We start from the raw sequence: 115,343 nt of genomic DNA on the forward strand, positions 1-115,343 counted from the left end.
CTTCCATCAATAGCTGAAAAGTCTTGAACTATATTACAAGAATTATCTTTAGAGCAATCATCTACTATTAATAATTCCCAATTTTCATAGCTTTGTTTTATTACACTTTCAATCATCTCTGTGATAAAATTTTCGCTATTGTACATAGGAGTAATTATAGAAACAAGATTATTTATAATCATTGTTATCTCACGTCCTTATCATTAGTTTTTGATGCAATACAAAAATTTTTATAATTTTTACGTCCATCAAACATAGAGGTTATAGCTGAAAGAAAAGTGAGATTACTCTTATAAAGCTTATGTTTTCTAATAGAGTATTGAAGTATTAAAAGGGTAGAGAGCTTAGATGACATTTCATAGTATATGGCTCCCATATCATTAAAAAATTTATTATCAAATCCAGTAAACCAAGTAGATTCTTCATGGTTTACAATCCCTATTTTATCTTTACAATAAACTAAATTTAAATTCTTTCTTAAACACTCAAATAGAAGAATATTTTCTTCTCCCATTTTATATTTTGAACCTGCACCAAATAGTTCGTTAAAATTAATATTATTTTCTATAAAACTTTTTCTTTTAAAAGTTAATTGAAAAGAAGCAAGCTTCATGCTTTTTAAATAACCTAATTTACCTTCTTTATCAATAACTGTAGTAGGTCTTTCTAAATTAGAACTAGGGACATCAAAAGCAATTATATCAGCCTCAGGATACTTTAAATAGGCTTGTCTAACTATTTCTATATAATTATCATTATAAATGATATCATCATCAGCTATTATACATATGTCTCCAGTTGCATTGGTTATGGCTTTATTTCTGCTTTTACTTAGTCCTTTTTCATTACAAGAAATGAATTTTATTTTGTGATTATTGTTATCAATCTCAGTATATTCATCTTTTTTACACTGATTTATAATCACAGCATCTCCACGTAAATTCATTTTCTTTATTAGGCTGAAATCCTTTTGGTTCATTGTAGCCACTAAAACTTCAACGTTCATTAAAACCTCCTAAATTTATCTTTTGTATTACATACAGGAATTTTTCTTTATTTATTATATCATTAAATAAGTGTAAAAAAAACAAGCTATAATGTTTTTAAAAGGGGAGAAGTTTACATTAACAATGAAAAAATGATTAAGTATGTTTAAAGAACAGTACAAAATTATTTATATTAAAAGATACTTTCACAAAATTTTAATATAAAAGGTAAAAGAATCACATTAAGAAAAATATTTGAATTATAGATATGGATAAGGACTTAAGTTATTAGTTAAGAAATTGGATATTAATTAGGTAGAGTAAATCTTTAATAAAAAATTTAAAAATGCTATAATTAACTTCGGAAACTTAAGAAAAAATAAAAGAGGAGAAACTTAATGAAAGATAATTCGATGAGATTTAGTGAATTAGTTTGGTTGCTTCGAAAGAGATGGTATATTGTAATAGTTTGTGTGATAATTGCAGTTTTATGTACAAATCATTTTGTTAAAAATAAGTACGTAATTACAGATGTAGTTAATGTAACTGAGTCACCAGCTATGCAAAAGGAATCAAGGCTTTCACAATTAGTTAACTATAATTCAGGATTAAATAAGGCTAGTTCAGTAGTTGATGAAAAAGTAATTAAAGCTGCATTAGACGATATTAATTCGAATTTGGATCCAAGTAAAGTTCTGAAGAATCTAAGAATTCTTGTTAGACCAGATAAGAAACAATTAATATTTCAGTATACTACTGATGATGATTCAAATTGGTTTAATGTAATGAGATCTGTAACATATAAATCAATGGGAACCATTAGTTTATACACACCTGGTTTAGATTATAAAAGAGATGGAAACATCGTTATAAAACAAGTTAATTCTATGAAGCAAAGAATAGCTTATGATGTAGAAGGCGGTTTTATAGGGATATTTTTAGGATTGGGAGTAATATTTTTTATAGAAAGTATCTTAGATTTTAGAAGAAAGTAGGAGAAATAAGTGAATAGTTATTTAGGACATTTGAACGTAGTAGATATATGTGTATTACCTATATATTTAGTTGTAGTTTTTTTTATATTGTATTATGCAATGAGAACTTTACTTCTAGAGGATAGAAAATATAATAAAATATATCTTATACTACTAATTATATTTAATTTTGCTGTATTATTAGCAAGTACTGTTATTAAGCTTATTCCAGATTTTCCAGATGCAAATATGTATTCTGGGATTGTTCGAACGGGAATAATGCCACCAAATCAAACTATGGCCGTAGCTGTAGGATTTAAATATGGATCTTTAATATTTAGATATTTGAGTTTTCATAATGTACTTTGGTATATAACTTTTAACTTTTTAATAAATCAATTAGGAATAATATTGATTTGGAAAGCTTGGATAAAATATAAAAAAGGCGATGTAATGCTAATACAACAGAGAATTTATTTTATTTTAACAGCTTTTTATCCAATGGCATTACTTATGGGAATAGTTCCTTTTAGAGGTTCATACTTCTTAATATTTTTTGCAATATTCCTTTATGGAGCTGTATCAAAATGGGTAATTAATGTTCCTTTTATAATTGGAAGTATTGGAATGATAATTTTAAGAAAAGAATATGTAATGGTTGTTGGTGTAATATTTTTAGTTAAACTATATAATTCAATTAAGATTAAAAGTAAATGGCTAAAAGCTGTTCTAGTAATAATAGCAATAATAATATGCTATATAGTTGGCTCTTATGCAGCTAAAAAATTATTTAACTTATCAATAACTCCACAAGGGTTAAGTCATTTTAGAAATGGTCAAACAATTCAATATATAAACACAAGGTATTCTTATCCTTTAATACATTGGAAGAATTGGCTACAAGTAATAGCTTATTCACCACTTTTATTATTACAATTTTTATTTGCACCATTACCAATAGTAAGCCATATAGATCCTTTTAAAGGACTAGCTTATTTAGCAGATGCTTTATATGTTGTATTCTTAACATTATTATTCATAGTAAGAATACATAAGAATATTAAAGGGAATGGATTCTGGATTGTGAATATACTTGTTCTTTGGGTGTTAAATGGAATGTTTGAATATTATATAAATGCAGCAGTTAGACATAGGTATTATATGATAATAATGCTTATAGCATTAATAACAGAAGGGTTTAAGTATATAAAAATAGGAAAAGAAAAAGAAAGAGAACCTATGAAGTATTACTAAAATATGATGAATTATTTGGTGTTTTGTAACACTATATATTTAGAGGAAGGTTAAACTAATGAAAAATATTGTTATTTCTAGCATAGAGCAATATGGATATTTAATTGATACCTATAAATATTGTGAAAAATTAAAGAAAAATAATAAAATAACATACGTTTGTTTTGATTATGGTTTTGAAAAAATCGAAGATGAATTAGTAGATGTTATTTACTTACCAAAAGAAGGTTCATTGATAAAACGTATGGTAAACTTAAATAGAACTGTAGCAAAGGTTGCTAAAAGAAATAAGTGTGATTTAATATTTAATGTATATAATCCTTTAGTTTTCATAACAAAGTTATTGACTTTAGGAAAAAGAAATATATTAGATATAAGAACAGGGAGTATAGATCCTGTTAAAGAAAATAGAGATAAAGCAAATAAAAGGATATTATTTAATAGTAAATTTTTTAGTGAAGTAACTATTATATCTCAATCTTTAGCAGAGTTATTAAAAATAAAGGATTACACTATTATTCCACTTGGTGGGGATAGAGTATCAAAAAATACAACTAAAAATTTAGATAAAATAAGATTACTTTATGTTGGAGTTTTAGCAGATAGAAAAATAATAGACACAGTAATTGCTTTTAATAAGTTCGTAGAAAAATATTCTGATTTAGATATTGAGTATGATATAATTGGATATTTTATGGATGAAAATTCTAAGGAAGCTAAAGAATTTTTTTCTGAAGTAAATAAAAATCAAAAAATAAATTATTTAGGTAGAAAAAAGCATGAAGAATTAGAAGAATACTTTAATAAAGCTAATGTAGGAGTTAGTTATATTCCTATGACAGAATATTATGATGTACAGCCACCAACAAAAACATTTGAATATTTAAGTCAAGGGTTAATAACTATAGCTACTAATACCAGTGAAAATAAGAGAGTAGTTAATAAAAATAACGGGATATTATGTGATGATAATAGTGATTCCTTTTATGATGCTTTAGAAATCTTATTAAAAGAAAGATTTAATTTTAAAACAGATTACTTAAGAGAATCTGTTAAAGAATATAGTTGGGATTATATTATAGATAATAAGCTTATTCCAATTATAGAAAAATAGACATAGACTCAATTCAGATGGAATTTTGGTTTATCTGAATGCTTAGTTACAGTTATCTAGAAGAATAAGTCTGTTTATCTACTGCTTATAGAAGTGAGGAGCATTACAGCTTTTAACTATCAGATAAAATTAAGTATGAGTTAATGGTGTCTTTTAGTGTCTAAAAGATAAAATTTAGGTAGAGAAATCTTCCTAAATTTTTCTATATACAAAAGAAGATTAAGATAAATAAGGAGTTAACATGAGAGTAAAAAATTCTATAAAAAATGCTAAGGTGGGTGTTATTTTTAACTTTACAAATTTAATCTTGAGCTTTGTATCTAGGTCTATATTTATTTATTATTTAGGGGTAAACTTACTTGGATTAAATACTGTTTTAGTAAACCTTATAGGAATATTAAATTTAATAGAGCTTGGTATAGGGACAGCTGTAAATTATGAATTATACAAGCCTTTAGAGGAAAAAAATTATAAAAAAATAAATGAAATAATGGCTATATTTAGGAAAATATATAAGTATGTTGGAGTACTTGTTTTTCTTATAGGTTTAATATTAATACCATTTTTAAAGTACTTTGTAAAGGGTGTTATACCATATAATGAAGTTATAGTTTATTACATGGTTCTTTTAGTAAGTACTGCAGGTACATATTTCTTTTCATATAAACAAACATTAATTTATGCGGATCAGAAGAATTATATAGCAACTTCAATTTCTGGTATTAGCAGTATAATAAAGGTAATAGCTCAAATTATATTTGTAGTCTTATTTAAGAGCTATTTATCTTGGGTAGTATTAGGTCTTATATTTAATTTTATCTTTTTAATTATGACTAACAGAAGAATAGATGCTTTGTATAAAGATAGAATTGACTTAAAATATGATAAAAGTATAAAAGAATTAACTGCCAATAATCCATCTTTGATAAAAAATATAAAAAATATATTTTGTCATCAGCTTGCTACTATAATATTTCAAAAAACTGACCCATTAATTATAGCGGCATATTCAACTTTGAAAGAATCAGGGATTTATTCAAACTACCTGTTAATACTAACAGGGGTTAGTACTATAACAGCAACTATATTAACAGCTATGGAAGCTAGTATTGGTAATTTAATTGTTAGCGAATCAATAGAAAAGACTTTTGATATTTTTAAAGAGTTATGTTTTGGAACTAATATTTTTTCCATTGTTATTTGTTTTCCATTATATATGGTAATAAATAAATTTATAGAATTTTGGGTTGGACCTAATTATCTTTTTGGAAATGCCATTGTTATAGTTTTGATAATAAATTTCTATATTGGAATGAATAGAGTAGTAATACAAAATTTCAAAAGTTGTTATGGAATATATTGGGATGTGTGGGCTCCGGTAGTAGAGTCAATAATAAATATTGTTTTTTCAATATTAATAGCATCTAAGTATGGGATAATTGGTATTTTTATAGGTACTCTAATAAGTAATATTTTAATTGTTTTAATATGGCAGCCATTAGCTGTATTCAAGTATGGTTTTAAAAAGAATGTATTTGAATATTATTTTTGGTATATAAAATCAGCTATAATAGCATTCATATTATCTTATATTGGATTTATATTAACAGACAATGTAATTAATCATTTAAATATAAAAAGTATGATAGTAAACTTTTTTGTAACAGGAGTTATATCTACAATAGTAATTTTAATACTTCTATTAATCGTTAATATAAAAAATAAGCATATGAGAAAACTTTTTAATAGAATTAAAGGGATGAGGAGATAAGTTAAATGACTAAGATAAGTGTTGTTATAGCAGCTTATAATATAGAAAGGTATATTGATAGATGTGTGGATTCAGTAGTAAACCAAAGCTATAAGGAGTTAGAAATAATTGTTGTTAATGATGGTTCAACAGATAGCACATTAGAAAAATTAAAAAAAAGAGCTGTTGAGGATAATAGAATAATAATAGTAGATAAGGAAAATCAAGGAGTAATAGAAGCAAGAAAAAGTGGATATATAAAGGCTACAGGTGAATATATTTTATTCCTAGATGGTGATGATTGGATTGATTTAGACGCTATAAGAAAGCTTAAAGATAAAATTGAAGAAAATGATTCAGATATTGTATGCTTTGAATATTATGAAATTTTTGATAATGGTAAAAAAATCGAGGGTATTAAATCAAAGGAGTTTAATATTTTACAAGGAAAAGAATTTTTAAAGTATGTATTAATAGGAGATATATTACCAACTATGTGTGGGAAGTTCTTCAGAGTAGGTTTTTTTAAGGATAATAATATAGAATTTCCAAGCAATATAAGTTATGCAGAGGATTTAGCATTTGTTGCATCGCTTGGTTGTAATAATCCTAAGGTGCAGTATTTAAATGAAAGTTTATATATGTATTATCAAAGAGATGAGTCAATAACTAAAAAAATTTCCCCTAAGCTTTTAGAAATAAGTGAAGCAATGAAATTTATAAAGAAAAAATTAGAGGAAAAAGGTATTTATAATGAGTTTAAAAATGAATTTGAATATACAGTATATCTTCATTGCTTAGTAGGAAAAAAGAATATTATATATGATAAAAATAATTCTTATGGAAAAGAAATGTTTAATAGATGGAAGAGCTTTAATATAGATATAAGAAAAAATAGTTATATAAGAGAGCAAATGAAAGAAGCATCTTTTATAGGAAGATATTTAACTATATTATCAGCAAAATTTTATTTTATAGGGAATATTTTAAATTAAAAATATATGGATAGTGCAGTAAGATTCTAATCTTATTGAACTATCCATTTTTATTTTTAATTTTGTATTACTTTATATAATTTAGGTGAAAATTTAAATAGGTTTATAAGTAATTTAGATTTTAAACTTAAAGCGCTTATATTCAAAGAACTTATTTTTTCACTTAACTCCCTTAATAAATTTTCTTTATTAGAAATATTGGAATCCTTTATCATATAATAAAGATTTATTGTTTCAAAAGATAATTGATAGAGACATTTATCATAAATAGCATTTAAATGATGTTCAGTTATAAAGTTTAAACGATTTTCAATAGCTTCAAGGAAGCTTAAATTAGCAATATTAAATTCTCTATTCATTATACTATTTGGAGTTTGTCTATAGTAATAAAGAGCCTCATCAATAATGGCAATTTTATTACTTTCAAATAAAACTTTTGGTGTTGTAAATTCATCTTCATGTATTTTTCCTACAGGAAATTTTATATCTTTAAATAGAATAGTTTTATATAATTTATTACAAGCAATTATACAGTTAACATAATTATCACTATACAAATCATTTAAAACTTCTAAGTTGCTTAAAGTTTCAACAGTTGGATTAGTATTTATAATCTTGTCTTTTATATCATTATTTGAAACTTTTAAGAAATTACAAATTGCGATATCAGAATTACTACTAGATAATGCGTTAAATAGTGTTAAGTAGAAATCTTTATGAATCCAGTCATCACTATCAATAAAAGAGATGTATTCCCCTTTAGCAGCTTCTATACCAACATTTCGAGCATCAGATAAGCCACCATTTTTTTTATGAATAACTTTTATTCTAGAATCTTTTTTTGCATAGTCATCACAAATTTTTCCGCAATTATCAGGGGAGCCATCATCTACTAATATTAATTCAAAGTCTTTATAACTTTGATTTAGTATTGAATTTATACAATTTTCTAGATATTTTTCTACATTATATATAGGTACTATAACACTTATCATTTTTCCTCCTAAGTAGATTATAAAATTATTAATTGTTTTGTATTTAAAAAAGTACTTTAGTTTATTTTGAAATAATAGTATTAATATTTAAAAAAATAAAATATTGAATAAATATTTTGCTCTGGTTACATTGTTTTATTATATCATTAAAATATATTAAAAAAAATGTAATATATAGTGTTAAAAGAAAATTTATAGTTTTTTTAAAATTTATTTATTTTTGAATTAGGTTTTTGTAAGTGTTATAATAGTTTTTGGATATTTTAAAAGAAGTTTAAGAAGTTTATTTTTAATTAACAAAAAAATAAAAAATTCAAAAGTCGACAGAAAAATGTTATAAATTAAGTGTAGGAGGTACAAAGTGGCATACATATTTATACTCATTGTATTAGCTATCTTTGCTTTTTCAGACTACTTAATATTTACTAATGAGGAAAATGGATATAATAAATATTCTGTTGGTATATTAGGTAGAAAAATTAATTTTGGTATTAAAAATATAATTGCATGGTTATTAATAGTAGGATTAATATTATTTGCAGGGCTTAGATACTATTCAGGATTTGACTATGGAAATTATTCCATAATGTTTTATAAGGCATTAGTTGCCTATAGAAGTCAACATGTTGAATACGGGTATTATTTTCTAAATAGGATTTTAGGAATGGTAACTGAAAATCCACAATGGATATTCTTTATAATGGCAGCAGTTACATTGTTTATAAAAGGAACTGCTATTAGTAAATTAAGCAAAAAAATTTGGTTCTCTATATTTATATATTATTCAATGTTCTTTTTAGTATATGATATGGGACAAATAAGAAGTTCATTAGCTCAAGCATTAGGATTATTTGCAATGTACTTGTTTACTAAAAATAGAAAGAAAACAGCATTTATTTGTATATTAATAGCAGCATGTTTCCATACATCATCTATAATTTTAATGCTTTTATTTTTCATTAAGGACAAAAGATATAGTGCTAAACAAATAATAATAACCTATATTGTATTTATAATATTAGGACAACTTATGGATTTACATTTTGTAGGTATGTTTGCTAAGGAGCATATACATGGAAACTTAGGAATAAAAATTTATAGATATACTGCATCAAGTTTATTTGCTCAAAAAATAGGATTAAGTGCTAATGTAATATTTGATTTTATTATATTAGTGATGTTCTTATTAATAAGATGGTATAACAATGTAAATGATAAGAAATTTGATTATTTCTTCAATATATATTTTACAGGTATATGTATTTATTTATTATTTAATAGATATTTTGTTTTAGGAACAAGATTTTCAGATTATTTCAAAATATCAATAGTAATATTGCTACCAATGTTAATAGGATATATAAAAAATAAAAATAGAAGAATGCTTTTCTTATTATTTTTCATGGCAATGTTAGGTATTATGGTATTTAGACAAGTACATGTTAACAGTAATATGTATACTCCATATGCTATAAATTGGTTTGGACATATAATAACAAGATGATTTTAAAAATAGAGATGCTTTAAACCTATGGTTTAGGTATCTCTATATTAATATTATATATAAAGGGAGTGTTATGGATGAAGGTGGCTATAGGAATTTTATGTCACAGGAGAACAAAGTCAATAGATAAAGTTATAGAACTTTTAGGACATGAATTTGATATTTATATTCATGTTGATAAAAAGTCAAATTTAAATGAATTTGATGATATTTTAGATAAGGTTAATTTTATAGAGGAAAGAGTTGATGTTAGATGGGGATCATACTCTCTAGTAGAAGGAACCTTACGTTTAATGGAAGCTTTCAATAAAAAAAATTATGATTATGTATCAATTATATCTGGTGAATGTCTGCCTTTAAAAAGTGCTGAAAATATAATAAATTTTCTCCAGGAAAATAAAGGAAAAGAATTTATAGGTGTAGATTTAAATGCTAAAGAAAAGGAAATAGAGGAAAGAATTAAATATAAATATTCAAATAGTTACTATAAAAAAGAGCAAGGAAGAATCAGTAGCAAACTTTTAAATATGAAAGAAAAGTTTTTAGGGAAACCAATAAATGAATATTATACTAGGTTACCTAAATTATATAAGGGATGTAATTGGTTTACTATATCAGGAGAGTTAAATAATTATATTTTAATGTTCTTAAAGAAAAATGTAGAATTTGAAAATGCGTTTAAAAATGCTTTATGTAGTGATGAAATAATTTTTCAAACGATAGTAATGAATTCTAAATATAAAGATAAAATTTATAAATTTGATACAGAATATAATGATACGCATATGGCATTAAGATATATTGATTGGGAAAGTGGTCCTGATTATCCTAAATTGTTAGATGAGAGTGATTTTTCTAAAATGAGAGAAAGGGATTTCATTTTTGGAAGAAAATTTAATGATAACTTAGATTTTGAAGTTTACAATGATTTTTTTTATAATTAATATATTTTAAATTGAAAGGAAAACAAAAGATGAGGATTTCTAAAAAACTAATAATCAAGGCTAGATTAAGTAAAATGTGTGGTTTTACAAAATTTTGTTATTTTTTAAATAGAAATAAGAAAAGAATTATAGGGTATCACAATGTTATTCCAGATGAATATTTTGATGAAAGTATTCATTTAGAATGTTCTCATAGAGAAAGTGTTTTTAAGAATCAGCTAAAAGTTATAAACAATAGATTTAAGGTTAATTTAGAAATAAAAGAAGAGGGAACTGCAACATTAACCTTTGATGATGGATATTTAAATCAATATTCCATTGCATCTAAAATAATGGATGAAATGAATAATCAGGGATACTTTTTTTGTGCAGTTAATTTAATTGATGATAAGAAAATATTAGAAATAGATAAACTTATGTATTGGATGAGTTATGTTCCACTTGGTGAATATAATTTAGATGAAATAAATTATAAGTTGGAAATTAAAGAACAATGGCAAAGGAAAGAACAATGGTCTGTTCTTTATAATATGATAAGTAAATCATTTACTTTTGAAGATTTATCAAGAATTTTAGATAAGGCTTATGCTTTTGAGAATATAAAAATAAATGATGAATTTTATAATATTAGATTTAAAGGTATAACAAGAGAAAATTTAAATGAAATGAAAAAGAAAAACCATAAGATAGGTGCCCATTCAGTAACACATAGTATCTTTTCAAGGATGAAAATTGAAGATTTAGAAGAGGAAATAAAATGCTGTAGTGAGCTTTTAGGTGATGTATACAATACAAAGTTATTTGCCTATCCTTATGGTGGTAAAAGTGATATACCAGCTGAAGCTGAAAGAATACTAAGTAGAAGTGGTTTTAGTAGTGCTTTAGCTTATGGAAATTCTGATGTAGAGGGGGGATATAATGAATATTATATTCCAAGAATAATTTTACCTGATACAGATGATGTTGATGTAATAGATTTTATTTTGTCAGGGGCTATTAACATGATAAGTTATAGAAAATTACTTCCAGATTGGATTAATAAAGAGGGGGTTAATTATGGAAAGCGTAACAGTTATAGTGCCGGTATATAAAGCAGAAAAGTTTTTGTATAAGTGTTTGGAAACTATAGTTAATCAAAGTTATAAGAATCTAGAAATAATTTTAGTTAATGATGGATCACCGGATAATTCATTAAAAATAGCTGAGGAATTTGCAAAGAATGATAAAAGAATAAAGATAATAAATAAGAAAAATGAAGGTGTATCAGTTGCAAGAAATACAGCTTTAAATATTGCTAGTGGAGAATATATTTGTTTCATAGATTCAGATGACTATGTTGAGTTAAATATGGTTGAAGAAATGTATGAAAAAATAAAAAAATTTGATGCTGATTTAGTTCTATCAGATTATAATAGAGTATTTCCAAATAGAATTAAAGAAGAAGGTATGGTAATAGAAGAAGGATTTTATTCTGATAAAAAATTATTAGAAGAATTTTTTGAGGACTATATTTCTTTAACAGATAAATTTGGAACTAATCAATTTGCATGCACTAAATTATTCAAAAAAAGTATAATAGATACGTATAATTTAAGATTTAATAAGAGTTTAAAAATAGGGGAAGATCATCTTTTTACAGCTCAATATATAAGTCATATAAATAGTTTTTATGCCTTAACCGGCAGAAGATTTTATAACTATGTTTATCAAGATGAATCTGCTATGGTTGCATATAGAGACGATTTGTATGATAATATAAAATTATTTTTTCTAGAACTACATAATATAAATTATGAAGGTTTAGAGAGAAAAGAGTTAGACAAAAAGATATATTCTGGATTTATTCTACATTTATATAGAGCTTTATTAAATGAAAATAAACCAGAAAATAAAAGAAACAAAAAAGAAAAAGTTGAAAAAATACATTCAATAATAAGTGATGATTATTGCCAAAGAGCTTTAAATTTAATGGATAAGCGTTATATACCTACAAAATTAAAGCCATATTACATGTTTAGCAAAAGAAAAATGGCTAGTTTAGTTTACTTAGGATTGAAGGCTGAATATAAGATTTTCTCAAGATAAACTGAGACTTAATTCAGATAAATTTTAGTTATTAGGAGAGTGTACATTGAATATTTATTATTTGAGTGAAACAAAGGGAAACAAAAGAGATGCAGGAAGTAAGGCTAGAAATGATGTTGATGACATTTTAAAGGAGCAAGGTTATGAACCTATCTATATGCTTAATAAAGATGAGTCAGGAAAGGTGAAAACAGGAGCAATGATATCTTCTTTTTTAAAGCAGTTATCATCAGTACCAAAGGGTTCAATAATAATAAGTCAATATCCCATATATGAAAAAAGTGTCTTTGTAAGATTTTATTTAAAATGGATGAAGAATCATAGGGCTATAAAGCATGTAGCAATAATCCATGATATAAATTCACTTAGGGCACAAAATAAAGAAAAAATGATAGAGGAAATAAAAAGATTAAATGTTTTTGATGTGTGCATATCACATAACCCTAAAATGACAAAATGGCTTTTAGACAATGGATTGAAATCAAAAATAGTTAATTTGGGAATATTTGATTATTTAATTGATAGTAAAGAAAAAAAGCAGTATAAAAAGCAAGAAGAAGATTATACTGTGTGCTTTGCAGGAAATTTAGCTGAGGATAAAAGTGGATTCATTTATAAATTAGATAAGAGAATTAAGCTTAATTTATATGGACCTTATTATTCAGGGGAGGATAAGTCACGTTATAAAGGATGTTTAAAACCAGAAGAATTACCAAGTGTCTTAAATGAAGATTTTGGATTGATTTGGGATGGAGTAAGTTCGAAGGAGTGTGTTGGTGAAACAGGACAATATTTAAAGTATAACAATCCTCATAAAACTTCATTATATATAGCAAGTAATTTACCTATAATAATTTGGAGTAAAGCTGCAGTAGCTGATTTTGTTAAAGAACATAATATAGGAATTGTTATTGATTCTTTAGATGAATTATATAGTAAGATATTTGTTATTGGAACTGATGAATATATGGTTATGAGAAAAAATATAGAAAAATTAAGAGAAGAATTAATTAGAGGTAACTTTACTAAAAAAGCTCTTAAGGAGGCTATAGAAGCTTTAAAATAAGCTTTTATTAAGATATGAAATTATTAAAAAATTTTTTATATAACCAAATTTATCAGTTGTTTTTAGTATTAGCACCTTTAATAACAGTTCCATACATATCTAGAGTTTTAGGAACTGATGGAGTAGGGCTTTTTTCCTATTCATCATCCTATGCACAGTACTTCGTACTTTTAGGAATGATAGGAATTGACCTTTATGGAAGTAGACAAATAGCTCGTTCTAAAAATAGTGAAGAAAAATATGGGCGAGATTTTACTAATATATATACTCTTCAGTTTATAACCACTGCAACAGCTTTGATTATATATTTAATAATATTTGTAGGGATTAATAAAGACCATAGAATGTTATATTTAGCACAAGGTACTGTTGTGGTAGCATCAATGTTTGATATATCATGGCTATTTATTGGTCTAGAAGATATGAAGAGCGTAGTATTAAGAAATGCATTCGTTAAAATAGTAGGAATAATTTTAATATTTATTTTAGTAAAAAAACCTTCAGATATAATTTTATATGCTTTAATAATGGGTGGAAGTTCAGTTATTGGTCAAGGAATAATGTGGGCTGGATTTAGAAAGGTAGTAAAAGTGTACAAGCCAACTCCTAAGGAGGTATTTACTCACTTAACTCCAGCCTTAGGGTTGTTTGTATCACAGCTTGCAATTCAAATCTATGTATTATTAGATAGAAGTATGCTAGGATTTATGTCTGATATGTCACAGGTAGGACTTTATGCTAATGCACAGAAAACTATAAGATTAGCACTTACTTTAATAACATCCTTAGGAGTGGTTATGCTTCCAAGAATGAGTGCTCTATATTCAGAGGGAAAAATGGATGAGTTTAAAACAATGATATATAAAGCCTTCAATTTTGTTAACTTCATGGCTTTTCCAATGGTTTTTGGGTTAATTGCTATTGCTGATGGTTTTTCTCTTTGGTTTTATGGAGCTAGCTTTGCTGGAGTAGGAGTTTTATTACAAGTTGGAGTACTTATAATTATAGCTATAAGTTGGAGTAATATTTTAGGAATACAAGTAATGCTACCAATGGATAGAGAAAGAGGTTTTACTATATCTGTAGTTGGGGGAGCAGTAGTAAATGTTATTTTCAACTTTATTTTGATAATTCATTACAAGGCAATGGGAACAACCATAGCTTCTGTCATAGCTGAATTTACAGTAACAGCTATTCAAATATACTTATTAAGAGACGTTGTTAAGTTAGGAAAAATAATAAAGACAGCTATAAAGCCATTAGTAGGGTCTGTAGTGATGTTTTTAGCAATTAAAATTGTTGAAAGATTTGTTTCAAAGGGTATAATTGCTACTGTTATTGAGGTGGCAGTTGGAGTAATAGTCTACATAGTGGTTATGATAATTATAAAAGATCAATTCATAAAAGAGGCTAATTCTATAATTAAAACAAAGATTCTAAAGAGATAGGAGATAAACTTATGAAAAAGTATGATTATTTAATAGTAGGAGCAGGGATTTTTGGTTCAATATTTGCTCATGAAGCAAAGAAAAAAGGAAAAAAGTGTTTAGTAATAGATAAAAGAAATCACATAGGTGGTAATATTTATTGTGAAAATATAGAAGGAATTAATGTTCATAAATATGGTGCTCACATATTCCATACAAGCAATAAGGAAGTTTGGGATTACATAAATCAATTTGTTGATTTTAATAGATATACTAATTCACCTGTAGCTAATTATAAAGGTGAGCTATATAACTTACCTTTTAATATGAATACTTTTTATGGTCTATGGAAAGTTAAAACTCCAGAAGAAGCTAAGGCTAAAATTGAAGAGCAAGTGAGAGAAGCTAATATAGAAACACCTAAAAACTTAGAAGAACAAGCTATAAAGTTAGTGGGTAAAGATATTTATGAAAAACTTATAAAGGGATATACAGAAAAGCAATGGGGACAAAGAGCAACAGAGTTACCTTCCTTTATAATAAAAAGACTTCCTGTAAGATTTACTTTCGATAATAATTACTTCAATGATATGTATCAAGGAATACCAATAGGTGGATATAATAAATTTATTGAAAGTTTATTAGAAGGAATAGAAATTAAGTTAAATACAGATTTCTTTGAAAATAGAGAAGAATTAAGTGCTATGGCTGATAAAATAGTATTTACAGGAATGATAGATGAATTTTATGATTATAAATTTGGAACTTTAGAGTATAGAAGTTTAAGATTTGAACATGAAATTTTAGATATGGAAAATTATCAAGGAAATGCTGTAGTGAATTATACAGAATATGAAATACCTTACACAAGAATAATAGAACATAAGCATTTTGAATATGGTACAAGTGAAAAGACAGTTATAACAAAGGAATATCCTGCAACTTGGAAAAAAGGTGATGAGCCTTATTATCCAGTAAATAATGATAAAAATAATGAAATATATAAGAAATATAGAGAGCTAGCAGATAAAGAAAATAATATTATATTTGGAGGAAGACTAGCTGAGTATAAATATTATGATATGCATCATGTTATAGAAAATGCCTTAAAAGTAGTTAAAGAAAGATTATAGAACAATGTAAGGGGATGTGAAGTGTTAAGAATAAGTATAAAGTATGATAGCAACTAAAGAAAGTGTTATAATATTGACTAGAATGTAAGATGGAAAAGCTATTTTAGCTAAATTAAAAATTACTATAATTAAAGTAGTTAATAGTCTTATATAGGAGGAAGTTTATGAAACAAAAGAAGATAGGAATACTTGTGCCTTCTTTATCGGATGGAGGAGCTGAGAAGGTTGCTGCTAATTTATCAATTATTTATGATGAATTAGGTTATGATGTTTATTTATTGCTTTATGAAAATAGAGTAACTTTTGATTATAAAGGTAAGATAATCGATCTAGGTATAAGAAAAAGGTCAGGGGCAGGAAAGCTTTTAAAGGATTATGAAATATATAAAAAATTAAAGGCTATAAAAAAGCAATATAACTTTGATGTTGTTATAAGTCATTTACCTAAAACTGATTTAATGAATTGTTTAACTAAAAAAAATGATAAGGTTATTACTACAATTCATAATAATATAGACATAGATTATCCAAGCTATATGAAAAAATTATTACCTTATATAATAAAGAAATCTGATTTGATAGCTTCTGTTTCTATGATTGGCGAAAACTATTTAAAAAATAATTATAGTGCAAAAAATGTAAAGACTTTATATAATCCACAAATGACAGAGGACATAATAAATAAATCTAAAGAAGCTGTGGAGGAGTTACCAAGAGAATTCTTTAATGGGACAACTTTAATAAATGTAGGCAGATTGGATACACAAAAGGGACAGTGGCATTTAATAAGAGCATTTAAAAGAGTTGTTGAATTTGAGAATGATGCAAAATTAATAATTGTTGGTAGAGGACCCTATGAGGATAAGTTAAAAGCTTTATCTAAAAAGTTAGGTTTAGAAAAAAATATTCACTTTACAGGCTTTAATAGTAATCCATATAAATTTATGAAAAACTCTACAATATATGTTGGAACATCCCTTTATGAAGGATTTGGAATGACTTTAATAGAAGGGATGTCTCTAGGACTTCCTGTTATATCAACAGATTGCATTTCAGGACCAAGAGAAATTATAGAGCCAAAGAGAGTAATTGGAGATATAGAATATGGTGAAGAGCTACAATATGGTATACTTACAAAGCCTTTTGATAGTAGTGAAGACTTAGAAAGTTTAGAACTTACAGAGAGCGAAGAGGAATTAGGAAGAGTTATAATAAAATTAATTAAGGATAAAGAATTATATAGTAGATTAAAAGAAAAATCCTTGAAGAGATGTAATAATTTTGATTATAAAGAAATCAAAAAGATATGGAATCGAGAGTTAAAAGCTTTAGTAGGGGAGAGTTAACAAATGAAAAAAATTCTAGCTGTAGATTTATGTAATACGCTTTATAAATCTAACACAACACAAGATTTTTTTGAATATAGCTTTAAAGACTTTGATGATTACAAGACTTTAAAGGCAAAAAATAAAAATATAAATTTTAAAGTTATAAATAAGTTATCAAATAAAATATTAAAAAATGATATGAGTAAAAAGCTAATAACTAATGTTTTAAAGGATAGAGATGTTGAAGAAATTAATAATCTTGTTGAAAAATTTATAGATAACTTTCTAGAAGAAAAGAAAATTTCGAAAGCTCAAGAAATAATACGGGATTATAAAGAAAAAGGATACTATATTATAATGATATCAGCTTCTTATGATTTTATAGCTAAAGCTGTAGCCAAGAGACTTAATATAGATGAAGTTATAGCTTCTTCAGCATATGTAGAAAATAATAAATTTACTGGAAGGGTAAAGGAGGATATATTATATACCAAATTTGCAAAGTTTCTAGATAAGTTTAAGGATTATGATGATTTAGTAATGATAACAGATAATGAAACAGATTATGATTTTGTAAAAAATACAACAAAGTCCTTTATTGTAATACATGAAAAAAATAAGAGATTTTGGGAAGATAGAAAAAGCGAAAGATTAATATTTATAGAGGAGTAACTTAAAATAATATGAATAAATTTATAATCCCCTTTTATTATACTTTTTATACTAGAATAAAAGGGAAAAGCAAAAGAATAGCTTATATATTCACTTTCATATTACCTATATATATTTATATTATAGCTTTTAATAGAAGTTTTACCTTAGTTGACTTTATAGCTTCTATTTTAGGGTTCATAGGTCTGATGTCAGTATATGAAGTAGGGTATATAAATAATGATGTAATAACTATACAGTATGAAAAAAATCCAACCTTAAGATTAAAAGAGGATGAAATACTTTATGCAAGAGAGCGTATAGGAAAAATAAGATTTATAAAATATATAATATCACTTATAGTAATAGGAATATTAGGAGCATTAAATTGTAATTATATTTACTATACTGTAGGTTTAATACTTATATATATTGTTTACTTAGCTCATAATAAAGTGAGAGATAAAAAATCAATTATAACCTTTTTCTTCTTAAGTATATTAAGATATATAACAGTACCTTTAATGTTTTCTTATAGTTTAAATATGAAAGTAGATAAAGGATTAAATTTATATATTTCCATAGTATTGTTTATACTTATAATTGCACTTCCAAGAACTATAGAAAAAGCAGCAGAGAAAAAGTATAATATATCTTCTCTTGAGATAATAAAGAAAAAAACAACTGAATTCAGAGTTATTTATTATATATTAGGATCTTTAGTAGGAGTAGGACTAGCAATAGGTGGATTTGGATATAGCTATTTAGTATTAAGCTTGTACTATTTATCTTATAGATTATTAATATGGATAGGCTTTGTGGTGAAAGAAAGGAAAAGTGTGTAATGAAGTTTTCAGTTCTTATGTCTGTATATTATAAAGAAAATCCTAATTATTTAAGGGATGCCATAGAGAGTGTCTTAAATCAAACAGTTAAAGCAGATGAAATAGTAGTTATAAAGGATGGAAAACTAACTGTTGAGCTTGATATGATTTTAAAGGAATACAATGATAAATATGAAGGTTTGTTCAAGATAATTGAGTTTAAAAGTAATAGAGGACTTGGAGTAGCACTTAGAGAAGGTGTTTTAAGATGTTCTAATGAAATAATAGCAAGAATGGATACTGATGATATTGCCAGAAAAGATAGATTTGAAAAGCAATTAGAAATATTAAAAGATAAAAATATAGATATAGTAGGATCTAATATTTCTGAGTTTGATGGAGAAATTTCAAATATAATTTCAAATAGAACTGTGCCTGAAAAATCTAAGGACATTGAATTATTTTCAAAAAAGAGAAATCCTTTTAACCATATGACAGTGATGTATAAGAAAGATGCTGTTTTAAAAGCTGGAAATTATGAAGAATTCTTATGGTTTGAAGACTATAATTTGTGGGTTAGAATGTTTATTTCAGGAGCAAAGGGATATAATATACAGGAGAATTTAGTTAATGCTAGAACAGGAAAAGATATGTTCGCAAGAAGAGGAGGCTTTAAATATATAAAACAAGAAATAAATATGCAAAAATTTATGTTGGATAAAAAGTATATTTCTTACAAAGAATATGTAATTAATTTATTTGAAAGAATGATGGTAAGGGTAATGCCAAATAAATTAAGAGGAATAATATATTTAAAGTTATTAAGGTAAAAAAGAACAAATGTTAACTAATTGTTAATAAAATGTAATGAAATCATTAACTTAAAGAATAGATAAATATTTTTTATCTATTCTTTTTTTATTAAAAATAATTTATAGCACCTTTAAATACAAGGGGATTATATAGAATTTTAATTTCAAAATTAAATATTACAAAAAGAGAACAACTAAGTTTATTTTTTGTAACTATTAAAAATAAGCCTTTGTAACAAAAGAATGTTCAAAAAAGGTTAAGATTATATTAACACAAAATTAACAATTCTAAATTAGCGAGGTAATTACATGAGTAACACAGAAAACTCGAAAAAGCCTAAAAATAAGAAAAAAATATCTGCAATAATTGTTGGAGCAATAATTCTTATAATTATTGTATTAGTAGGTGGGTCATATTTGTTTGTTAATAGTGTATTAGATAAAGTACACAGAGTGACCATAAACAATAATGAATTAGGCGTAAGTAAACAAGCGGAATTAAACTCTTTAAACAATAAAGGAGTGCACAATATCTACTTATTCGGAGTTGATGAACCTGAAGGAGTTCCAGGGAGATCAGATGCTATAATGGTAATGTCTGTTAATGATACAAAACATACTTTAAAATTAGTATCTATATTAAGAGATTCCTATGTTCCAATACCAGGGCATAAGGCGCAAAAGGTTAATGCAGCTTATGCATTTGGAGGTCCTCAACTAGCTATGGAGACTTTAAATAAAGACTATAATTTAGATATTCATAATTTCATAAGCTGTAACTTTACAAGCTTACCAGAAATTATAAATATATTAGGTGGAGTTCATGTTGATTTAACACCAGAAGAAGTTTATGAAATAAAATTCCCTTATGATCAGTTAAAAACTTTAGATCATGAACCAAATGCACCTAATATAACTCATGCAGGTCCACAAACCCTAGATGGTTTACAAACAATGGCTTATTTAAGAATAAGACATAAAACAGGTGGAGATTATGCAAGAACTTATAGACAAAGACAAGTTATTGAGCAATTATTCCAAAGAGTTGAGAATACTCCAATAACAGAATATCCAGAACTTTTAGAGAAGGTAGCACCAGCATTAGAAACAAATATGTCAGATGCTCAAATCTGGAAGTTTGGTGAAGAAATATTAGGTACTGGTTGTAAGAGTATAGAAGAAGCTAGGGTTCCTGTAGACAGCAACTGTTCAAGTAAAACTGTAAACGGAATATGGTATTTAGTATTTAATCAAGCTGAAACTAATGAAAATCTTCATAACTTCATTTATGGAGATGCAAAATTACCAAACCAAGAGTATCTTTCACCATCAAAAGACAATAATTAACATTTTGTAAAAAACTCTCTTTCATATTATAATTGATGAAAGAGGGTTTTTATTTGTGGAAAGATAATAAGTATTTCAAGGAATGAAAGGAATGAATCTTATGAATATATTAGTTACAGGCGGACTAGGTTATATAGGAAGTCATACATCAGTAGAATTGCTAGAAGCTGGTCATAATGTAATTGTTATTGATAACTTAAGTAATAGTAAAGAAGTTGTTAAAGAGAAAATAAAAGAAATAACAGGGAAAGATATAAAGTTTTATAAATATGATTTATTAAATCTTTCTGATGTTGAAAAAGTATTTAAAGAAAATAATATAGATTCTGTTATACATTTTGCTGCACTCAAGGCAGTGGGTGAATCCGTGGAAAAGCCTCTTGAATATTATCACAATAATATAACAAGTACTTTACATCTTTTAAGTACAATGAAAAAGTTTAATGTGAAAAACTTTGTATTTAGTTCATCAGCCACTGTTTATGGAGAAAGTAAAGTTATGCCTATAAACGAGGAGTGTGAATTGTCATTTACTAATCCTTATGGAGGAACTAAATTAATGATAGAGGATATACTAAGAGATTTATATAAGTCAGATAACTCTTGGAATATAGCTATACTTAGATATTTTAATCCTGTTGGTGCACATGAAAGTGGTTTAATAGGAGAAAATCCAAAGGGAATACCAAATAATCTTATGCCATATATAACAAAAGTAGCTATTGGTGAATTAGCAGAGCTTTCAGTATTTGGAGATGATTATGATACTATAGATGGAACAGGAGTAAGAGATTATATCCATGTTGTTGATTTAGCAATGGGGCATATAAAAGCTTTAGAAAAATTAGATACTAAACCAGGTATTATTACTTATAATTTAGGAACTGGAAATGGATATAGTGTTTTACAATTAGTTAAAGCTTTTTCAGAAGTAAGTCAAAGAGATGTAAAATATAAAATTGTTAATAGAAGACCTGGAGATGTTGCAGTTTGTTATGCAGACCCTACTAAAGCAAATAAAGAATTAGGGTGGACAGCAAAAAGAGATATTAAAGATATGTGCAAGGATTCATGGAATTGGCAATCAAAAAATCCAAAGGGATTTGAAGATTAATAAAGTAAATATGTTTTGAATTTGCTTATTCAAGAAGATTTATTATAGTAGAAAAGAAGTAATATGGAAGTATAAAAGCTATATTAAAATAGAGATATATTTAGAATTCCAACTACACTTACATTAAGATTTCTTAAATATCTGTATTTAATATAGCTTATTTTTCTTTATATATTAAAAAATATATTTATCTGATAGCTAAAGGCTGTAATACTTCTGTCTTCTATAGGAAACTCGACTCGCATTGCTCGCTGAGTAAGTTCCTATAACTAAATCAAGATTTAGATAGTCACTTAAGTAGGAGATAAACAGCCTCACACTTCTAGATAACTTTGATTAAGCATTGAGATGGAGTCAAAACTCCACCTGAATTAGGTCTACGTTTATAGTTTTGGATTAATAATTTTTGGCTGGAAAGATAGAATTGGTAGAATCTAAACGGTAAACAAAAGAAAAAACTATTAAATACATAGGAGGATTTTATGCATAGCGTTCATAACTTTTACGGATTTGCGTATTTTAATAAAGATATCCATAATTATTTATATTTTTATGGAATTTTCTTTCTTAGATTAGCTCTGTCGGGAGTATTAGGGGGACTAATTGGTTTTGAAAGAGAAATGAGATCTAAAGAAGCAGGGATAAGAACACATTTTTTAGTGGCAGTAGGGGCAACTCTAGTAATGTTAGTCTCACAATATGGCTTTTTTGAGGTACTAGGTCCAAACATAATGGTAGATCCTAGTAGAATAGCTGCTCAAGTAGTATCAGGAGTTGGTTTCTTAGGGGCAGGAATAATATTTAAGGAAAAAGGTGCTGTGAAGGGCTTATCAACAGCGGCAGGAATATGGACAACTGCAGCCATTGGATTAAGCATAGGGTGTGGAATGTATGCCATAGGTATATTTGTAACAGTACTTGTACTTATAGCCTTTGAAATATTAAAGAAAATATCCTTTAAATTTGACCATAGTTATTTAGAAATGTCTATATTATCAGAAAAGAAATTATATAGAGAAGTACAAGATATTTTAATTTCAAAAAATGCTTTAGCTGATTTTCTAAAGGGGACAAGCAATGTTAATGGAAGTATGTTATATTCCACAAAGCTTAGGGTAAAACTTCAAAAGGAAAGAGAAATAGATGAAATTTTAGAAGCTATACAAAATATAGATGGGATAGAGTCATTTGAATATGAAATAGTAAATCCACATTATAGACAATTTAATTAAGAAGTTTTAGGAGGATGTATCAAATTACAGATACATCCTCTCTGTCTTTTATCTAGCTATATAGGTTCATTATTTGTGATCACTCACCTATGTAAAGAAGCTCTAATATTTTTTCTACAATAAATATATAAAATATAAAAATTAAGTGGAGAGTTAAATCCATAATTTTTAGAATAAGCATAGAATTAATTTAATGTCTTTTTGACTTCATCTTAATGTTTAATAGGTGTTTTAAAGAAATTATCTACGTAATATTATGTAAATAAAGGTAGATTATAAAGAATGATGGAGATAATTCTTAGTAATCAGACTTATTTAATAAGGAATTAAATTTACAAAGATTACATAAGGGATTAAAATAAAAATCAGAATAATAAATAAAAAATAAGTAAATAGTAAATATATATTAAATTTAATACTTTAGGAGGAATTATAATGAGACAAGCTAAATTTGCAGGAAATCCATTAACTTTAGAAGGAAAAGAAGTTAAGGTAGGAGAAAGCTTTAGAGACTTTACAGTAACAAATAACGATTTAAGTGAGTTAAAATATAGCGATACTAAAGGTATAAGAGTATTCTTAGCTGTTCCATCAATTGATACAGAAGTATGTGATATGGAAGTAAGAAAATTTAACAAAGAAGCAGCTGAATTAGAAAATGTAACTGTATATACAGTATCAATGGATTTACCATTTGCTCAAGGAAGATGGTGTGGAGCTGCTGGAATAGATAATGTAAAGGTAGTTTCAGATTATAATTTAAGAAGTTTTGGAGAAGCTACAGGAACTTTCATAAAAGAATTAGCTTTATTAACAAGAGCTTCATTTGTAGTAGATTCAGAAGGTAAAGTTGTATTTGTTGAATACTTAGAAGAAATGACAAATGAACCAACTTACAAAGATATATTAGAAGCAGCTAAGGCAGCAAAATAGAAAAAAAATAAACTTTATTACTTTTATTAGAAAATCATAGAAATTTTATCAATAATCCAGTTTTATTGGTAAAATTATCTATGATTTATTTTTTTATAGTGTCAAAGTTAACAAAATGAAGAAATGATTATGTATTAATTGTTACTAAGTTGTAAGAGTTAGTCTATAAGGTAACAAAAAAATGATGTAGAATGATATTAGACATTGGTGAGAAGTACCAATGATTAAAAACTAATGGAAAAAGAAATGCTGGTTAGTTATCAACTAAACTTAAATAATTATAAGTATTGAAGTACTTAGGAGGAATTAATTATGAAGAAAAAAGCGTTATTAACATTAATCGCTACTACAAGTGTGGCAGCTGCAGTTGTATCACCAACTATAGCATCAGCAACACATACTAGCCAAACACAAAATGAAGTTGTTTTAGCAAATAGAACTGCTAATACAAGTGATGCTTCAGCAACAGCAAATTCATCAGCAACAGCAACTGCTACAAATGGTGGAACAGCAACAGCTGATGCTAGTTCAAATGCACAAGCAACAGCAGATAACGGAAGTGCAACAGCAACTTCAAATTCATCAGCAAAAGCTACAGCTAATAGTTCTGCATCAGCTACTTCAAAAGCTAAGGCAGATTCAAATACAAATACAGATGTTCATAAAACATCAAAAGAAACAAAGTCAAATGGAAGTGCAACAGCAACTGCTACAGCAACAGCAAGTGCTACAGCAAAAGCTACAGACACTACAAAAACAATTACTAAAACAATAAGAACTACTGTAGATAATGGTAATTCATCAGCAACAGCAAGTTCATCAGCAAAAGCTAATACAACTGCAACAGCTAACTCAAATTCATCAGCAACTGGAACAAATTCTACAACAACATCAAATGATTTAGTTGCAACAAATGAAGGTGCAGTTATAAACGGAAATGGTGGTCTTTATTTAAGATCAGGTGATAGTGCAAATAGTTCAATAACATCATACTTATCAGTAGGTCAAATGTTAACTATATTATCACAAAACAATAACGGATACTACAAAGTACAAGTTCAAGAAACTGGAGAAGTTGGTTATATCAATGCAGCTAATATGCAAAGAATATACAATGCAGAGAATGCTCCATTAAAAACACTTTCAGAAAATGGACAAATTATAAATGTAAGTAGCGTAGTTAGATTAAGAAACAATGCTTCAATAAATGCAACTATAATAGGAACATTAAAAGAAGGACAAAGTGTTAAAATCATAGGTTCAAAAGGACCTTGGTATGAAGTAAGTGTTAATGGACAAGTTGGTTATGTTTATGGCTTATATGTTGGAACAACTGGAACAGCAACAGCTAGTTCACAAGCAACAGCAACAGCTAATTCAGGTTCATCAGCAGTAGCTAATAGTAATGCAACAGCAACAGCTAATAGCAATAGTACAGCAAAAGCTGAAAGCCAAAGCAATGCTAAAGCAACATCAAACACTACTACAAGTACTAGTACAAAAATAGTATCTAGAACAGTAAGCTCAACAGCAAGAGCAACAGCAAAGGCAACTGCTACAGCTAATGCAAATTCAAGTGCACAAGCAACTGCAAATAGCGGAAGTGCAACAGCAAACTCAAGCTCAAGTGCACAAGCAACTGCAAATAGCGGAAGTGCAACAGCAAACTCAAGCTCAAGTGCACAAGCAAAAGCAAGTAACGGAAGTGCAACAGCAAACTCAAGCTCAAGTGCACAAGCAAAAGCAAGTAACGGAAGTGCAACAGCAAACTCAAGCTCAAAAGCACAAGCAACTGCAAGTAACGGAAATGCAACAGCAAACTCAAGCTCAAAAGCACAAGCAGAAGCAAATAACGGAAGTGCAACAGCAACTTCAAACTCAAAAGCACAAGCAACTGCAAGTAACGGAAATGCAACAGCAAACTCAAGTTCAAATGCACAAGCAGAAGCAAATAACGGAAGTGCAACAGCAACTTCAAAATCAAGTGCACAAGCAATAACAAAGAGAACTAAATCATCATCTGCAACAGCAACAGCTAGTTCACAAGCAACAGCAACAGCAACTGGAAATGCAGTAGCAAATGCTGTGGCAAATTCATCAGCAACAGCAACAGCTTAATAGATGAATACAGTTTAATGATTGAACTTTAAGACAAATATTATTCCTTTAAATTTAGTTTAAGCAAGAGGATGTATCAAATTACAGATACATCCTCTTTTATCTATCTATATAGGTTCATCATTTGTGACCACTCACTTACGTAAAGAAGCTCTAATATTTTTTCCACAACAGTTTCTAAAATTTCCAAACTCACTTTGTTCAAACAATGGAAATTTTTCCACGAAACTATTGTTCAAAAATAAAGAGCTTCTAGTACTAGTTCAATGGTCACAGCATTTTGTACCTATATAGCTATCTCGGCAGATGAAAAAATATATTTATAAAAGTAATATAAATAAAGGTGCTGATTTGATACAGCTCCTTTATTTTTTATATAAAATAGAATTGTTTTATATGATGAAGAAAGAGATTTTTTAGGTTCAGTAGTATAGTATATCTTTCTATCTTTGGTTAAAAATAATGAATAGAATTATTTTGAGGTAGAGAGGAAATAACTATGAGAGCAAGAGGATTTATTATTCTAACATTTACTAATATATGTTCTAAATTAATATCACTTATTTATATTCCATTTCTCATTCATAATATTGGAGAAATAGGATATGGGAATTATTATGCTGCATATAATGTTTTTACTTTTGTTTATATGATAACTATAGCAGGAGCATCTAATGCTATACCTAAATTAGTTTCTGAGTATAATGAAACAGGACATAAAAAAGATGCCTTAGCTAGTTTTAAGGTTGGGCTTTTCATATTGGTTCTTATGTCAGTGATTTTTTCTATATCTTTATTCTTATTAGGGAGAGAGATAAGTTCTTTTATTGGATATGAAAATTCTTATTTAGCCTTAATAACCTTGTGTCCAGCAATTATTTTAACGGCTATAGGAAGCGCTTATAGAGGGTATTTTCAAGGACATAATGATTTACAACCTTTAGGTATTTCTCAGTTTATAGAGCAAGTTTTGAATGTTATATTTAGTTTATTTTTTTCATTTACATTAATGAAAAGAAGCTTAGCTTTAGGGGTAGCTGGCGGTGCAGTAGGGACAGCAGTTGGGGCCTTAGGTTCTTTAATTTACTTACATATAAAATTTTCTAAATATGAAAAAATAGAAGAGAGTAAAGAAAGAAAACATGATAATAGATACTTAATAAATTATATAGTAAGATATTCATTTCCATTATTAATTTCTACTGCTTTCATTTATGCAGGAAATAATGTTATAGATGTTGCTAATATTCATAGAGGGTTAGAGAAAGCTGGATTTCCTCAAAGTATAATAGAGACAAAGTATGCTTACTTCGGAAATTATATGCAAATAATAAATGTGCCAATGATAATAATAAGCACTTTAGCAGTTGGAGTATTGCCTATTATAGCTAGAGAAAATACTGCAACAGATAAAACAAGGTTAAAAAGAGCGGTTAATGACCTTCTTAGAATAGGTTTTTTAATAGGAATTCCGTCGGCAGTAGGACTTTCTGTTTTAAGTAAAGAAGTATTTACTGTTATTTTTAATAGAAAAATTGGTGGAGCTGAAATAATGGTCTTTGGAGCTTATGTTTTTATATTTTCATCAGTATATCAATTAACTAATACTATGTTAAATAGTTTAGGGAAGGTATCTCAAGGAGCAATATCTGCCTTTATAGGAGTAATAATAAAAATTATATTAAATTTTCTATTAATCCCTATAGTATCTATAAATATTTTAGGGGTTATAATAGGGTTATTAGTATCAAATTTGGTTACTATGATTATAAATATTTTTATAATAGAAAAGGAGATAGGAGAGAAAAATTTATTCATGGGAAAAATCCTGAAACCAGCTATAAGTTCCATAGTAATGGGGGGATGCATCTTTCTTATTAGTAGGTCAATAGAATTTATAGGAATTTCTCATATGGGAAGATATTTAACTAATCTTTTATCATTATTAATAAGTATGTACTGTGGATCAATTGTATATTTTAAGGTATTAACAACTATAGGGGGAACAAAAAAAGAAGAATTAGATTTGATTCCGAGTTTTATAAGGAAGATGCTTTTTATTTCATAGCTAAAGACTATAATAGATCGATCTTCTATAGATAGGAGATAAACAGTTTAAAGTTCACTAAGTAGTAAGATGAAGTCAAAATTTCATCTGAATTGAGTCTACGTTTATATAATAATTACAGGGACTGAAAAATCAATCCCTGTAATATGCTATATTAACTATTATTATAGGGTTGAGTATTATCTTTCGATTAATACTGCAACCTGAGAAGGCTCTTTTGTTGTTCCACAAGTTAAAAACCTGTTTTCAAAGATATAAGGTTTCCCATTAAGCTCTAGTAAATGAAAAGAGCCTATTTTTTTTCCTGTATCTAAGCAGCATACACCCACTGTGTTTAAATATTCAACAACGGCTGTTTTTAACTCGCTTGATTTTGTATATGAGTTATCTAACTGAACTGTTAAGGTTTCTTTCCCATGGCTAAACATTGGTTTAATTAAATTTTTAAAGATATTTGCCATATAACCACTCCTACCTTTTATGTAAACGTAATCCATAATTATATTATATACAATATTTTCTTGTTTGTAAACGTTATAATTTATATTTATTCAAAAATTTATATGAAGACTAGTGAATATAGTATTAGAATGTTTTATAAATCGAACATAAGCAGATATAGGTTTAAAAATTCAGATAAAATTGTATTAGTTTATTTAGAAGCAATTAATATAATAATAGACAAAAAAAGAAGAGGGATGTGTTTATAATTTTTACATCACCTCTTTGGTGTTTTTATAAGGCTAATAAGATTTTGGATAATTAGAATTTAATATTAATAGCTAAATCTGTTCTATTTTCTAATTGGAGCTTGTCTAAAATTCTACTTACATAATTTTTTACAGTTCCTTCTGAAAGAAAAAGTTCGGTAGAAATTTTCTTATTGTTGTAACCCTTAGCAACTAATTTAGTTACTTCTAGTTCTCTAGGAGTTAATACTGATAAATCTATAGTTTTTTCTTGAGGTGCAGGATTACTTTTCAGTAATTCAGACATTTTCATTGCTACATCACTTTGAATAAGTAAATTTCCCTTATAAACTGTTTTTATAGCTGATATTAATTCATCAGAATTAGAATCTTTAAGTAAGTATCCATTAGCACCATTAGCAAGAGAGTTAAAAATATAATCATTATCATTAAAAGTGGTCAAAACCAAAATTTTAACTTCAGAATTAAATTCTTTAATTTTTTTTATTGCTTCAACACCATCCATTATAGGCATTCTTATATCAATTAATATTACATCAGGATTTAAATTTTTTGTAAGGTTAATAGCATCTTGACCATTTTCACCTTCCCCTACTATTTTTATATCATCATCTAGGGATAGGAGCATTTTGATACCTTCTCTAATAATTAATTGATCATCTACTAATATAATATTTATCATTAATATCAGTCCTTTCTAAATTGTCTTTTCAGTTAAATTAATAAGGGCAGAAACTTTAAAACCAACATTAGTATAGGCAAAATTAACTGTGCCATTATAGCTTTCTATTCTATTTTTTATCCCCTTAAGACCATTAGACATAATAATCTCAGTGCCTTTTTTTCCTTTATTACTAATTGTTAGATGAACTTCATTTCCAATCAGCAGGATATTTATATTTATAGAAGAAGGATTCCCATGTTTTATAGCGTTAGTCAAGCTTTCTTTTACAGTTTTATAAATTATGTCTTTAAGGTTAGGGGATAAAGTCTCAATTATATTAGAACATATAAGATTAAAATCTATTGAATTTCCAATACGTAAATTTTCTAATAGAGAATTTAGAGCATCAGTTAAACTTCTATCAATTTTATTTTCTTTTAATTCATAAACTGTTTTTCTTAAATCTTTAATACTATCATTAACAATTTCTTTAGTTTTACTTATAGTTTCTTGAGCCTTTTGAGGGTGACTTACTAAAGTTCGTTCTAAAAAGTCTAAGTGCATAGAAATTGCCATTAGGTAATGTCCTAAAGAATCATGTAATTCTTGAGCAACTCTTGTTCTTTCTTTTTCGAGAGTTAGTTCTTCTATTTTTAATGAGTATTCCTGTAATTTTAAATTTTGCTCTTGTAATTCTTTATTAAGAGCATATATTTTTTTTCTATCTTTTCTTTGACTTTTAAGCAAAATAAGAAAAGTTAATACAGAAATATAAATTATTATTGTTGTTGTCAAAGCTTCTGAGGAATTATTTTTTATAATAAGAATAATTTCAGCAGTGAAAAATAAAATCATATGAAATAGAATTAAAAGGTATTTCTTGGGAATATCACTAGAAATTATTTCACCAAGAAGCATAAAAACGATAATATATATATTATTTTTAGTAAAGATTAAACAAGAAGAGCTTAGTATTATATTTAAAATTAGAGCTGGATAATATATTAATTTATTTGGTAAAAATAAAAATTTTATAAATTCTAAAAGAGCTATAATAAAAGCAAGTAAGTAAATATATTTAGAAAAAGCAGAGTTCACATTAGAAAAGGCAAAGAAAATAAATAAGTATTTAATTAGTAATATTCTTATAGCTCTGTATTTATTTTCACCTTTATGAGGTATTAAATCTTCAAGTTTTGAAATATAATTATTCATTAAAATTACCTTATCTCCTTATCTTTAGTTTAGTAATTATAACTTAATATATCATAAAATATTATAATATTAAATTAGGAAAAGGAAAGGGAATTAGAAAATCTAGTTTAGTCTATTCTATAATAAAATATTAAGGAATTTGACTTATTAGGATTTTATATTAATGTAAGAAAAGTACGTAAATTTAAGAGAAATTGTGAAAAGATATTTAGTGTTTATTAATATTAATATAGATTTACCTTATAGATTATAGTATAGTTAAATAAATTACAGCTTAATTTAAGTAGAATTTTGGATTTTAGTAATCTTAGTGGTATTTATTATATAGAGGCATGTGTCTTTTCATTTCTAAATTACAAAAGATTGAAGTATTATAGATACTAGCTGTAAGATAAAAGAATTTTGTAGTGATGAAAAGAAAAATTGATAATTTATGAAAGGAAAAGGAGCCATTTTTTATTCAATTATGTAGATAATTAGCTACAAAAATAAATAACGGCTCCTTTATATTAAGGATATTCTTTAATTTTTACTTAATTCAAGTTTAGCTTGATATAGTAATTAATTATGAAGAGGAGTTCCCTTAATACATAGTTATTATCTGTAGAAAAAAGAATTTTATACATTGAATATTATCTAAATAATAAATAATAATAAAATTAAATATAACTTCAGCTTATGGAGATTTTATATATTACAAACACTAATCGTCAGATAAATTTTGATTACCTAAAGAAATACAAGGGAAAAAAATAAGTAGCTTGAAAGTGAGGATATTATAGATGGAGAAAAATTATTATAGAAGAACAAAGGAAGAATTAAAAAATGTGTTAACAGAAGAGCAGTATTACGTTACTCAAGAAAATGGAACAGAAAATCCTTATAATAATGAATATTGGGATTTCTTTGAGGATGGAATATATGTAGATATAACTACAGGGGAACCGTTATTTACATCTAAAGATAAATTTAGTTCAAGTTGTGGATGGCCAGCTTTTTCTAAGCCTATAGAAAGAACAAAAATAAAAGAGAACAAAGATTGTAGTCATGGAATGATAAGAACAGAAGTAAGAAGTAAAATTGGAGATTCTCATTTAGGACATGTTTTTTGTGACGGACCAGCTGAATTAGGTGGAATTAGATATTGTATAAATTCAGCAGCATTAAAATTTATTCCTAAGAATAAGTTAAAAGAAGAAGGATACGAAGAATTTATAAGTTATTTTGAAAAATAATATACTAAAAATGTAAATTTTTTATATAAAATTTACTTTAAATATATTAATAAGGATGCAAAATTGTTATAATCATATTATAAATGTAATAAATTACAATTGAATGAAATCTTATTGAGTATTAGCTAGAATGTTTTATTCGAGAACTTCTAGCTATTTTTTTATGAAAAAATATTAGTATTATTTTATAAAGTGGGTATGAGAGGGAAAAATATGGACAATAAGTGTGATAAAATAATAAATTTAATTCAAGAAAGATATTATAGCTTTGAAGAACCCAACATTTTATTAATTGACAAAGTTGAGAATAATAAAATTATAGAAAAGTTATTTCCTATAAATAGCTATAATATTATAAAGAATATTGATGATGAGTTTAGAATAGAAGATGGAATTAATTTTTTTAATAAAGAATTATTTTACAAAAAGGAAGAAAAGTTTTTAGAATTTATAAAAAATAATGAAAATAATATAGATATTCTTATATTTGGATTAAGTGAATTAACTACTGAGCTTTATAATGAGGAAAATAATATATTAAAAAAACTAAATGAATTTAATTTCAAATCATTTTTAGTTCTAAATGGCTCAGAGAATTTTTCTATGAAGGAATTGTCTTACCATTATCAATATTGTGCTAATGAGTTAAAAATAAAAAGCTTTTTTGTAACTGATAATATTAATATAAAAAGTAGAATTATAAATCAATATGAGGATATAAGTAATTTTATTTATGAAAATATTAATAAAGAATTTAGAAGAAATTTTTTATTAGGACAAACAGTTAATTACACATTGAAAAATAGTTATTTAGAAGAGGAAATTATAAATATTTATAAAGACGTTTTATTAGATAAAAAAGAAGAATTAAAGGGAATTCCTATAAGGGATTTATATGAAATAAGTAAAAGTATAAAAGAAGAATTTCTTAAGTTTTATAATGTAAAGCAAAACCATGTAGAGATATGCAAAATTGCAGAAGGCGTAACTGAAAATATTTTAGATAATAAATTAACAGCAATGAATTTAATTAAAAATCATATAAAGGAAATAGAAGAGAATATAAAAATTATAGATGATAAGGATGAGGTAATAGGAGGATTTTTATCAAGTGATATAGACGAGGAGCATAAAATAGAAATAGAAGATTCTGTTGATGAATTAGATAATACAGCAATTATGGATTATAGCTTGTTAGATGACCTAGAAAATGATTTTAAAAATATAGTTAGTCAAGAAGAAAGTGAAAAAGAGCATAAAAAAGATAAAAATGAGTCAAATAAAAGGCTTAGTATAATAAATATGAGTGAGAATAAAACTTTTAAAAAGATAACCATATCAGAAAATTATGGGCTAAATAAAGATTTTACTTTTGAAGAGGAGGAAAACTTTATACCACTTATAGAAATGGAAGAAATAGATGATAAATTAAAAGAAGTTATATGGGCAAATGATGAAATAGCAATGGAAGATTTATCTGAATTTGAATTGGTGGATGGAAGTTCAAAAAAATATAAAAAAATAAATATGAATGGTAATAGTTCTAATTAAAATTTTTTTCACAGAATTGGTGGTGAATTTAAATGAAGGTTTTTTTTAGTGGCAAGGGAGATAGTGTTAATATGCATTTAGTGGGAATGACAGTAAAAGAAGCTGTAGAACTTAATAAAATTTATAATAATAAAAGCAAAATTACAGTAGGGAAAGAGGAATCCTTTAAAGAAAAACTTTCTAAGTTTAAAATTAATGAAGATATTGCTGGAGATGAAGAGCGAGAAATAGAGGATAAACTTCACAATATGGACGAATACTTATCATGGAGAGGGAATATAATAAAGGGAATGCGTCTTCCTTAGGAAGATTAATATTTTATTATTGGTGACATTATGAAAAGAATAAATAAGAAAAAGCTGTTTTAGTGACAATGTTACTTGTACTTTTAGGAGGAATATCAATTGGAGCTGGATATTTTTCAAGAGTACTTTCTAAAATAGATAAGGTTATTTTAAATAAGGAGAATTTAAGCATAAATAAGGAAGAAGAGAATAAAGAAATAAAAAATTTAAAATTTATAGTATAATAGGTGCCTATTTGGGGATAATACTAATGAAACTCAAAACAATAAATTTATTTAAAGGTAGTATATATCCCCCATATGCTGCCTTTTTATTTTATTAAATTTGAATTCATGGGAACAGATTTATCTCTAAGTATGGAAAAGTCATTTTTTTTAATCCACCCTCTAGAATTTATATTATTCTGCATTTTTAAATCTACATAAAACCAAATTTCAGAATTGTTGATGCATTGTTCTAATATATAAAGTTCTAAAGGTTCTTTAATTTCTATTAAAGTTTTAAAACCATCTATAGGAAGGTAGTTTACTTTAATATTTGCTGAGGTAATCCCATAGGTATAGGGACTTTTAGAGTATTGTAATTTGAGATTTTTAAATAAGGATTTCTCAAATAGAGTGCTTTTTTTTATTGAGTTATATTGACTAGTTATTAAATTTAGTTTTTTCTTTTGGCTTTTAAATTTATTATCGAAGCTATATAAAATAAAAGCTAGGGTTAGACATAAAATTATACATAAAAGAATAAAAAAGAATAACAAAAAATCACTCCTAAAATAATACTTATATATAAATATATTTAGGAGTGATCTTTAAAATACATACTATGTAATTTATTAAAATAAATTTGAATAAATTAGGACTATTTATTGTTAGGTGTTAAATTAAAAATTCATTTAATTTACTTAAATTTATATTATAAATATGTACTTCTGTTTTTTTTACCATAGTTGAGTGATTTAAATAAGAAATTGATGGATTATTATAATTTGTATTTGTTGTATGATCAGTGTCATCAACTATATTTATTACTATTGCCTTTAAAGAATCTTTAAAGTTATGTTTATATTCATGAAGAACTTTATGGGTACTACTTGGAGCACTAGTCTTATTAAATCTAATTAATAATCTAACTTCTTCACCTATATTCAATATGCTATTATGAACATATAGTAGATTAGGTTCTAAAATTCTATTGAAAGAATAATTTTCTATTGGAAGTAAAGTTTTTAAAAGATCAATTACCTTTTCAGTATTAGAAAATACACTTATTAAGTTTTCTTCAACTAAAATATCATTTATTTTTTCTTCGTTTGCTATTTCTTCTGCGAATCCAAGTGAAAATATTTTTTGCATAAGGAATCTCCTTTCATTTTAGATTAATAACTTATATAGATATATTCATAAATAATAAGAGTTGATTTCATAGTTAGAAATCAAGAATTTTTTTATAGAACCCTTATTATTAATAATAAAATCTATTAAGAGCGAAATTATTTTTCTATAAAATATAAAAAAATAATTTCAGCATTTTTAATATAATTATACTTAATTAAGGGAAGAGTTGTAAAGGAATTTTAAATTTTATAAATTATATGTTAACGGCTTCCTTTAAAACTTTTCCTATGGAGTCATTAATGATTAAATCAGCTTTGTTATCAGCAGAAGTAGAGCTTTTATTTATAAGAATTAAATTTTTACCTTTAAAATAATTTATAAGCCCAGCGGCTGGATAAACAACAAGAGAAGTTCCTCCAATTATTAAGGTGTCAGCATTTGAAATAGCATTAATAGCACCTCTAATAACTTCATCATCTAAACCTTCTTCATATAAAACTACATCAGGCTTAACAGTAGAACCACATTTAGTGCAAGTTGGTACATCCTTTGAGTTTAATATAAAATCTACATCATAAGATTCATGACAACTAGTACAATAATTTCTAAGAACTGAACCATGAAGTTCAAAAACATTTTTAGAACCAGCTGCTTGGTGAAGTCCATCAATATTTTGAGTTACTATGGCTTTAAGTTTTCCCATCTCTTCAAGTTTAGCTAAGGCAATATGTGCATTATTTGGTTTAGCTTCTGGGTATATAAGTTTTTCTTTATAAAAATTAAAAAATTCTTTAGGGTATCTAAGATAAAAAGAATGAGATACCAATTGCTCTGGAGTAAAAGTTATATTAAGTTTTTCATTAAATAAACCATTAGAGCTTCTAAAATCAGGTATTCCAGATTCTGTGCTTACACCAGCACCACCAAAGAATACTATATTATTGCTTTCCTTTAGTATCTCTGCTAACTTTTTTATTTTTTCATTCACGAAATCATCTCCATTTTATATTTAGTGTATCCTACACTAGTATAGTTATTTAAAAATTATTATAGCATATTTAAAAATATTCTAAGTTAGATTTTAGAGTATAAAGAAGTATTACAGGATTCAGCTATGAGATAAATAAAATAGCCTTCAAGATAATAAATACTAAAATTTGGGGTGGCTCAAAATTTTTATCTTTATATAAGATATAGGATTAAAATTATATAAATTTGCAAAAACTAAAGAGTAATTAAGTTATTTTATATAAGGATTGAGGATGCTTTATGAATGATTTAGAGATTTTTTTTATGGGTATATTTAAAACACCTATAAATAAATTAATTGTAGCCATAGTTATAATAATATTTAGTTCATTAATAGATAAGTTTCTTATAGATTTTTTATTTTCTCATGTAAGCAAATTAACTAAATTAACTAAAAATAAGTATGATGACAATATTGTTAAAGCTCTTAAAGTTCCTGTAAAGTTATTGGTATTTGGAGTTGGAATGTATTTAGCTTTAAGGATAATAGATATAGATTCTATGCCAAGTGAATTTTTATCCACAGCTAAGTATTTGAAAATATTAATTGTCTTAATAATAGGATTTTTTGCTTATAACTTAACTTTAGAAAATACAGTACTTCATTCTAAAAATATTAAAGGTGAAGATAAAACAGAGGAAATGTGTTTTCCTTTTGTATCTATAATGATTAGAGCAGCAATAATAATAATAGCTATATCAATAATATTTAGAGAATTTGGATTAACTGGTTTTTTAACTGGACTTGGTGTTAGTAGTGTGGTTGTTGCTTTAGCAGCACAGGATACCTGTTCAAATCTATTTGGTGGAATGATGATAGTTTTGGATAAACCTTTTTTAATAGGAGATTGGATACAAACCACAGAAATTGAAGGGGTGGTTCAAGAAATAACATTTAGAAGTACTAGAATAAAAACTTTTGCTAATGCTATAGTTACAGTGCCTAATTCAAAGCTTACAAATAATAATATAATTAATTGGAGTAAAAGAAGTGATAGGCGTATTTATTTTAAATTTATTATAGAAACAAATACTTTAGTGGAAAGGGTAAAAAATTTAATAAGTGAATTAGAAACAATGATAAAGGAAAATGAAAAGGTAAGTGATGATATTGTAATAGTTAGCTTTAATGAATTTTCAGCCTGTGGCTTAGGAATATTTGTTTATTTTTATACTACAGAAATAGATTATAGAGATTATGAAAAAGTTAAGGAAGAAATAAATTTAGGGATATTGTCTTTGTTAGAAAAGAATAAAGTAAAATTAGCAGATATAAATATAGGAACTATGCAAACAGAAAATAAGGAAGGTAAGAATATAGAAGGGAATAGCGAACATAGCTTAAAAATTGAAGAATAACCTATAAAAATTTAGGAGTATTAGAGATGAGATTTAATATAGAGAGTTATTATTTTGAAATTATAGAAGAATTAAAAGGGAAGTATCTTAAAAAATAAAATGTATTTCAAGATACTTCTTAAGAAGTTTATAGAAATAATTCTGACGAATCTCTTGCAAGTATCGGTGTAGTGAAAGCTGCATTATTTAAAAACATAGGTCTGTGTAAAAAATGATTTACTTTATAAGGATTAAATTTATAAGGTTGATTGACAAAATTATTAAAAGTGTTAGTAGCAGGATTAAAAAATGGACTTCCTAAAAAAGCTTCATAAAGATTTGGAGCTGTATTACTATTTACTAGATTTTGACCTTCTGGTGTTAAGTAATTGGAACAACCAGGACAGTATACATCTATGTTTTCAGGAAATAATTTAGGTAAGTGTTGAAGTGTGGAAAGATTTTTATGCCCTCTTGGATTAACAATATTAAAATCATCATAATTTATTTCATCTAAATAACAAATAGAATTTTCATTGCACATTAAAATAAACACCTCTTTATAAATTTTATAAATAAAAGTACATAACAATGCATAATTAATTAAATTAACTTTAAAAATAAACTTAGTACATCTAATTTATATTAGTCTATAAATTAATATATGATAAATTTATATTAAAGTCTTATTGAATTTGCTTATTAGATAGCAATATATCTATAAATTTAAATCAAATATAAATTTATTATCATATAGTTTAAGAAAATTAAAATAAATAGTATAATCAAATAAGGAATATGAAAAATTAGATAATTGAGATTGGAGACAAAATTTATGGTAACAGTAGTAGCTAAATTTACATTGAAAGAAGGGAAAAATGAGGAATTTAAAGAGGTAGCTAAAGAGTTAGTACATAAAAGCAGACAGGATAGAGGATGCATTGCCTACAGTTTAAATCATGATATAAATGAAGAAAATGTTTTAAGTTTTATAGAACAATGGGAAAGTAAAGAGTCAATAATAGAACATCAAAAAACTGAACATTTTAGAACATTATTTGCAAAATTAAAGAAGTTACAAGAAAATAATGAAGAGATTGAAATAAACATGTATGAGGTTATTAAGTTTAATTAATAAATCCTTGAATTCAGTGCTTTATTAACTAATTTAAATTTCTAAATTTTAATGACTGTATCGAAAAAGGATACAGTCATTTTTTTATATATTTTCAATTTGCCAATTAATAGGCTTTTCATTTATTGATTCTAAGAAGTCATTGGTCTTGGAAAATGGTTTTGTACCAAAGAATCCTCTAGATGCAGATAATGGACTTGGATGGACTGATTTTAATATTAGGTGATTTTTATTTGTTATTAATTTTTCCTTTGATATAGCATTATTTCCCCAAAGTATAAAGACCATAGGTTTTTCTCTTTCGTTGAGTAATGAAATAACCCTATCAGTGAAAATTTCCCAACCTTTATTTTTATGAGAATTAGGAGAGCCTTCTCTAACTGTGAGTACAGTATTTAATAGTAAGACACCTTCTTTAGTCCAAGACTTTAAAAATCCATTATTAGGAATGTAACAACCTAAGTCATCATGAAGTTCTTTATAAATATTTCTTAATGAAGGAGGTATTTTAATTCCAGGTTGAACAGAAAAGCTTAAGCCATGAGCTTGCTTATAACCATGATAAGGATCTTGACCTAAGATAACAACTTTTACATCTTCATAAGAAGTAAAGTGAAGTGCATTAAAAATATCATTCATATGAGGATAGATAGTTCTAGTGCTATATTCTAATTTTAAGAATTCTCTTAATTTTAAGTAGTATTCTTTTGAAAACTCATCTTTAAGTAAATCTTGCCATTGATTTTTAAAGTTAACTGGCAATATAATCACGCCTTTCTCTTTTTTTAATTAAGTTTTATTTTATCACATAAACTAAGACTTAATACAGATAGAATTTGGCTCTAGCTGTATTTTAGTGGTCCTTAGTTAGGAGTGAGTGTCTGTTTATCTTAAGATTATAGAAATTTTACATATTACAGACATTAGCAATTAGATAAAAAATTAATACTATTTAATGTATTAAATATAGTTTATATGGAAATATTATCTATATACTAAAATGTAAAGAGGGATAAATTATGATAAATGTAAAAAGTCCATTAGTACTAGTATCTATAATATTATGTTCAGCTATACCACTTAAGTTAGTTCTTAATAATGATTTAGGTTCTTTAGAAAATAGTATTGAAAAAAGTAATACTAAAGCAATTTATACTATATATAATGATTTAACTAATATAGAAAAGGAAGAAGGAAGAAAAGTTATTCTAAAATATATGAATGATTTAGAAGAGAAAGTTAGTACTGGAGTAGAGGAGCCAAAAGAAGCAATAGGAAAAATAAATGATATAGGTAAAATAAGTGAGGTACAAGAAGAGGTAATAAAAGTTAGAAATAATATATTAGATATAGAAGATTCTCAAATTTCATTTAAAAGAGGAGAAAGAGCAAAAGAAGAAGGAGATTATAAAAAGGCTTTAGATAATTATAGTGATGTTATAAAAGAAGATAAAAAAAATTATGAAGAATCTAGAAAAAAAATAAAAGAAATAAAGAATTATCTAGAGAATTAGGTTATTTTTTAGAATCATTAAATAAAACATATCCTAGTGTATCAACTATAGAAAAATAAAGAAATATCTAGAAAAAAAGAGAAATATTCCTTTAAGTTGTTAAAATAGAAAAATAAAAAGAATAAGATGGGGATATATCATGTTAAGATAAAACACGTCGCTGAGGCAAACAAGTCAACAAATTAAAAACTTGTAAAAAAGATTTTAAAAAAGTGTTGACATAATAATGCTGAAGTGGTAAGATAAGAAAGTCGCTTGAGGGCGACAGAGTAAAAATGATATTTGAAAATTAAACAGACGAATTTATTATAAACCAGCAATTCTTTTATGTTTTTAAATTAAAAGCGAAAGCTTGAGATTAAACTTTTATTTGAGAGTTTGATCCTGGCTCAGGATGAACGCTGGCGGCGTGCCTAACACATGCAAGTCGAGCGATGAAATTTCCTTCGGGAAATGGATTAGCGGCGGACGGGTGAGTAACACGTGGGTAACCTGCCTCATAGTGGGGGATAGCCTTCCGAAAGGGAGATTAATACCGCATAACATCATTAGATGGCATCATTTAGTGATCAAAGGATTTATTCGCTATGAGATGGACCCGCGTCGCATTAGCTAGTTGGTAAGGTAATGGCTTACCAAGGCGACGATGCGTAGCCGACCTGAGAGGGTGATCGGCCACATTGGGACTGAGACACGGCCCAGACTCCTACGGGAGGCAGCAGTGGGGAATATTGCACAATGGGGGAAACCCTGATGCAGCAACGCCGCGTGAGTGATGACGGTCTTCGGATTGTAAAGCTCTGTCTTTGGGGACGATAATGACGGTACCCAAGGAGGAAGCCACGGCTAACTACGTGCCAGCAGCCGCGGTAATACGTAGGTGGCGAGCGTTATCCGGAATTATTGGGCGTAAAGGGAGCGTAGGCGGATAATTAAGTGGGATGTGAAATACTCAGGCTCAACCTGGGGGCTGCATTCCAAACTGATTATCTAGAGTGCAGGAGAGGAGAGTGGAATTCCTAGTGTAGCGGTGAAATGCGTAGAGATTAGGAAGAACACCAGTGGCGAAGGCGACTCTCTGGACTGTAACTGACGCTGAGGCTCGAAAGCGTGGGGAGCAAACAGGATTAGATACCCTGGTAGTCCACGCCGTAAACGATGAATACTAGGTGTGGGGGTTTCAACACCTCCGTGCCGCCGCTAACGCATTAAGTATTCCGCCTGGGGAGTACGGTCGCAAGATTAAAACTCAAAGGAATTGACGGGGACCCGCACAAGCAGCGGAGCATGTGGTTTAATTCGAAGCAACGCGAAGAACCTTACCTACACTTGACATCCCTTGCATTACCCTTAATCGGGGAAATCTCTTCGGAGACAAGGTGACAGGTGGTGCATGGTTGTCGTCAGCTCGTGTCGTGAGATGTTGGGTTAAGTCCCGCAACGAGCGTAACCCCTATTGTTAGTTGCTACCATTAAGTTGAGCACTCTAGCGAGACTGCCTGGGTTAACCAGGAGGAAGGTGGGGATGACGTCAAATCATCATGCCCCTTATGTGTAGGGCTACACACGTGCTACAATGGCAAGTACAGAGAGACGCAAAACCGTGAGGTCGAGCAAATCCCTTAAAACTTGTCCCAGTTCGGATTGTAGGCTGAAACTCGCCTACATGAAGCCGGAGTTGCTAGTAATCGCGAATCAGAATGTCGCGGTGAATACGTTCCCGGGTCTTGTACACACCGCCCGTCACACCATGAGAGTTGGCAATACCCAACGTCCGTGAGCTAACCGCAAGGAGGCAGCGGCCTAAGGTAGGGTCAGCGATTGGGGTGAAGTCGTAACAAGGTAGCCGTAGGAGAACCTGCGGCTGGATCACCTCCTTTCTAAGGAATTAACATCTTAGGATAACTAAGATGAAATCGGAATTGCGTAAATTTAGTCTGTTTAATTTTGAGATACCATTTAGGTACTCAAAATTGTTCTTTGAAAATTGCACATAAATATGATGATTATAGATATATGTTAAAGCATATAACTTTACTATTCTTTGTAAAAGAGAACTATATAACTAATAGGTCAAGCTACAAAGGGCGTATGGTGAATGCCTTGGCATCAGGAGCCGATGAAGGACGTGATAAGCTGCGATAAGCTTCGGGTAGGCGCAAATAGCCTGAGATCCGGAGATCTCCGAATGAGGAAACTCACATGGGAAACCCCATGTATCCATAAATGAATACATAGTTTATGGAAGGTAAACCCAGGGAACTGAAACATCTAAGTACCTGGAGGAAGAGAAAGAAAAATCGATTTTCTTAGTAGCGGCGAGCGAAAAGGAAAGAGCCCAAACCAGAAATTTATTTCTGGGGTTGCGGACATAGCATAAAAGTGAAGGCTATTGTAACTGAAGAGAACTGGAAAGTTCCACCGTAGAAGGTAATAGTCCTGTAAGTAAAACGAGAAGATCACGAGCTATGATCCAGAGTACCACGAGACACGTGAAACCTTGTGGGAAGCAGGGAGGACCACCTCCCAAGGCTAAATACTACCTGATGACCGATAGTGAAGCAGTACCGTGAGGGAAAGGTGAAAAGAACCCCGGGAGGGGAGTGAAATAGAACCTGAAACCGTATGCCTACAACCGTTCAAAGCCCCTTATGAGGGTGATGAAGTGCTTTTTGTAGAACGAGCCAACGAGTTACGATATGTTGCGAGGTTAAGTACTTAAGGTACGGAGCCGAAGGGAAACCGAGTCTGAATAGGGCAACTAGTAGCATGTCGTAGACCCGAAACCGGGTGACCTATCCATGGCCAGGTTGAAGCGAAGGTAAAACTTCGTGGAGGACCGAACCACGTTGCTGTTGAAAAAGCATGGGATGAGCTGTNCAGTCTGTTTAATTTTGAGATACCATTAGGTACTCAAAATTGTTCTTTGAAAATTGCACATAAATATGATGATTATAGATATATGTTAAAGCATATAACTTTACTATTCTTTGTAAAGAGAACTAATAACTAAAGTGTGTTAAAAGAAACGAGTAGTACGATGACACAATGAAGCGAGCAACGGAATTTACTTTGTTAAATGAGTAGCGAAGCAAAGTAGTGGAAGAAGTAATACGAAGTTTATTTTAAGACAATAGGTCAAGCTACAAAGGGCGTATGGTGAATGCCTTGGCATCAGGAGCCGATGAAGGACGTGATAAGCTGCGATAAGCTTCGGGTAGGCGCAAATAGCCTGAGATCCGGAGATCTCCGAATGAGGAAACTCACATGGGAAACCCCATGTATCCATAAATGAATACATAGTTTATGGAAGGTAAACCCAGGGAACTGAAACATCTAAGTACCTGGAGGAAGAGAAAGAAAAATCGATTTTCTTAGTAGCGGCGAGCGAAAAGGAAAGAGCCCAAACCAGAAATTTATTTCTGGGGTTGCGGACATAGCATAAAAGTGAAGGCTATTGTAACTGAAGAGAACTGGAAAGTTCCACCGTAGAAGGTAATAGTCCTGTAAGTAAAACGAGAAGATCACGAGCTATGATCCAGAGTACCACGAGACACGTGAAACCTTGTGGGAAGCAGGGAGGACCACCTCCCAAGGCTAAATACTACCTGATGACCGATAGTGAAGCAGTACCGTGAGGGAAAGGTGAAAAGAACCCCGGGAGGGGAGTGAAATAGAACCTGAAACCGTATGCCTACAACCGTTCAAAGCCCCTTATGAGGGTGATGAAGTGCTTTTTGTAGAACGAGCCAACGAGTTACGATATGTTGCGAGGTTAAGTACTTAAGGTACGGAGCCGAAGGGAAACCGAGTCTGAATAGGGCAACTAGTAGCATGTCGTAGACCCGAAACCGGGTGACCTATCCATGGCCAGGTTGAAGCGAAGGTAAAACTTCGTGGAGGACCGAACCACGTTGCTGTTGAAAAAGCATGGGATGAGCTGTGGATAGCGGAGAAATTCCAATCGAACTCGGATATAGCTGGTTCTCCTCGAAATAGCTTTAGGGCTAGCGTCGGGTAATTAAGTACTGGAGGTAGAGCACTGAATGGGCTAGGGGGCATAGCGCTTACCGAACCTTATCAAACTCCGAATGCCAGATACTCGTACCCCGGCAGTCAGACTACGAGTGATAAGACCCGTGGTCAAAAGGGAAACAGCCCAGATCGTCAGCTAAGGTCCCAAAGTGTAAGTTAAGTGGGAAAGGATGTGGGATTTCTAAGACAACTAGGATGTTGGCTTAGAAGCAGCCACTCATTTAAAGAGTGCGTAATAGCTCACTAGTCGAGAGATCCTGCGCCGAAAATGTAACGGGGCTAAACTTACCACCGAAGCTACGGACTTGAATTTATTCAAGTGGTAGAGGAGCGTCGTAATCGGGCTGAAGTCATACCGTAAGGAGTGGTGGACTGATTACGAGTGAGAATGTTGGCATTAGTAGCGAGATGTGAGTGAGAATCTCACAGGCCGAAAACCTAAGGTTTCCTCAGGAAGGCTCGTCCGCTGAGGGTTAGTCGGGACCTAAGCCGAGGCCGAAAGGCGTAGGCGATGGACAACTGGTTGATATTCCAGTACCACTACCATCGTTATTATCGATGGCGTGACGCAGGAGGATAGGATGTGCTAGCTGTTGGATTAGCTAGTCTAAGCATTTAGGGAGTTAAGGTAGGCAAATCCGCCTTAACAATTCTGAGATGTGATGGGGAAGGCTCTACGGAGCTGAAGTATCTGATTCCACGCTGCCAAGAAAAGCGTCTAGAGAGAGAAGTAGTGCCCGTACCGCAAACCGACACAGGTAGGTGAGGAGAGAATCCTAAGGCCGGCGGAAGAATTGCAGTTAAGGAACTCGGCAAATTGACCCCGTAACTTCGGGAGAAGGGGTGCCTACGAGAGTAGGCCGCAGAGAATAGGCCCAAGCAACTGTTTAGCAAAAACACAGGTCTCTGCTAAAGCGTAAGCTGATGTATAGGGGCTGACGCCTGCCCGGTGCTGGAAGGTTAAGGGGAATGCTTAGCGCAAGCGAAGGTATGAACTTAAGCCCCAGTAAACGGCGGCCGTAACTATAACGGTCCTAAGGTAGCGAAATTCCTTGTCAGGTAAGTTCTGACCCGCACGAATGGCGTAATGATTTGGGCACTGTCTCAACTGCAAATCCGGCGAAGTTGTAGTGCGAGTGAAGATGCTCGCTACCCGCGATTGGACGGAAAGACCCCGTAGAGCTTTACTGTAGCTTAGCATTGAATTTCGGTATTGTCTGTACAGGATAGGTGGGAGGCTTTGAAGCTAGGACGTCAGTCTTAGTGGAGCCAACCTTGGGATACCACCCTGATAGTACTGGAATTCTAACTGGAGGCCATGAATCTGATCACAGGACATTGTTAGGTGGGCAGTTTGACTGGGGCGGTCGCCTCCTAAAAAGTAACGGAGGCGCCCAAAGGTTCCCTCAGAACGGTCGGAAATCGTTCGAAGAGTGCAAAGGCAGAAGGGAGCCTGACTGCGACACATACAGGTGGAGCAGGGACGAAAGTCGGGCTTAGTGATCCGGTGGTTCCTCGTGGGAGGGCCATCGCTCAACGGATAAAAGCTACCTCGGGGATAACAGGCTGATCTCCCCCAAGAGTTCACATCGACGGGGAGGTTTGGCACCTCGATGTCGGCTCGTCGCATCCTGGGGCTGAAGTAGGTCCCAAGGGTTGGGCTGTTCGCCCATTAAAGCGGCACGCGAGCTGGGTTCAGAACGTCGTGAGACAGTTCGGTCCCTATCCGTCGCGGGCGTAGGAAATTTGAGAGGAGCTGTCCTTAGTACGAGAGGACCGGGATGGACTGACCTCTGGTGTACCAGTTGTTCCGCCAGGAGCACAGCTGGGTAGCTACGTCGGGAAGGGATAAACGCTGAAAGCATCTAAGCGTGAAGCCCCCCTCAAGATAAGATTTCCCATAGAGTAATCTAGTAAGACCCCTTGAAGACTACAAGGTTGATAGGTTGGAGGTGTAAGCATGGTAACATGTTCAGCTGACCGATACTAATAGGTCGAGGGCTTGATCTAATAAATAGAATCACATATTTAGTGCAATTTTCAGAGAATAAATTCTCTAATCTGGTAATTATGTTTCTTAGGGTAACACCCGTTCCCATTCCGAACACGAAGGTTAAGCCTAAGGAAGCCAATGGTACTGCATGGGTGACCGTGTGGGAGAGTAGGTTGTTGCCAGGTCATATGGCTCGATAGCTCAGTCGGTAGAGCAGAGGACTGAAAATCCTCGTGTCGCTGGTTCGATTCCTGCTCGAGCCACCAAAACTTAGCATTATTGCTAAGTTTTTTTTGTTTAATTTTTTAGTTAATGACTAGTATTTATATATTTAAATTTTATAAATTAGAGAGAAATAGATATAGGACAATTATAAGGTGTAGAAGATAGTTAGAGTTAAAAATCTCTTTGAATTAAGTTTTAGTTTATGTAAAGTTTAGCTGAAATATATTAAATTATATATTTATGGATAATTAAATCAATATTTTTATTTCTATAATTTAATGAATATGATAGTAAAATCTGATTTAATTTAATAAATGTAAAATCTTTCTAAAATTGTACATAGTATGTTAAAAAAAGTTTAAAAATTAGTAGAATATTATTATAATAATATTGTAGGTAAAATAAAATTTAATTATTAACTTAAAGCTTTAGGAGAATTAAAAGAGTTAGTTTTATTAAAGTATTTTAGAATGAAAGTTTAAAGGAAATGTAACTTAAGAACAAGGAGAGTATGTTATGAAAATAGTTGTGGCATGTGATGGAGTAGTTAGTTTATACACTATGGTCAAAAACTTAGAGATGTTGACAGAGGAAATTGGATTAAAATGTGTACATATTGAAGAGTCTAGTTTAGAAGAAGTTAAATCAGAAAGAGCAGACATATTTATTGGGGCTACTAAAGATAAGGAAGAGTTAGAAGGATTAGATGGTTTAATTATATTACTTAACAATACTATGGATAAGCAAGAAATAACTCTTAAGTTATTAGAGGGCTTTAATAAATTGGGACTTTCAAGATAGTGTAATAGAATTAAGGAAATAGATGAGTTCTAAAAATAATAATAGAAGGTTTTTTACTTACATAGTGAAGTTATAATTTTTAGAGCTTATCTATTTTTTTAGTATCTTATGAAAGAAAATTTTTTCATATATTGTAGAATTTAATAGTTAAATAGAGTATTTTGGAAAATAAACTTAATAACTTTATAATTTGAGGAATAATAGAATTTACAATTTATAAAAAAGATTATACAATAATAAATGTATTAATTACGGCTCGATAGCTCAGTCGGTAGAGCAGAGGACTGAAAATCCTCGTGTCGCTGGTTCGATTCCTGCTCGAGCCACCAAAAAAAGCTTAGCATTTGCTAAGCTTTTTTTTATGCTTTTAATTTCTTTGGAATAAATAAAGATAGAATTAAAGAAACAATTGCAATTATTAATAATGTAGTGAATATACTATGTATTCCTGAAAAGAATCCTTTATGAATTTCGTTTATAGGAATATGAAATAGTTTTTCAGCTTTGTCTAGGTTGTTTGGGTTAACAAATCCAAGACCTAAATTTTTAAAATAGCTACTTATACCAGAGTTTAGAACAGAGCCGAATATGCTTACTCCTATAGTCTGTCCTAGAGTCCTTATAAGTGTAGTTGTTGATGTTGATACACCTATGTCATGTGGTTTTACAGCAGCTTGAGCAACAATTATTGCTGTTGTCATTATACCTCCAAAACCAAAGCCTAAAATAAGCATTGATACAATTAATAATGTTATAGGATTATTTAGATTTAAGAAGTAAACAGCGATAAGTCCAATTATTATGATTATATTAGCAACTATTATATTTATTTTATCTCCATATTTAGGTATTGTTTTTGCTAAAATAAATGAACTTAAGAACCAAGTTAGTGATACTGGTGCAAGGAATAATCCTGATATTAAAGGATCATAACCTAATACATTTTGAGTATATATAGGTAAATAAGATTGAATAGCTATTAGAACCATAGATATTAGGAAACAAACTAAATTAGCTAATATAAGTGGTTTTGTAAACATCTTAAAAGGTACTAAAGGTTCACTTGCTTTGTTTTCAATAAAATAGAATATTATTAAAGAAATTATTGTTATTATTATAAAGCTTATAAAATATTTTTTATTTGAATTTTCTAAGCATGCAAATAGTAAAGATACAATTGCTATAGTAAGGAAAAGTACACCTAAGTAATCTATAGAAACTTTTTTCTTAACAACATTTTCTTTTAAGTTAGCATTAAGCATATATATTCCGATTAGTCCAAAAGGGATATTTACGAAGAATATCCAGTGCCAAGACAACCTAAAAAGTATAGCACCACCAACAAATGGACCAGCTAAACTAGCTATTCCCCATACAGTACTAAGCCATCCTTGCATTTTTGCCTTTTCTGATACTTCAAATAAATCTCCTATTATAGTATAAGTAAGTGTAAGAATTGCTCCAGCACCAAGTCCTTGAATACTACGAGAAATAATTAAGTAAAGCATAGTTGTTGAAAGTCCACTTAAAGTTGTTCCAATTAAAAATATTATAATACCAATAGAAAGTATCTTTTTTCTACCAAATAAGTCAGATAGCTTACCGTAGACAGGGGTAGAAACTGCTGAAGTTAATAAATAGGCAGAAAAAACCCAACTTATTAGTGCATAACCATTTAAGTTTTCAGCAATTGTAGGCATAGCAGTACTTACAACTGTACCTTCAAAGGCTGCCAAAAATGTTACTAGCATTAAGGCTATAACAACATTTCGTTTTTTAGTATCCATTATTTTCCTCCTTTGTTTAACATAAATTTTTAAAGTCTAAAGTTATATTATAGTAACTTAATAATTTAAAGTAAAGTTATATATATTTTTTTTTCTTAAATAATGTTTTTATATGGAGAACTATAAGTTTTAGTGAATTTATCTTATAGTAATAGGTGAGAAATATAGTTTATCTATGGTATTGTATCTACTTAGTTCTAACTTATAGAAAGTTGAAGTATTATAGATATAGTTAGCAGATAAAAAAATAAAACTATCTAAAAGGAATAAGTTTAGTATATCCTTAGATAGTTTTGTGTTAATAATTATAGTAAAGCTAAAATTTCATCTACATGATTTTTCACTTTTACTTTTCTAAATTCATGAGTAAGTATTCCTTCCGGATTTATTATAAAAGTACTTCTTTCTATGCCCATATAAGTTTTACCATAAAGCTTTTTTTCTTTTATAACATCATACAATTTACAAAGTTCTTCTTCTTTATCACTTAAAAGAAGAAAAGGTAATTGAAATTTACTTATAAAATTTGAATGTGTCTTTACAGAATCTCTTGAAACCCCGATAATTATAGCATTTTTATCTTCAAAATTTGTACTGTTATCTCTAAAATCACAAGCTTCAGTTGTACAACCTGGTGTATTATCTTTTGGATAGAAATATAAAATAACAGTTTTACCTAAATAATCTGATAAAGAATGTTCTTTATTATCAGAACCTATTATTTTAAAGTCAGGTGCTTTTTTTCCGATTTCTAACATATATTATACATCCCCTTAATAAATATTTCTTAATAATTATTATATAATAATTATTATTGATGAACAATAGAAAATAAACGTAAACTTAATTCAGATGGAATTTTGATGTTTTCATCTGAATGCTTAGTGGAGGTTTATAATCACTGTAAAGTGGATAATTTTACTTTGTTTAAATTTACATAGTATGATATTATTAAATAGAATCATTTTAAATATGAAGGGAACGATTTCTATGGATAAAGAAAATAAAGTATTAGTAACTGTAGCAGGAAGAGACATTACAGAAAAAGATATAGATATAATAATATCAAGATACCCAGAAGAGCAAAGAGCTATGTTTCAAAGCGAAGAAGCAAGAGCTGCTATATTAGAGCAAGTTATTGGATTTGAGCTAGTTTATAACTATGGAAAAGATCAAAAAGTTGATGAAACAGAAGAATATAAATTCCAAATCGAGCAACTTAAAAAAGAAATATTAATCCAAACAACATTTAGTAATATAATTGACAAAGTAACTGTTAGTGATGAAGATGCTAAAAAATATTACGAAGAAAACCAAGAAGAATTTGAAGAACCAGAAATGGTTTCAGCTAAACATATCTTATTAAAAGATAGTAAAAAAGCAGCTGAATTAAAAGAACAAATAGTTAGTGGAGAATTAACTTTCGAAGAAGCTGCAAAAGCAAATTCATTCTGTCCATCAAAAGAACAAGGTGGAAATTTAGGTGAGTTCTCAAGAGGAATGATGGTTCCTGAATTTGAGAAAGTTGCTTTTGAAATAGCTATTGGAGAAGTTAGTGATCCAGTAGAAACTCAATTTGGATATCATTTAATAAAAGTTGAAAGCAAAAAAGATGCTTCAACTAAAGCATTTGAAGAAGTTAGAGATCAAATAGCAAGTAAATTATTAACTATGGCTCAACAATCTGAATATGCAAAATTATTAAAAGAATTAGAAGCTAAATACGAAGTAGTAAGAAACGTAAAATAATTAATATATAAGGGATGTATCAGAACAACTGATACATTCTTTTTTTACAAGTTTTTAGAATATTTATTAAGAAATAGAGGAAGATTATATTTGTAACATTGTTAATATTTACGTATAAATGAAAGGAGGTTGAATATTAAAATAACTAGTAATAGAATAGGTTAAATTATAAGAATGAAATAGTTATAGGAAATTTGTATATTTTTCATAATAGATATACATTTTTTTTTTATAGTTTGAAGTTATTAGGTGAATATAGTAGGTTTTTATTAGAGAAATTATGATATAATAACATGAGTAAGAATGCTACTTTAAAAAAATGGAATATTTGTATTATTAATGTCAAGTGTGTTTAGAATTGAATTATCACACAAAAATTGAGTAGAGGTGAAAATTTTGAAAAATTGGTTGGAGTTAGAGAGGAGTATTTTCTCTCATTGGAGAATGATACTAAATATCTCAAAGAAAGACTTTATAAAGGAGTTTGCAGGAACTAGACTAGGACTATTTTGGGCTGTAGTAAGACCTTTAGCACAAATTATAGTTTTCTGGGTTGTTTTTGGAATGGTGTTTAGTAGTGGACCACTTGATTTAATGGTTCATGGGAAAAAACAAGCAGTACCTTATCTAGTTTGGTTGGTAGCAGGTTATATTCCTTGGATGTTTATTTCAGAATACATAGTATCAGGAGCAAGTTCTATAAGGCAGAATGCCTTTTTGGTAAAGAAGGTAAAGTTTCCAGTAGAGATTTTACCAAGTATAAGACTTGGAGTAAGTTTTTATAACTATTTAATTTTAGTTGTAATAAACTTTGTAATTATGGCCGCTAATGGATGGCTAGGAAAAATAAATTATTTAATGGTTATTTACGCTACAATAGTAACGTTAGTATTCTTAACTGCATTGGCACGTCTTTTCGCAACATGGGTTGTTATGTCACCAGACTTTATACACGGCATTGGCGTTGCAATGAATTTCTTATTTTGGTTATGTCCAGTAATGTGGGGATTCCATCAATTAACAGGAATGACTTTAGTACCACAACATTACATTCATTTAATAATGACATTAATAAAAGTAAATCCATTAACTTATTTAGTATTAGCTTATAGAGATGCATATCTAGGAACTAGCTATATTGGATGGCATTATACAGTTTATTTCTTTATAGTGACAATTCTATTATTTATGTTTAGCTCAAAAGTATTTAAAAAATTCAGACCAGAGTTTGATGACGTACTTTAGAAAAGAGGTATATATATGTCTGAAACTATGATAGAAGTTAAAAACATTAAAAAAATGTATAAGATGTATGAAAATGAAGGAATTAAAGTATTTACAGGTTTTAGAAAAAGAAAGTATAAAGAGTTTTATGCTTTAAATGGAGTATCTTTTAAAATAGATAAAGGAGAATGTGTTGGAATAATAGGCCATAATGGGGCAGGAAAATCAACACTTCTTAAAATATTAACAGAAGTTGCTTTCCCTACATCAGGAGAGCTAAAAATTAATGGGAAGGTTTCTTCATTACTAGAATTAGGTTCAGGGTTTAACCCTGAGCTTACAGGTCTAGAAAATATATATTTTAATGGTAACTTAAATGGTTTAGAAAAAGCTGAAATAGATGCAGTAAAGGATGAAATAATAGAATTTGCGGATATAGGAGATTTTATTCATCAACCTGTTAAACAGTATTCTAGTGGAATGTTTGCTAGATTAGCTTTTGCAGTAGCCATAAATGTAAATCCAGAGATACTAATTGTAGATGAAATTTTATCAGTTGGAGATGTAGGCTTTCAAGTTAAATGTATGGCAAAATTTGAAGAGTTTAAAAAACAAGGTAAAACTATAATATACGTATCCCATGGGTTAGGAACTGTTAAAAAATTCTGTGATAGAGCTATATGGTTACAAAGAGGGGAAGTTATGGATGATGGAAACTCAGTTATTGTAGTTGAAAGATACTATAATATAAACTTTAACCCTGCTGTAATTGAAGACATAGAGCATACAGATAGTAATATTATAAAAAATATTTCCTTAAATAATGTAGGAGAAGAGGCTGAATATCACGGGAATTTAGATTTAGAACTTAGTTATGAACTTGTAGAAGAACTTAAAAATCCAAGAGTAATATTAGAACTTAGAAAAACAGATTATGAGCCAGGTACAACAAGAGGTCATGATCAATTTGTATGTGCTTTTAATAGTATAGATGGAAATCTAAGTTTAAGTGGAAAAAAAGGCAAAGATAGTTTTAAGTTATCTTTAGAGGAAATAAGCTTAGTTGCAGGTGTTTATTATTTTGATGTTATTATACAAGATGAAAAAGGCACTGTTTATAGAAAAATTAATGCTTATAACTTCACTATTAAAGATAAATATAGAGGTGAAGGTTTCTTAATATTAGATCATAGTTGGGGAAAGTAGTTCGAGGAGGATTTTCATAACATGGGTGTTATGATAGAGAAATATAAGAGTATAATAAAGGAAGAAGGGTTTTTAGGGCTTATGAAAAGTTTTTTTAAGTATATAGGCTATAAGTGGTATTGCTATAGAAGTAGCACGAGACAGTTCTATAATAAAAATTATAACAAATATTATGCAGAGTTTGAGAAAATACTTCAAAATGAAAACTATGAGGCAGTTGTAGTTTTTGATTCAAGAGTAGGGTGGAATATTCCTTTATTCCAAAGGTCACAACATATGGCTAATGAACTTACGGATAAGGGATTTCTTTATTTTTATAGAACATCAGAGCAATTTGATAAGGAAATAACAGAAATACAAAAGCAAAAAGATAGGTTATATTTAGTTAATATGGCTAACTACGCCCTTCAAAATGCTATGTTTGATGTTTTAAAGAAACATAATAGACCTAAATTCTTATCACTTTATTCTACAGATGTTTATTTAGATGAACCATATATAAAAGAAAAATATACCGACTCAGGGTTTCATATAATTTATGAATACATAGATGAAATGTCTGATCAAATATCAGGATGGTTACCAGAATTTGTTTACGATAGACACAAACATATATTAGAAGATACAAGTAATTTTGCTGTGGCTTCAGCAGATAAACTTATAGAGGAAATCAGAGAAATAAGAGGAGATAAAAATCTCGCAATGGTGACTAATGGTGTTCAGTATAAGGATTGGATAAGAGAAGATATAGAAGCACCTGAAAAAATAAAGGATATTGTTGCAAAAGGTAATCCTATTATTGGGTATTTTGGGGCTTTAGCTAAGTGGTTTGATTATGATATAGTTAGAAAATTAGCTGAGGCAAGACCTAATTATGAAATTGTTTTAATAGGATTTCTTTATGATGAAAGTTTTAAGAATAGTAAGATAGGGGAACTACCTAACGTACATTATTTAGGAGTAATAGATTATAAAGAATTACCTAGATATGCAAGATTTTTTACAGTATCAACTATTCCATTTTTATTAAATGATATAACTGAGTCAACAAGTCCAGTAAAGTTATTTGAGTATATGGCTATGGGGCACCCTATAGTAACAACAGATATGAGAGAATGTAGAAAGTATAAATCAGTTTTAATAGGAAAAAATTATGATGATTTTATTGTTAAAATAGATGAAGCTTTAAATATGGATAAAAATAGTGAGTATTATAATTGGTTAGAGGAAGAAGCTTTAGATAATACATGGAGCAAAAAGGCAGAAACTTTACATCAATTAGTTAAGAAAAATATGCAATAAGGGGTGCAGTATTTATGAGTATAATAGATTCAATAAAAAATTTATTCAGACCTGTAGCAATTCCTATATATCAAAAGTATAGATCTACAGGGCATGAAGATAGCCAAGAACAGTTCTTTACAGAAATGAGAGAAGTAATAAATAGCAAAAAATATGATGCTGTAGTTATTTTTGATACTTATTTCGGATTTAATGTAAAGATGTTTCAAAGACCACAACATATAGCTTTGAATATGGCTGAAGAAAATATATTATATTTTTATAAGGCTTCACCCTATGTGGAAAAAGAAATAACTGTAAGTAAAAAAATAAAGGATAACTTATATCTTGTTAATACTGACTTGTACTGGTTACAAGAAGGATTATTAGATATGATTAAGGAAAGTGGAATACCTTGTTATGGTCAAATTTATTCTACATGCTTTACTGAATATGATAAGTATATGAAAAAATTTACTGATAGAGGGTTCAAAATAATATATGAATATGTAGATGATTTATCAGATGAAATAGCTGGCTTTAAAATATCAAATGCGATTAAAAATAGTCATAATACTATGCTTAAAAATAGTGATGATGTTTATGTTGTTACAACAGCTACTAAGCTTTATGAAGAGGCGAAATCTATTAGAGGTGATAAGAGAGTAGCACTTATAACTAATGGAGTTGAATATGAGCATTTTTCTAATATAAAATGTACTAAGTGTCCAGAGGAAATAAGAGAAGTAGTTGAAAGTAATAGAAAAATAATAGGATATTTTGGAGCATTAGCTAAGTGGTTTGATTATGAATTGATTAAAAAGATGTCAAGAGAGCTTTCAGACCATGAAATAGTGCTTATAGGAATAGATTATGATAAATCTTTAGGGAAAAGTGGTATATTAGATCTACCTAATGTACATTATTTAGGTACTAGAGATTATAAGGATCTTCCTACTTATGCTAAATTCTTTAATGTTGGTATAATACCATTTGTTATAAATGATATTACTGAGGCAACAAGTCCAGTAAAACTATTTGAGTATATGGCGCTTGGAAAGCCAATAATAACTACTGATTTACCAGAATGTAGAAAGTATAAATCAGCATTAGTGAGCAAAAGTCACGAAGAGTTCATAGAAAATATTAAAAAAGCTGAAGAACTAAAAGGTGATCCTGAATACTTAGAAACACTTAAGAGTGAGGGATTAAATAATACTTGGAGACAAAAGGCGAGAGATATTAAAGACCTTATATTAAACTCTTAATGGAGGTAGAAAAATGTCTTATGCAATAAAAGTAGAAAATCTAACGAAAAAATATAAAATATATGATTATGCAACTAAAACTTCTATGTTAATCAATCCATTTAGTAAGGCAGAACCAAAGGAATTTGTAGCTTTAAATAACTTAAATTTTGAGGTTAAAAAAGGTGAGATTATAGGTATAGTTGGAAATAATGGTGCTGGTAAATCTACTTTATTAAAGATATTATCAGGAGTTGCATTTCAAAATGAAGGTACAATTGATATCAATGGAAGAATATCATCACTTATAGAACTTGGAGCTGGATTTAATCCAGAACTTACAGGAATAGAAAATATATATTTTAATGGAAGTATATTAGGTCTTGAAAAAGAAGAAGTAGATAAGGTAAAGGATTCTATATTAGAATTTGCAGACATAGGGGAGTTTGTTAATCATCCAGTAAAAAACTACTCTAGTGGTATGTACGCTAGACTTGCCTTTGCAGTTGCAATAAATATAGATCCAGATATTCTTATAGTAGATGAAATATTATCTGTAGGTGATGTTGGATTCCAAGAAAAATGTATGAGAAAATTTGAAGAGTTTAAAAATGCAGGGAAAACAATAATATATGTTTCTCATGGATTACAAACTGTTCAAACTTACTGTGAAAGAGCTATCTGGCTTGAAAAAGGAAAGATAAGAGAGATAGGTCCTGCTTTTGACGTTGTAGAAAATTATTATAAAACTATGATGGAAAAGGGAGAAGAAGTAGAGGGTGCTGAGAAAAATTTCGTTACTCTTGACAAAATTGAAATTGAAGGTGGAAAAAAAGAATTTAATTATGGAGATTCTATAACCTTTAATTTAGAATATGATGTTGCCATAGATGATATAAAGAATCCTGGGCTTACTATAGAGCTAAGACAGGCTTATAAAGAACCAGGTGAGTTTAAAAATGCAGATCAATTTATATGTGCTATAAATAGTAATGTTGATAATTTTCAAATACCGTGGAAAAAGGGAAAAAATAAAACTTCAGTAACTTTTAATAGTTTAAGGGTTGCAGAGGGAACTTATTATTTAGATATAATATTTTCAGAAAGCCAAAATTTAGTTGCTCTAGAGACAATAGAAGTAGCTATTGATTTTAAAGTAAAGAATGATAGAGTATCTCAGGGGTTTGTATTTTTAAAAGAAAATTGGGTGAAATAGAATGTTTAAAATAGTCTTAGAAAATAAAGAATTAGAACAGAAATTGTTAGAGGCGCTTAATAAGGGGTACAATAATTTATCTTCAGAAGAAAAAAGTTATTTAGCTAATGAAATTAAAAAGAATAACAATGGATTATTTTCACCATTATATACAGATGAAAAAAGAGGATATTTTTGTAATGTTTTAAATGGAGAAGCAAGGGAAAAGTATCTAGGTTTAGTAACAATTATTAATAATATATATAGTGATGAAATTGAAAGAATAGAAGAGGAAGCCTTTAAAGCAGAAATAGATAAGATGTTAAATGGGAACTTTGATGCTATAGTAATTTTTCATGCTAGTTTTGGATGGCATATAGAATTAAAGCAAAGACCACAACATTTAGCAGAAGCTATGGCTAATAATAAAGTTCTTTACATTTATAGAACTAATGCAAAACATGATAGTATATTTTCTTTAGAGAAATTAAAAGAAAATCTTTATCTTATGAATCTAGAAAATAAGATATTAAATAAGGTTTTTTTTGAAGCATTAAGTGAAAAAAATGATGTAAAGAAATTTGTTCATGTTTATGCTACCTGTCTTTATGATGTGCCTTATGAAGTTATTGCAGAATATATGAAGAAGAATTTTTATGTTTTATATGATTTTGTTGATGAATTAACTGAGACTATAAGTTACAGAGAAATAACTGAAACTATGATTAATTCTCATGAAAAGCTAATAAAAGATAAAGAACATGTATTAGTAGTAGCGACGGCAGATAAGCTAAAAAAAGTATCTGAGGAAATTAGAGGATCTAATAAAGGAATTGTTCTTGCTCCTAATGGAGTGAATTTAGAGGATTTTGATGAAGCTTTTAAGGGAACTCCAGGAGAAAAAATAAAGACTATTTTACAAAAGAAAAAAAATATAATTGGTTACTATGGTGCTTTAGCTAGCTGGTTTGATTATGAATTAATAAGAGCTTTAGCTATGAAGAGACCAAATTATGAAATAGTTTTAATTGGAATAGACTATGATGGAACTTTAGATAAAAGTAAAATATTAGATATACCTAATGTTCATTATCTTGGTATTATAGAATATAAGGAATTAATAAGAAATTATGCGCCTTATTTTGATGTATGCTTAATTCCATTTGTAAAAAATGAAATAACAAATTCTACATCACCAATAAAGCTATTTGAATATATGGCATTAGGCAAACCAATAGTAACAACAGATATAGATGAATGTAAAAAATATAAAAGTTCTATGGTATCTTATAATTACCAAGAATTTATTGAAAATGTGGATAATGCTATAAGTTTAAGGGATAATAATGGCTATAAAAAATTATTAGAACAAGAAGCAAACTTTAATACTTGGCTAAATAGAGCAAAGGTTATTAAAGAAGAGATGATTAAATATTAATTAACAAAAATAAATTGATAAAGGGGTATTATATTACGATAGTAAGCTTATAAATTGAGTAAGCTTATTAGTAATTGATGCCTCTTTTATTATTATTTATATGAAAAACATGGATAAAAATATGGGTAACTGTGGAATAATAAGTTATAGATAAACTGAGAATTAATTCAGAAAAATATAAGTAGGTTATTCATATGATTATTGGAGGAGGACACTATGTTTGGCTTAGGAAGAAAAACAGAGAAATATGAAGAGAAAAACAAAGGAGAATGTATAGAGAAGGTTGTTGAAGTAGCTAAAAAAGGTTATTCAAATCTTGATAATGATGAAATTATAGAACTAAATAAAATTATACTTAGAGATTATCCAGAAATAGCAGATCCTTTATACTCAGGATTTCAAGGGGATTTTTCAAGTGAAGTATTTAGTGGGGAGTTTTTTGATAGATATAAAAATACTATGAAGATTATAGATGGTGCATTAAACACCATATTATATCAAACACAACAAGAGCAATTTAGAATTGGTTTAGAAAAAATATTTGAAGAGGAAGATTTTGAGGATGTAGTTATTTTTCATGCAGGATTTGGATGGGATATAAAACTTAAACAAAGACCTCAACACTTAGCTGAGGCAATGTCTGCTAAGAAAACTTTGTATATTTATAAAACAAGTCCAACACAAGATGAAGATGTATTTGCTGTGAAAAAAATCAAAGAGAATTTATATTTAATGAATTTAGAAATGATTTTATTAAAAGACATATTATTTGAGGTTATGGAAAGAAAAAATATAAAAAATAAGTTTGTTCATGTCTATGCTACTTGTTTATATGATGTAAGCTATAAAGTTATAAAGAAGTATATTGATAATGGTTTTAAAGTTTTATATGATTTTGTAGATGAAATATCAGAAAAAATTAGTGGAATTCCAGTAACTGAAGAATTAATTGAAAGTCATGAAAAAATATTAAAAGATGAAGAAAATGTTATAGTTATATCTACTGCTTTATCACTTAAAGAAGCCGCTGAAAAAGTAAGAGGAAATTCTAAAGGAAGTGTTTTAGCACAAAATGGAGTTAACTTAAATGATTTTTCATCAAATAATAAAGAACCTGGAAAGAAAATTAGAGATATAGTTAGTAAAAACAAAAAAATAATAGGTTATTATGGTGCTTTAGCTAGTTGGTTTGATTATGAAAAAATAGAAGAACTAGCTAAAGAAAGACCAGAATATGAAATAGTATTAATTGGTATAGATTATGATAAAACACTTAAAAAGAGTGAAATACTTAAATATGAAAATGTACATTATTTAGGTATAGTAGATTACAAAGATTTAATTAGTGTTTATGCTAATTATTTTGATGTATGTATGATACCATTTATAAAAAATGATATTACAGATTCAACATCACCAGTAAAATTATTTGAATATATGGCATTAGAGAAGCCAATAGTAACTACTGATATAAATGAATGTAAAAAGTATAAAAGTGCTTTAATATCTAGTTCAAATGAAGAATTTATAAACAATATAGATAAGGCTATAGAATTAGCTAATGATTTTGAATATAGAGAACTACTTAAAAAGGAAGCAGCAGAAAATACTTGGTTAAATAGAGCTGAAGTTATAAAGGCAGAAATGAAAAAATATTATGAGGAATAATAATTAAGTGGTTGTATCAAATCAGCCACTTAATTCATATTACAGCTTCTTTACGTAGGTGAGTGGTCACAAATGATGAACCTATATAGCTAGATAAAAGGCAGAGAGGATGTATCGGTAATTTGATACATCCTCTTAATTATTTAAAAGTTCTTCAAATGAGTTAATATATTTATGAGATGCTTTAATTAAAGCTTCTTTTTGATGTTCAGCAGCCTTATCATATACAGAGATTACTTTCATTTCAGCTTTTTTAGCACCTTCTACAGCTGGAAGTATATCTTCAAAAACTATGCATTCTTTTGGGTTTATTCCTAATCTTTCTGCTGCAAGAAGATAAACGTGAGGATTGTCCTTACCAAATTCTACTTCACTGGTCATTGTTATACTATCAAATAAGTCAAGGATTTCATTTGATAGTAAACAAGCTTCTAAAAGTTCCTTGGAGTTACTAGTAGCTAATGCTATTTTAATACCTTTTTCTTTTAGATACATTAAGAATTCTTTTGCAAAAGGTTTTAATTTAACCTTTGTGCTATATTGATCAAAGGCCATCTCATGCCATCTATTACATATAAGTTCAACAGAATCTTCTATATTAAATTTATTTTTAAAATATTCACCAGTTTGAGTGAAACTCAAATGATTTATTTCATCCTTTAATTCCTTTAAGTCAACAGGGTCAGCGCCTATTTCCTTTAAATAATCAACATCTATTTGTTCCCAAACCCACATTGAATCTACAAGTGTTCCGTCTAAGTCGAATATAGCCCCTTTAATATCTTTTAACAATCTTATGATACCTCCTAGTGTTAATTTATCTAATTTACTTAAAATGGTTTAGCTTTATTATAATACAAATTTGAAGTTATTGAAAAAGGAATTTCCTTAGTATATTATTAAATAAAATAGTATAAATTCTTACTTTATGGAAATAATATGAAATAAGATTTTTATCTGATAGCTAGAGGATGTAATATTCCTATCTTCTATAAGTAGGAGATAAACAGTCTCGAGCTTCTAGATAACTTTGACTAAGCATTCAGATGGAGTCAAAACTCCACCTGAATTAGATCTACGTTTATTATTATGATAATTTTTTACATAATAATAAGTTTTTAAAGATACAGATGATATTCTTTTACAGGAAGTGATTAACATGAAGATAATATTAATAGGTCTTGGAATATGGGCAGTTTTAGTTTTAGGGTTCATGTCCTTATTTAAAGCTGCAGCAAGAGGGGATAAACTTATGGAGGAGTTAGAGAGTAAAGAATAAAGAAGAAAAAGTTTTATACTAATGAGAAAAGCAAGATGAGCATTTATAAAGAGAAAATAATTTTCTTTTATAAATGCTCTATTTTGTTTTATTTGTATAATATTTCGAGGTTCTATGAGCCGAAGATAAAAAAATATAGTACCTATTATAAAAGTTTAATTTGTTTTAATGGATTACCCTAGAATAGAATTATTTTAATTTTAAACTAATATATTATAAAGATGAATAATATAAGGGTTTGAGATATTATGAAAGATGTTTTTATTTTAGTAACTATAAAAAAGGAAGATTTAAATGTTCATAATAAATTAGGTGACTATAAAAAAATTTTATGCAAGAAGATGAGAGGATTTTTAAATAATAATGATGTAAGTAATGAAATATTGGAAGAACAGTCTAATATAGATTTAAATTCAGATATGAAATGTTTTATGGATATAGAAATAAACAATTGTTCTCATAAGGGAGGAGTAGAGATTTTTTCTCCTAAGATAGCGAATAAATCTTATGATTTCGCTAATATATTAGAAAAGTATTTGGGAGATATAGGAAATATAAATTATAATACTGTAGATTTTATAGGAAATAAATTACCTTATAGTGTAGCTAAAGTTCATTTGGAAATATATTTAAATGATACTTCAGAAAAAATGGATGAGATGTTAGGAGAGATATCAAAAAATATATCTTTGAGCATAGGTGAATACTTAGGTCTTAATATTAATTTAGAGGATAAGGTTAAGTTAATAAAAGTAATAAATAGCACTAATATAAATAAAAATAAAGCAAAACAGTTTAGCAAAAATATTGGATTGAATGAAAAACTAATGGAATTAATAGATTATTATTGGGAACTATGTAAAGAACATGGAAATGTAGATCCATTATTAGCTTATGCTCAAGCTATAGTTAATATAAATGAGAAGAAAATAGATTATAATTATTTTAACCCAGGAGGAATTAAAGATTTTAAATTGAATTCTTCAGGTGTATATGATTATAAAAGATTTACATCATTAAAAGAAGGTGTTAAAGCTCAATTAGATCATTTAGCTTTGTTTGGAGGAGCTGATGGTTATCCAAAAGCAAATAGTGCTGATCCAAGGCATTTTAAATATTTATTTGGTTCAGGTAAAACTTTAGATGAGCTTTCAGGAAAGTGGGATAATGATAAAAATTATGGAGAAAAGATATTAAAAATCTATAATGAAATATGTGATTTAGAAAAATTTGAGGATTTTAAAGAAACTACTACAAATCTTTTAACCGTGGAATCAAAAGTAGATAAATTTCAGGAAAGGTTAATTGGTATGGGGAATTTATTAGAAAATTTATTTAAGGAATATAGTGTTTTATATAAAGATTTAGAGGGAATAAGAAAAGATATTTTAGCCTTAAATAAAGAAAAAAGAGAAATAGAAATTCAAAAGGAAGAGCTTGAAAAGAAAATAACAAAGCAAAAAAATGTAATAAAGGATATTTTAAATGTAATAGGGGGAAGTCTAGAAAAAAAATAAAAGTGGTTGTATTATTTAGCAGAAGATTCCTAAAAATTATCGATTAGCAACGAATGAATTTTTAGGGATCTTCTAACTTTTACACAACCACTCTTGGGTATTAAAATGTTCTGCAAATGAAAAAAGAATTGCATTTGCAATTCTTTTTTTGGTCGGGGTGACAGGGCTTGAACCTGCGACCTCATGCTCCCAAAGCACGCGCGCTCCCATCTGCGCCACACCCCGAAGACAATATTAATTATATACTGCTTATAGAATATTGTCAACATAAAAAATAAAATTTTTCTTAAAAACTTAAATATTTGTTGAAAGTTAGGTTAACATAATAGATTGATTAAAAGGATTAGTGTTATAAGTTTGAGTGAAGTTTGAAGTTAGAATAGTGGTTTTTCCATAAAAAAGATATTGTTCAACGTTTACTTTAGATGATATAATAAAAATATCTTGTTTTGAAAATATTGGAAAGGGGGGCCTTTTAGTTTTAATTCTAAGAGGTATAAAGTATTTATGAAAAGGAGATTAATTTCAGGAGTAATTGTAGCATCTATGTTACTAGGAACTAGTTATCCAGCCTTTGCTACACCTTCAGAAGAAAATAGTAAAGTCGAGGATGTAAGAGGACAATATAAAAGTGTAATTAATAAAATTGATGATTTAAATTCTAAAATTGATGATATTAATCAAAAAATGGAACCAGTATTTTTTTCTATTGAAAATAATAAGGAAAAAATAGCCACTATTGAAAGTCAAATAGCAGATAGTAATAAAAAAATAGAACAATCTAAAAATGAGATTAAAGAGAAACAAAAAATATTAGATAATAGATTAAGAGAGACATATAAATCTGGAACTAAAACTAGTTTTTTAGCTATGTTATTAACTTCTAGGAGTATGAGTGAGTTTTTAGGTAATATAGAGGCTATTGGTAGAGTAGTTTCATTGGACAAAGCAGTAATAGAAGACTTAGGGAATAAAAAAGAAAAATTAGATAATCAAATAAAGGATTTAAATAATCAAAAGGATTCAGTTGCTAAGTTAAATGAAGAAAATGAAGTTAAACTAAAAGAGTTTACTGAAATGAAAAGTAGAGAAGAGATTTTACTAAATGAGTTAAAAACTGAAAAGGACAGTATTGGTGATAAATTAACTGACTTAGAAAGATCTTTGGTGGCAAGCAAAATATCTACAATTAAAAGTTCTAATAGTACAGTTGAACAAATAAGAAATGCTATAAATGAATTAAGTGTATTAAAGTCACAAATTATAAGTAGTAAAGTAGAAGAGGAAATAAATAATGCCATAAGTGAGGGCAGGGATGCTATAAATAAAAAAGAAGAGGTACAAAGTGGAAGTGGACAAGGGTCAGGAAGCCAATTAGTACAACCTTCAGGAAATGCTAGTGGATTAATATCCTATGCTTATCAATTTGTAGGCAAAAGATATGTTTTAGGAGCTACTGGTCCAGATGCTTTTGATTGTTCGGGCTTTACACAATTTGTTTTTAGAAAATTTGAATATAATTTAACGAGAACAACTTATACTCAAGTTAATCAAGGGACTTATGTACCTAGAGACCAATTAAGACCAGGAGATTTGGTGTTTACAGAGGGACCACCATCTTCACCAGGGCATGTTGGAATTTATGTAGGTAGTGGTCAAATGGTTCATGCTGCAAATCCTAGAAAAGGTGTAATTGTAGGACCAATATATAATTATTCAACAGCTAGGAGAATCATGTAAAGTAAGGTTTGCTTAGATTATTAATTTTATTTTTATAAATATATTTCTTTATCTACCGAGATAGCTAGATAAAAGGCAGAGAGGATGTATCTGTAATTCGATATATTCTCTTAAAGTTTCATTTTAAAAGGGGATATACCAATCTACTATGGAAGGTTGGTATATCCCCTTAATGATTTGAGGGGGAGTTTTAGTTTAAAATAGTGAAAAGGACTTTAATAAATTATATGTTATAATTATAAAATGTGTGAAAAAAATATAATAATAGAAAGGTGGTTTTAATTTTGACGTTGGATAAAATGGATATGTCTTTGGTGAGAGAAGATGAAAGTTTAGATGATTTACAATTAGATGGAATACATATAATTCAAAAAAAAGAAGGCTTCAGATTTGGAGTAGATGCAGTATTGCTAGCTAATTTTGCTAATGTAAAATCTAAACATAATGTTATAGATTTATGTACAGGAACAGGAATAGTACCTTTAATTATAAAAGGAAAGAAAAAACCAAAATCAGTTATTGGAGTGGAAATACAAAGCGATTTTGTTGAAATGGCTAATAGAACGAAAAAAATAAATAATTTTGGGGATGATATAAATTTTATAGAGGGAGATTTAAAGGATGATACTTTAATTAAGTCCTTAGAGAAGGCTGATGTAATAACAGTTAATCCTCCATATAAATTACAGAATGCAGGTATAGTGAATCCAACTGATAAATTATCTATAGCTAGACATGAAATCATGTGTACTTTAGAGGATGTTATAAAAACAAGTAGAAAATTATTAAAGGATAATGGAAGATTATATATGATACATAGACCTGAGAGACTTGCGGATATATTTTGCTTAATGAGAAAATATAAAATTGAACCTAAAAGAGTAAGAATGATTCATCCTAATAGTAAAAAAGCACCTAATATTGTTTTAGTAGAAGGACAAAGAGATGGAGGAGCATTCTTAAAGTGGGAGCCAGCTCTTTTTGTTTATGATGATGAAGGAAATTATAGTCAAGAGATAAATGAAATATACGGAAGGTAAGAGTTTAAATTAGTTGAGCAATGAAATAGAGAGCTGTGAAGGCAGTTTAATTATTAGGTAAGGAGAGATAAAAAATGGGAAAGATATATTTAGTACCTACACCTATAGGTAATTTAGGTGATATAACATTAAGAGCATTAGAAGTTTTAAAGAGTGTAGATATAGTTGCAGCAGAAGATACAAGACAAAGTTTAAAGCTTTTAAATCATTTTGAAATAAAAAAGCCTCTAATAAGTTATCATATGCATAATGAACAAGGTAAAGGCGAAGAATTAATAGAAATGGCTAAAGGTGGAAAAAACATAGCAGTAGTAACTGATGCGGGTACACCAGGAGTATCTGATCCAGGAGAGATAGTTGTTAGAAAGGCTATTGATAATGGAGTAGAAATAGAAGTTTTACCAGGAGCAACTGCTTTTACAACAGCTTTGGTTTATTCTGGACTTAGTACTAATCAATTTATGTTTAAAGGATTTTATCCTAGAGAGAAAAAAGAGAGGATTGCTTTTTTAGAAAATATAAAAGATAGACAGGAAACTATAATATTATATGAATCTCCATATAGAATAATTGATTGTTTAGGCTCTATTAAAGAAAATTTAGGAAATAGAAGAATAGCAGTTTGCAGAGAATTAACTAAATTACATGAACAAATAGTAAGAGGAACTATTGAAGAGGTTATTAATTATTTTATTGAAAATACACCTAAAGGAGAATTTGTTTTAGTTTTAGAAGGGAAAACTAAAGAGGAAATAGAAATAGAAAAAAAATCTGAGTGGGAAGATTTAACTATAGAAGAGCATATATTAAAATATATGAATAGTGGAGAAAGTAAAAAAAATGCAATGAAATTAGTAGCAAAGGATAGAGGAATTTCTAAATCAGAGGTATATAAATATTCTTTAGAATTATAATAATATAAATAAAAAATCACTTCTTTATTAAGAAGTGATTTTTTTTATTTATATGGTTAATTATTTTTTTAATTCATCTAAACAATTTTTGCAGATGTTTTTACCTTTGTAGTTAACAACATCTCTTGCATCTCCACAGAAAATACAAGCTGGCTCATATTTTTTTAATATTATTTGTTCACCATCTACATATATTTCTAATGCATCTTTTTCTGCGATATCTAATGTTCTTCTTAATTCTATAGGAATAACTATTCTTCCTAATTCATCTACTCTTCTTACTACACCTGTTGATTTCATCGTTTTTTCCTCCTTGCAAACAATATCATCTTTCGACAAAATATATTATAATACTAACAAAGTTGACATAATAAGTCAACAGTTTTTATTAAAAAAAAATTAAAGAATTTGTTATAAAATTACTTTAAATATATTATATATAAAATATACTACCAATTATTTCAAAAGTCAATAATATTTTTACATATATTGTTTAATTAATATCTTTATTGTAAAAAAAGATATAATAGTAAAAAAACAAAACAAATTAATGTATATTTTTATAGGAAAAAATATATATAAATAGCATATTATTAAATATAAAAAAGTAAAATATACATAAAAAGGATATTGTACATAATATATTATATGTAAAAAACTAAAAATGGTGTGTTACTAGTAAATATGTACAAAAAATAAACGGAATTTCTTTAATTTTGGATTAAAAGTTAAATTTTTATATAAATTACATTTATATTATTTCATTAGCTCATGAAAGTATACATAATTTAATTAAAAAAATTTTTAAGGATAAATTAAAGTAAGATTGGGAATAATTAAAAATAAATAATAAGTCTAAAAATTTTTTAACTGGAATATACGAAGTTGCTTTGTTTTTTTATATTAATAAAATAATAATAAATTATTTAATTTTTATGAATTATTCAAAAAAATAGTGAAAAAATAGCATTAATGGGAATAAAGAATAGAAAGTAACTTGTAATGTGATTTTTTTTACTATATAATATTAGTATAGTAAATTACAATGAGGTGTAACTATGAGTGTAAGAAAAATAGATGAAAATTATGTTATGGAATTAGCTGAGGAAGTTTCAAAAAATAATACTGTTACATATGATGAGTTACCACAATATGATTTATTTCTTTCACAAGTAATAGATTATTTAAATGATAAATTTAGTGATGAAAAGTATACAAATAATATAGTTCAAAATTATATTAAAAGCGAAGTAATTTCTAAACCAGAAGATGGTAAAAAAAGAGGATATACTAAATTACATCTAGCACAATTAGTTCTTCTAAGTTACATGAGACCAGTTTTAACAACTGAGGAAATAAAAAAGGTTTTTAGTTTAGTTTTTAATGATATTAATAACCGTGAAGATGATATAATAAGTTGGGAAGAAGCTTATGAAATATTTTCAGATGTTCAAGAGCATAGTTACCAAGAAATATTTGCATCACATATATTTAATGAAGAAAAGGTAAATAAAACCATAAGCAAGCTTAATTTAGGAGAAGAAGACAATGAAAAAATAAAATTATTTGTGTTAGTGATGTCTTTAGTTTTTCAAGCAAGTATTATTAAAAAAATGGTCAGTAAAATAGTAAATGAAAATTCAGAAGATTAATTAAAAAATCCCTCTTAATGAATATATAAATGTTAAGGGGGGATTTTTTATGGATTTTTTAATTGAAACTATAGCCAATGTAGGATTTCCAATAGGAATAAGTATTTATCTTTTAATAAGAATAGAAGGAAAACTTGAAAATCTTACAACGAGCATAGAAAAGTTATCACAAACAATTGTAGAAAAATGAAATAAAATTTGAAACTTACCTCGATTAAGAGTTAGTATGAATTTATTATTTAAAAAATGGGAGAAGGGGTTGTATCAAATAAGTCACTTAATTTATATTACTTTTATAAACGTAGACTTAATTCAAGAGGAGTTTTGACTCCATCTGAATGCTTAGTCGCAGTTATCTAGAAGTGTGAGACTGTTTATCTCCTACTTATAGTATCAGATAAATGTACTTTTCATCTGCCGAGATAGCTATATAGCTAGATAAAAGGCAGAGAGGATGTATCTGTAATTTGATACATCCTCTTCTTTGTAAAAGGAACTTCTATTCTTTTCACTACTAAGAAATTTTCTATAATTAAATCAAGGATTTAAATAATCATTTAAAATAATTTTTAATTAGAAAGGAAGAACTTTTGTACTTAAAATTACTGATGGATTGTAACAGAGTAAGTACATGAGAATTCTTTATTAGTTGAAAGTGATAAGACCCCTTCTTTTTCTTTAAAATCTTCATTAAAGTTTTCGTAATCAGCATGTCCAAACCAAGGTTCAATACAAACAAAAGGAGCTCCTTCTTCAGGTGCCCATAAACCTAGATATGGGAAATCAGTGAAATTAAATTCTATAAACTTATTATGATTTTTAGACTTTAAATTTATTATATTTGATTTTAATTTATAACTTTCAAAAACTAAAGCGTCATTAGCAAATAATTCTTTTGATAAAGGAATTTTATTTTCATCATTTAAAAATTCTTTTCTTTCTCCAGTAAATAATCCATTACTAGTATTTAAAAGCATTATAGTAGCATCTTCTTTTTCATTAAATTCAAAGTAGTAATCATTTAAGTTTTCATTTTCTAGTATTGGACACATATAAGCTGGATGTGCACCTATAGAGAAGTATATTGTCTGATCATCTAAATTTTTAACTATATAGGATATTTCAATTGTTGAGCCTATAAGAGTATATTTTACTATTAAAGAGAATTTAAAAGGATATATATTTAGGGTTTCTTCAGAATAGTCTAGCTTATAACTTAAGCTATTTTGAGTTTCTTCAATTAATTCAAAGTCATTTAATCTTCCTAGGCCATGCTGTGGTAAGGAATAAGTTTTATTATTAACTTTATAAGTGTTATCTTTAACTTTACCTACAATAGGGAAAAGAATAGGAGCATGATATTTCCAAAAATCAGGATTTCCATTCCATAAAAATTCTATATTTTCTTTTTTTCCTTTTATACTGTGAAGCTCAGCTCCATGAGTATTAGCAACTATTTTTAAAAAATCATTTTCCAAGATATGAGACAATTAAATCACCCTTTCTATTTAGCTGATAGTTAGTGGTTATAATTAAGTGAGAAATGAACTGTTACAATTGATTATTTATTCCACTATTTAGCTATCAGATAAATTATATCATTGATAAAAGTAAAAAAACTAATATTAATATATTATTAACATTAGTTTTTTATTTCTTATATAGTTTCAGTTTAATTAACTGGCTTTATATCTTCATTTATATAATTAAAAATTTGCTTTTTAGTAATTTCTTTATCAAAAGTTAAGTACCATTGAGCAGTAGAATTTGGTGTTCTTCTAAATATTTTACCTTCACTATGCTCATCTGTAGGAAAACGTTCTTGTTCCATGTCACTAATTCCAGAACTTAAAATTTGAGTTCCTAAGGAAATTAAATCTGTTGTAGTTAAGCTAGTTTCAACATAAGGTAGTAAGTTACTTATGACGCTAGGTAATTTACTCGCTGGCAAAGCATTGATTTTATTAAATAATCCTTCTAAAATAGTCCTTTGTCTTTGAGTTCTTTCATAATCACCATCACCAACGTATCTTATTCTACTATAGGCTACAGCTTGTACGCCTGAAAGTGTTTGTTCACCAGCTCCACTTATAGGGTTCCCAGCTAACCCTGTTACTAGAGATACATCTTTTACATAATCATTTACATATTTTACTTCATAATCTTTAATATTTATTTTTACTCCACCAAGATTATCAATTATATGAGCTAAATCTTCAAAATTTACTGAGATATAATCTTTTATATTCAATCCAAAGTTTTGGTTAAGTGTTTTTATTGCTAATTGAGGTCCTCCAAAGGCATAAGCATGATTAAGTTTATCTTCTCCATGACCATCAATAGAAACATAGCTATCTCTCATTATTGAGGTTAATTTTATTTTTTTATGTTTTTTATCAAAAGAAGCAACCATAGTTGCATCAGAACGACCCCTCTCATTTTTTGTTCTTCCATCTATACCGAATAAGGCTATATTAACTACATCATCATGAAACTTATCATCTGATATGCCAAGAGAGTTTAAATCTTTATCTATTTTTTGAGTATTAATTTTGCTTAGGATAAAGAACACATAAGTTCCACCAGAAACTACAGCAAAAAGCATGAGAAATATAATAGATAAAAGTATAATCTTTTTTTTGTTTTTTTTCTTTTTCTTTCTAGATGGTACAGTAGAGTTATTTGGTCTTTTGTTCATTGTTTTTTTAGAAGAGTTTTTATCATAACTCATTTTTTATCCCCCTTAAATAATTTATAAATTTTAATACAAAATATATAATATAAAATATTGCATTAAAAAACTTGAATAAAGAACTGTGGAAATTACCTTCTTTTTAGAGAAGATATAATAAGTATAATTAAGTAAATTATACTATTAAGTTGTTAAAAAAATAGTGCTGAAGTGTAAACAATGATAAAATATAGTATATATATTGATAGAAGATAAGTAAAAATAAGGTGATTTTAAAAAAAGAAAAAATAATTAATTTTAATTACATTAAAGTGAAAGAGTGGTGAGTATATTTAAGAGAAAATGAATTTAGGTAAATAAAAATGAATTTATAATTTAAATAGGTGAGTTTATGAAAAATAGAATATTATCGGGATTTCTTAGATTTTTTAAGAAGATAATGGAAGATGACATATATGCTTTATCATCACAATTGGCCTATAATTTGATATTATCTTTTTTTCCATTTATTATTTTTATAATGACTGTAATAGGTTATTTACATTTAAATAGTGAAGAAGTTTTGACTTTACTTAAAAACATAATGCCATTACCAGCTTATGAATTAGTTCAAAGTACTGTTTTAGAGGTTGTAAATAGCCAACAAGCGGGTTTATTATGGGGAAGTATATTATTAACATTATGGGTTTCATCTTCTGGTTTTGGAGCTGTAATAAGAGGACTGAATAAAGCTTATGGCATAGAAGAAAAAAGGTCATTTATAAAAGTTAAATTAATATCAATAATATCTGTATTAATTTTAGCTATAGTAATAGTTATAACTCTTTTCTTATTTGTTTTTGGAGAGTATATAAAGAACTTTATTATAATAAATACATCTTATTCAGGTGCATTTATGCTAATATTAGGAATAGGGAAAAATATAATATTAACTTTATTTTTAATAATAGCATTCACAGTGATGTATGAGTTAATACCATGTAAAAGAATTGGTTGGTATAATGCCGTGCCAGGTGCTGCATTTACAACTTTAGGTTGGATATTATCTTCTTATGCTTTTGCATATTATGTAAATAATTTTAGCAATTATTCAAGATTGTATGGTAGTTTGGGAGCAGTTTTTATATTTATGACTTGGATATTTTTAACCTCTTTTATACTAATATTAGGTGGAGAAGTAAATGTAATATTATTAGATAAGGAAAACAAAGAATTTAAATAAAAATATCGTTCTAAATTTTGTATATAAATTAAAACAATGGTTAGAATTTATAAAGAATTAATTTAGGAGGATATTATTATGAATAAAATAGTTTTATTAGGGCGATTAGTAAAAAATCCAGAGTTAAAAACTATAGAAAATAGTGATAAAGTATACACTAAAATAACTATAGCTGTGAAAAGAAATTATAAATCATCAACGGGAGAAAGAAAATCAGATTTTATACCGTTGATAATGTGGGATAGAAGAGCTGAAGCAGCTTGTAACTACTTATCTAAAGGAGATATTATAAGTGTTAGTGGAAGATTAATAACTAAAAATTATGAAGATGGTGAAGGAAAAAGAAGATATTTCATAGAGGTTTCAGTGGATGATTTCAGAAAAATTTACTTTCCAGAAAAGCATAATATAGAAGAGATTCAATAGATAAAGGGAAAAGGTACTATGTTATTTACTTTAACATAGTACCTTTTTATTATAAAATTGATTCTGCTATTTTAGCTCCTAAATTAAAGCAAATATCTAATTCCTTATCAGAAGGTTTAAAATTAATATTTGCTGAAGGAACTGGCATCTTCATTTTAAGTTCTTTTAATCTGCTTTCTATTCTAGGAACACCTTCACCACTCCATCCATAAGAACCAAAGGCTGCTGCAACTTTACCACCATGAATTACAGGATTTAGTTTGCAAAGAACTTCTCTAACTGGTTCAAGCATGTCGCCAAGAATAGTAGGAGAACCAACTATTAGAGCATCAGCTGTATTTATATCTGCTACAATATCATCCATATCATGTTCAATTATGTTGTATAATTTTACGTCAAAGTTTCCTACTGATTGAATTCCTCTAAGAATTTCTTTAGCCATTGATCCGGTATAACCATAAGCAGAAACATAAGGAATTACTATTTTTTTAATTTCATTTTCCTTAGCTGGAGCACACCAACCTTTACAAGTATTTACGATATCCATAGGATTTTCTCTTAATACAGGACCATGACCTGGACAGATAACATCTATATCAAGTGGTTCTATTTTAGCAATAGCTTTAAGCATAAATGGCTTAAATGGTCCTAATATACAATCAAAATAATATTTTAATGCTTCATTATAAGCATCTTTATCCTTTATAAAATCATTAAATACTTCATCTATGCAGTAATGACTACCAAAAGAATCACAAGTTAATAATGTTTTTTCTTCTTCTATATAAGTATACATAGAATCAGGCCAATGTAGCATTGGTGCACTTATAAATCTTAAGGTTTTATTTCCAAGAGATAAAGTATCTCCATCTTTAGCTTCTATAAAATCAAATTTTTTATTAGTTATAGCACATAAATATTTTAAGGCTATAGCGGAACCAACTACTTTAGCATTAGGTGCTAATTCAAGTAGTTTAGCAACAGAACCAGCATGGTCAGGTTCTGTATGGTTAACAACAATGTATGATATTTCATCAAAGTTTAAATCCATATGCTTTAATCTTGCTACATATTCATCAAAAAATTCTTCTTTAACAGTTTCAAAAATGGCAATACCTTCTGAACCCTTTAAAACGTAAGAGTTATAAGATGTGCCATAAGGTGTATACATTATAATATCAAATATTCTAAGTTTGTGGTCTAAAGCTCCAACCCAATATAAATCTTTTTTTATTTGTAATGATTTCATAAAAAATAGTTATTACTGTAATTTAGTCAGTTATATATAGTAATAACTTCCTCCTCTCATTATATATAATGTAAATAGTAATAATAGCCATACATATTATAACTCAAAAAAGAAAGAAATTTCAAATTGTGAACAAAACTTAATAAAAATAAAAAATTGAAAAAGAAGAGGTAATAAAAAAATTGAAAAAATATACCATATAAGTTATTATAAATTTGTGATATTTGATTTTATGTAAAGCTAGATTAGAATGATAATAGTTAAAAATAAAAGAAACATCAGAACATAAAATATGTATAAAATTTGTTTTTTTAATAGAACAAAACTCGACAATAACATCAGGAAAATAATTTTAAATAAATAGAATAAATGTATAAAATTGGTTATAAAAAGTAGATATATGTAATTAATTAATAGAAAAAAAAATTTATTCAGCCCAAGGTTTGACAGTTTTTTTTGTCTATTAATGGTAATATAAGGTTGTGGAATAAAAGTGAAACTTTATTTTAAACTAAATTAACTTAAAGGGATTTATAATATTTTGGTGAATGGGGGAGCATGATGTTAGTTGTTGAGAGTTTAAAGAGAAATTTTTATGATGAAAATTCACAAAAAGAATATTTTTATAGACTTACTGTAAAGAATTACGAGGATGAGGATTTTTATGGAATAGAAATAGAAAGGCATGATTTTGAAAAAAATAATTTAGTAAACATAGAAAGAGAATATATGGATTATGTAGAAACTGATAGAACCAAAGCTTTAGAATTATTAGAAATGGTTTGGGAAAATCAAGTATCTCCTATACATTTAATTGATATATTAGGTGCATATTCTGATAATACTATAGAGAGGTATAGTCTGAATAAAGAACTATTCTGTGTTTAAATTGTTTAGCAAGATATAAGGAATTGGCATGATAGTTGGAATAGGTATAGATATTATAGAAATATCAAGAGTAAAAAAAGCTGTTGAAAGAACAGAAAGATTTTTGTATAGAAATTTTTCAGAAAGAGAAATAGATTATTTTAAAGCTAAATCATATAAGGCTGAAAGCATAGCTGGAAGCTTTGCTGCTAAAGAGGCTCTTAGTAAAGCTATAGGTACTGGATTTAGAGGTTTTTCTTTAGAAGATATAGAAGTTTTAAGGGACGAATTAGGGAAGCCTTATATAGAGTTTAGTGAAAAGGTGAGTACAGTTTTAAATGAAAGAGGACTGAAAAATATAAAAATTCATTTAAGTATTTCTCATAATAAAGAAAATTCTATAGCAAATGTCATAATTGAAAATTAATTTAAAATAGACCATTAAGAATTACATAAAATTAAATATTAATAATATTTTTAGCGTTAAAATGTTACATATTAATAAAAATAAGAAAAATTAAAGAAAAAAGATTAAAACTTCATTTATAAAAGGTAATAATTTGAATTAAAACATAATACTATGTACTGTATAGTTCTTTATTTGGAGGAAGGATGAAAAATAAAAAATTAATAGCAGTATTAGTTGGAGTTTTAATTATTTTACTAATTTTAGTGGGTATTTTCTTTTTAAAACAATTTGCTCCTAAAGAAAGTATTGATAATACGGTTAAAAAGGCGTTAACTGTATCTAAATACTCAACGGATATAACTTATAATTGTAAAAATTCTAGAGGGGAATTTGTTGAAAAAGGAACCTTAGAGTATAGTAGAGAAGATGGAGCAAAAATCAATTTAGGTTATGTGGAACAAACTTTCACTGATGACAAAATAAAAATTCATTATTTTGATGATGAGGAGAAAGGTATAAAAGATAAAACTTATACGGTAGATAGGTCATATGATGAGTTCTACAGGTATTTTTTAATTAATGAAATACCAAAATATTTAAAAGAAGATTCAACAACATATACTTTAGACGAGAATGATGAAAATATTATTCGAGTTGAATTTTTAACGAATAGCAAAAATGTGAATTTTCATAAAGCTTTATTAAAAGTAGATAAAAATAATAAAGTGGTAAAATCTTTATCTATATATGATGATAAGGGGAAAGAGAGAGTAGAAGTTAACTATTCTAATTTCAAAAAATTAAAATAAAAGAAATAAACCTAAGAAAAAGGTTAGTAGCTATATTAAGAGGTGGATAACAATGGATAGCATAAGACCAGTTTGGGCTGAAATTAATTTAAATAACTTAAAAAATAATATAAAGGCAATTAAAAGCAAAGTAGGAGATAAAGAAATAATAGCAACTGTAAAAGCAAATGCTTATGGCCATGGTGCAGTAGATGTTGCTCCAGTTTTATTGGAAAATGGAGCAACAAGATTGGCTGTTGCAGTAATAACAGAGGCTTTAGAGTTAAGAAGAGCTAAAATAAGTGCTCCTATTATAATATTAGGGTTTACTCCTTTAGATTTCAGTAAAGAGATAATAACTAATGAAATAGAACAAACAGTTTATAATTATGAATATGCCAAGAACTTATCAGATGAAGCAATAAAATTAAATTCTAAGGCTAAGGTTCATATAGCATTAGATACAGGGATGGGAAGAATTGGATTCTTACCAAATGAAGAATCCATAGAAGAAATTAAAAAAATATTTAAATTACCAGGGATAAAAGTAGAAGGAATATTTACTCATTTTGCTACTTCAGATGAAGCAGATAAGGAATATTCAATGATGCAATATGAAAAATTTAAGTATGTTTGTAATGCTATTGAAGAAACAGGAATAAAAATTCCTCTAAAACATGTTTCAAATAGTGCAGCTATAATTGATTTAGAGGAAACTTATTTAGATGCAGTGAGACCAGGAATAATCTTATATGGTTATTATCCTTCTGAGGAAGTCAAAAAAGATTTAATAAAAATTAAACCTGTTTTAACACTAAAAGCAAAGATAGCTAATTTAAAAACATTACATAAAGATATGTATATAAGTTATGGAAGAACTTTTAAAACAGAAAGAGAAAGTAAAATAGGTACTTTACCAATTGGTTATGCAGATGGATACAGCAGATCTTTAACAGGGACAGGGAAGGTTTTAGTAAATGGAAAATTTGCACCTGTTGTAGGAAAAATATGTATGGATCAATGTATGATAGACTTAACGGATATAGAAGACATAAAATTAGGAGATGAAGTAATTCTTTTAGGGGAAGATTCTAATATAAAGATGGATGCTGATGATATAGCAGAATTACTTGGAACAATAAGCTATGAAGTTCTATGCATGATTAAGAATAGAGTTCCTAGAGTTTATATAAATGATGGAAAAATAATTAAAATAAAGAATTATCTGTAGAAACATGAAGAATTTTTTATAAAATTTTAGAATAAACCTTTGATTTGTGATGAATTATATAATATAATTTAAAGACAGTATAAAACTCTTTTTATAAGATTATTTGTTAAAAAAGGAGAGCAATAGTTATGTCACATTTAAAGGAATTAACAAAACAAAAATATTTTGAATTTGAAAACGAAAAAAAATGTCAATTAAATAATGAAGAAGTAATATCATATAGTATAGAGATGTTAGAACTTATGAAAAAAGGGTACGAGCAAATGGGGGAATTAAACCTACAATACTCTAATGAAGCTAGTACTTCAGAATATGAAGATAGTATAGATTATGAGATGTGGCTTTGCGGAGTGTGATTATAAATGACAAATATTAATGTAAAAAGAGGCGATATATTCTACGCGGATTTAAGTCCAGTAGTAGGGTCAGAGCAGGGGGGAATAAGACCTGTTATAATTATCCAAAATGATATAGGTAATAGATATAGCCCAACTGTAATAGTTGCAGCTATAACTTCTCAAATTAATAAAGCCAAGTTGCCAACTCATGTAGAGATATCATCTGAAGAATATGGATTAAATAGAGATTCAGTAGTTCTCTTAGAGCAAATTAGGACTTTAGATAAGAGAAGATTAAAAGAAAAGATTGGACATATGACTGAAATAGATATGAATAAAGTGAATAAGGCTTTAAGTATAAGCTTAAATTTAGGATAAATAAAAAATGGGAATGTATGAGATTTCAATACATTCCCATTTTTTTAATCCATATCCCTTTTTAATTCATAATAAGGTTTTAAGTTCTCTATATATAATTTTATTACTTCAATAGTTTGTTTTTGATTTAGATCTTTGAATTGAATGCCTATAAGATTATTATTCTTTCTTACAACTTTTCCACCAATATTTATTTCATTTAATTTTAAGGTTATATCTTCATTGACGCTTAAATTTAAATTTTCTGTAAGGTAGCACCCCATACCCTTGTCCGATATATCATTAATTAAAACAGTACTTTTAGTATTACCTGTAGAAAAAGGAACTGCTATTTTATTGTCTAGTTCAATTCTTTCACTGCTTCTGAATATAGGTTTTTGATAAGCAACTTTAATTGCTGTAAAAAGTCCAAATCCATTATAAATGCTCCAAGCTATATTTAAAAGCACATAAGTTGGAAAAACAACACCTTTATAAATTAGATAACCTGATATACACCAAGATAATACTGTCCCAATAAGCAATATTAAATGTGGGAGTATAAATCTAAGTTGAAAATACGCTTTTTCATAAGTTACATCTTTTGCTGTAACTTTAAAACCTATAGATTTAAGAGAAAGAAGTTCACTTAATATTGCACCACTAATGCTAGGAGCCATAACTGTTTCATAATAATGAGACCACTTTAGAGTTCGTGTTCCAGGAGACAGTATTTTAAATACTAGCATTTGAGATAGTAAAAAAGGAATATAAAAAGACAATAACCTAGGTACTGATGAATTTATTGATAAAATTCCAAATAATAAATAAAACATTGGAGCTATAATATAAATTATTTTCTGTATACTAGAAAACCAATAAATTAATCCGTCTATATAGGCTATTCTTTGTTTAATTGTTAGTCCTTTTGAAAATAAAGGATTATGTTTTTTGAATACTTGGACATTTCCTCTAGCCCAACGTTTTCTTTGTTTTATTGATTCTTCGAGAGTTGTAGCACTTAATCCTAAAACAAGAGGTTCATTAACTAAAATAGAATTATATCCCTTAGATTGAAGTATCATTCCTAAGGCCATATCTTCGGTTATTGAAAATGTAGGAAAACCTCCGATGGAATCAAGATGTTCTCTTCTAAAAATTGCATTAGTACCAACGTGAAGTACTGCATTAAGTGAAGCTCTTGCTTCCTGAATATCTCTCATGAACAAATCTTGTTCATTAGGCATTGAACGTATCATATTATATTGATACATATCAGCATTGTAATAACTTTGAGGAACCTGTACAAAAGCTAATAAGTCATCATCTAAAAAATATTGCATTGTTTTTACTAAAAAATTATTTTTAGCAATCATATCAGCATCCAAAATGGAAACAAATTCGCCCTTAGCAAATTTTAATGCATTATTAATATTTCCAGCTTTAGCACCCTCATTGGAATCTCTAGTGATATACTTTAACCCATATTCTAAGCAAAGTTCTTTTACTTCCTTACGTTTACCATCATCACAAATAAAAATATTAAGTTTCTCTTTGTTATAGTTTAAACATTTAGCTGCTATAGCAGTTTTTTTTAGCAAATCTACGGGTTCATTATAAGTACATATTAATATATCAACAGTTGGAAGTGTTGAACTAAAAGGATTCTTTAATTCTTTTTTTTCTAATTTATACTTACGGGTAGAAAAGTACCCGAAATTAAAAAATTGAATTATTCCCATTAATTCAGCAATCAATAATAAGCTTCCTAATACTAGAGATAGACCGTGTGGGGGAATAACTGTAAATCTCCATATAATATATACTATGGATGAAATAACACCACAGAGCATTATTACATATCTAGCACTCTTTACTTTAAAATGAAGTAAATAAGAAACTAGTAAAATAAATAATAAAGTTATTAAGTAAATTTCTTCAAGGTTAGTCAAAACTTTATCTCCTTCATTTAAGTATTGTTTTAAATATAAGCAAAATTTTAATTTAAATAAAAGTTTATTACTTCAAAAACAGTATTATTATAACATAAGTTAGCAAATAGATTTAGAATAATTTTGAATGATTAAAAAAAGGAAAAAAGTATATTCTATTTAAAAGAGAAAATAATAAAAGGTTAGAGTATAAGAATAAACTTTTATACTAATTGATAATAATTTTAAAACTATTAAGTAAAAGATTACAAAAGTATATGCTTAATAATAGATTAATATATTCTATAATGTCTTATAAAAGCATAAAGATTATTCAATTAAGGTTTTTTTTATAGGAAAACAATAAGAAATATGTTAAAATAAAATGGTTAGAAAAAGTAAATAATATATTAAAAATGTTTATTTATTAAATTGATATTTTAATAAGTGTACTCAAATTTTCTTTTTTAATAAGTAGGAGGGTTAGTATGAAAAAGAATGTGGAAGAATTAAGGAACATAGCAACTACTGTAAGAAAAGATATAGTAACTATGTTAACTGAATCGGCATCAGGACATCCAGGTGGATCTTTATCAGCAGCAGATATTTTAACAACTTTATATTTCAATGAAATGAATGTAGATCCAAAAAATGAGAAAGATCCAAATAGAGATAGATTTGTATTGTCAAAAGGACATGCAGCCCCTGTTTTATATAGTACTTTAGCTAGAAGAGGGTATTTTGATGTAGAGGAGTTAAAGACTTTAAGAAAGTTTGGTTCAAATCTTCAAGGACATCCAAATATGAATGATTTACCAGGAATAGATATGTCAACAGGTTCATTAGGACAAGGAATTTCAGCTGCTGTTGGAATGGCTATAGCTGGCAAATTAGATAATAAAGAATATAGAGTATACTCTTTACTAGGTGATGGAGAATTAGAAGAAGGTCAAGTGTGGGAAGCAGCAATGTCAGCAGCACACTATAAACTAGATAACTTAACAATTTTTGTGGACTTCAATGGATTACAAATAGATGGAGATATTACAAAAGTAATGAATCCTTCACCAATAGATAAAAAATTTGAAGCTTTTGGATGGAATGTAATAACTATAGATGGACATAACTTTGATGAAATATTAGGAGCTTTAGAAAAAGCTAGAGCTACAAAGGGAATGCCAACTTGTATAGTTGCAAAAACTGTAAAAGGTAAAGGTGTTTCATTTATGGAAAACCAAGCTGGATGGCATGGAGCAGCTCCAAATAAAGAGCAATGTGAGCAAGCATTAAGTGAATTAGGAGGGGAAAAGTAATGGCAGGAAAAATAGCAACTAGAGAAGCTTACGGAAAAGCTTTAGCAAAGTTAGGAAAAGTTAATGATAAAGTAGTAGTTTTAGATGCTGACCTTTCAAAATCAACTAAAACAGCTGATTTTAAAAGTGAATTCCCAGAAAGATTCATAAATATGGGGATTGCAGAAGGAAATATGATGACTGTAGCAGCAGGTTTATCAACATGTGGAAAAGTTCCATTTGCAAGTACATTTGCTATGTTTGCAGCAGGAAGAGCTTTTGAGCAAATAAGAAACTCAATTTGTTACCCAAGATTAAATGTAAAAATATGTGCTACTCATGCAGGTCTAACAGTTGGAGAAGATGGAGCATCACACCAATCAATAGAAGATTTAGCTTTAATGAGAGCTATACCTAATATGACAGTAATATGTCCATCAGATGCAGTAGAAACAGAAGCTGTTATAAATGCCATTGCAGAATATAATGGTCCTTGTTATGTAAGATTAGGAAGAGCTGGAGTTAATGTTATAAATGACAGACCAGATTATAAATTTGAATTAGGAAAAGGTGTTCAATTAACTGAAGGAAATGATGTTACTATAGTAGCAACAGGAATAATGGTTGATGAAGCCTTATCAGCAGAAAAAATGTTAAAAGCAGAAGGTATCTCAGCAAGAGTTATAAACATTCATACTTTAAAACCTATAGATTCAGAAATATTAGTTAAGGCAGCTAAAGAAACAGGAGCTATAGTTACTGTTGAAGAGCACAATATTATAGGTGGATTAGGTTCAGCTGTTTCAGAGGTAGTAAGCGAAGAAAAGCCTGTTCCAGTTATTAGAGTTGGAGTTAAAGATACTTTCGGAGAAAGTGGAAAACCAGAAGAATTATTAAAAGCTTATGGCTTAAAAGATATAAATATAGTTGAAGCTGTTAAAAAAGCTATAAGTTTAAAATAATATAGATAATTATAGATTGTTATTGTAATAAGATATAATTTAAATAAGATAGAGGATGTATCAAATTACAGATACATCCTTTCTGCCTTTTATCTAGCTATATAGGTTCATTATTTGTGATCACTCACTTATGTAAAGAATCCCTAATACTCCTATATTCTATAAGTAGGAGATATAAATAGACTTAGGCCTCTAGATAAGTGGAACTAAGCATTCAGATGAGATTTAAAACTCCACCTGAATTAAGTCTACGTTTATAAAAGTAATATAAATTAAGGTACTGTTCAATTTGATATAATCCCTATTTTAATATAAGTAAATTTTCTTTTGCAATGGATAGATAAATAATTTAAAATAGAACTGTTATCAGTAGTATATAACAATTACTTTAAGAATATGTCAATGTTTTTTACTAATTAAGTTAAAAGGTAAAGTATTGGCTAGTTTATAAAATAAATTAAAATTAAATAAAACAAAAGAGGAGAAGAAATGAATAAAGCAGTAGTAAAAAAATATTTCAATATTACATTAGGTGTTTTTTTATTAGCAGCATCACTACAATTTTTTTATTATCCAAATGATTTAGTTAGTGGTGGGGTATCAGGATTAGCTCTTATTATAGGAGATTTTACACCTATATCTCCAGGGATATTTATGAATATAGCTAACGTGGTATTATTTATATTAGCTTATTTTACATTGGGAAAAAGATTTGTTGCTGATAGTATATATGCATCTTTTGCATTTTCAATAATACTTCTATTATTAGAAAAAGCTTTTCCAAATGTAGTAGTTACTAAAGATCCCATTTTAACAGTAATTTTTGGAGCTATAGTGGCAGCTTTAGGACTAGCATTAGCCTTTAATGAAGGAGCTTCTACTGGTGGAACTGCAATAATAGCTAAGATAGTAAATAAGTATTTCCATATTGATATTGGTAAATCAACTATAGTAGTTGATGGTGTTGTTGTAATATGTGGATTAGCAGCTTTTGGGGTAAATAAGGGGTTATATGGATTATTAGCATGTATTGTAATAGGTCTTTTAACTGATAAGTTCATAGAAGGATTTAGTGATTGTAAGCAATTAGTTATAATAAGTAAAAAAAGTGAAGAAGTTAAAAAATACATAATGCATAAAGTTGGAAGAGGTTGTACAAAGGTAGTTGGTGAGGGAGCATATTCAGGTAATGAAGTAGACATAATATATGCTGTAGTACATAGAAGACAATTTGTTATGATAAAAAAAGCAATAAAAACAATTGATCCAGAAGCTTTTATAACAGTAAGCGATGCAAAGGAAGTTTTAGGTGAAGGTTTTACTGATTTAGAATAATATAATAATTAAATTTTGAAAATAATAGTATAGAGTAATTCTATACTATTATTTTTTTGTTAGAATTATATAATTTTATTTTAGGAGGAACTTATGAGTAGAGATTTTATGAGGAAATATAGTTTTATAACATTAGGTGTAATATTAGAAGCTATTTCACTACAATACTTTTATTATCCTAATAAGATAATAAGTGGAGGAGTATCTGGTTTTGCACTTATTATTAGTGAGTATTTACCTATATCACCAGGTATGTTTATGAATATAGCAAATGTAGTTTTATTTATAATAGCTTATTTTATAATGGGAAAGAGATTTGTTTTAGATAGCATATATGCTTCTTTTGCTTTATCTTTAGTATTACTTGGATTTGAGAAGTTTTTACCACCCTATGTAGTAACTAATAATCAACTTCTTGTTACTATATTTGGAGGTGCTATTGGAGCAATAGGAATGGCTTTGTCTTTTAATGAAGGTTCATCTACAGGTGGAACATCTATAATAGCTCAAATAATGAATAAGTTAACCCATATAGAGGTAGGAAAATCTCTTTTAATAGCAGATGGAGTAGTTATTATTTTAGCTATTTTTTCTTATGGAACAGAAAGAGGATTATATGGTTTATTAGCTTGTATAACTACTGGATTATTGACAGATAAATTTATAGAAGGTTTTAATAATTGTAAACAATTAATGATAATAAGCAGTAAAATTTCAGAAATAGAAGATTTTATTATAAATAAAATAGATAGAAGTTCTACAAGAATAATTGGAAAAGGTTCTTATTCTAAGAAGGAAGTAGTGATTTTATATGTTGTAGTTCGTAAAAAACAATTTATTGCATTGAAGAAAGCAATGAAGGAAATTGACAAGGATGCATTTATTATCGTAAGTGAAGCTAAAGAGGTTCTTGGGGAAGGATTTAAGGATTTGGAATAAAGTAGTGCGTATGCACAAAAATACAAAAAAGGAATCAGATAATGAAAAAATATGTTATAATAATTGAAGAATAATGTAAAATATTATATAATATAAAAATTACAAAAAAATTTTTGAATGTGAAAGATGTATAAAACTAAAGTTAGGAGTGTTTAGATGATAGAATTTAAGAATGTATCTAAAGTATACAAGAACGATGTTAAAGCTCTATCTAATGTGGACATAAAAATTAAAGCTGGGGAATTTGTTTTCCTAGTAGGCCCTAGTGGGGCGGGGAAATCCACTTTTATAAAAATGTTGTTGAAAGAAGTCGAACCCACTACAGGAAATATTGTAATGGGAGATACAGAGTTATCAACAGTAAAAAGAAAGCAAATACCATACCATAGAAGAAAAATAGGTATGATATTCCAAGATTTTAGATTAATACCTACATTGAATGTTTATGAAAATGTGGCTTTTGCAATGAGGGTTGTAGAAGCTTCAGATAAAGAAATTAGAAAAAGAGTACCAATGGTATTATCTTTAGTTGGATTATCTAATAAATACAAAATGTTCCCAAATCAATTATCTGGTGGGGAGCAACAAAGAGTGTCTATAGCAAGGGCTATAGTTAATAATCCACAGTTACTTATTGCTGATGAGCCAACAGGTAACTTAGACCCTGAAACAGCTCAAGAAATAATGTCTTTAATAGATGATATAAATAAAGCTGGTACAACTGTAATAATGGCAACTCACGCAAAGGATATAGTTGATGATATGAGAAGAAGGGTTATAGCTATAGATAAAGGTGAAGTTGTAAGGGATGTTAAGAGGGGAGGATATGAAGATGAAGTTTAATAGTGTTATTTATTTCATATCAGATGCCTTTAAAAGTTTAAAGAGAAATGCAACAATAAGTATTGCATCAGCTTTAACAGTATTAACAACATTAGTTGTATTTGGAGCTTTTTTATTAACAGCACTAAATGTAAGTGTTGGTGTTCAAGATGTTCAATCTAAGGTTCAATTGAAGGTTTTCCTTCAAGAGAATGTAACTCAAGAGGAACAAACTAATATAGAAAATACAATAAAAGCAGTTCCGGGAGTAAAATCAGTAACTTATGAAAGTAAAGCACAAGCTTTAGAAAACTTTAAAAATCAATTATCAAACTCTCAAGAAATATTACAAGGTTATACAGAAAGTAATAACCCATTACCAGCATCTTATGTAGTAGATTTAACTGAGCCAACAGCAGCAGATGCAGTTATAAAAGCTGTTAAGCCAAATGGAAAGTTAATGGCTGGAGTAAATGATGTAGGAAATGACCAAGAGGTTGTAAATGCCATAACATCTTTTGCAAATACAGTAAGATGGGTTGGATTAATATTATTTGTAGTATTAATAGGAGTATCATTATTCTTAATAATGAATACAATAAAAATAACTGTTTACTCTAGAAGAAGAGAAATAGGTATTATGAAATTTGTTGGAGCTACTGACTGGTTCATAAGATGGCCATTTATTATAGAAGGTATAGTAATAGGATTAGTAGGGTCCATAATTTCCATACTGGTTATATACGGAATATATTCTTGGTTATATAGTTCCTTCCTTGCATCAATTTATACAATGAAATTTATAAGTCCATTCTATGTATTAACTACTATGTCATGGCAATTCGTTATAGCTGGTGTAATTATAGGGGCTGTAGGAAGTATAATAGCATTAAGAAAATTCTTAGATGTATAGAATATAAGATAATAATAGATATAAAAAAATTAAATAAAATTTAAGTAATATTTAAATAGCTTAAGATACGTACGAATTTAAAGAGTATAGTATTTTAAGCTATTTTTTTATTTATTAGATTAAATGATAGATGTTAGGGTTTAAGGGAAATATACATAAAATGAAACTGAATTTAGATGGGTATAACATAAGTATTTAGTAGGGAACATAAAAATAAAGGATAAAATAAATTAAAGTGGGTAAAAATATATAAAAGATATTTGTTTTATTAATTTTAAGCACTTAATAATAAATCAATAAATATAAAATATTTTATTCATTAATTATGTTTATAATTAATAATGGGTTTATATGTAAAAATAGATAATTAATTTCTCTTGAAAGGGTGAAAATATTGAGGAAAAAAAATAGAGGATTAAATAAAAATTATAAGGTTAGGAGAGCCATTGTCTTTACAGTATTTACTTCTGTAATTTTTTTATCAGCCTTATTTTTAGGCAATAAATTAACAGCTTATGGGATAATGCCACTAACTAACAAAAATGAATTACAAACAGTTTTTAAATCTATGAATAAAAATGTGGAAGGATATGATGAATTATTTAAAATAAGAGAGCAGCTTTATAGATATTATGATGGTGATATAGATGAAGAAAAGCTTATAGAAGGAGCTATTAAAGGGATGACAGCAGCTTTAAATGATCCTTACACATATTATATGAATAAGGAAGAGTTTGAGGAGTTTAACGAACATAATTCAGGCGAATATATGGGAGTAGGAATTCAAGTAGGAGTTCAAGACAATAAAATAGTAATAATGGACCCTATAGCTGGAGGACCTGCAGATAAGGCTGGAATTGAGTCAGGTGATGTTCTTTTAGAGGTAAATGGAAATAAGGTTGTTGGTGAAGATTTAAAGAAAGCTACTGACATGATGAAAGGAAAAACAAAGGAAGTCTTAAATTTAAAACTAGAGAGGGAAGGAAAAGGAACCTTTAATGTTGATGTAACAAGAGATGTTGTAAAAATGATAAATGTTAAAGGTGAAATGATAGATGATGAGGTTGGATATATACAAATAGTTGCATTTGAAAAAAATGTTGCTAAGGATTTCAAAGAAAAGTTAACTTCATTGAAAAAGGCTGGAATGAAGAAGTTAGTATTAGATTTAAGAGGTAATCCTGGAGGATATATGAATGAATGTGTAGATATAGTTTCTAATTTTATTCCAAAAGGGAAACTTATAGTATCAACAAAGGATAAGTATGGGAAAGAGGAGAAAAGCTTATCTACTGGAGGTAGTGCTATAGGAATGCCATTAACAGTACTTGTAAATGGAAATTCAGCATCTGCATCAGAAATAGTTGCAGGAGCTATTAGAGATTATAAAGTTGGAACATTAGTTGGAGAAACAACCTTTGGCAAAGGTATTGTTCAAACTGTTTTAAATGAAGATGAAGGAAAGGGATTAAAGCTTACAATATCAAAGTACTACACTCCAAATGGTGAAAATATTCATAAAAAGGGTGTAAATCCTGATGTTAAGGTTGAGTATAAAGAATCTTTAACTAGAAAGGATTATGACAGGTCAGAAGATCCACAATTTAAAAAGGCTTTAGAAATACTAAAGAAATAACTTAAGAAGGAGTATAGAGACTATGGAATTAATCCTAAATGCCTTAAAGAGCAGTTTAAGATTTTTAGAAAATCCTATTTTATTATTAACTTTAGTTGCTGTTGGAATAGTTTTTTATAAAAAAAATTTAAATATTGAAAGAGAACAAGAATATATAGTTGGAGAAAAGGTTAATTCAGCACTTGAATTAACTTTTTCTCAGTTAACAGTAGGGATAATTGGTGGAATAGTGGCGTCTATGTTACTTTTTATCTTAGGAGTGACCTTTGATGATAATTCTGCTATAGAAACATTATTTATTTTATCTTTTATACTTATGTTTTATAAACCAAGAATGATATGTTTTTCATATTCTGGAGCTATTTTAGGTTTAGGGGCATTAATAATAAGTCATCTTTCTAAAGGAATAATAGATTATAAAATTATAAGTATAAATACAGTGTCTTTAATTTTATTTGTGGCAATTATGCATTTAATTGAAGGAATAATGGTAATTTTAGATGGATATAGAGGGGCTGTACCAACCTTTAAAGTAAATAAGGGGAGAATAATAGGGGGATTTAAATTAAGTAGAAATTGGTTAGTGCCAACTGTATTAATCATGTTTTCTGCAAATAAGCCATTGCAAGATGAAATTGTAGTATCAAATTTAGCAACTAAATTAGGTATGTTAGATGTTAAGACTCTAGGAACTATGATATTTTTTGCTATGTCTTTATATGCTATGGTAGGTTTTAAAGCTAAAACATTTACCTTATCAAAAGAGAATAAGGCAAAGGAATCAGGAGGAATAATAATATTTTATGCTATAATATTAATGGTATTAGCTCAACTTTCTCGAGTTAATATATACTTTGAGGGGAGTTCGTTATTATTAATGCCTATAATACATGAAGCCATGTTAAGTTATCAAAGATATAGAGAAAATAATAGGGAATATACATATATATCTGATGATGGAATTTCAGTTTTAGATTTCTTACCTAATTCACCATTAAGGTCAATAGGAATTGAATCAGGAGATAAAATAACCTCTGTAAATGGATTTAAAGTAAGGGAAGAAAGAGATATAATAAGAATAAAAAATGAGTATTATAGTATTATAACAGTAGAATTGTTGAAGAAAAATGGTTCTGTGGAATTACATGAAGTTAATCTAAGAGACAATGAAAAATTACATTTAATACTGGTACCTAATAGCTTAGATAAACTTAATAAGAGTGAAGAAAATAAATTTGAAGAAGTATTAAAAAGGTTAAAAAAAGAGATTGAAAGTAAAAATTCAATTGATTTGATTAATATGGACATTAGAGAAAAAGAAATTGAGAATAAAGGCGATAAAAATTAGGAGTAATAAAGATGGGCGAATTTAAAATACATTCAAAATTTAAACCAACAGGGGATCAGCCAAGGGCTATAGATGAATTAGTTAAATCAATAGAGTTAGGGAATAGAGGGCAAACCCTTTTAGGAGTAACAGGTTCAGGAAAAACATTTACTATGGCAAATATAATAGAAAGAACTCAAAAACCAACGATTATATTAGCTCATAATAAAACTTTAGCAGCACAGCTTTGTTCAGAATTTAGAGAGTTTTTCCCAGATAATATAGTAGAATATTTTGTTTCATACTATGATTATTATCAGCCAGAGGCATATGTTGCTCAAACTGATACATTTATAGAAAAGGATGCTTCTATAAATGATGAAATAGATAAATTAAGGCACTCAGCAACAGCTGCACTTTTAGAAAGAAGAGATGTCATAATAGTTGCTTCAGTATCTTGTATTTATGGATTAGGTAATCCTGAAGAATACAAAAAATTAACTATATCCTTAAGAGTAGGGATGGAAAAGGATAGAGATGAAGTAATTAAAAAACTTATAGAAATCCAATATGAAAGAAATGATATAAATTTTGCAAGAGGAACTTTTAGAGTAAGAGGGGATAGTTTAGATATAATACCAGCCAACTCATCATCAAAAGGAATCAGAGTAGAGTTTTTTGGAGATGAAATTGATAGTATAAAGGAGTTTGATGTTTTAACAGGAAATGTTATAGCAAGCAGAAAACATGCTATTATAACACCAGCTTCTCACTTTGCTACATCTACAGAAACTCAAGAAAAAGCTATAAAGGTAATAGAGGCTGAATTAGAAGATAGATTAAAGGAATTAACAGTTCAAGATAGACTTTTAGAAGCGCAAAGATTAAAACAAAGAACAAATTATGATATAGAAATGATTAGAGAAATGGGCTATTGTCAAGGAATAGAGAATTATTCTAGAATACTAGATGGAAGAGCTCCAGGAACACCACCTGAAACTTTATTAGATTATTTTCCAGAGGATTACTTAATGTTCATAGATGAAAGTCATGTTACATTACCTCAAGTAAGAGCAATGTATGGTGGAGACAGGTCAAGAAAGGAATCTTTAGTTGAATACGGTTTTAGATTACCTTCAGCTTATGATAATAGACCATTAAAGTTTAAAGAATTTGAAGAAAAGATGAATCAAGTTGTATTTGTAAGTGCAACTCCTGCTGCTTATGAAATAGATAATTCTTCAGAAGTAGTTGAGCAAATAATAAGACCTACTGGTCTTTTAGATCCTAATATAATAATAAGACCTATAAGAGGACAAATAGATGATTTATATTCAGAGATTTTAGAAACTACTAAAAGAGGTTTCAGAACTCTTGTAACAACTTTAACTAAGAAAATGGCAGAGGATGTTACGACTTATTTTAAAGATTTAGGAATAAAGTGTACCTATATGCATTCAGACATAGATACTATTGAAAGAATGAAGATAATAAAAGATTTAAGAACTGGTGAAGCAGATGTTTTAGTTGGAATAAACCTTTTAAGAGAAGGTTTAGATATTCCAGAAGTTGCATTAGTAGCCATACTTGATGCAGATAAAGAGGGATTTTTAAGATCTGAAACTTCACTTATTCAGACTGTAGGAAGAGCAGCAAGAAATTCTGAAAGTAAAGTTATAATGTATGCTGATAGTATAACAAAGTCTATGGATAGATGTATAAAGGAAACTGAAAGAAGAAGACAAATACAGGAAGAGTATAATATAGAGCATGGAATTATACCTAAGACAATAACAAAAGATATTAGAGACGTTATAATGGCAACAACAGTAGCAGAAGAAGGAAATAGTTATGAAGTAGCCAAGGAAAAAATAACAAAAGAAGATATTCCAGTAGATAAATTAATTAAAGAATATGAAAAAGAAATGAAAGAAGCCGCAAAAAATCTTAATTTTGAAAGAGCTGCTGAATTAAGAGACTTAATCTCTGAGTTAAAAAATTCATAGAATAATAATTTATTGATAATAGCAAAACTTTAAAATAAAGTATTTAAATGAGTTTTGCGATTTGGAGGAGAGTATGACTGATAAGATTGTAAGGAAAGTATTTAATGGATTTATATATATACACATTCTGCATCATGGAAATAGAGAGCCTTTTTATGGCTCTTGGATGATGGAGGAATTAAGAGAACATGGATATAGCGTTAGTCCAGGAACTTTATATCCTATATTAAGATCAATGCTAGATGAAGAACTTTTAGAACAAGAAGAAGTAAATGTTAATGGGAAAATAAGAAAGTATTATAGAACAACTCAATTAGGAAATGAAGTTTTAAAGGATGTAAAAGAAAAAATAGAGCAATTAACACATGATATATAAGAAGAGGGCCGTTAAAACAAAAGAAAAATCATGAGGTGAAAAGGTGAAAAAATTTATAATTTCTGTTATAAAATCTATTTTATTTATTTTGGTATACTTACTCATTCAAGGTAATGTAGCAAGGTTTATAACCAATGAATATCTTTTAAAAGGAAGAAGGTTTATTGATAATGCTAACTCAATTGAGTATAGCAAGATGATAATTGATACTACAGCTATAAGTTTACTTATATCAATTATCTTAACTTTTATTTTTTTATTCTTGCTATATAAATTTTCTAAGAGAGGTTTATTAGAAAGGTGTAAATTTAAAAAATTTAAAGCTGAGTATATTATATACATTGCTATGATTATAATAGGATTTGCTTTAGTTAATAGTTTAATTGTTTCTATTCTAAGCAATAACATAAGTAGTTATGAGGAAACTAATAATTTCATAGTAAATATGCAAAGTACATTAATATCGATGATAATAATAAATATAGTTGGGCCCATATTTGAAGAAATATTATTTAGGGGAGTTATCTTTGATGAACTTTCAGAGACAAGTCCATTGTACATAGCAATAATTATACAGGGATTATTATTTGCTATAGCTCATGGTAATTTATTACAAGGTATTTATACTTTCACATTAGGAATTATACTTGCTGTAATAAATTATTATTGTCAGTCAATATGGAGTGATATACTAGGGCATATTTTATTTAATATATTTGGTGGAGTGCTAATAGCTTATTTATTTAACATATCTCCATATCTATATTTAGTATCTGTATTCTTAGGTATGGTTATTTTTGTAGTAGGATTCTATTTACTGATAAAAAGAAGTAAAAGGAATTTTACAACTTAAAACATTAAGTATTAACAAACTAAGATTTAATTCAGCTAGAGTTTCGGCTCTAGCTGAATTTTTGCTATTTAAGAATATTGTTTTAGAAGTTTAATTACTTCTTTTTCACAACGATTTCCATTACAGTGTCCAGTACAAGCCCCAGTTGCTTTTTTTACAGCTTCTAAAGTATTAGCTCCTGATTTTATAACTCTAATTAATTCATCTCTATCTATATTATTACATATACAAACTACTCCCATGATAAATTCTCCTTTGATAAGTATTTAAATATATATTTTAGTTTTTCCTAAATAAGAAATTGTATGTAAATTAATAAAAATATAAATATATAGAAATAATATATAAAGTGAAAATTGAAAACTAAAGAGGAGACTTTTATTATGGAAAAGAAAGTTGGAATAATAGGATTAATTTCAATAGTAGTTGGTTCTATGATTGGTGGAGGAATATTTCAATTGCCATCATCAATGGCACAGGCAGGAGGTCCTGTAGCAGCTGCTATTGCATGGACAATAACAGGAGTAGGAATATTTTTCTTAGGTAAGGTATTTCAAATACTTAATGAAAAAAGACCAGATTTATCTGGAGGAATATATAGTTATGCAAGAGAAGGCTTTGGAAAATACATAGGATTCAATTCAGCGTGGGGGTATTGGATAGCTCAAACCTTAGGAAATGTATCCTATGCAGTGTTGCTTATATACGCTTTAAAATCATTTTTTCCTACTATGGGGGGAGTTAATAGTATAACTGGTTTTATTATAGCTACAATTATGATTTGGGGGGCTATGGCCATTTTATATAAAAGTATGGAGTTTGGGGAAAACTTAAATGTAATAGCAACCATAGCTAAATTAATTCCTGTGGCTTTAGCCATAATATTATTAATATTATCATTTAAAGTTAAAATATTTACATCGGACCCTTTTGCTATGAATGTAGTTATGCAAAAGGACAAATATTTTGGAACTATCGGGAATCAAGTAAAGAATTCTTTATTACAAACTCTATGGGTTTTTATAGGTATAGAAAGTGCTGTTGTTATATCTGGAAGAGCAAAAAAATCTACTGATGTAGGTAAGGCTACCATAATAGGTTATTTTGGAACATTAGTATGTTACTTATTAATAGTTTTTTTGAGTTATGGAGTACTTCCACAATACACTTTAATGAATCTTCAAAATCCTGCTTTAGGCGGCTTATTGCAAGATACCTACGGAACTTGGGCCGCTGTAATAGTAAATATAGGTGTCATAATATCAGTTTTAGGAGCATGGATGGCATGGACAATTATCAATGCAGAAATTCCAATGACTGCTGCGAAGGATAAAGTATTTCCAATGTCTCTAGGAAAAGTAGGGAAGAGTGGAGCTGCTATAAATGCTTTATTTTTAAATTCTATAATAATGGAGATAGCCTTTGTTTTTGCTATGTTTGCAAATAATGCCTTTATAGCTATTACTAACATAGCCACTACAATGGTCTTATTACCTTACATATTATCAGCAGCTTTTTTAATTAAGATATCTTGGAGTGAAAAAGAATATTTACATATACTCTATGGTCTTATAAGTATGGTATTTTCTCTTTATGCTATATCAACAGCTGGAATAGTTGGTATTTTGCAGTTGTTTATTATTTATTCTATAGGATTAATATTTATTATAATAAGGGCAAGAGAGCAAAAGGAACAGCTCTTTGAAAAGAGTTGGGAAAGAACGATTGGAGTTATAATAACTATATTAGGGGTAATAGGAATTATTTATTTAATAATGTGAAGAAAGAGAATATTGAAAGGTTATTAACTATTAAAACTTTGGTTTTTATAGATTTTAGAAAATAATAGCTAAAAGGAAAAGAAGTTATATCAAAATTCTTATTAGGAGTTTTGATATAACTTCTTTCTTTATATTTAATCAAGAAATTGATGTTTTAATCTATTGACTACAGGGGATAGTGGTAATGCTATTATTATCCCAAGAATTATTTCAGAGATATCTCCAGGAAAATGAGCAGCAGCATATAATATACTAGCCCAAAATGATGTTGTAGCTCCAACTATTAGCCTACCAACTATAGCATTTGCTATAAAATAGCCTATAGCAGAAATTGCACCACCAACAATAAATGATAATAGATAAATTTTAAAGTTTCTTTTATCAAAAGCATCTAGAACTGCAGCAGCTCCAAGACCCATTAAACCTTGAATAACAAAACTAAAAGGAGCCCAATAGGCATAACCTGATGCAAGGTCAATTAACCCCATTCCAAAAGCACCTACTAAAAAGCCTTTTTTCTTTCCTAATAAAACTGCTGAAAGTAAAACTATACAATCTGCTGGTTGGGCCATTCCATTAAGAGTTGGTACTCTTATAAATGAGCCTATAACGAAGGTGAAGGCTATCATAAGTGAAGTTAAAATGAGAGCCATTAGTTTTACATTTCTTCCTTTAGATTGACTTTGCATGTTCATTTCCTCCTTAGTAAAAGCACGTATATGTATATATAAATCATATAGGTAGGTATAATTAAATGCAAATATACCCATACAATTTATAAAATTTATTTTATTCAGTAATTTAAATAATAGTTTTAAAGAAAATATATTATTCTATAAAATATATTTTTAGAGAATAAATTACAAATTATTCATGGATTATATTTCAATAGTTTTAAAAATGAGGAATAAAGGTTAATATTAAATATTTAATAGTTTATATTACTTTTATAAGTGTATTTTTTCACCTATATAGCTAGATAAAAAAGAAAAGAGGATGTATCTGTAATTTGATACATCCTCTTTTTTTAGATTTTTTATAATTTTGATTAAAATTCAGATAGAATTTGACTTTAGCTGAATTAAGTCTCAGCTTATGCTATGCAAATAATATATTTTTTTCTTTTATTAGAATGTCTAGAGGAGTTTCTATTCTGTTTTCAATGCCACCTGAATAGAAAGAGTCTATATTACTTAAAACTCCAGAGAATAGTGTTTCTTTTGCTTCAGCACTAAGCCAAGCACTATGTGGAGTTAAAACAATTTTAGATGGATTATCTAAATGTAAAAGAGGATTATAAGCTTCTATAGGTTCAACTGTGAACACATCCAAAGCAGCACCACCAATTAAATTTTCATTTAAAGCTCTAGTAAGATCTTTTTCAACAATTATTGGTCCTCTACCTACATTGACTATTAAAGCATCTTTTTTCATCATTTTAAGAACTTCATAGTTTATAAGTCCCTCAGTTTTTTTATTAAGTGAAGCATAAATTGAAATTACATCTGATTCTTTTATTAGTTTTTCAAAACTAACCATCTCATAAGGAACATCTTGTTTATTTCCTGATGGAGAGTAATATATTACTTTAGCACCGAAGGCATCAAAGACTTTAGCAGCTTGTCTTCCAATATTGCCAAGACCAATTATTCCAACTGTCTTTCCAAAAAGTTGAGCTGGATTATTATAAGGACTAGCAAAAGTATTTAGTTTAGAAAATTCTCCATCCTTAACGAATTTATCTTGAATAACTATTTTGTTCATTAGAGATAAAAGTAGAGCTATACTGTGTTGAGCTACAGTATGTGTTGAGTATCCAGCTACATTAGTTACAGCTATTCCTTTTTCTCTAGCGTATTCTATATCGATTATATTAAAGCCAGTAGTCATTTGGCATATTAGTTCTAATTTTTCTGCATGTTCTAAAACTTCTTTATTTAGAACTGCTTGAGTATTAATTATTATTTGAGCATCTTTAATTCTCTCAATAAGTTCATCCCTAGATGTTGATTTATATATTTCAACATTTCCATATTGATTTAATCTGTTAAAGCAAAAATCGCCCATGACTTTTGAATCTAAAACTACTATTTTTTTCATATATAAAACTCCTTTTTATTTTTAAATTTAAACCCCGTTAATCATTAATCAATATAATAGCTAAAAACACTAAACTTAAAAAGGACCACCATAAGGAATTTAATTCTATAAGGTGGCTTGTGTTAAAATTATATACTAAAAAAGCTCCTAGGACTTTAGATAAACTATTAATAATTTATTAAAAAAACAATTATGAAAAGGTTTAATTAAATTTTAATAGAATATATATAGTAGTAATTAAATAATTTCAGAAGGGGTAATGTCTATGAGTAATTTATTTTTTCCAGTTATAAATATAAATAACAAAAGCCTAAAAGAATTAGGAAATTTCATTTTTACCTATGAGGGGTGTAAATACCCTGGTGGAATTAGAAGAATAAAAGAAAATAGTAGCAAAACAGTTAAATTACCAAATAGTTACTTAGATACAGAGGAAAAATTAATAATGATATATAGAGATAAAAGTGGAAAAAAGAAAAGGTATATAATAAAGGATTCTTTTTCAAAAAATGATTTATGGAAAATGGATGTAAATGTTTATGATATTAGTGATTATGGTGAACTTGAATTCAATGTGGCAATAAACTAATTATTGATAAAGATGGGGCTATATTAAATCAGCCCCTTAATTTATATTACTTTTATAAACGTAGACTTAATTCAGGTGGAGTTTTGACTCCATCTGAATGCTTAGTCGTAGTTATCTAGAAGCGTGAGGCTTTATCTCCTACTTATAGAAGAGAGGAGTATTACAGCCTCTAGCTATCAGATAAGTGTATTTTTTCATCTGCCGAGATAGCTATATAGGTACAAAATGCTGTGACCATTGAACTAGTAGTAGAAGCTCTTTATTTTTGAACAATAGTTTCGTGAAAAATTTTGATTGTTTGAACAAAGTGAGTTTAGAAATTTTAGAAACTGTTGTAGAAAAAATATTAGAGCTTCTTTACGTAAGTGAGTGGTCACAAGTGATGAACCTATATAGCTAGATAAAAGTCAGAGAGGATGTGTCTGTAATTTGATACATCCTCATTTTTTTATTTTATGGTTTAAGATTTTTTTTATTTTGTAAAGCTAGATAAGGATAAATAATAAAAGCTCTAATAGTGTAAAATAGACGTACTAAAAGATCGGCTAGAACATCCATTTCTTGCATTATATCAACTCCTATCTATTATGATTTACATTATATCATTCCCTACAATATCCATTATATTACAATAGATTCAAATATAAATAATTTTTTAGTTAATTAAATATAAGTATCCAATTATGCAAATTAATAAAAACAATAGAGGTAAAAAGAACTAATATTGGGGAATGAATCCTTGTTATACTATTATTACGCACTGGATTATATTTCAAAATAAATTGACACTTTAGCCATAGAGTTTTAAAATATTATAAATAATGAATTATAGGATTAATATTAATTCCTAGATTAAAAAATAAGGTGAAATTTTTTTTAAGTTGTGATATTTAGACTGAAAGAAGATTAATAATTATTTAGATAATAGAGATTTAATAAATAGGACAAAATTATAGAGATTACTAGATATTTAAAATGTTTTTAAATAAAAAGTAATTTTCTATGAGTTTAAGTTTTATTATATAAAGGGAGATATACCATGAAAAATAAAATTGTAATAAAAGGATCGAAAGTACATAATTTAAAAAATGTCGACCTTGAAATACCGAGAGACAAGTTAGTTGTTTTCACAGGGTTATCAGGCTCTGGTAAATCATCATTAGCTTTTGACACCTTATATGCTGAGGGACAAAGAAGGTATGTTGAATCATTATCTTCTTATGCGAGACAATTTCTAGGTCAAATGGATAAACCAGATGTTGAATCTATAGAGGGATTGTCACCTGCTATATCTATAGATCAAAAAACAACGTCAAGAAATCCACGTTCAACAGTGGGAACAGTAACTGAGATATATGATTATTTAAGATTGCTTTATGCAAGAATAGGTGTGCCTCATTGTCCAAAGTGTGGAAAGGTTATATCAAAACAAACTGTAGATACCATTGTTGATAGTATTTTATCTTTAGAGGAAAGAACTAAAATTCAGTTATTAGCACCTCTTGTTAGAGGAAGAAAAGGAACTCATGAAAAGGTCTTAGAAAATATTAAGAAAAGTGGATTTGTAAGAGTTAGAATTGATGGTGATATCTATGATATTACAGAAGAGGATATTAAGCTAGAAAAAAATAAAAAACATAATATTGAAGCAGTAGTTGACAGAATAGTTGTTAAAGAAGGAATTGAAAGAAGATTAACAGATTCCTTAGAAACAGCTTTAAGATTAGGTGAAGGGTTAGTAATTCTTAATGTGATTGGTGAAGGAGATAAAATATATAGTGAAAACTTTGCTTGTGCAGATTGTGGAATAAGCATAGAAGAATTAGAACCAAGAAGTTTTTCATTTAACTCACCTTTTGGTAAATGCGACTATTGTGATGGGTTAGGAAGTTTACTAGAAATAGATGTGGATTTAGTTGTACCCAATAAAAACCTTACAATAAAAGAAGGAGCCATATCAAGTTGGGGTGAAGGAAGATTAAAGGAGGAAGCATGGACTTTTGCAGTATTAAAATCACTTATGGAAACATATGATTTTGATTTAGATACTCCGTTTAAGGATTTAAGCAAAGAAGTTCAAGATATCTTACTTTACGGTACTAATGGTGAAAAAATAGTAGTTAATTATGAAAAAGAAGGCGTTAAGGGTACTTATAACCACTCCTTTGAGGGTGAAATAAATGCTTTAAGAAGAAGATATTTAGAATCAAATTCTGATTATATAAAAGCTGAAATAGAAAAATATATGAGTGATAATAAATGTCCTAAGTGTAAAGGTGCTAGATTAAGACCAGAAGTTTTAGCTGTTACAGTTGGAGATAAGAATATATATGAATTTACTAAATTATCTATAGGTGATGAATTAGAATTCTTAAAAAATGTAGAATTATCAGAAAAAGATAAAATTATAAGTGACCAAATATTAAAGGAAATTGTAGCTAGATTAACATTCCTTATGAATGTAGGACTTGATTATTTAGACTTAGCTAGAACAGCAGGAACACTTTCAGGGGGAGAAGCACAAAGAATAAGATTAGCAACTCAAATTGGTTCACAACTTATGGGAGTATTATATATTTTAGATGAGCCATCTATAGGTCTTCATCAAAGAGATAATGATAAATTAATAGCAACTTTACAAGGATTAAGAGATGTTGGAAATACCCTTGTAGTCGTAGAACACGATGAAGATACAATGAGAGCGGCAGATTTTATCGTAGATATTGGACCAGGTGCTGGTGAGCATGGTGGTGAAATTGTAGCCACTGGAACTCTAGAAGAGATAATGGAAAATGAAAAATCATTAACTGGTCAATATTTATCAGGTAAAAAGAAAGTTGAAATTCCTACTGAAAGAAGAAAAGGTAATGGAAATTTCATTACAGTAAAGGGAGCTAAGGAAAATAACTTAAAAAATATAAATGTAAAGTTTCCTCTAGGAACCCTTACTATGGTAACAGGAGTATCAGGTTCTGGTAAAAGTACCTTAGTTAATAGTATTCTTTACAAAGGACTTGCTAAAGTTGTTTCTAAGTCAAAGGTTATTCCAGGGGAACATAAAGAAATTTTGGGGTATGAAAATATTGATAAAATAATAGAGATTGACCAAAGTCCTATAGGAAGAACTCCAAGAAGTAATCCTGCTACTTATACAGGAACTTTTGATATAATAAGAGAGTTATTTTCACAAACACCAGATGCAAAAATGAAAGGTTATAAACCAGGAAGATTTTCATTCAATGTTAAAGGTGGAAGATGTGAAGCTTGTAGTGGAGATGGAATAATTAAAATTGAAATGCAGTTTTTATCAGATGTTTATGTACCTTGTGAAGTATGTAAGGGTAAGAGATACAATAGAGAAACTTTAGAGGTAAAATACAAGGGCAAAAATATAGCTGAAGTATTAAATATGACTGTAGAAGAGGGCTTAGAGTTCTTTGAAAATATACCAAGAATCCATAAAAAACTTCAAACTTTAAATGATGTTGGTCTTGGGTATATTAGATTAGGTCAACCATCAACACAATTATCAGGAGGAGAAGCTCAAAGAATTAAGTTAGCTTATGAGTTATCTAAAAGAAGTACAGGTAAAACTTTATACATTTTAGATGAGCCAACAACAGGATTGCATATAGATGATGTTAATAGACTAATAAAAATATTGCAAAGATTAGTTGATGCAGGTAATACTGTAGTTGTTATAGAGCATAATTTAGATATGATAAAGTGTGCTGATCACATAATTGATTTAGGGCCAGAAGGTGGTCAAAGAGGTGGAACAATTATAGGAACTGGAACCCCTGAGGAAATAATGAATACAGAAGGTTCATATACAGGAAAATACTTGAAGTTAACTACAAAATAAGACTATTATTTTAAATTTATAAGGCAAAATTTATTAGATTTTTTTAAATTTGAGGAATTTTGTTTGAATTTTGTAATTTATTTATGATAGGATTTAGTATAATACAAAATACAATAGACTAAATTTTTATAAGTCAATTGGAGGTATTTGTAAGTTAAATCTTAGTTAATCTAATGACTAGTGTCTGTAATACTCCAACTATGTATAAGCTGGAGGAAAACAAAGACATATTCTTAGATAATTTTTAAAGAATAAAATTTTAATAAGCATAAGGGCATATTTTAGGTACTAATGTAGCCTTAATTGAAATAATATAATATATAACTCTTTTTAGAGTATACGGATAATATTTTAAGTAAATTGTGACTACATTTTATAAAGTATGACCTTTTAAGCTGTGTAAAAATATTTAAAATATAGTTTATTTTTTAGATTAGCTTTAATTTTTAAATATTTAGCAAATACTATGATAAATAATGATTTACACTAGTTAAATAAAAATTTATAATTTTAATAGTGAAGTCATTAATTATATATAATTGGAATAATATCAAATAAATATTTAGAGGTGACAATATGGATTTTACGAAAGTGATGGGCTATATATTTAGTATTATTTTCATAATAATATTATTTGCAATCATTTATTATGCCCTTAGAATTATGTCTAAGGATGTCCAAAATGGTAGTAAAAATAGTGTAAAGTCTACAAAAAGACAAAATCAGTCGCAAACACAGGCAGCAACCTCTAAGAGACCAAAGGGGACTTTTGGTTCTTTAGAAGTAATGGCTACATTGACTGAAGGCAAACTTAGAGTAGGAACTACTATTCCAATCAACAATTTAATAACATTAGGAAGAAAATCAGATAACCTAATAATACTTAACGATCAATTTGTATCTTCACATCATGCTAAGATTTTTGTAAATAATGACGAATGTTTTATTGAGGATTTAAATAGTACTAATGGAACATTTGTTAACGAAGAAAGAGTCTTAGGAACTAGAAAATTAATGATGAATGACAGTGTAAGATTAGGTAGTACTGTATTTAAGGTTATAGGATAATTGAGGTGAAAGAATGAACACTCTTAAGTATGAAAAAAGGCTTTTAAGAATGGTCTATTTGCTTTGTATTGCCTTGTTTGGATGGCTAGGGCTTCAAAAGAACCCTATAGATACAAATGCAATAATAATGGGTATTATTCTTATAGTGATAATAAGCTTTTCTCATTACATCATAAGAAGATTTTATCCCGATGGTGATAAATACATTTTTGTATTTTCGTCGGTTTTGGCAGTTATAGGTATGGCTATGCAATATAGCATAAGTCCTACAATTGCAGTAAAACAATTAGTTTGGCTTTGTTTAGGTATAATTGCATTTATGTTTATAACTATTTTCTTACCGGATTTAAAAAGTTTTTCAAGATTTAAAAAAACTTATTTAATTGGTACTGTTATCTTTTCAGTGATGGCCTTAATTTTTGGTACAGATATAAATGGTGCTAAGAACTGGATAAGAATAGGATCATTTACTTTCCAACCATCTGAGATAGGGAAGTTATTCCTTGTTTTATATCTTGCCTCAGCATTAATGAACTTTGAGAGGAAAGATAGCTTTTTAGCAGAAATAAAACAGCTTATGGTTCCAGGAATAGTAACTTTATTTGCAGTAGGATGTATGTTCCTTCAAAAAGACTTAGGAGCAGCAGGACTATTCTTCTTCTTAGCAGTTACTGTTATATATATGGCAACATCAAGAAAAAGATATGTTTTCTTGAGTATAATCTTTTTACTTTTAGGTGGAGTAGTTGGATTCTTTACAATGAGCCACGTTAGAGTTAGAATAGATGCTTGGCTTCATGTATGGGCAAATGCTCAAGGTAATAGTTACCAAATAGTTCAAGGATTATATGGAATATCTTCAGGAGGTGCTCTAGGTTTAGGGCTTGGACAAGGATATCCACAACTAATACCATTCTCAAATACAGACTTTGTTTACGCTATGGTATGTGAGGAGTTTGGTATGATATTTGCAATAGGTATGTTATTCTTTTACTTCTTCTTATTCTATAGAGGTATGAGAGCAGCTTTAACTGCTGAAGATAATTTTTCACAGCTAGTTGGAGTTGGTATGAGTGCTCTTATAGTAATACAGGTTTTAGTAATAGTTGGAGGAATATTCACAATAATTCCTTTAACAGGTATAACATTACCACTTGTAAGTTATGGAGGTACATCAATGCTTACAATATTCTTCGCCCTAGGTATATTACAGAAGATTTCTGAGGAGGGTCGTAGATAAATGAGAGATAACAAAGATTTATCTAAAAATATGAAACATATAATGGTTGTTTATCTGATACTATTAATTGGGCTTATAGGATATATAACATATTTTTATTTATTCCAAGCACCCAAAATAGCAGCTAAGCCAACCAACTCAGTTGCTTTTGCACAGGAACATAAAATATTAAGAGGAACTGTTTATGACAGTTCAATGCAAAAGATAGCTTATAGTGTTAAAGATGGTACAGGACAAAAAAGAATATATCCTAGTGGAGCATTATATGGAGCTATAGTAGGATATGATAGTCCTAGATTTGGATTAGATCCAGGTAGCTTAGAACAGATATACAACAAAACTTTAACTACTTACACACCAAGTAATAAATTTAGTATTAAAGAAGCCTTTGACAATAGAGGAAAAGCTTTATCAATGACTGGTGATGGAATAGTTACAACTTTAAATGCTGGTTTACAAAAAACTGCATGGAAAGCCATGAAAGAACAAATGGCAGCTTTATCAGCTAAGACAGGTAGAACAGTAGATACAGGAGCTGTTGTTGCTTTAGATCCTAAGACTGGAGCAATATTAGCATCTGTAACAATGCCAACATTTGATCCAAATGATTTAGCAGCTGCTATGGAGCAAGCAAATGCTGACCAAAAAGCAGGAAAGCAAGCCTTTGAATTTATAAACCAAGTTACAGAAAACCCAACTGCACCAGGTTCAGTATTTAAGATGGTAACATTAACTTCAGCCCTTCAAAATATACCAGGTGTATCAAATAGAGTATTTGATGATAAGGGTTATGTAAAAATCAGTAAAGATTATACTCTTCCAAATGAAAGTTGGGAGGCTTATGGAGAAATTGGATTAGCAAGAGCTTTATCAGTTTCAAGTAACGTTGTTTTTGGTACTTTAGGAATGGAACTTGGAAATACAGCATTAAAGACTACAGCAGAAAGCTTCGGATTTAATCAATCAGTTCCAGCTAATGGTGTTTATATAGCGCCAAGTAATTTCCCAACACTTAGTCAAGGTAGCTTAGGAGCTATGGCGCAGAGTGCTATAGGTCAAGGACAAACAACAGCGACACCAATGCAAATAGCATTAGTTGCATCAACTGTAGCTAATGGTGGTGTTATGATGGAACCAACATTAGTAAAAGAAATTGTTAACTCACAAGGTAAAGTTCTTCAAACAGTTCAGCCTAAGTCATTAGGAAGAAAGATGACACAAGCTGAAGCTGCAGAAATAACTAAGGATATGAGATATGTAACAGAACAAAGACAAGGTTATCCATCACATGTTTGGGACTACATGGATCCTAAGTTTAAGATAGCATCAAAAACAGGTACAGCTCAAAAGGCCTTTGCAAATGGTCAAATGGACCCAGTAACAGATGCATGGTTTGCTTGTTTTGCACCAGCTAATGACCCTAAAATAGCCATTGCTGTAAAAATAGTTAATGGTGGAGCAGGTTCAGTTATAGGTGCTAATATTGCATATCAAATGATAGATGAATATTTAACACAGACAGGAATGTAATTTTTTTAGCTAGGAGGTAATAAAATGTTTGATTTTGAACAACAATTAAAAACATTACCACAAAAACCTGGCGTATATATTATGAAAAATGATTTAGGTGAAGTAATTTATGTAGGAAAAGCTAAAATCTTAAAAAATAGAGTAAGACAATATTTTCAGAATTCTAAAAATCATAGTGAAAAAGTAAGAGCTATGGTTAGACATATTGCAGAGTTTGAATATATAGTTACTGATAATGAGATGGAAGCATTGCTACTAGAATGCAATTTGATAAAAAAATATAGTCCTAAATATAATATTGCTCTGAAGGATGATAAATTTTATCCTTTCATTAAAATAACCACTAATGAGGATTTCCCAAGAGTTTTCGTCACTAGAAATTATGCTAAGGATGGAAATAAATATTTTGGACCTTATACAAGTGGAGGAGCAGTTTATGAAGTAATAAATCTAATAAATAAATTATATCCATTAAGACAATCAAAGAGAAATATTAAAGAAGAGGGGCCTTTTATGAGGCCCTGTCTTAATTATCAGCTAAAAAAATGTTTGGCACCATGTGCGGGATATATTAGTAAATTAGAATATGGAAAGATGATAGAGGAAGTTATAAATATTCTAAGTGGGAAAGATAGCTCCTTAAAGAATAAATTGAAGAAAAGCATGGAAGAAGCTTCTGAAAATTTAGAATTTGAAGAAGCAGCTAAATTAAGGGATAAAATATTAGCTATTGAAACAATTAAAGAAAAACAAAAAATGTTTACTGCAAAGGATGGAGATGAAGATTATATAGATTTATACTCAGATAATAGTAGCAGTTCAATACAAATATTTTTTGTGAGGGATGGTAAAGTAACAGGTAGAGAACATTTTATGATTGATAATAATATGGATAGTAGTAAAGGAACTCTTATAGGGGAATTTATAACTAGGTTTTATGGAGGGACAGCAACTATACCTAAGAATATATATGTGCCAGAAATTGAGGATTTAGATTTATTAGAAGAGTTTTTAACCTTAAAAAAAGGTAGTAAAGTATGGATAAAAATCCCTAAAATAGGTGAGAAAAAAGAAATGCTTACTATGGTTAGAAATAATGCAAAGGTAACTTTAGAAAAGTTTAAAGATAAAATAGTAAAAGATAAAGAAAGTAATAAAATTGTATTAGAGGAACTAGCAGAAAATCTGAATTTAGAAACACTACCTTATAGAATAGAAGCTTATGATATATCTAATATACAGGGGGTTGATTCTGTAGGGACAATGGTTGTTTTTGAAGAAGGAAAATCTAAAAATTCTGACTACAGAAGATTTAAAATAAAAACAGTAAATGGACCAGATGACTATAGTAGTATGAGGGAAATATTAGAACGAAGATTTTCTAGGGGATTAGAAGAAATTGAAAAGATTCAACATAGTGAATTAAATCTTTCTAAAGGGAAGTTCTGTGTATTTCCAGATCTAATAATGATGGATGGAGGAAAGGGCCAAGTTAATATAGCCCTAGAGGTTTTAAAGAAATTTAATATAAATATTCCAGTTTGTGGACTTGTTAAAGATGATAGCCATAATACAAGGGGAATTATATTTAACAATGAAGAAATAATCTTGAATAAGAGATCTAAGGCTATGGCCCTAATAACGAGAATTCAAGACGAAGTTCATAGATTTTCTATAACTTATCACAGATCCTTAAGGGATAAAAGAACTCTTCATTCAATATTAGATGATATTCCAGGTGTAGGTGAGAAGAGAAAAAAGGCTTTATTAATAAAGTTTGGAAGTGTAGAAAAAATAAAAAATGCCACGGTGGAGGAATTACTAGAAACGCCGTCTATAGACAGGAATACTGCTGAAAATATTAGAAATTATTTTAACAATAAGAATAAGCCTTAAATTATTATTAAAAAGAGGTTTAAATGCTTGATAAGTGGTAAATAATTAATTATACTAAAAAGGATAATAGTTAAGAGGAGTTGTATAATGAATCAATACAAGGAAATCAAAGAAATATTATGTAAATGTTGTGGTGAAGAAAATGTAATTGCTGAAGCACCTATGAAAGAACATACTCATTTCAGAGTTGGAGGACCAGTTGACCTATTAGTAACTCCATCTACAAAAGAACAAGTTGGTGAAGTTGTTTCAGTATGTAAAGAAAGAAATGTGCCATATTTCATATTAGGAAATGGATCCAACATCTTAGTTAAAGATGGGGGAATATCTGGTGTTGTTATTAAACTTGAAAAGATAGATAATATAGAAGTAAATGGGGATGAAGTTACAGCAGATTGTGGAGCCTTATTATCAAAGGTTTCTAAAGCAGCTTTAGACGCAAAATTAACAGGATTAGAATTTGCTTGTGGTATACCTGGAAGCATTGGTGGAGCTGTATTCATGAATGCTGGGGCATACAATGGTGAAATGGCAGATGTAATTAAAGAAGTATCAGCCATAGATTCAGAAGGAAATGTAGTAAATTTAACGCTTGAAGAACTTCAATTAGGTTATAGAACTTCCCTAATAATGACAGATGGATATGTTGTATTAAGTGCTACATTAAAGCTTGAAAAAGTAAGTGATGAAAATGTTAATAAAATAGAAGATAGAATGAATGATTTAACTAGAAGAAGAGAAGAGAGACAACCTTTAGAATATGCATCAGCAGGAAGTACATTTAAAAGACCTGAGGGGTATTTTGCAGGTAAGTTAATTCAAGACTCAGATTTAAAAGGTTTTTCAATTGGTGGAGCAGCTGTTTCAGAGAAACATTCAGGCTTTGTAATCAATAAAGGAAATGCCACAGCTAAAGATGTTTTGGATGTCATAGCGCACGTTCAAAAAACAGTAAAAGAAAAGTTTGGAGTAGACCTTCATACAGAAGTAAGAATAATAGGAAAAGACAAATAGTTATATTAAAACTAAAATTAACAACAAAAAGAAAAAGGTCATCTTATGTATTTCATAATTGAACTACGTAAGATGCTTTTTTTATTTGTTATAAGTTATAAATAAGGGGTGAAAATTTGGAGGAATTAAGTTTATTAAAAATAAAATGAGAGGAGAATATTTATGGGAAATAAGGTAAGAGAAGAAATTGAAGGATTAAATAAGTATATAGGTGGTAAACCTATTTCTGAGGTAAAAAGAGAGTTTAATATTGATAAAGTGGTCAAAATGGCATCTAATGAGAACCCTTTAGGATGTTCTGATTCTGTTAAAGATGTTTTAAAGAATCTTGTTGATAATACTGCTCTTTATCCAGATGGAGACAATTATTATTTAAGAAAGTCTTTAAGTCAATTTATTGGTATAGATGAAGAGAATATTATTTTAGGAGCAGGTTCTAGTTCTTTGATTAAGGTTATTTGCAATACTCTAATAAATAAGGGTGAAGAGTCTATTATGGGTGAGATTACCTTTGTACTTTATGAAACTTTTACTAAACTCATGGGGGGAAAGGCTATTAAGGTTCCTATGAAAGATTTAGCCTTGGATTTAGATAGTATTTTAGATAGCATAAATGAGAGAACTAAAATTATATGGCTTTGCAATCCAAATAATCCTACTGGAACAGCTTTTACTACTAAGGAACTTGAAGAATTTTTAGAGAAAGTTCCTAAAAATGTATATGTGGTTATTGATGAAGCTTATAAAGAGTATGTTTCAATGGAGAATTATCCCGATTCTTTAAGTCTACTTAAAAATTATAAGAATATAATTATATTAAGAACTTTTTCAAAGGCTTATGGATTAGCATCCTTAAGAGTAGGATATGGTATATGTGATGAAGAGTTAGCTGAATATTTTAATAGAGTACTTAATCCTTTTGAAGTCAGTCTTTATGCACAGAATGCAGCTGTAGAAGCAATTAAGGATAAAGAATTTGTGGAGTATTGCTATGATTATAATAAAAAGCAAAGAGAATTTTTTTATAAGGCTTTTAAGAAACTAAATTTGGATTATAAGGAATCACAAAGTAATTTTATTTTAGTTGACGTTAAAGGAGAAGATAGAGAAATCAATGATTATCTATTGAAAAATGGATATATTATAAGACCTGGATATTTATTGGGATGCTCTGGATATTTAAGAATTTCTGTAGGACTAGAAGAAGATAATAAAAAATTAATAGAGTTATTAAATAAATATTTTAGAGAGAAATAGAGGATTTATTAAAAAGAAGGAGCTTCTTTATGGAAGCAAGTAGATAGACAAGATGAACCTATATAGCAAGTTAAAACTAAAAAGTGATATATCTATAAATTTGATACATCTCCATGGATTTCTTTTGGAAATCATAAGGAAATAAAGTTGTAGTAAATCTTTATTTATTGTAAAATATTATTTTGATCTCCACTCTAATAGGGTGGAGAATTTCGTACATATAGGTTAAAATTATAGATAGATATTTTATTTATAATTCTATAGAACGTATTAATTTAATTGAATATATTTTAGATTTAGTAAAATGAGGACAACCTTTTTATTAAATGATTTTAGGAGGGCTAATATGAGATTTGTAATAGTTACAGGACTTTCAGGAGCAGGAAAAACAGAGGCAACAAGAAGCTTAGAGGATTTAGGTTACTTTTGTGTAGATAATTTACCTCCAAAGTTAATACCTAAGTTTGCAGAGGCGTGCTTACAAGGTAATAATGGTATAGAGAAGGTTGCATTAGTTATAGATATTAGAGGTGGTATATTCTTCGATGATTTATTTGAAAGTTTCATATACTTAAAAGCTAATGATTTTAAATATGAAATTTTATTCTTAGATGCTGGGGACGAAGTACTTGTAAAGAGATTTAAGGAAAGTAGAAGAAGCCATCCATTATCACCAGATGGTAGAATATTAACTGGGATTGAAAATGAGAGAAATAAGTTGAGAGAACTTAAAGATAGAGCAGATAACATAGTTGATACTTCTAAATATGCTATAAAGGATTTAAGAGAGAAACTAAATGTTCTTTATGGTGATGGTAAGGAACCAGAACAAAATATAACAGTAACCGTATTATCTTTTGGATTTAAGTATGGGATACCTATGGATTCAGACTTAGTATTTGATGTTAGATTTATTCCTAATCCATTTTATATACCAGAACTTAAACCTTATTCAGGAGCAGATGAGCCAGTTAAGGACTATGTTTTAAGCCAAGAAGAAACTAAAGGATTTTTAACAAGGTTAAATGATATGTTGAAGTTTTTAGTTCCTAATTACGTTAAAGAGGGTAAGAGACAACTTATTATTTCAATAGGTTGTACAGGGGGAAGACATAGATCTGTAGCCATAGCTAATGAATTAGCAGTAAACTTAGCTTCTGCTGGTTTTAATTCATCAGTTGAGCATAGAGATATAAAGGAAGATGTTAATAGAGGAGCTAAGAAGCTCTAAGTATAGGAGTGAGAATGATGACAGTAGAAGTATGTGACAAAAGTAATTCATATCCTAATATAGCTGTTATAGGTGGTGGAACAGGGCTTTCCACAATGCTTAGAGGACTTAAAAAGCATTGTTGTAATATAACAGCAATTGTAACAGTAGCTGATGATGGTGGCGGATCTGGTGTTTTAAGAGAAGACTTAGGAATGTTACCACCAGGAGATATTAGAAACTGTATTTTAGCATTATCAAATACTGAACCCATTTTAGGAGAATTACTTAATTATAGATTCAAAGATGGAAGATTAAAAGGTCAAAACTTTGGTAACTTATTTCTTGCAGCTATGAATGGTATTTCTATAAATTTTCAAGATGCAGTACAAAATATGAGTTCAGTTCTTTCTGTTGCAGGAAAGGTTTTACCTGTAACATTGGACTCTGTTGAGTTAGAAGCAGAACTTGAAAATGGTGTTGTTGTTAGAGGAGAGTCAAATATCCCAACAGAGGCTATTTCTCAGGGAAGTCCAATAAAGGACTTAAGAATAATACCTAAAGAAGCAGAGGCTGTTGAAGAAGCTATTTTAGCTATTAGAGAGGCTGATGCTATAGTTTTAGGACCAGGAAGTTTATATACAAGTATAATTCCTAATCTCCTTGTTGAGGAAATAGGAAAAGAAGTTCAAAAAAGTAAAGCAAAAAAAATATATGTATGTAATGTTATGACTCAACCAGGAGAAACTACGGATTTCAATGTTTCGGATCATATTAAAGAAATTTATAAATATTGTGGAGAAAACAGCATAGACTATGTTATAGCTAATGTTGGTAAAATAGATGATGCTTTAATTAAAAGATATTATAATGAGAAAAATTCTAAATTAGTAACATTAGATAGAGAAGAGGTTGAAGCTCTAGATGTTGAAATAATAGAAGGAAATTTAGTAAATGTTAAGTATAACTATATTAGACATGATGCTAATAATCTTTCAGAACTTATTATAAAAACTATAGAGTTAGATAGAAGAAAATAAAGCTATTTATGTTAGTCGGTATTTATAGGGAAAGGAGTAAGCATGTCATTTTCATCAAAGGTTAAAGGAGAAATTTGCAGATACTTAGAAATGTCTAAGGAAGAAGCGCTTGCTGAATTATCAGCAATAATGAAGGTTAGTGGAACAATAGCTTTTAGTGGTAGAGAATTGAAATTTAGAATTACTACTGAAAATCCAGCTTCAGCAAGATTAGCATTTACATTGCTAAAAGAGTATTTTGATGTACATTCTAAGCTTATGGTTAAAAAAAGCAATTCTTTAAAAAAGAACAATATTTACATGGTTGTTATTGAAGAATCTATGGGAGTTAGAGACTTGCTAATCATGACTGGAATATTAAAAGAAGATGAAGGATTAATGTCATTAGATTATTCCATTGGGAAAAAGTTTATTGATAGTGAGGAAAAGAAAAGAGCTTATATTAGAGGTGCCTTTATAGGCGGAGGAAGTATAAGTAATCCAGAAAAGAATTATCATTTAGAATTTGTAACACATTCTGAAGAATATGCAGAAGATTTAAAGAAGGTTGTAAATTCTTATGGACTTAATTCTAAGGTTATTCAAAGAAAGAATAGTTATATAGTTTATATAAAAGAGGGAGAACAAATAGTAGATTTATTAAATATACTAGGAGCTCATACATGTCTTTTAGAACTTGAAAATATAAGAATAATGAAGGAAATGAGAAACAATGTAAATAGACTTGTTAACTGTGAGACAGCAAACCTTAGCAAAACTGTCAATGCAGCAGTAAGACAGGTTGAAAGTATAAAGTTAATTGAAAGAACCATAGGGCTTGCAAGACTTCCTTTAAATCTTAGAGAAATAGCAGAGCTTAGACTAAGCTATCCAGAAGAATCCCTAAAGGAACTAGGAGAAATGCTTAATCCTCCAGTTGGAAAATCTGGTGTTAATCATAGATTAAGAAAAATTGAAAAAATTGCAGAAGAGCTTAGGGAAGAAGGTCTTTTTTAGGTGAATTTTAATATTAATTATTAACTTAATAAATATATAGGAATATGATAAAATGCTAGGTAAGGAGATAACTACCTAGCATTTGCTATTAATTGTTTTGGAGTTTAACTCTTTATAAGCCAATATTATTTTATGCAATAAAATTTCCTTTTAATACTTTTTAGATATTTGAAGATGTTTAAACTTTGAATAAGAGTTGAGGTTTGAGTTAATTATTTAGTATAAGAGGTCTTGTTTAAATTAATATTAGGTTATTTTTTTATATTTATAAGATGTGGGAAGGGAAGTGATTTTATTGAGTGAAAGAAAGTTTACCCATCTTCATGTCCATTCAGGTTATAGCTTATTAGATGGTTCTGGTAAGGTTAAGGATATTATTGCAAAAGCTAAAGAGCTTAATATGGATAGTATTGCTTTAACAGACCATGGTGTTATGTATGGATGTGTCAATATTTATAAAGAAGCAAGAGAACAAGGGATAAAAGCTATATTAGGTTGTGAAGTTTATATAGTTCCTAAGTCTATGCATATAAAATCTTTAGATAGTGATAATAAAACCTATCATTTAGTACTTCTTGTTAAAAATGAAAAAGGTTATGAAAATCTAATGAAGATAGCTTCAACAGCATCTATAGAAGGATTTTATTATAAACCTAGAATTGATAGGGATTTTTTAAAGGAGCATTCTGAAGGGCTTATTGCTCTTAGTGCCTGTTTAGGTGGAGAAGTTCAAAAAGCTATTATTTCTGGAAACTTAGAAAAAGCTAAAGAAGCGGCTTTATTTTATAAATCTGTTTTTGGAGAAGATTTTTATCTAGAACTTCAAGACCACGGTATGGAAGAACAAAAGAAGGTTAACGAGGTTAATATAAAGCTTTCTAAGGAGCTTAATATTCCTTTAGTAGCAACTAATGATGTCCATTACATAGTTCAAGATGATTATAAGGCACACGACATTTTAATGTGTATTCAATCAGGAAAAACTGTTGATGATACTAACAGAAAAAAATATCCTTCAGATCAATTTTACTTAAAATCACCAGAGGAAATGTGGGAGCTTTTTGATTACATTCCAGAAGCTTTAGAAAATACAACAACAATAGCTGAGCAATGTAATTTTGATTATGAATTCCATGTATCTAAATTACCTAAATATCCATTACCAGAGGGCGAAGATGATCCTTATGAGTATTTAGTTAAAACTTGTTTTAAAGGTCTTGTAGAAAGATATAAAATATTTGATGAGTTTAAAGGTGATTTTGATTATAAAGATGTAATTGAATTTGCAGAGAATGAAGAAGAAGCTAAGGAGCTTGTAGATAGACTTCTTTATGAAGTTGGAGTTATAAAACAAATGGGTTATGTAGATTACTTCCTTATTGTTTGGGACTTCATAAAATATGCTATAGATAATGGTATACCAACGGGTCCAGGGCGTGGGTCGGCTGCAGGTTCTATAGTTGCTTATACCTTAGGAATAACAAAGATAGACCCTATAAAGTACAGTTTACTTTTTGAGCGTTTCTTAAACCCAGAAAGAGTTAGTATGCCTGATATAGATTCGGATTTTTGTTATGAGAGAAGACAAGAAGTTATAGATTACGTTGTTGAAAAGTATGGAGCATCAAATGTTGCCCAGATTATAACTTTTGGAACTATGGCTCCAAGAGCTTGTATAAGGGATGTAGGACGTGCAATGGATTATTCCTATGGAGAAGTAGATAGAATCGCTAAAATGATACCTACAATGCTAGGAATAACTATAGATAAAGCGTTAGAATTAAATCCAGAATTAAAGAGTGCTTATGATAGTGATATTAGAGTAAAGGAACTTATTGATGTAAGTAGAAGACTAGAAGGGCTTCCAAGACATTCATCAACTCATGCTGCTGGAGTTGTTATAGCTTCAAAACCATTAGTTGAGTATGTTCCATTACAAAAAAATGATGAATCTATAGTAACTCAATTTGATATGACAACTCTTGAAGAGCTTGGACTATTAAAGATGGACTTCCTTGGACTTCGTACTTTAACAGTTATGGATGATGCTGTTAAAATGATTAAGGAAAATCGAGGAGTGGACATAGATTTAGATAATATAGATTTTAATGATAAATCGGTTTATGACATGATTGGAGAAGGTAAAACAGCAGGGGTATTCCAGTTAGAATCAGCAGGAATGACTTCCTTCATGAAAGATCTAAAACCAGACTGTTTTGAGGATATTATAGCAGGAATTTCACTGTATAGACCAGGTCCAATGGCAGAAATTCCAAGATATATAGAAGGAAAAAGAAATCAAGAAAACGTAAAATATGACCATGAAAAATTAGAAGATATATTAAATGTTACCTATGGAGTTATGGTTTACCAAGAACAAGTAATGGAAATAGTTATGAAACTAGCGGGATACTCAATGGGAAGAAGTGACCTTGTTAGAAGAGCTATGTCAAAGAAAAAACATAAGGTAATGGAAGAAGAAAGAAAGAACTTTATTCATGGTATAGTAGATGAAAATGGGAACATAGAGGTTCCTGGATGTATTAGAAATGGTGTTTCAGAAGAAGCAGCAAATAAGATATTTGATTCAATGATGGATTTTGCCTCTTATGCATTCAACAAAAGCCATAAAATAGCAAGTGTGGCATTATAAGGTAACTTATAATTAAAAACTCCTTAAATTGCTGGAAAGTCCTAAAGTCACTTAAACTACAACAAAATTTGAAAAGATAATTGTGAATGTTGCAGAAATGCAGAAAAAATTAAGTGAATTATATATGGGGAGACCCTAAGTATAAAATTATTTTATTGTAGAAATAATAAACAATGGATGATCAGCAACGAAATTTCTAAGGGAGTAATTTTATAATGACTATAAGGAAATAAAAATAATTTATATATTGAGCTCAAAAGGGAAATCACAAAGAGCGATAAAAAAGATATTAAAACATAAATATAAATTAGATGTATTTCAAAATGATATAAATAGAATATGCCGAAAAGTAAATGTTAAAAAAAGAGAAAAATATAATGAGAGAGAAAAAAATAAAATTTTATATTTATATTCAAAATTTATTAATACTGATAAGCTAATATTATATTTAAATT

The 115,343-nt window shown here is 28.5% G+C and carries 97 protein-coding genes, 3 tRNA genes, 3 rRNA genes and 2 pseudogenes (2 of these 105 running past the window's edge); 83 read left to right on the plus strand and 22 right to left on the minus strand.

The features are described 5' to 3' along the window. Nucleotides 1–182, minus strand: partial view of a glycosyltransferase family 2 protein gene (locus tag ARA19_RS02070; RefSeq protein WP_055069292.1) — the 5' end (the start) only. The gene continues 589 nt to the left of window position 1, outside the view; the window shows 182 of its 771 coding nt (coding positions 1–182); it begins with the start codon at nucleotides 180–182; the stop codon falls past the left edge of the window. A gap of 2 nt (nucleotides 183–184) precedes the next feature. Beyond that, entirely contained in the window at nucleotides 185–1,006 is an 822-nt protein-coding gene (locus ARA19_RS02075; RefSeq protein ID WP_055069293.1) for a glycosyltransferase, read from the minus strand. Between the two features lie 378 nt (nucleotides 1,007–1,384). Between ARA19_RS02075 and ARA19_RS02080 the strand changes: the two genes are divergently transcribed. The 5 genes from ARA19_RS02080 (at nucleotide 1,385) to ARA19_RS02100 (ending at nucleotide 7,073) form a co-directional block, all read left to right on the plus strand. Further along, entirely contained in the window at nucleotides 1,385–1,981 is a 597-nt protein-coding gene (locus tag ARA19_RS02080) for a hypothetical protein (RefSeq protein WP_055069294.1), read from the plus strand. 9 nt (nucleotides 1,982–1,990) lie between these two features. Continuing rightward, nucleotides 1,991–3,214, plus strand: a complete 1,224-nt coding sequence (locus tag ARA19_RS02085) for a hypothetical protein (RefSeq protein WP_055069295.1) — start codon at nucleotides 1,991–1,993, stop codon at nucleotides 3,212–3,214. 58 nt (nucleotides 3,215–3,272) lie between these two features. Continuing rightward, on the plus strand, nucleotides 3,273–4,328 hold the full coding sequence (locus ARA19_RS02090) for a glycosyltransferase (protein ID WP_055069296.1): 1,056 nt from the start codon (nucleotides 3,273–3,275) through the stop codon (nucleotides 4,326–4,328). Between the two features lie 241 nt (nucleotides 4,329–4,569). Next, the gene (locus ARA19_RS02095) at nucleotides 4,570–6,099 is read left to right on the plus strand and encodes a lipopolysaccharide biosynthesis protein (RefSeq protein WP_055069297.1); all 1,530 of its coding nucleotides are present in this window, start codon (nucleotides 4,570–4,572) and stop codon (nucleotides 6,097–6,099) included. Between the two features lie 5 nt (nucleotides 6,100–6,104). Beyond that, nucleotides 6,105–7,073, plus strand: a complete 969-nt coding sequence (locus tag ARA19_RS02100) for a glycosyltransferase family 2 protein (protein ID WP_055069298.1) — start codon at nucleotides 6,105–6,107, stop codon at nucleotides 7,071–7,073. A gap of 56 nt (nucleotides 7,074–7,129) precedes the next feature. Here ARA19_RS02100 and ARA19_RS02105 read toward each other — a convergent pair whose 3' ends face one another. Beyond that, entirely contained in the window at nucleotides 7,130–8,068 is a 939-nt protein-coding gene (locus ARA19_RS02105) for a glycosyltransferase family 2 protein (RefSeq protein ID WP_055069299.1), read from the minus strand. A 361-nt stretch (nucleotides 8,069–8,429) separates the two neighbouring features. Between ARA19_RS02105 and ARA19_RS02110 the strand changes: the two genes are divergently transcribed. The 17 genes from ARA19_RS02110 to ARA19_RS02190 all read left to right on the plus strand — a co-directional run bounded on the left by ARA19_RS02110 (nucleotide 8,430) and on the right by ARA19_RS02190 (nucleotide 28,654). Further along, on the plus strand, nucleotides 8,430–9,572 hold the full coding sequence (locus tag ARA19_RS02110; protein ID WP_055069300.1) for an EpsG family protein: 1,143 nt from the start codon (nucleotides 8,430–8,432) through the stop codon (nucleotides 9,570–9,572). A 77-nt stretch (nucleotides 9,573–9,649) separates the two neighbouring features. Then, nucleotides 9,650–10,516 (plus strand): beta-1,6-N-acetylglucosaminyltransferase, encoded by an 867-nt coding sequence (locus tag ARA19_RS02115; protein WP_055069301.1) that lies wholly within the window; start codon nucleotides 9,650–9,652, stop codon nucleotides 10,514–10,516. A 29-nt stretch (nucleotides 10,517–10,545) separates the two neighbouring features. Continuing rightward, nucleotides 10,546–11,607 (plus strand): polysaccharide deacetylase family protein, encoded by a 1,062-nt coding sequence (locus ARA19_RS02120; protein WP_055069302.1) that lies wholly within the window; start codon nucleotides 10,546–10,548, stop codon nucleotides 11,605–11,607. Further along, a complete protein-coding gene (locus ARA19_RS02125; protein WP_055069303.1) occupies nucleotides 11,573–12,601 on the plus strand; it encodes a glycosyltransferase family 2 protein in 1,029 nt (342 codons plus the stop codon). Before ARA19_RS02120 ends, ARA19_RS02125 begins: the two co-directional genes overlap by 35 nt. Nucleotides 12,602–12,647: 46 nt before the next feature. Beyond that, nucleotides 12,648–13,667, plus strand: a complete 1,020-nt coding sequence (locus ARA19_RS02130) for a glycosyltransferase (protein ID WP_055069304.1) — start codon at nucleotides 12,648–12,650, stop codon at nucleotides 13,665–13,667. Nucleotides 13,668–13,681: 14 nt separating this feature from the next. After that, entirely contained in the window at nucleotides 13,682–15,115 is a 1,434-nt protein-coding gene (locus ARA19_RS02135) for a flippase (RefSeq protein WP_055069305.1), read from the plus strand. A gap of 11 nt (nucleotides 15,116–15,126) precedes the next feature. Further along, a complete protein-coding gene (gene glf / locus ARA19_RS02140; protein WP_055069306.1) occupies nucleotides 15,127–16,227 on the plus strand; it encodes a UDP-galactopyranose mutase in 1,101 nt (366 codons plus the stop codon). 164 nt (nucleotides 16,228–16,391) lie between these two features. Beyond that, on the plus strand, nucleotides 16,392–17,573 hold the full coding sequence (locus ARA19_RS02145) for a glycosyltransferase (RefSeq protein ID WP_055069307.1): 1,182 nt from the start codon (nucleotides 16,392–16,394) through the stop codon (nucleotides 17,571–17,573). Between the two features lie 3 nt (nucleotides 17,574–17,576). Next, entirely contained in the window at nucleotides 17,577–18,227 is a 651-nt protein-coding gene (locus tag ARA19_RS02150; RefSeq protein WP_055069308.1) for an HAD family hydrolase, read from the plus strand. A gap of 11 nt (nucleotides 18,228–18,238) precedes the next feature. Continuing rightward, nucleotides 18,239–19,051, plus strand: a complete 813-nt coding sequence (locus ARA19_RS02155; protein ID WP_055069309.1) for a hypothetical protein — start codon at nucleotides 18,239–18,241, stop codon at nucleotides 19,049–19,051. Beyond that, nucleotides 19,012–19,860: a glycosyltransferase gene (locus tag ARA19_RS02160; RefSeq protein WP_242862374.1), complete on the plus strand. Its 849-nt coding sequence runs from the start codon at nucleotides 19,012–19,014 to the stop codon at nucleotides 19,858–19,860. Before ARA19_RS02155 ends, ARA19_RS02160 begins: the two co-directional genes overlap by 40 nt. Before the next feature lie 291 nt (nucleotides 19,861–20,151). Continuing rightward, nucleotides 20,152–21,189, plus strand: coding sequence for an LCP family protein (locus ARA19_RS02165; protein ID WP_055069311.1), 1,038 nt, complete (start codon nucleotides 20,152–20,154; stop codon nucleotides 21,187–21,189). 100 nt (nucleotides 21,190–21,289) lie between these two features. Beyond that, nucleotides 21,290–22,303: a UDP-glucose 4-epimerase GalE gene (gene galE / locus ARA19_RS02170; RefSeq protein ID WP_055069656.1), complete on the plus strand. Its 1,014-nt coding sequence runs from the start codon at nucleotides 21,290–21,292 to the stop codon at nucleotides 22,301–22,303. 482 nt (nucleotides 22,304–22,785) lie between these two features. Then, complete coding sequence (locus ARA19_RS02175) at nucleotides 22,786–23,535, plus strand: MgtC/SapB family protein (protein ID WP_055069312.1); 750 nt, start codon at nucleotides 22,786–22,788, stop codon at nucleotides 23,533–23,535. Nucleotides 23,536–23,970: 435 nt separating this feature from the next. After that, on the plus strand, nucleotides 23,971–24,468 hold the full coding sequence (gene tpx, locus ARA19_RS02180; RefSeq protein WP_055069313.1) for a thiol peroxidase: 498 nt from the start codon (nucleotides 23,971–23,973) through the stop codon (nucleotides 24,466–24,468). Nucleotides 24,469–24,780: 312 nt separating this feature from the next. Beyond that, nucleotides 24,781–26,586, plus strand: a complete 1,806-nt coding sequence (locus ARA19_RS02185) for an SH3 domain-containing protein (RefSeq protein WP_055069314.1) — start codon at nucleotides 24,781–24,783, stop codon at nucleotides 26,584–26,586. Nucleotides 26,587–27,085: 499 nt separating this feature from the next. Beyond that, nucleotides 27,086–28,654 carry a putative polysaccharide biosynthesis protein gene (locus ARA19_RS02190; protein ID WP_055069315.1) on the plus strand — a complete coding sequence of 523 codons (1,569 nt, stop codon included), beginning with the start codon at nucleotides 27,086–27,088 and terminating at the stop codon, nucleotides 28,652–28,654. Nucleotides 28,655–28,833: 179 nt separating this feature from the next. Here the strand turns inward: ARA19_RS02190 and ARA19_RS02195 are convergent, their stop codons facing one another. From ARA19_RS02195 to ARA19_RS02205, 3 genes are all read right to left on the minus strand, one after another. Then, nucleotides 28,834–29,115, minus strand: coding sequence for a hypothetical protein (locus ARA19_RS02195; protein ID WP_055069316.1), 282 nt, complete (start codon nucleotides 29,113–29,115; stop codon nucleotides 28,834–28,836). Nucleotides 29,116–29,416: 301 nt separating this feature from the next. Next, complete coding sequence (locus ARA19_RS02200; protein ID WP_055069317.1) at nucleotides 29,417–30,046, minus strand: response regulator; 630 nt, start codon at nucleotides 30,044–30,046, stop codon at nucleotides 29,417–29,419. 15 nt (nucleotides 30,047–30,061) lie between these two features. Next, nucleotides 30,062–31,243: a sensor histidine kinase gene (locus tag ARA19_RS02205; RefSeq protein WP_055069318.1), complete on the minus strand. Its 1,182-nt coding sequence runs from the start codon at nucleotides 31,241–31,243 to the stop codon at nucleotides 30,062–30,064. 782 nt (nucleotides 31,244–32,025) lie between these two features. Between ARA19_RS02205 and msrB the strand changes: the two genes are divergently transcribed. The 4 genes from msrB (at nucleotide 32,026) to ARA19_RS17380 (ending at nucleotide 34,558) form a co-directional block, all read left to right on the plus strand. Beyond that, nucleotides 32,026–32,478 (plus strand): peptide-methionine (R)-S-oxide reductase MsrB, encoded by a 453-nt coding sequence (gene msrB, locus ARA19_RS02210; protein WP_055069319.1) that lies wholly within the window; start codon nucleotides 32,026–32,028, stop codon nucleotides 32,476–32,478. Nucleotides 32,479–32,691: 213 nt separating this feature from the next. After that, nucleotides 32,692–34,029: a hypothetical protein gene (locus tag ARA19_RS02215; RefSeq protein ID WP_055069320.1), complete on the plus strand. Its 1,338-nt coding sequence runs from the start codon at nucleotides 32,692–32,694 to the stop codon at nucleotides 34,027–34,029. A 32-nt stretch (nucleotides 34,030–34,061) separates the two neighbouring features. After that, on the plus strand, nucleotides 34,062–34,334 hold the full coding sequence (locus ARA19_RS02220; RefSeq protein ID WP_055069321.1) for a hypothetical protein: 273 nt from the start codon (nucleotides 34,062–34,064) through the stop codon (nucleotides 34,332–34,334). Nucleotides 34,335–34,402: 68 nt separating this feature from the next. Next, nucleotides 34,403–34,558, plus strand: coding sequence for a hypothetical protein (locus ARA19_RS17380; RefSeq protein ID WP_157452213.1), 156 nt, complete (start codon nucleotides 34,403–34,405; stop codon nucleotides 34,556–34,558). A 654-nt stretch (nucleotides 34,559–35,212) separates the two neighbouring features. Here the strand turns inward: ARA19_RS17380 and ARA19_RS02230 are convergent. Beyond that, on the minus strand, nucleotides 35,213–35,689 hold the full coding sequence (locus ARA19_RS02230; RefSeq protein ID WP_055069323.1) for a hypothetical protein: 477 nt from the start codon (nucleotides 35,687–35,689) through the stop codon (nucleotides 35,213–35,215). A 235-nt stretch (nucleotides 35,690–35,924) separates the two neighbouring features. Beyond that, entirely contained in the window at nucleotides 35,925–36,659 is a 735-nt protein-coding gene (locus ARA19_RS02235) for an NAD-dependent protein deacylase (RefSeq protein ID WP_055069324.1), read from the minus strand. Between the two features lie 305 nt (nucleotides 36,660–36,964). Here ARA19_RS02235 and ARA19_RS02240 point away from each other — a divergent pair, with 305 nt between their 5' ends. Beyond that, the gene (locus tag ARA19_RS02240) at nucleotides 36,965–38,059 is read left to right on the plus strand and encodes a mechanosensitive ion channel family protein (RefSeq protein ID WP_207643332.1); all 1,095 of its coding nucleotides are present in this window, start codon (nucleotides 36,965–36,967) and stop codon (nucleotides 38,057–38,059) included. A 127-nt stretch (nucleotides 38,060–38,186) separates the two neighbouring features. Here the strand turns inward: ARA19_RS02240 and ARA19_RS02245 are convergent, their stop codons facing one another. Continuing rightward, nucleotides 38,187–38,582: a hypothetical protein gene (locus ARA19_RS02245; protein WP_055069326.1), complete on the minus strand. Its 396-nt coding sequence runs from the start codon at nucleotides 38,580–38,582 to the stop codon at nucleotides 38,187–38,189. Nucleotides 38,583–38,873: 291 nt separating this feature from the next. Here ARA19_RS02245 and ARA19_RS02250 point away from each other — a divergent pair, with 291 nt between their 5' ends. Beyond that, nucleotides 38,874–39,173, plus strand: a complete 300-nt coding sequence (locus tag ARA19_RS02250) for a putative quinol monooxygenase (RefSeq protein ID WP_055069327.1) — start codon at nucleotides 38,874–38,876, stop codon at nucleotides 39,171–39,173. Nucleotides 39,174–39,257: 84 nt separating this feature from the next. On the opposite strand, the gene ARA19_RS02255 is transcribed toward ARA19_RS02250, so the two are convergent. Beyond that, nucleotides 39,258–39,935 (minus strand): uracil-DNA glycosylase, encoded by a 678-nt coding sequence (locus tag ARA19_RS02255; protein ID WP_055069657.1) that lies wholly within the window; start codon nucleotides 39,933–39,935, stop codon nucleotides 39,258–39,260. Between the two features lie 257 nt (nucleotides 39,936–40,192). Here ARA19_RS02255 and ARA19_RS02260 point away from each other — a divergent pair, with 257 nt between their 5' ends. The 8 genes from ARA19_RS02260 (at nucleotide 40,193) to ARA19_RS02290 (ending at nucleotide 48,070) form a co-directional block, all read left to right on the plus strand. After that, nucleotides 40,193–40,687: a hypothetical protein gene (locus tag ARA19_RS02260; RefSeq protein ID WP_055069328.1), complete on the plus strand. Its 495-nt coding sequence runs from the start codon at nucleotides 40,193–40,195 to the stop codon at nucleotides 40,685–40,687. Between the two features lie 366 nt (nucleotides 40,688–41,053). Beyond that, nucleotides 41,054–42,567: ribosomal RNA gene (locus ARA19_RS02265) — 16S ribosomal RNA — on the plus strand. Between the two features lie 67 nt (nucleotides 42,568–42,634). Beyond that, nucleotides 42,635–42,832 (plus strand): hypothetical protein, encoded by a 198-nt coding sequence (locus ARA19_RS17745; protein WP_197276554.1) that lies wholly within the window; start codon nucleotides 42,635–42,637, stop codon nucleotides 42,830–42,832. 991 nt (nucleotides 42,833–43,823) lie between these two features. Further along, nucleotides 43,824–46,732 (plus strand): 23S ribosomal RNA (locus ARA19_RS02270). 50 nt (nucleotides 46,733–46,782) lie between these two features. Continuing rightward, a 5S ribosomal RNA gene (rrf, locus tag ARA19_RS02275) occupies nucleotides 46,783–46,900 on the plus strand. Together the 16S, 23S and 5S rRNA genes with 1 tRNA gene alongside form the textbook arrangement of a ribosomal RNA operon. A gap of 5 nt (nucleotides 46,901–46,905) precedes the next feature. Continuing rightward, nucleotides 46,906–46,981 (plus strand) — tRNA-Phe (locus ARA19_RS02280). 475 nt (nucleotides 46,982–47,456) lie between these two features. Then, nucleotides 47,457–47,741 carry a PTS sugar transporter subunit IIB gene (locus ARA19_RS02285; RefSeq protein WP_055069329.1) on the plus strand — a complete coding sequence of 95 codons (285 nt, stop codon included), beginning with the start codon at nucleotides 47,457–47,459 and terminating at the stop codon, nucleotides 47,739–47,741. A gap of 253 nt (nucleotides 47,742–47,994) precedes the next feature. Continuing rightward, nucleotides 47,995–48,070 (plus strand) — tRNA-Phe (locus tag ARA19_RS02290). A gap of 30 nt (nucleotides 48,071–48,100) precedes the next feature. On the opposite strand, the gene ARA19_RS02295 is transcribed toward ARA19_RS02290, so the two are convergent. Beyond that, the gene (locus ARA19_RS02295; protein WP_055069330.1) at nucleotides 48,101–49,528 is read right to left on the minus strand and encodes an MDR family MFS transporter; all 1,428 of its coding nucleotides are present in this window, start codon (nucleotides 49,526–49,528) and stop codon (nucleotides 48,101–48,103) included. Nucleotides 49,529–49,833: 305 nt separating this feature from the next. Beyond that, on the minus strand, nucleotides 49,834–50,286 hold the full coding sequence (gene bcp, locus ARA19_RS02300; protein ID WP_055069331.1) for a thioredoxin-dependent thiol peroxidase: 453 nt from the start codon (nucleotides 50,284–50,286) through the stop codon (nucleotides 49,834–49,836). A 232-nt stretch (nucleotides 50,287–50,518) separates the two neighbouring features. Here bcp and ARA19_RS02305 point away from each other — a divergent pair, with 232 nt between their 5' ends. The 8 genes from ARA19_RS02305 (at nucleotide 50,519) to ARA19_RS02340 (ending at nucleotide 60,536) form a co-directional block, all read left to right on the plus strand. Further along, the gene (locus ARA19_RS02305; protein WP_055069332.1) at nucleotides 50,519–51,277 is read left to right on the plus strand and encodes a peptidylprolyl isomerase; all 759 of its coding nucleotides are present in this window, start codon (nucleotides 50,519–50,521) and stop codon (nucleotides 51,275–51,277) included. Between the two features lie 444 nt (nucleotides 51,278–51,721). Further along, on the plus strand, nucleotides 51,722–52,522 hold the full coding sequence (locus ARA19_RS02310; RefSeq protein WP_242862375.1) for an ABC transporter permease: 801 nt from the start codon (nucleotides 51,722–51,724) through the stop codon (nucleotides 52,520–52,522). Nucleotides 52,523–52,537: 15 nt separating this feature from the next. Beyond that, nucleotides 52,538–53,707, plus strand: coding sequence for an ABC transporter ATP-binding protein (locus ARA19_RS02315; protein WP_055069334.1), 1,170 nt, complete (start codon nucleotides 52,538–52,540; stop codon nucleotides 53,705–53,707). Nucleotides 53,708–53,728: 21 nt separating this feature from the next. Beyond that, entirely contained in the window at nucleotides 53,729–55,009 is a 1,281-nt protein-coding gene (locus tag ARA19_RS02320) for a glycosyltransferase (protein WP_055069335.1), read from the plus strand. 14 nt (nucleotides 55,010–55,023) lie between these two features. Continuing rightward, complete coding sequence (locus ARA19_RS02325) at nucleotides 55,024–56,256, plus strand: glycosyltransferase (RefSeq protein ID WP_055069336.1); 1,233 nt, start codon at nucleotides 55,024–55,026, stop codon at nucleotides 56,254–56,256. Nucleotides 56,257–56,269: 13 nt separating this feature from the next. Then, the gene (locus ARA19_RS02330) at nucleotides 56,270–57,451 is read left to right on the plus strand and encodes an ABC transporter ATP-binding protein (protein WP_055069337.1); all 1,182 of its coding nucleotides are present in this window, start codon (nucleotides 56,270–56,272) and stop codon (nucleotides 57,449–57,451) included. Between the two features lies 1 nt (nucleotide 57,452). Continuing rightward, on the plus strand, nucleotides 57,453–58,868 hold the full coding sequence (locus tag ARA19_RS02335; RefSeq protein WP_055069338.1) for a glycosyltransferase: 1,416 nt from the start codon (nucleotides 57,453–57,455) through the stop codon (nucleotides 58,866–58,868). Between the two features lie 216 nt (nucleotides 58,869–59,084). Continuing rightward, the gene (locus tag ARA19_RS02340; RefSeq protein ID WP_055069339.1) at nucleotides 59,085–60,536 is read left to right on the plus strand and encodes a glycosyltransferase; all 1,452 of its coding nucleotides are present in this window, start codon (nucleotides 59,085–59,087) and stop codon (nucleotides 60,534–60,536) included. A gap of 135 nt (nucleotides 60,537–60,671) precedes the next feature. Here the strand turns inward: ARA19_RS02340 and ARA19_RS02345 are convergent, their stop codons facing one another. Then, nucleotides 60,672–61,328 carry an HAD family hydrolase gene (locus ARA19_RS02345; RefSeq protein WP_055069340.1) on the minus strand — a complete coding sequence of 219 codons (657 nt, stop codon included), beginning with the start codon at nucleotides 61,326–61,328 and terminating at the stop codon, nucleotides 60,672–60,674. Between the two features lie 735 nt (nucleotides 61,329–62,063). On the opposite strand from ARA19_RS02345, the gene ARA19_RS02350 reads away from it, so the two are divergent. Continuing rightward, complete coding sequence (locus ARA19_RS02350; RefSeq protein WP_055069341.1) at nucleotides 62,064–63,332, plus strand: glucosaminidase domain-containing protein; 1,269 nt, start codon at nucleotides 62,064–62,066, stop codon at nucleotides 63,330–63,332. A gap of 149 nt (nucleotides 63,333–63,481) precedes the next feature. Here the strand turns inward: ARA19_RS02350 and ARA19_RS02355 are convergent. Then, a tRNA-Pro gene (locus tag ARA19_RS02355) sits at nucleotides 63,482–63,557 on the minus strand. A 282-nt stretch (nucleotides 63,558–63,839) separates the two neighbouring features. Between ARA19_RS02355 and ARA19_RS02360 the strand changes: the two genes are divergently transcribed. From ARA19_RS02360 to rsmI, 3 genes are all read left to right on the plus strand, one after another. Continuing rightward, nucleotides 63,840–65,072: a C40 family peptidase gene (locus tag ARA19_RS02360; protein ID WP_055069342.1), complete on the plus strand. Its 1,233-nt coding sequence runs from the start codon at nucleotides 63,840–63,842 to the stop codon at nucleotides 65,070–65,072. A 299-nt stretch (nucleotides 65,073–65,371) separates the two neighbouring features. Continuing rightward, the gene (locus ARA19_RS02365; RefSeq protein WP_055069343.1) at nucleotides 65,372–66,112 is read left to right on the plus strand and encodes a tRNA1(Val) (adenine(37)-N6)-methyltransferase; all 741 of its coding nucleotides are present in this window, start codon (nucleotides 65,372–65,374) and stop codon (nucleotides 66,110–66,112) included. A 74-nt stretch (nucleotides 66,113–66,186) separates the two neighbouring features. Then, nucleotides 66,187–67,026, plus strand: a complete 840-nt coding sequence (gene rsmI / locus ARA19_RS02370) for a 16S rRNA (cytidine(1402)-2'-O)-methyltransferase (protein ID WP_055069344.1) — start codon at nucleotides 66,187–66,189, stop codon at nucleotides 67,024–67,026. A 60-nt stretch (nucleotides 67,027–67,086) separates the two neighbouring features. On the opposite strand, the gene ARA19_RS02375 is transcribed toward rsmI, so the two are convergent. After that, nucleotides 67,087–67,326, minus strand: a complete 240-nt coding sequence (locus ARA19_RS02375; RefSeq protein ID WP_055069345.1) for an AbrB/MazE/SpoVT family DNA-binding domain-containing protein — start codon at nucleotides 67,324–67,326, stop codon at nucleotides 67,087–67,089. Between the two features lie 758 nt (nucleotides 67,327–68,084). Here ARA19_RS02375 and ARA19_RS02380 point away from each other — a divergent pair. Then, nucleotides 68,085–68,678 (plus strand): DUF1836 domain-containing protein, encoded by a 594-nt coding sequence (locus ARA19_RS02380; protein WP_055069346.1) that lies wholly within the window; start codon nucleotides 68,085–68,087, stop codon nucleotides 68,676–68,678. 49 nt (nucleotides 68,679–68,727) lie between these two features. Then, complete coding sequence (locus tag ARA19_RS17015) at nucleotides 68,728–68,868, plus strand: YvrJ family protein (protein ID WP_084764161.1); 141 nt, start codon at nucleotides 68,728–68,730, stop codon at nucleotides 68,866–68,868. A gap of 412 nt (nucleotides 68,869–69,280) precedes the next feature. Here ARA19_RS17015 and ARA19_RS02385 read toward each other — a convergent pair whose 3' ends face one another. Further along, the gene (locus ARA19_RS02385) at nucleotides 69,281–70,168 is read right to left on the minus strand and encodes an aldose 1-epimerase family protein (protein ID WP_055069347.1); all 888 of its coding nucleotides are present in this window, start codon (nucleotides 70,166–70,168) and stop codon (nucleotides 69,281–69,283) included. Nucleotides 70,169–70,350: 182 nt separating this feature from the next. Continuing rightward, nucleotides 70,351–71,409, minus strand: a complete 1,059-nt coding sequence (locus ARA19_RS02390; protein ID WP_055069348.1) for an LCP family protein — start codon at nucleotides 71,407–71,409, stop codon at nucleotides 70,351–70,353. Nucleotides 71,410–71,761: 352 nt separating this feature from the next. Here ARA19_RS02390 and ARA19_RS02395 point away from each other — a divergent pair, with 352 nt between their 5' ends. Beyond that, the gene (locus tag ARA19_RS02395) at nucleotides 71,762–72,592 is read left to right on the plus strand and encodes a YihY/virulence factor BrkB family protein (protein ID WP_055069349.1); all 831 of its coding nucleotides are present in this window, start codon (nucleotides 71,762–71,764) and stop codon (nucleotides 72,590–72,592) included. A 78-nt stretch (nucleotides 72,593–72,670) separates the two neighbouring features. Further along, nucleotides 72,671–73,018, plus strand: a complete 348-nt coding sequence (locus tag ARA19_RS02400) for a single-stranded DNA-binding protein (RefSeq protein ID WP_055069350.1) — start codon at nucleotides 72,671–72,673, stop codon at nucleotides 73,016–73,018. 49 nt (nucleotides 73,019–73,067) lie between these two features. On the opposite strand, the gene ARA19_RS02405 is transcribed toward ARA19_RS02400, so the two are convergent. Further along, the gene (locus ARA19_RS02405) at nucleotides 73,068–74,267 is read right to left on the minus strand and encodes an FprA family A-type flavoprotein (protein ID WP_055069351.1); all 1,200 of its coding nucleotides are present in this window, start codon (nucleotides 74,265–74,267) and stop codon (nucleotides 73,068–73,070) included. A 561-nt stretch (nucleotides 74,268–74,828) separates the two neighbouring features. Here ARA19_RS02405 and ARA19_RS02410 point away from each other — a divergent pair. The 6 genes from ARA19_RS02410 to ARA19_RS02435 all read left to right on the plus strand — a co-directional run bounded on the left by ARA19_RS02410 (nucleotide 74,829) and on the right by ARA19_RS02435 (nucleotide 78,278). Beyond that, nucleotides 74,829–75,155 carry a DUF6514 family protein gene (locus ARA19_RS02410; protein ID WP_055069352.1) on the plus strand — a complete coding sequence of 109 codons (327 nt, stop codon included), beginning with the start codon at nucleotides 74,829–74,831 and terminating at the stop codon, nucleotides 75,153–75,155. Nucleotides 75,156–75,183: 28 nt separating this feature from the next. After that, on the plus strand, nucleotides 75,184–75,561 hold the full coding sequence (gene acpS, locus ARA19_RS02415) for a holo-ACP synthase (protein WP_055069353.1): 378 nt from the start codon (nucleotides 75,184–75,186) through the stop codon (nucleotides 75,559–75,561). 185 nt (nucleotides 75,562–75,746) lie between these two features. Next, nucleotides 75,747–76,352, plus strand: coding sequence for a germination lipoprotein GerS-related protein (locus ARA19_RS02420; RefSeq protein ID WP_055069354.1), 606 nt, complete (start codon nucleotides 75,747–75,749; stop codon nucleotides 76,350–76,352). Between the two features lie 52 nt (nucleotides 76,353–76,404). Then, nucleotides 76,405–77,562 (plus strand): alanine racemase, encoded by a 1,158-nt coding sequence (alr, locus tag ARA19_RS02425; RefSeq protein WP_055069355.1) that lies wholly within the window; start codon nucleotides 76,405–76,407, stop codon nucleotides 77,560–77,562. 128 nt (nucleotides 77,563–77,690) lie between these two features. Continuing rightward, complete coding sequence (locus ARA19_RS02430; RefSeq protein WP_055069356.1) at nucleotides 77,691–77,918, plus strand: hypothetical protein; 228 nt, start codon at nucleotides 77,691–77,693, stop codon at nucleotides 77,916–77,918. Nucleotides 77,919–77,924: 6 nt separating this feature from the next. Further along, the gene (locus ARA19_RS02435; RefSeq protein WP_055069357.1) at nucleotides 77,925–78,278 is read left to right on the plus strand and encodes a type II toxin-antitoxin system PemK/MazF family toxin; all 354 of its coding nucleotides are present in this window, start codon (nucleotides 77,925–77,927) and stop codon (nucleotides 78,276–78,278) included. A 44-nt stretch (nucleotides 78,279–78,322) separates the two neighbouring features. On the opposite strand, the gene ARA19_RS02440 is transcribed toward ARA19_RS02435, so the two are convergent. Next, nucleotides 78,323–80,209, minus strand: coding sequence for a glycosyltransferase family 2 protein (locus ARA19_RS02440; protein WP_055069358.1), 1,887 nt, complete (start codon nucleotides 80,207–80,209; stop codon nucleotides 78,323–78,325). Between the two features lie 467 nt (nucleotides 80,210–80,676). Here ARA19_RS02440 and ARA19_RS02445 point away from each other — a divergent pair, with 467 nt between their 5' ends. From ARA19_RS02445 to ARA19_RS02495, 11 genes are all read left to right on the plus strand, one after another. Beyond that, a complete protein-coding gene (locus ARA19_RS02445; protein WP_055069359.1) occupies nucleotides 80,677–81,501 on the plus strand; it encodes a transketolase in 825 nt (274 codons plus the stop codon). Beyond that, complete coding sequence (locus ARA19_RS02450) at nucleotides 81,501–82,442, plus strand: transketolase family protein (RefSeq protein WP_055069360.1); 942 nt, start codon at nucleotides 81,501–81,503, stop codon at nucleotides 82,440–82,442. The genes ARA19_RS02445 and ARA19_RS02450 overlap by 1 nt, the downstream gene beginning before the upstream one ends. A gap of 489 nt (nucleotides 82,443–82,931) precedes the next feature. Then, nucleotides 82,932–83,777, plus strand: a complete 846-nt coding sequence (locus tag ARA19_RS02455) for a YitT family protein (protein WP_055069361.1) — start codon at nucleotides 82,932–82,934, stop codon at nucleotides 83,775–83,777. Nucleotides 83,778–83,870: 93 nt separating this feature from the next. Beyond that, nucleotides 83,871–84,716, plus strand: coding sequence for a YitT family protein (locus ARA19_RS02460; RefSeq protein WP_055069362.1), 846 nt, complete (start codon nucleotides 83,871–83,873; stop codon nucleotides 84,714–84,716). A gap of 156 nt (nucleotides 84,717–84,872) precedes the next feature. After that, nucleotides 84,873–85,559, plus strand: coding sequence for a cell division ATP-binding protein FtsE (gene ftsE, locus ARA19_RS02465; RefSeq protein WP_055069363.1), 687 nt, complete (start codon nucleotides 84,873–84,875; stop codon nucleotides 85,557–85,559). Next, entirely contained in the window at nucleotides 85,549–86,451 is a 903-nt protein-coding gene (gene ftsX / locus ARA19_RS02470) for a permease-like cell division protein FtsX (RefSeq protein ID WP_055069364.1), read from the plus strand. Before ftsE ends, ftsX begins: the two co-directional genes overlap by 11 nt. Before the next feature lie 394 nt (nucleotides 86,452–86,845). After that, nucleotides 86,846–88,087, plus strand: a complete 1,242-nt coding sequence (locus ARA19_RS02475) for a S41 family peptidase (protein ID WP_147574347.1) — start codon at nucleotides 86,846–86,848, stop codon at nucleotides 88,085–88,087. A gap of 22 nt (nucleotides 88,088–88,109) precedes the next feature. Next, complete coding sequence (locus tag ARA19_RS02480; RefSeq protein WP_055069366.1) at nucleotides 88,110–89,435, plus strand: hypothetical protein; 1,326 nt, start codon at nucleotides 88,110–88,112, stop codon at nucleotides 89,433–89,435. An 11-nt stretch (nucleotides 89,436–89,446) separates the two neighbouring features. Beyond that, complete coding sequence (uvrB, locus tag ARA19_RS02485; RefSeq protein WP_055069367.1) at nucleotides 89,447–91,420, plus strand: excinuclease ABC subunit UvrB; 1,974 nt, start codon at nucleotides 89,447–89,449, stop codon at nucleotides 91,418–91,420. Between the two features lie 73 nt (nucleotides 91,421–91,493). Then, complete coding sequence (locus tag ARA19_RS02490; RefSeq protein WP_055069368.1) at nucleotides 91,494–91,796, plus strand: PadR family transcriptional regulator; 303 nt, start codon at nucleotides 91,494–91,496, stop codon at nucleotides 91,794–91,796. A 43-nt stretch (nucleotides 91,797–91,839) separates the two neighbouring features. Further along, nucleotides 91,840–92,649, plus strand: a complete 810-nt coding sequence (locus tag ARA19_RS02495; RefSeq protein ID WP_055069369.1) for a CPBP family intramembrane glutamic endopeptidase — start codon at nucleotides 91,840–91,842, stop codon at nucleotides 92,647–92,649. 68 nt (nucleotides 92,650–92,717) lie between these two features. Here ARA19_RS02495 and ARA19_RS17020 read toward each other — a convergent pair whose 3' ends face one another. Next, nucleotides 92,718–92,891: a (2Fe-2S)-binding protein gene (locus ARA19_RS17020; protein ID WP_084764163.1), complete on the minus strand. Its 174-nt coding sequence runs from the start codon at nucleotides 92,889–92,891 to the stop codon at nucleotides 92,718–92,720. A 141-nt stretch (nucleotides 92,892–93,032) separates the two neighbouring features. Here ARA19_RS17020 and ARA19_RS02500 point away from each other — a divergent pair, with 141 nt between their 5' ends. After that, nucleotides 93,033–94,430 carry a basic amino acid/polyamine antiporter gene (locus tag ARA19_RS02500; RefSeq protein WP_055069370.1) on the plus strand — a complete coding sequence of 466 codons (1,398 nt, stop codon included), beginning with the start codon at nucleotides 93,033–93,035 and terminating at the stop codon, nucleotides 94,428–94,430. 134 nt (nucleotides 94,431–94,564) lie between these two features. On the opposite strand, the gene ARA19_RS02505 is transcribed toward ARA19_RS02500, so the two are convergent. Beyond that, on the minus strand, nucleotides 94,565–95,119 hold the full coding sequence (locus ARA19_RS02505; protein ID WP_147574348.1) for an ECF transporter S component: 555 nt from the start codon (nucleotides 95,117–95,119) through the stop codon (nucleotides 94,565–94,567). Between the two features lie 409 nt (nucleotides 95,120–95,528). Continuing rightward, nucleotides 95,529–96,530: an NAD(P)-dependent oxidoreductase gene (locus ARA19_RS02510; protein WP_055069372.1), complete on the minus strand. Its 1,002-nt coding sequence runs from the start codon at nucleotides 96,528–96,530 to the stop codon at nucleotides 95,529–95,531. Nucleotides 96,531–96,795: 265 nt separating this feature from the next. Between ARA19_RS02510 and ARA19_RS02515 the strand changes: the two genes are divergently transcribed. The 13 genes and pseudogenes from ARA19_RS02515 to ARA19_RS02575 all read left to right on the plus strand — a co-directional run. Beyond that, nucleotides 96,796–97,119, plus strand: coding sequence for a hypothetical protein (locus ARA19_RS02515; protein ID WP_055069373.1), 324 nt, complete (start codon nucleotides 96,796–96,798; stop codon nucleotides 97,117–97,119). 1,039 nt (nucleotides 97,120–98,158) lie between these two features. Then, entirely contained in the window at nucleotides 98,159–100,984 is a 2,826-nt protein-coding gene (uvrA, locus tag ARA19_RS02520) for an excinuclease ABC subunit UvrA (RefSeq protein ID WP_055069374.1), read from the plus strand. A 576-nt stretch (nucleotides 100,985–101,560) separates the two neighbouring features. Further along, on the plus strand, nucleotides 101,561–102,052 hold the full coding sequence (locus ARA19_RS02525) for an FHA domain-containing protein (protein ID WP_055069375.1): 492 nt from the start codon (nucleotides 101,561–101,563) through the stop codon (nucleotides 102,050–102,052). A gap of 13 nt (nucleotides 102,053–102,065) precedes the next feature. Further along, nucleotides 102,066–103,292 (plus strand): FtsW/RodA/SpoVE family cell cycle protein, encoded by a 1,227-nt coding sequence (locus ARA19_RS02530; RefSeq protein ID WP_055069376.1) that lies wholly within the window; start codon nucleotides 102,066–102,068, stop codon nucleotides 103,290–103,292. Continuing rightward, nucleotides 103,293–104,822 (plus strand): peptidoglycan D,D-transpeptidase FtsI family protein, encoded by a 1,530-nt coding sequence (locus ARA19_RS02535; RefSeq protein WP_055069377.1) that lies wholly within the window; start codon nucleotides 103,293–103,295, stop codon nucleotides 104,820–104,822. Nucleotides 104,823–104,846: 24 nt separating this feature from the next. Then, nucleotides 104,847–106,718: an excinuclease ABC subunit UvrC gene (uvrC, locus tag ARA19_RS02540; RefSeq protein ID WP_055069378.1), complete on the plus strand. Its 1,872-nt coding sequence runs from the start codon at nucleotides 104,847–104,849 to the stop codon at nucleotides 106,716–106,718. An 87-nt stretch (nucleotides 106,719–106,805) separates the two neighbouring features. Further along, nucleotides 106,806–107,732 carry a UDP-N-acetylmuramate dehydrogenase gene (murB, locus tag ARA19_RS02545; protein ID WP_055069379.1) on the plus strand — a complete coding sequence of 309 codons (927 nt, stop codon included), beginning with the start codon at nucleotides 106,806–106,808 and terminating at the stop codon, nucleotides 107,730–107,732. 162 nt (nucleotides 107,733–107,894) lie between these two features. Beyond that, nucleotides 107,895–108,989 carry a histidinol-phosphate transaminase gene (gene hisC, locus ARA19_RS02550; RefSeq protein WP_055069380.1) on the plus strand — a complete coding sequence of 365 codons (1,095 nt, stop codon included), beginning with the start codon at nucleotides 107,895–107,897 and terminating at the stop codon, nucleotides 108,987–108,989. 346 nt (nucleotides 108,990–109,335) lie between these two features. Next, nucleotides 109,336–110,220 carry an RNase adapter RapZ gene (rapZ, locus tag ARA19_RS02555; RefSeq protein WP_055069381.1) on the plus strand — a complete coding sequence of 295 codons (885 nt, stop codon included), beginning with the start codon at nucleotides 109,336–109,338 and terminating at the stop codon, nucleotides 110,218–110,220. 53 nt (nucleotides 110,221–110,273) lie between these two features. Continuing rightward, nucleotides 110,274–111,218 (plus strand): annotated as a pseudogene (locus ARA19_RS02560) (gluconeogenesis factor YvcK family protein); the annotation flags it as partial. A gap of 63 nt (nucleotides 111,219–111,281) precedes the next feature. After that, nucleotides 111,282–112,235, plus strand: coding sequence for a DNA-binding protein WhiA (gene whiA, locus ARA19_RS02565; RefSeq protein ID WP_055069383.1), 954 nt, complete (start codon nucleotides 111,282–111,284; stop codon nucleotides 112,233–112,235). Between the two features lie 295 nt (nucleotides 112,236–112,530). Beyond that, nucleotides 112,531–114,873, plus strand: a pseudogene (locus ARA19_RS02570) (DNA polymerase III subunit alpha); the annotation flags it as partial. 262 nt (nucleotides 114,874–115,135) lie between these two features. Further along, on the plus strand, nucleotides 115,136–115,343 hold the beginning of the coding sequence (locus ARA19_RS02575) for an LAGLIDADG family homing endonuclease (RefSeq protein WP_055069384.1). 884 nt of this gene lie beyond the right edge of the window; 208 of the gene's 1,092 nt are visible here — the first part of the coding sequence; it begins with the start codon at nucleotides 115,136–115,138; its stop codon lies off the right edge, out of view.

This window comes from Clostridium massiliamazoniense (genome assembly GCF_001403635.1).
Taxonomy (GTDB): domain Bacteria; phylum Bacillota; class Clostridia; order Clostridiales; family Clostridiaceae; genus Sarcina; species Sarcina massiliamazoniense.

Coding starts and splice junctions, on each gene's coding strand:
- ARA19_RS02075 (WP_055069293.1), bottom strand. CDS start 1,006: ATGAACGTTGAAGTTTTAGTGGCTACAATGAACCAAAAGGATTTCAGC.
- ARA19_RS02080 (WP_055069294.1), top strand. CDS start 1,385: ATGAAAGATAATTCGATGAGATTTAGTGAATTAGTTTGGTTGCTTCGA.
- ARA19_RS02090 (WP_055069296.1), top strand. CDS start 3,273: ATGAAAAATATTGTTATTTCTAGCATAGAGCAATATGGATATTTAATT.
- ARA19_RS02095 (WP_055069297.1), top strand. CDS start 4,570: ATGAGAGTAAAAAATTCTATAAAAAATGCTAAGGTGGGTGTTATTTTT.
- ARA19_RS02100 (WP_055069298.1), top strand. CDS start 6,105: ATGACTAAGATAAGTGTTGTTATAGCAGCTTATAATATAGAAAGGTAT.
- ARA19_RS02105 (WP_055069299.1), bottom strand. CDS start 8,068: ATGATAAGTGTTATAGTACCTATATATAATGTAGAAAAATATCTAGAA.
- ARA19_RS02115 (WP_055069301.1), top strand. CDS start 9,650: ATGAAGGTGGCTATAGGAATTTTATGTCACAGGAGAACAAAGTCAATA.
- ARA19_RS02120 (WP_055069302.1), top strand. CDS start 10,546: ATGAGGATTTCTAAAAAACTAATAATCAAGGCTAGATTAAGTAAAATG.
- ARA19_RS02125 (WP_055069303.1), top strand. CDS start 11,573: ATGGAAAGCGTAACAGTTATAGTGCCGGTATATAAAGCAGAAAAGTTT.
- ARA19_RS02135 (WP_055069305.1), top strand. CDS start 13,682: ATGAAATTATTAAAAAATTTTTTATATAACCAAATTTATCAGTTGTTT.
- glf (WP_055069306.1), top strand. CDS start 15,127: ATGAAAAAGTATGATTATTTAATAGTAGGAGCAGGGATTTTTGGTTCA.
- ARA19_RS02145 (WP_055069307.1), top strand. CDS start 16,392: ATGAAACAAAAGAAGATAGGAATACTTGTGCCTTCTTTATCGGATGGA.
- ARA19_RS02150 (WP_055069308.1), top strand. CDS start 17,577: ATGAAAAAAATTCTAGCTGTAGATTTATGTAATACGCTTTATAAATCT.
- ARA19_RS02155 (WP_055069309.1), top strand. CDS start 18,239: ATGAATAAATTTATAATCCCCTTTTATTATACTTTTTATACTAGAATA.
- ARA19_RS02160 (WP_242862374.1), top strand. CDS start 19,012: ATGGATAGGCTTTGTGGTGAAAGAAAGGAAAAGTGTGTAATGAAGTTT.
- ARA19_RS02165 (WP_055069311.1), top strand. CDS start 20,152: ATGAGTAACACAGAAAACTCGAAAAAGCCTAAAAATAAGAAAAAAATA.
- galE (WP_055069656.1), top strand. CDS start 21,290: ATGAATATATTAGTTACAGGCGGACTAGGTTATATAGGAAGTCATACA.
- ARA19_RS02175 (WP_055069312.1), top strand. CDS start 22,786: ATGCATAGCGTTCATAACTTTTACGGATTTGCGTATTTTAATAAAGAT.
- tpx (WP_055069313.1), top strand. CDS start 23,971: ATGAGACAAGCTAAATTTGCAGGAAATCCATTAACTTTAGAAGGAAAA.
- ARA19_RS02185 (WP_055069314.1), top strand. CDS start 24,781: ATGAAGAAAAAAGCGTTATTAACATTAATCGCTACTACAAGTGTGGCA.
- ARA19_RS02190 (WP_055069315.1), top strand. CDS start 27,086: ATGAGAGCAAGAGGATTTATTATTCTAACATTTACTAATATATGTTCT.
- ARA19_RS02195 (WP_055069316.1), bottom strand. CDS start 29,115: ATGGCAAATATCTTTAAAAATTTAATTAAACCAATGTTTAGCCATGGG.
- ARA19_RS02200 (WP_055069317.1), bottom strand. CDS start 30,046: ATGATAAATATTATATTAGTAGATGATCAATTAATTATTAGAGAAGGT.
- ARA19_RS02205 (WP_055069318.1), bottom strand. CDS start 31,243: ATGAATAATTATATTTCAAAACTTGAAGATTTAATACCTCATAAAGGT.
- msrB (WP_055069319.1), top strand. CDS start 32,026: ATGGAGAAAAATTATTATAGAAGAACAAAGGAAGAATTAAAAAATGTG.
- ARA19_RS02215 (WP_055069320.1), top strand. CDS start 32,692: ATGGACAATAAGTGTGATAAAATAATAAATTTAATTCAAGAAAGATAT.
- ARA19_RS02220 (WP_055069321.1), top strand. CDS start 34,062: ATGAAGGTTTTTTTTAGTGGCAAGGGAGATAGTGTTAATATGCATTTA.
- ARA19_RS17380 (WP_157452213.1), top strand. CDS start 34,403: ATGTTACTTGTACTTTTAGGAGGAATATCAATTGGAGCTGGATATTTT.
- ARA19_RS02230 (WP_055069323.1), bottom strand. CDS start 35,689: ATGCAAAAAATATTTTCACTTGGATTCGCAGAAGAAATAGCAAACGAA.
- ARA19_RS02240 (WP_207643332.1), top strand. CDS start 36,965: ATGGGTATATTTAAAACACCTATAAATAAATTAATTGTAGCCATAGTT.
- ARA19_RS02245 (WP_055069326.1), bottom strand. CDS start 38,582: ATGTGCAATGAAAATTCTATTTGTTATTTAGATGAAATAAATTATGAT.
- ARA19_RS02250 (WP_055069327.1), top strand. CDS start 38,874: ATGGTAACAGTAGTAGCTAAATTTACATTGAAAGAAGGGAAAAATGAG.
- ARA19_RS02260 (WP_055069328.1), top strand. CDS start 40,193: ATGATAAATGTAAAAAGTCCATTAGTACTAGTATCTATAATATTATGT.
- ARA19_RS02285 (WP_055069329.1), top strand. CDS start 47,457: ATGAAAATAGTTGTGGCATGTGATGGAGTAGTTAGTTTATACACTATG.
- ARA19_RS02295 (WP_055069330.1), bottom strand. CDS start 49,528: ATGGATACTAAAAAACGAAATGTTGTTATAGCCTTAATGCTAGTAACA.
- bcp (WP_055069331.1), bottom strand. CDS start 50,286: ATGTTAGAAATCGGAAAAAAAGCACCTGACTTTAAAATAATAGGTTCT.
- ARA19_RS02305 (WP_055069332.1), top strand. CDS start 50,519: ATGGATAAAGAAAATAAAGTATTAGTAACTGTAGCAGGAAGAGACATT.
- ARA19_RS02310 (WP_242862375.1), top strand. CDS start 51,722: ATGATACTAAATATCTCAAAGAAAGACTTTATAAAGGAGTTTGCAGGA.
- ARA19_RS02315 (WP_055069334.1), top strand. CDS start 52,538: ATGTCTGAAACTATGATAGAAGTTAAAAACATTAAAAAAATGTATAAG.
- ARA19_RS02320 (WP_055069335.1), top strand. CDS start 53,729: ATGGGTGTTATGATAGAGAAATATAAGAGTATAATAAAGGAAGAAGGG.
- ARA19_RS02325 (WP_055069336.1), top strand. CDS start 55,024: ATGAGTATAATAGATTCAATAAAAAATTTATTCAGACCTGTAGCAATT.
- ARA19_RS02330 (WP_055069337.1), top strand. CDS start 56,270: ATGTCTTATGCAATAAAAGTAGAAAATCTAACGAAAAAATATAAAATA.
- ARA19_RS02335 (WP_055069338.1), top strand. CDS start 57,453: ATGTTTAAAATAGTCTTAGAAAATAAAGAATTAGAACAGAAATTGTTA.
- ARA19_RS02340 (WP_055069339.1), top strand. CDS start 59,085: ATGTTTGGCTTAGGAAGAAAAACAGAGAAATATGAAGAGAAAAACAAA.
- ARA19_RS02350 (WP_055069341.1), top strand. CDS start 62,064: ATGAAAGATGTTTTTATTTTAGTAACTATAAAAAAGGAAGATTTAAAT.
- ARA19_RS02360 (WP_055069342.1), top strand. CDS start 63,840: ATGAAAAGGAGATTAATTTCAGGAGTAATTGTAGCATCTATGTTACTA.
- ARA19_RS02365 (WP_055069343.1), top strand. CDS start 65,372: ATGGATATGTCTTTGGTGAGAGAAGATGAAAGTTTAGATGATTTACAA.
- rsmI (WP_055069344.1), top strand. CDS start 66,187: ATGGGAAAGATATATTTAGTACCTACACCTATAGGTAATTTAGGTGAT.
- ARA19_RS02375 (WP_055069345.1), bottom strand. CDS start 67,326: ATGAAATCAACAGGTGTAGTAAGAAGAGTAGATGAATTAGGAAGAATA.
- ARA19_RS02380 (WP_055069346.1), top strand. CDS start 68,085: ATGAGTGTAAGAAAAATAGATGAAAATTATGTTATGGAATTAGCTGAG.
- ARA19_RS17015 (WP_084764161.1), top strand. CDS start 68,728: ATGGATTTTTTAATTGAAACTATAGCCAATGTAGGATTTCCAATAGGA.
- ARA19_RS02390 (WP_055069348.1), bottom strand. CDS start 71,409: ATGAGTTATGATAAAAACTCTTCTAAAAAAACAATGAACAAAAGACCA.
- ARA19_RS02395 (WP_055069349.1), top strand. CDS start 71,762: ATGAAAAATAGAATATTATCGGGATTTCTTAGATTTTTTAAGAAGATA.
- ARA19_RS02400 (WP_055069350.1), top strand. CDS start 72,671: ATGAATAAAATAGTTTTATTAGGGCGATTAGTAAAAAATCCAGAGTTA.
- ARA19_RS02405 (WP_055069351.1), bottom strand. CDS start 74,267: ATGAAATCATTACAAATAAAAAAAGATTTATATTGGGTTGGAGCTTTA.
- ARA19_RS02410 (WP_055069352.1), top strand. CDS start 74,829: ATGTTAGTTGTTGAGAGTTTAAAGAGAAATTTTTATGATGAAAATTCA.
- acpS (WP_055069353.1), top strand. CDS start 75,184: ATGATAGTTGGAATAGGTATAGATATTATAGAAATATCAAGAGTAAAA.
- ARA19_RS02420 (WP_055069354.1), top strand. CDS start 75,747: ATGAAAAATAAAAAATTAATAGCAGTATTAGTTGGAGTTTTAATTATT.
- alr (WP_055069355.1), top strand. CDS start 76,405: ATGGATAGCATAAGACCAGTTTGGGCTGAAATTAATTTAAATAACTTA.
- ARA19_RS02430 (WP_055069356.1), top strand. CDS start 77,691: ATGTCACATTTAAAGGAATTAACAAAACAAAAATATTTTGAATTTGAA.
- ARA19_RS02435 (WP_055069357.1), top strand. CDS start 77,925: ATGACAAATATTAATGTAAAAAGAGGCGATATATTCTACGCGGATTTA.
- ARA19_RS02445 (WP_055069359.1), top strand. CDS start 80,677: ATGAAAAAGAATGTGGAAGAATTAAGGAACATAGCAACTACTGTAAGA.
- ARA19_RS02450 (WP_055069360.1), top strand. CDS start 81,501: ATGGCAGGAAAAATAGCAACTAGAGAAGCTTACGGAAAAGCTTTAGCA.
- ARA19_RS02455 (WP_055069361.1), top strand. CDS start 82,932: ATGAATAAAGCAGTAGTAAAAAAATATTTCAATATTACATTAGGTGTT.
- ARA19_RS02460 (WP_055069362.1), top strand. CDS start 83,871: ATGAGTAGAGATTTTATGAGGAAATATAGTTTTATAACATTAGGTGTA.
- ftsE (WP_055069363.1), top strand. CDS start 84,873: ATGATAGAATTTAAGAATGTATCTAAAGTATACAAGAACGATGTTAAA.
- ftsX (WP_055069364.1), top strand. CDS start 85,549: ATGAAGTTTAATAGTGTTATTTATTTCATATCAGATGCCTTTAAAAGT.
- ARA19_RS02480 (WP_055069366.1), top strand. CDS start 88,110: ATGGAATTAATCCTAAATGCCTTAAAGAGCAGTTTAAGATTTTTAGAA.
- uvrB (WP_055069367.1), top strand. CDS start 89,447: ATGGGCGAATTTAAAATACATTCAAAATTTAAACCAACAGGGGATCAG.
- ARA19_RS02490 (WP_055069368.1), top strand. CDS start 91,494: ATGACTGATAAGATTGTAAGGAAAGTATTTAATGGATTTATATATATA.
- ARA19_RS17020 (WP_084764163.1), bottom strand. CDS start 92,891: ATGGGAGTAGTTTGTATATGTAATAATATAGATAGAGATGAATTAATT.
- ARA19_RS02500 (WP_055069370.1), top strand. CDS start 93,033: ATGGAAAAGAAAGTTGGAATAATAGGATTAATTTCAATAGTAGTTGGT.
- ARA19_RS02505 (WP_147574348.1), bottom strand. CDS start 95,119: ATGCAAAGTCAATCTAAAGGAAGAAATGTAAAACTAATGGCTCTCATT.
- ARA19_RS02510 (WP_055069372.1), bottom strand. CDS start 96,530: ATGAAAAAAATAGTAGTTTTAGATTCAAAAGTCATGGGCGATTTTTGC.
- ARA19_RS02515 (WP_055069373.1), top strand. CDS start 96,796: ATGAGTAATTTATTTTTTCCAGTTATAAATATAAATAACAAAAGCCTA.
- uvrA (WP_055069374.1), top strand. CDS start 98,159: ATGAAAAATAAAATTGTAATAAAAGGATCGAAAGTACATAATTTAAAA.
- ARA19_RS02525 (WP_055069375.1), top strand. CDS start 101,561: ATGGATTTTACGAAAGTGATGGGCTATATATTTAGTATTATTTTCATA.
- ARA19_RS02530 (WP_055069376.1), top strand. CDS start 102,066: ATGAACACTCTTAAGTATGAAAAAAGGCTTTTAAGAATGGTCTATTTG.
- ARA19_RS02535 (WP_055069377.1), top strand. CDS start 103,293: ATGAGAGATAACAAAGATTTATCTAAAAATATGAAACATATAATGGTT.
- uvrC (WP_055069378.1), top strand. CDS start 104,847: ATGTTTGATTTTGAACAACAATTAAAAACATTACCACAAAAACCTGGC.
- murB (WP_055069379.1), top strand. CDS start 106,806: ATGAATCAATACAAGGAAATCAAAGAAATATTATGTAAATGTTGTGGT.
- hisC (WP_055069380.1), top strand. CDS start 107,895: ATGGGAAATAAGGTAAGAGAAGAAATTGAAGGATTAAATAAGTATATA.
- rapZ (WP_055069381.1), top strand. CDS start 109,336: ATGAGATTTGTAATAGTTACAGGACTTTCAGGAGCAGGAAAAACAGAG.
- whiA (WP_055069383.1), top strand. CDS start 111,282: ATGTCATTTTCATCAAAGGTTAAAGGAGAAATTTGCAGATACTTAGAA.